Origin of the sequence: Acidaminococcus fermentans (assembly GCF_009696675.1) — a bacterium.
GTDB lineage: Bacteria > Bacillota > Negativicutes > Acidaminococcales > Acidaminococcaceae > Acidaminococcus.
In genome coordinates this window covers 57,672-138,861 of sequence record NZ_VULN01000006.1, presented here as the reverse complement: position 1 = coordinate 138,861, position 81,190 = coordinate 57,672, and the positions used below count along the sequence as shown (strand labels likewise).

Sequence of the window (81,190 nt, the reverse complement as noted above, 5' to 3'; positions counted from 1 at the left end):
TCGCCACTAAGAACATTCCGAAGAAAGTTCTCCGTTCGACTTGCATGTGTTAAGCACGCCGCCAGCGTTCGTCCTGAGCCAGGATCAAACTCTCCAAAATAGGTATTTTGAAGAGCCTCATGGCTCTTGAAAAACTAGCTTTGATTTTTTTAACCTGGTTGTCATCCAGGTGACTCGATCTCATCACTAAAAGTGACTTGACCCGCACATCTGTCAACAATATTCAGTTCTCAAAGTTCGTCTCGCTGTCTCAGCGACAGCTTCTATATAATACCAGACTTTCGTTTCTTTGTCAACAACTTTTTTCTTTCAATGTTTCAGTTGAAACATTTCGTTGTTGGAAACCCAGTCGGTTGTTGCCTTCTCAAAGAGAAAGCTTGTATATAATATCAAAAACAGAGACAGCTGTCAACAACTTTTTTATTCTGCCAGTCCATATTCATTCTGACCCGGCTGGCTTTCTGCAAAAAGCAGGTACAGGAACATGAGCAGGTTCAGGGCGGGCACCACACAAACAAACATCCAGAAGCCGGAATGGCCCCGGTCGTGGAGCCGCCGGACCGCCAGGGAAATTTGGGATACAAAAAGCCCCAGAAGTGCCAGATAGCCCAAGGGAGCCAGGAAAGGAAGGATGCCGCAGATAAGGCCGATGATCACCGCTGCCAGCAGCAGCACCAGCCACCGGCAGATATAGGTTCCCCGGCTCATCCGCCCGTTGAAGGAGAAGTACATGGGTTTCCAGGTGTTGGCATCGGGGATGTTGGCCTGGAACCGGGCGCTGAAGCTGGGGTTCCCGTTGGGACCGTACTGCTGGTACTGCTGTTGCTGGTACCCCTGCTGCCAGTTCCCCTGGCTCTGCTGCTGCCAGGTCTGTTGGCCCTGGGTTTCCCCGGCCGTCCCCTGTCCCTTCTGATCAGGAGCCGGTTCCGCCGGTACTGCCGGCTGTTCCGGCTGGGCGCCGTCCCCCCGCATGGCCTGGCTCACCGGAGTCAGCACCAGGGGGGTGCCGTCTTCCGAACAGAAATTCTGGGAATCCTCATAGATTTTATGACATTTGGGACAGGTTTTCATGATTTGCTCCTCTGCTTTTTCTGGGGATGCTTTGCATAATAGGTGGCCAGCTGGTCCCCGATATATTCTCCGTAGGTGTCGCCTTTTTTGTTCCACACATCGTTCACCGCATAGTGATCGGTCATGTTGTTCTCTTCGTCAAAGGTACACAGATACAGGGTCTTCGCCTTTTCGTTCTTTACATCATACCGAGTCTGGGACACCAGGATCTTGGTGCCGTTCACCGGCTTTTTCATGACGGTCTTTTCCCACACCTGATAGGTGTTGGGGCCTTTTTTTTCCAGGGAATCCGGATTGAACCATTTCCGGCCCAGACCAGGGAGGGTCTTAATGAACACCCAGGGTCCCCGCCACCGGGAATAATCCCATTCGTACCGGGCCCGGGTAAAGAGACTGGTCATGGGCTGGAATTCCTGCCATTCCTGGATTTTCCGGTTCCCGGCAGTCTTTCTCCCTTTGGCATCCAGCTGATAGCTGCTCAACTGCCGCCACTTTTTCCCCTTCATGTCGTATTCCCGGTGCCGGAGTTCGCCAGTCATTCCTTTGGCATCGGGCTGATCCCAGAGAACTTTCTCCCAGACCAGCAGGGAGGTGTCCTCCGGCCGTTTCAGGCTGTCCCGGTCCATAAAGATCCGGCCCTCTTCGCTGCCCCCCAGGGTCATCCAGTGGACGGCCAGGGCCGGCAGGGGAAGGACCGTCAGGAGCAGGCCCGTCACACAGGCTCCCAACCACTTTTTCATAACTGACACCTCCGGAAATTTTCTGCTTTGCCCCCCATTATAACATGAAAAAAGGGGCTGTGAAACAGCCCCTTTTTTCAATCTTCCTTATGCACCAGGACTTCCCGCACGGCCTTTTCGAACTTGGCCCTGGGCAGCAGCACATAATGGCCGCAGCCCCGGCATTTAATGCCGAAGTCCATGCCCACCCGGAGCACGTCCCATTCATAGGATCCGCAGGGATGGGCTTTTTTCATCCGGACAATGTCCCCCACTTTGTAATCCGTGTCAGTTTTCATGGGCATCATCTACTTTCAGGGTGGAAATGTCGGTGATCACGAACCCGGCATCCCGGATGGTCTGGATGATGTCCATGGCGTTTGTCAGATCAGCCCGTACGGTAATGGCAGCCCGTTTGGGTCCGATCTTCCGGGTCAGGACGGAAATGATGTTTACGCCCCGTTTCTTGAAGATGTCTGCCAGCTCGGCCAGCACCCCTACCCGGTCCTGGGTATCCACAGTGATCTTGGTGGACGTCTTGGCATAGCCCAACAGGTCCACAAAGGCCTTGAACACATCCGTATCGGAAATGATCCCCACCACTTTGTTGGCGGTATCCACCACCGGCAGGGCTCCGATTTTGAATTTGTACATGAGATAGGCGGCGGTTTCCACCCCGTCTTCCGCCTTGACGGTGATCACCGCCTTGGTCATCAGGTCCTTGGCTTTCAGTTTGCCCAGGATGTAGTTGGCTTCATACCGGTCCAGGGTACTGGCGTCGGAAGGCGTGGCCCGGGCCACATCCCCGTCGGTGACAATGCCCTTCAGGTGGCCGTCTCCGTCCACCACCGGGATCCGGCGCAGGTTGTTGTTCAGCATCAGTTCCCGAATTTCCAGCAGGGACTGTTCCCCGGTGACTACTTTTACAACTTTGGTCATCAGATCTTTCACTTGCATGGTTCTGCCTCCTTGTCAGCCGCCCAGATAGGCTTTCTGCACGGCTTCACTGGCTGCCAGTTCGGCGGCCGTCCCGGACAGGACCACCCGCCCGGTTTCCAGTACATAGGCCCGGTCTGCAATGGACAGGGCCATGTTGGCGTTCTGTTCCACCAGGAGGACCGTGGTGCCTTCACTGTTGATTTCCTTGATGATGGAGAAGATTTCCCGCACCAGAAGGGGCGCCAGCCCCATGGAAGGTTCGTCCAGGATCAGCAGCTGGGGACGGCTCATAAGAGCCCGGCCCATGGCCAGCATCTGCTGTTCCCCGCCGGACAGGGTGCCGGCGGTCTGGCTGACCCGTTCCTTCAGACGGGGGAATTTTTCAAAGACTCTCTCTTTGTCCCGGGCAATGCCGTCTTTGTCGGTCCGAAGATAGGCCCCCATGTCCAGGTTTTCCATAACCGTCATTTCCGCAAACACGTGACGGCCTTCCGGCACCTGGACCAGCCCCCGTCCCACCAGTTTGTGGGCAGGGATTCCCACGATTTCTTCCCCTTTATAGAGGATGCTGCCGGTTTTGGGTTTGATCAGTCCGGAAATGGTATGAAGGGTGGTGGATTTCCCGGCCCCGTTGGAACCGATCAGGGTGACGATTTCCCCATCCCCCACTTCCATGTTCAGATCCTTCACGGCGTGGATGGCCCCGTAGTAGACATTCAGATTTTTGATGGTGAGCATCAGGATACCTCCTCGCCCAGATAGGCCTTGATGACCCGTTTGTTGTGCTTGATTTCCTCAGGGGTGCCGTTGGCAATGCAGATGCCGTATTCCAGCACATAGATCCGCTGGCACACGTTCATGACCAGGCCCATGTCGTGTTCGATCAGGAGGATGCTCAGGTTGAATTCCTTTTTGATCCACCGGATCATTTCCATCAGTTCCTTGGTTTCCTGGGGATTCATACCCGCTGCCGGTTCGTCCAGCAGCAGCAGTTTGGGAGAGGTAGCCAGGGCCCGGGCAATTTCCAGCCGCCGCTGTTCCCCATAGGGCAGGTTCTTGGCGGTTTCGTCCCGGAGCTTTTCCAGGTGGAAGATTTTCAGCAGGGCCAGGGCCTTTTCCTCGATGGATTCCTCTTCTTTGAAATACCGGCCGAACCGGCCGATGGCTTCCACCAGACCGTACCGGACCTGGCTGTTGAAGGCGATTTTTACATTGTCCAGCACCGATAGTTCTGAGAACAGCCGGATGTTCTGGAAGGTCCGGGCGATCCCCATCTGGGTCACCTGGTAGGGTTTCTTTCCGTTGATCCGCTGACCGTTGAAGGTGATTTCCCCTTCAGAGGGTTCATACACCCCGGTGAGCATGTTGAAGGCCGTGGTTTTCCCGGCGCCGTTGGGGCCGATGAGACCGATCAGTTCTCCTTCGTCGATCTGCATGGTCAGGTTGGATACAGCCCGGAGGCCCCCAAAGATCATGGACGCGTTATTCACTTTGAGCAGTTCCGCCACGAGACCCACCTCCCAGTTTCATAGATTGGAACATTTTCAGGCTCAGTTCCTTGTTGCCGAAGATTCCCTGAGGCCGGTTCAGCATCAGGACGATCAGGACGATGGAGTAGATCACCATCCGCCATTCCGGATAATCTGCCAGGGCGGCAGAAATGGCCGTCAGCAGCACAGCCCCGGAAATGGACCCACTGATGGAGCCCAGACCTCCCAGCACCACCATAGTCAGTACGTCAAAGGAACGCATGAAGGTGAAGGATGCAGGATGGGCGATGTAGTAGTAATGGGAGAACAGGGCACCCGCGGTACCGGCAAACCCGGCGCCGATGGTGAAGGCCATCACCTTGTACTTGGTGGTGTTGATGCCCATGGTTTCCGCGGCGATCTCATTTTCCCGGATGGCCAGGCAGGCCCGGCCGTCAGCGGAATTCTTGAAGTTCTTGATGAAATAGACCACGAACACCGTGATCCAGAAGGCAATGGGGAAAGTGGTCAGCCGGGGGATCCCCATAAAGCCGGAGGCCCCGCCCACATAGTCGATGTTCAGGATGGCGATCCGGATGATTTCCCCCAGGCCCAGGGTGGCAATGGCCAGATAGTCCCCGTTGAGCCGCAGGGTGGGCATGCCGATCAGGAAGCCCAGGAAGGCGGCGGACACGGTGGCCACAATGAGAGCAATGGGGAAATCCATCCCCAGCTTCACGGTGATGATGGCGGAGGTATAGGCCCCTACCGCCATAAAGCCTGCATGGCCGATGGAGAACTGGCCGGTAAGGCCGTTGATCAGGTTCAGGCTCACAGCCATGATGATGTTGATCAGGATCAGGATCACGTTGGTTTCCCAGTAATCATCCAGGATCTCTTCGTCAAAGAGGAAGTAGAACACAACAAAGAGGATCACCATGATTCCCAGACCCAGCAGGTCCTGTTTGTGGAGGGATTGACGTAAACTCTTCATGGCATTCACCTACACTTTCTCTTTCACGTTCTTGCCCAACAGACCGGTCGGCTTGTAGAGCAGGATCAGAATCAGGATGGCAAAGGCCGCCGCATCCCGATAGGTGGAAGAAAAGAAGCCGGAGACCATGGCTTCCACCAGGCCCATGATGATGCCCCCCAGCATGGCACCGGGCAGGATCCCGATGCCGCCCACAACGGCGGCGATAAAGGCTTTGATCCCGGGCATCATGCCCATGAGGGGATCAATGGAGTTGTAGTAGATTCCCACCAGCACACCGGCAGCCGCTGCCAGAGCGGACCCCAGGGCAAAGGTGGTGGAAATCACCCGGTCGGTGTCGATGCCCATGAGCTTGGCAGCATCCGCATCATAGCTTACCGCCCGCATGGCTTTCCCGGCCTTGGTCTTGTTGACGATGTAGGTCAGGGCCAGCATCAGCAGCAGGGCGCTGACCAGGATCAGGATCTGCTGGTTGTTCACCACCACGCCCCCGATATGGTACACCGTGGGAGCGAACATCGGCGGGAAGGTCCGGGGCTGGGGAGAAACCAGCAGGATCATGCCGTTTTCCAGAAAGAAGGAAACGCCGATGGCGGTGATCAGAGCCGCAATCCGGGGCGCGTTCCGCATGGGCTTGTAGGCGATCCGTTCAATGAGGATCCCGGCCAGGGCCGCCCCGATCATGGCCACGATCAGGGCCGGAAAGAACGGCAGTCCGGCTTTGGTAATGGCCACAAAGCCGATATAGGCGCCCAGCATGTAAATATCCCCGTGGGCGAAGTTGATGAGTTTGATGATCCCGTAGATCATGGTGTAGCCCAGAGCGATCAGGGCATAGATGCTGCCCAGGGATACCCCATTGACGATCTGTTGGGCGAACTGATGGGCAAAGGATCCGGTATCCATAAGCACCCCTCCTTGTGAAAAAGTTTGGCGTCAGACCGGAGACCGATCCGACGCCGTATGGTAATGGTTTCTTACAGCGTAATCTTTTGTTTGAAGGTCTGTACGCCGTCTTTCATTTCGATGATGATCCCGCCGGAAACAGGGTTGTGATCCTGGTCCAGGGTGTATTTGCCGGTGGCAACCTGCAGATCCTTGATCTTGCTCAGGGCATCAGCAATCTTGGTGCCATCGGTGGAGCCGGCCTGTTTGATGGCTTCCGCCACAGCCAGGGTCCCATCGTAAGCATGGATGGCGAAGGTATCCGGTTCTTCGTTGAATTTGGCTTTGTAGTCCTTGATGAACTGCTGGACATGAGGATCCTTGTCCTGGGCAGAATAAGCGCTGGTGAAGTAGGTGCCGTTCAGGGCTTCTGCACCGGCGATCTGGGCCAGTTTGGGAGAATCCCAGCCGTCGCTGCCCAGGATCGGGCAGGTCAGCCCAACTTCACGGGCCTGTTTGATGATCTTGGAGACTTCTTCGTAGTACCCGGGCACATACAGAGCTTCCGGATTGGTGGCTTTCAGTTTGGTCAGTGCGGACTTGAAGTCCTGGTCCTTGGCCAGGAAGGCTTCCTTGCCTACCACCTTGCCGCCTTTTTCTTCCAGGGTCTTGCCGAACACATCCGTCAGACCTTTGGAGTAGTCACTGGAAGAATCATAGAAAATCGCAACGTTCTTCAGTTTCAGGGTATCTACGGCGAACTTGGCCATCAGTTTGCCCTGGAAGGGATCCGTGAAGCAGGCACGGAAGATGAAGGGCCGTACCTTGCCTTTTTCATCCACGGTGATCCCGGGAGCCGTGGCCACAGGAGCCATCAGAGGCACCTTGCTGTTGGTCACTACCGGCGTGGCGGCAGATACGCAGCCGCTGGTGGCCGGCCCGATGATAACCGAAACCTTATCCTTGGTGATCAGCTTGGTGGCTGCGTTCCCGGATTCGGAAGGCTCGGACTTGTTGTCCGCTTCCACCAGCTTGATTTTCTTGCCGTTGATGCCGCCTTTGGCATTGATCTGTTCCACCGCCAGCTGTACCCCTTTGTAGGTGGATTTGCCGTAGTTGGCTACGTTCCCCGTCAGTTCGAACAAAGCACCGATCTTGATTTCATTGCCATTGTCTTTCGCTGCATCTTTCTTGCCGCAGCCGGTAAACATAGACGCCACGAGAGTTGTCATCGCCAGCGCGCCGACCGCTTTTTTCCATGCTTTCATCAACAACACCTTTGCTTTCCTGGTATTTCTTGCCGGGGACCCGTATAAAATGACCGGTCGGCCTTGCAAGCTATAGTTATTATACGCACTAATTCACATTTTTGCAACATTCTTTTTTACAAAACATATTACGATTTTTAAAAATATACAGTTGTTTTATGTACATTTTTGAACTAGTTCGTTTTGGATGGATTTTTGTATTTATTTAAAGGACATTTTCTGAAAACAAAGGAAGCCGTGACAATTTGTCCCCTCAGGCACTGATTTTCTTATAGAACAGGGGCTGCCCGTCCTTCATCCGGATGATCACGCAGCTGACAATGGGATTGTGTTCCGAATCCACGGTCATCTTCCCGGTAGCCATCTGGAAATCTTTCAGACCTTCCAGGGCTTTGGCGATCTTGGTGCCGTCGGTGCTGCCTGCCTGTTTGATGGCTTCCGCCGCCACCAGGATGCAGTTATAGCCGTTGATGGCAAAGCCGTCCGGTTCTGCATTGTATTTTTTCCGATAGTCCTTGATGAACTGCTGGACATGGGGATCCGTATCCTGGGAGGAATAGAAGCTGCTGTAGTAGGTACCGTTCAAGGCATCGGCCCCGGCGATTTCCACCAGTTTGGGAGAATCCCAGCCGTCACTGCCCAGGATGGGACAGGTAATGCCCACCTCCCGGGCCTGTTTGACGATTTTGGACACTTCTTCGTAATAGGCCGGCACATACAGGGCTTCCGGATTGGCCGCCTTCAGTTTGGTCAGGGTGGCCTTGAAGTCCTGGTCCTTGGCCAGGAAGGCTTCCTGGGCCACCACTTCCCCGCCCTTGCTTTCCAGGGTCTTGGCAAACACCTCTGCCAGGCCTTTGGAATAGTCGCTGGAGGAATCGTTGTAGATGGCGATTTTCTTCAGTTTCAGTTCATCCACCGCAAAAGTGGCCAGGATTTTTCCCTGGAAGGGATCGGTAAAGCAGACCCGGAAAATATAGGGCCGGACCTTTCCCTTGTCGTCCACGGTGATCCCAGGGGCGGTGGCAGAAGGGGAAATCAGGGGCACCTTGCTGCCGCTGACCACAGGCGAAGCCGCTGCCGTGCTGCCGCTGGTGCAGGGCCCCACGATCACTGCCACCTTGTCCTTGGTGATCAGCTTGGTGGCCTGGTTCCCGGCTTCCGAAGGTTCCGATTTGTTGTCGGCGGAAACCAGTCTGATTTTTTTCCCGTTGATGCCCCCCTTGCCGTTGATTTCATCCACGGCCATCTGGGCTCCATTGAGACTGGATTTTCCATAGTTGGCCACAGCCCCGGTCAGTTCGAACAGGGCCCCGATCCGGATCTCATCACTTTTGGCACTGCCACCCTTGCCGCAGCCCATAAGGCTCACTGCCATCAGGGAAGCCAGGGTCAGTACACCAAATTTCTTCTTCCATCCCACCATGCTGCACACCTTCATTTCCCAAATATTTCCTGCAAGACCTACCATTCTGCAAGTTGAGGATATTATACGGTGTAACACGGATTGGCGCAATAAATTTATTACAATTTCTCTATTTTAATCGTTTTGTTTGTTGTTTTATATTAATTTTTATAACTTTCTTCACAGTTTTCGTTGTACTGTTCATATATATTAGAATTGTATTTTATAATTTTATTTTTACATACGAAAAAAGGCTGTTGCAGCGCAACAGCCACTCTTACGTCATTAGTCATACACCAATGGAGACCATCTGCCAAAGGCAGATGCTTCTTTATGGAAACGCAGCTAACGCTGCTAACCCACCACCAGCCTAACGGCTGGTTCCCCGCCCTTGTAAAGGGCGGATAACAAATATGCGGGCGGGCACCCTGTTACTTCCGGCCAAACCTCACTAATTCCGATTACGAAGCGGATATCAAATACGCGGGCGGGCACCCTGATACTGAAAAGCAATGGGCGTCAGCCCGAGCGTATATCCGCCCTTTACAAGGGCGGGGGTATCCATACGCAGTATGGGTGGTGGGTTAGCAGCCGCAGGCTGCGTTTCCATTCACAAAAATTTGCTTGCAAATTTTATCATCCGGCCGCTGACCGCTGACAGAAAAGGGCTCCGCCCCTTTCTCACAATTCTTTGTACTCCGCCTTCCACTGGATGGCTTCGATGGCCTTTTTGGGATCTTCCACAGGGATCCCGTTCAGCCCTTCCTTCACTGCCTGGCACACCACTTTTTCCGCCAGGATCTTGGTGAAATTCCCCATTTCCCGGACAGGAGGCAGAACGGAAGCCCCGGGCTTTTTCATGTCCACCAGATCGGTAAGGGCATGGGCCGCTGCTGCCAGCATCCCGGGAGAAACCTTCCGGGCCCGGCAGGCCGCCACAGCCAGCCCCATCCCCGGGAACACCAGGGAGTTGTTGGCCTGGCCGATTTCAAAAATGGTCCCGTGATACACCACTTTCCGGGAAGCGGTACCCGTGGCCACCAGGGCTTTTCCGTCGGTCCAGTGGAGCAGGTCGTCAGCATTGGCTTCCGCCAGGTCCGCCGGATTGCTCAAAGGGAAGATAATGGGCCGGGGAGTATGGGCGGCCATTTCCTGGACGATTTCCTTGGTAAAGGCTCCGGCGGCGGTGGAAGCTCCCACCAGGATGGTGGGATGGATGGCCTTCACCACGTCTTCCAGATTGTCCAGTTTGGCTCCTGCCGGGAATTCACTCCGTTTCCGGGCATAGGGTTTCTGCTGGGGCGTCATCCCTTCCGTATCTTCAAACAGCAGTCCCTGCTGGTCCACCAGATAGAACCGGCTCCGGGCTTCTTCCTCGCTGAGCCCCTGGAGCTTCATTTCTTCAAAGACCTGCCGGACAATGCCCATGCCGGAGGTACCGGCCCCGAAGCACAGGAAGGTCTGGTCCGTAAGCTTTTCCCCGGAGGCTTTCAGGCCCCCCAGGATGGCAGCCAGGGTCACGGCTCCGGTGCCTTCGATGTCGTCGTTGTACACCGCGTACTGGTCTTCATACCGTTCCAGGAGACGGGCGGCATTTTCCCGTCCGAAGTCCTCGAAATGGACATACAGATGAGGAAAGAGCTTTTCCGCGGTCTGGAGGAAGGCATCCACAAAGGCGTCGTACCGTTCGTCGCTGATCCGTTCGTGATGGAGTCCCAGGTACAGAGGATCATCGATCAGGGCCTGACGGTTGGTCCCGGCATCCAGCACCACCGGCAGTACCTTGGCAGGATCGATGCCGGCGGCCGCGGTGTACACCAGGATCTTCCCGGTGGAAATGCTCACTCCGTTGGTGCCCCAGTCCCCGATGCCCAGGATGCTTTCCCCGTCGGTGACCACAATCAGCTGGATTTCCCGGCCGGAAGCCCCGTTCTTCAGGGATTCCTCAATGTCGTCCATATTGTCGATGGACAGGTACACGGCGTTCTGGGGAGTGGTGAACAGTTCGCTGTACTGCTTCACACTTTCCGCCACCCCGGGAGCATAGAGCACCGGCATGAGTTTTTCCAGGTGGTGGGAGAACAGATGGAAGAACAGGGTCCGGTTCCGGCTGAACAGCTTCATCAGGTAATGGCGCTGGACCGCCTTGTTGGGCCGTTCGCAGAAGTTGTCATAGGCCTGTTTGTCCTGGAGTTCGATGGTTTCCACCTGAGGGGGCAGAATACCGATCAGGCCGTACTTTTTCCGTTCCTCCCGGGTGAAGGCCGTTCCCTTGTTCAAAAATGGATCATTCAGCAGATCATAACCGCGTTTGCTGATTGTCATGATAATTTCCTCTCTTTCCCACTGCACAGCAGCCATGGACAGGTTGTTTCCAGATTGTTTTCGTATGCCCATTGTATCCATTGAAACAGAAAAAGTACAATATTTTATTTTCTCTGACCCAAACTTCAGGTTATAATAAAATGACAGCTGACCGCTGACCGTTTTTTAACAAGGAGCCCATCATGAAACTTACTCAGATTGAATATTTCATCGCCGTCTGCGAATGCGGGAGTTTTTCCCGGGCGGCGGAAAAATGCCATATTTCACAGCCGGGAATTTCCAAGGCCATCCGGGAACTGGAGGAGGAATGCGGGGTGGCCCTGTTCCAGCGGAACCGGAACAACATCCAGATCACCCGCCGGGGCCGGATCCTCCTGGAACACGCCCGGCAGTTCCAGAACCACTACCGGAACCTGTGCCAGGTGGTCCGTACCCTGGGCACCGGAAAGGCCCTGATCCGGATCGGCATCGCCACCATGCGGGGAAACACCATCTTCCCCCAGATCCACGGGGCCTTTCTGAAATCCCACCCCCAGATCACCATCGAAACGGTGGAAGAGACCACCAAGGTGCTCTACGAACTGCTGGACCGGCAGGAAATCGACTTTGCCCTGTGCGTCACCAACCGGCTGCCGGAGGAACCCAGCCACTGTCTGCTGCTGCGGAAAAGCTATCTGAAGCTGTTCGTCCGCCAGGACCATCCCCTGGCCCAAAAAGAGGCGGTGGATCTCCTGGAGCTCCGGAATATCCCTCTGGTGCTGTTTTCCGACCATTTCGACCAGACCGCCTACATCCGCCGCATGTTTGCCCAGAGCGGGGTCCATCCCTGGATCCTCCACCAGACCACCCAGGTGTTCACCATCCTGGAATACATCCGGTCCGAAGGGGCCGCCGGATTCCTGACGGAAGAAATCGCCCAGCAGGAACCGGACCTCCATGCCCTGTCCGTCCGTCAGTTCCAGCCTGCCTTCATTACCCTGGACTGGAACAAAGACCTCCATTTCAACCCGGCCATGGAGGAATTTGTGCGGTTTGTGAAAAAGGGTCTGCCGACTGTATAAAAAACAGTCAGCAGACCCTTTTGTCAGCTGTTATTCCCAGATCGTCTTCATGATTTCTTTGTACTTCTCGTCCAGTTCCTTGCTGATCATCTGGAACAGGCCGTACATCATGTTCCCGTCCACCTGGGGTTCCCGGAAGATCACGCAGGTGTCCATGATCAGGGATTCTTCCTTGTCCAGATAGAATTTGAAAGCCTTGTAGGTGCTGTTGTACTGGTTCAGCATTTCCAGCAGGGCTTTTTTGTTGCTTTCTTTCAGGGCCTTGGGAGCCAGCAGCACCCGAATCACCCCGAAGGCGCTGTCATCCAGTACCACGATCAGCTGGAGGGGAGTCCCTTCCACGTCCAGATGGGACCGGAACACCACCGTATGGAACGGATCGTCTTTGATGGGATCCACCACAAAGGCCTTGGGATCTTTCTTTTCTACAAAACGCTTGAAGCTTTCCGCTTTCTGGTTCAGTGCTGCCATTGGTATCCTCCTTCAGCGGGAGCGGTCCCGCTTTCTTTCTTAACAGGATAAGCCATGGAGGAAATCCCGTCAAGTTTTCCACTTATCAACAGGCTTATCCACAAAAATGGTCAGGTTATCCACATTTCCTGTGGATAACTCTGTGGGTAAGTCCCAGATATAGTGCAAAAGTCCGTTCACCCCACAATATCCAGAGCCACTTATCCACTTGTGCACAGGATATCCACAGGAAAAGGGGGCTGTTGCATGAGCAACAGCCCCTCAGTCAGAAGTCCGGAGTCTGAAGTCGGAAGCCTCAGGACAGGATCCGCCTGGCTGGACGGATCCTTTTGATTATGTAAAACCAGAATCGAAATCAATCTGAGCAATCATTTCGTCCAAAGGTTCTACATATTCAAAAATTTGCATGCAAATTTAACATTCGGCTCCAGACTTCAGACTCCAGACTTGAGCCGCTACGCGGCTCTACAGCTAGGGGGGTGTTGCACGTAACGTGCAACACCCCCCTTTTTCTTACTCTTCCTCACCCACCGTATTCACTACGGCCAGTGCGGCTACTTTATCCCCTGCTTCCAGATCCATGAGCTTTACGCCCTGGGCATTCCTTCCGTAGGTGGAAATATCAGCGGCGTTCATCCGGATGATGATGCCCGCTGCGGAAATCAGCATGATTTCCTGGGATTCGTTGATGAATTTGGAGCCCACGATCAGGCCGGTCTTGTTGGTCACCTTCAGGTTGATGATCCCCTTGCCGCCCCGGGTCTGGACCCGGTATTCAGAAATGTTGGTCCGTTTCCCCTGGCCCTTGTCCGTTACCGTGAGCACTTCTCCCGTGTCGTCCACACAGCTGTCCATGGAGACCACGCTGTCGTGAGGCCGCAGGTTGATGCCCCGTACCCCGTGGCTGGTGCGGCCCATGGACCGTACGTCGTCTTCCTGGAAGTGGATGGCGTACCCGTCCCGGGTGGCCAGCAGGATGTCATTGTGGCCGCTGGTGAGCTTCACGTCGATCAGCTCTTCCCCTTCGCCCAGGTTGATGGCAATCAGGCCGCCTTTCCGGGCGGACTTGAATTCGCTGACGCTGGTCCGCTTCACAAAGCCCAGGTTGGTGGCCATGAACAGGAACTTCTTCTCGTCCTCGCTGATGCCGCTCTTTACGGCAATCACCGCATTGACCTTTTCGTTCTCTTCCAGAGGCAGCAGGTTCCGGATAAAGGTCCCCTTGGCGGTGCGGCTGGCTTCCGGGATCTCGAATCCCTTCTGCCGGTACACCCGGCCCCGGTTGGTGAAGAACAGGATGTTGTCATGGGTGCTGGCCATGAGCAGATGTTCCGAGAAGTCTCCCTTCACCTTGTTGTCTTCCTTCACAATCTTGCCGCTGCCGGCTTTGATGCCCCGGCCGCCCCGGTTCTGGTTCCGGAAGTTGGTGAGAGCCTGGCGCTTGATGTAGCTCTGGTGGCTGATGGTAATCACCACGTCTTCTTCGGCGATCAGGTCTTCGGTTTCCAGATCCCCGGTGTCCGGCACAATGGAAGTCCGGCGGGCATCCCCGAACCGTTTCTTCACATCCAGCAGGTCTTCCCGGGCAATGCCCATGATCTTGTGTTCATCGCTGAGCACGTCTTCCAGGTAGGCAATGGTGGCCATGACTTCTTTATATTCATCCTCGATCTTCTGCCGTTCCAGACCGGTGAGGCGCTGGAGACGCATATCCAGGATGGCCTGGGCCTGGCGGTCGCTGAGGCCGAATTTTTCCATCAAAGCGGCCTTGGCCACGTCCCCATTGGCGCTGGCCCGGATGGTGGCGATCACTTCGTCCAGATGGTCCAGGGCGATCTTCAAGCCCTCCAAAATGTGGGCCCGTTCTTTTGCTTTCTTCAGTTCATACCGGCATTTCCGGGTAATGACGTCCTTCTGGTGATCCAGATAGTATTCCAGAATCTGCTTCAGGTTCAGGATCCGGGGATGGCCGCTGACCAGGGCCAGCATGATGATCCCGAAGGAATCCTGGAGCTGGGTGTGCTTGTACAGCTTGTTCAGCATGATCTCCGGGACTACATCGCTGCGCAGTTCGATGACGATGCGCATGCCCTTCCGGTCCGATTCATCCCGCAGGTCGGTGATCCCTTCCAGGGTCTTGTCCTGGACCAGGTGGGCGATGTTCTCGATGAGCTTGGCCTTGTTCACCTGGTAGGGGATTTCCGTCACCACGATCCGGTTCTTGTTCTTGGGCATGGGTTCCACATGGGTCTTGGCCCGTACCTTCACAACCCCCCGGCCGGTGGTATAGGCCTGGCGGATCCCGGACAGGCCCAGGATCTTGGCCCCGGTAGGGAAGTCCGGCCCTTTGATGGCGGTCATCAGCTGGTCGATGGTGGCATCCGGATTGTCGATGAGCATCACGCAGGCATCCACCACTTCTCCCAGGTTGTGGGGCGGAATGTTGGTGGCCATGCCCACGGCGATCCCGGCGGAACCGTTGATCAGGAGAGCCGGCACCTTGGCAGGCAGCACCGTGGGTTCCTTCAGGGATTCATCGTAGTTGGGGATGAAATCCACCGTATCCTTTTCGATGTCCCGGAGCATCTCCACGGCGATCTTCCCCATCCGGACTTCCGTATACCGCATGGCGGCCGGTGGGTCCCCGTCCACGGAACCGAAGTTCCCGTGGCCGTCCACCATCAGATACCGGGTGGAGAAATCCTGGGCCAGACGCACAATGGCGTCATACACCGAGGAATCCCCGTGGGGATGGTATTTCCCCAAAACATCGCCCACGATACGGGCGCTTTTTTTATAAGCCTTGTTGGGCAGCATCCCTGCCTCGTTCATGGCATAGAGGATGCGGCGGTGGACCGGCTTCAGACCGTCCCGCACATCCGGCAGGGCCCGCTGGACGATGACGCTCATGGCGTAGTCGATGTAGCATTTCTGCATCTCATCTTCCACATAGACGGGGATTACCTTGCCGGCAGAGATGGTCTGCTTGTCATTCTGCTGATCATCCACGTTCTCACGCTTCCTTCCTGCGTCTTTTTGACGCGGTTATTTCAAGAAAAGGTCATAGACCTGCTTGCCGATCAGCAGGACGGTCATGACCAGGTACAGGGTGCGGATGTAGCCCACACCTTTTTGTATGGCAATCTTCGCTCCCAGCCGGGCGCCCAGGATCTCCACCAGCCCCATGGGCAGGGCATAGGCCAGATACACCCGGCCCAGCATCAGGAAAGCCACAAGGCCTCCCAGGTTGCTGGCCAGGTTCAGGGCCTTGGTATTCCCGGCAGCGGTTACGAAGTTATAGCCGAAATAGAGGAATCCGAAGATCAGGAACGAACCTGTCCCCGGTCCGAAAAAACCGTCGTACATGCCCAGGAACCAGGCCATGGCGGCGATGCCCAGGGCAACGGACCGGGTCATTTCGGTCATTTCATTGACCCCGTCCCAGTTTTTCCGGTAATAGGTATAGCAAGCCACTCCCACCAGGGCCAGCACCACAATGTACCGGAGCAGCTGTTCCGGCAGCAGGGAGGCAATACAGGCCCCGGCGGCACTGCCCAAAAAGGACAGGGGCATCATCTTCAGGATCTTCCGGTCCACTTTCCCGGACCGGGCAAAGGTAAAGAAACTGGTCACCGCGCCGATGGAGGAGGCCAGTTTGTTGGACCCCAGGGCAAAGGGGGTGGGGATGCCGGTGGCCATAAAGGCCGGCAGGGTGATCAGACCACCGCCGCCTACCGCCGCATCTACAAAAGAGCCGATGAAGCCGGCTGCCAAAAGGAAAATCAAATCCTGCCAGTGGAATTCCAGCATGGGGTCACTCCTTCCAAGTGAAATAGACGCCGGCGATGCCCTCCCGGCAGAAGGCATTCAAGGCCGGCTCCGTCATCTTGTTGCTGACGGCATAAGGGTTGGCCTGGGTCAGTTCCGCATTGTCCAGGGGCCAGCGGACCCCGGTAATGCTTACCCGGCAGGAGGGAGTAAGAGGCAGCAGGCTCACTGCCCGGGGCCGTTTCCTCCCGGCGGTAAACCGCAGACCCTCTCCCGGCTGCAGGTAGCACAGCATTTCCTGGTCATCGGCCAGGATGGCGCTGCCTCCCCTCCGGGCATAGGCCAGCAGGGTATACAGATTGCCGAACAGATGGTCCGCCCGGCCGCCCCAGATGCCGGTGGCCAGCACCGTCCGGTCACCGGGGATATCCTGGAGCACCAGGGACAGATCCGTATCGTCCTTGTTCACCGGGTAGGTCTTGACCCGGGCGCCCTGGCGGGCAAATGCCTCCCAGGCTCCCGGTGCCGCACTGTCCCGGTCCCCGTACAGGAACCCGGGCACCACCCCGGCCGCCCGGCAGTGGTCCGCGCCCCGGTCCGCCGCTGCCACCACAAGGCCGGCGGCAGCCTTTTGCAGCCACTGGGGATCCGGGCGCCGGCCCCCGGCCACCACCATCAGGAGCGGTCCTCCCGTCCGGCTGCACTGGAGCTTCCCCTGGGGAAGCTGGATTTCCATGGTCATGAAACGCTCCTTAGAAGTCCAGGTTGGTAACCTTGCCGGCGTTTTCCTCGATGAACTGCCGGCGGGGTTCCACCTTGTCCCCCATGAGCACGGAGAACACGGAATCCGCCGTGGCCGCATCCTCCAGCTGCACCTGGAGCACTGTCCGCTTGCTGGGATCCATGGTGGTTTCCCACAGCTGTTCCGGGTTCATTTCCCCCAGGCCTTTGTACCGCTGGACATAGGGGTTGTTCTGACGTCCCACTTCGTCCAGTTTCTTCTGGAGTTCCTCATCGCTGTAGGCATAGGTGTGCTTCTTGCCCGTGCGGATCAGGTACAGAGGAGGCTGGGCAATGAACACGTTCCCGTGGATGATGAGGGGCTTCATGTACCGGTAGAAGAAAGTGAGCAGCAGGGTCCGGATATGGGCCCCGTCCACATCCGCATCGGTCATGATGATGATTTTCCCGTACCGGGCTTTGGAAATGTCGAATTCCTCCCCGATGCCGCAGCCAAAGGCGGTGATCATGGCCCGGATTTCCTGGCTGTTGAGCATTTTGTCCAGACGGGCCTTTTCCACGTTCAGGATCTTGCCCCGGAGGGGCAGGATGGCCTGGAAGTTCCGGTCCCGGCCCTGTTTGGCGCTGCCCCCTGCGGAATCCCCTTCCACCAAGTAGATTTCCGTTTCTTCCGCGTTTTTGCTGGAACAGTCCGCCAGCTTCCCAGGCAGGCTGCTCACTTCCAAAGCCGATTTCCGGCGGGTCAGGTCCCTTGCTTTTCTGGCGGCAGACCGGGCCCGGCTGGCCATAATAGCTTTTTCCACGATTTTCTTGGCCACCGGCGCGTTTTCTTCGAAGTATTCGGTGAGGGCTTCCGTCACCATATTGTCCACAATGCCCCGGACTTCGCTGTTCCCCAGCTTGGTCTTGGTCTGGCCTTCGAACTGGGGTTCCCGGACCTTCAGGCTCATGACACAGGTGAGCCCTTCCCGGACATCGTCCCCGGACAGGTTGTCCTCGTTGTCCTTCAAGAGGCCGTTTTTCCGGGCATAGTCGTTGATGCACCGGGTCAGGGCCTGTTTCAGCCCGGCCAGATGGGTGCCCCCTTCCTCCGTGTTGATGTTGTTCACGAAGGTGTAGATGTTTTCCGTGTAGGCGTCGGTGTACTGCATGGCCACTTCCACAATGGTGTCCTGCCGTTCCCCTTCCACGTAGATGGGTTTGGCATGGAGGGGTTCCTTCCCTTTGTTGACGAATTCCACAAAGGAAATGATGCCCCCTTCGTAGTGGAACACCTCATCCTGGCCGCTCCGTTCGTCGGTGAGCTGGATCTTGACCCCTTTGTTCAGGAAAGCCAGTTCCCGGATCCGGTGCTTCAGGGTGTCATAGCTGTAGACGGTTTCCGTGAAAATGGTGTCATCCGGCCAGAAGGTGACGCTGGTGCCGGTTTCGTTTTCCGGGCATTCTCCCTTCACATACAGGGGACGGGTGGTCTTGCCTTTGGAAAATTCGATGCCGTAGATCTTCCCGTTCTTCTTGACCTCCACCACCATCTTCTTGCTCAGGGCGTTGACGCAGGAAACCCCCACGCCATGGAGCCCGCCGGAGACCTTGTAGCCGCCGTCGCCGAATTTGCCCCCGGCATGGAGGACCGTCATGACCACTTCGATGGCCGGTTTCCCCACCTTGTGCATTTCCACCGGGATCCCCCGGCCGTTGTCCGTAACAGTGATGCTGTTGTCCTGGTGGATGATCACCCGGATATGGTCACAGTAGCCTGCCAGGGCTTCGTCGATACTGTTGTCGATGACTTCGTACACCAGATGGTGAAGCCCCCGGCCGCTGATGCTGCCGATGTACATGCTGGGACGTTTCCGCACGGCTTCCAGGCCTTCCAGGACCTGGATCTGTTCCGCCCCGTAATCCCCGTGGACGGCAATCTCTTCTTCAATCGTCTGTTTCTTTTTCGCCATACAAACCTCCCGATTTTATCGCTTGCGCAGGGTCCTGCTGGAAATTCCCGACAGGATGATCTTGTCCCGGGTGACCACACAGCTGGCCGGCGGGTAGTCCTCGGTCAGGTCCACCACATTGTCCCCGCCCAGTCTGGGCTTCAGGAAAAACCGGTAGATGTTGGTCCGTTTGTTCCGGATGTCGAAGATCCCGATGATCTCGTCGCAGCGCACCACATAATTATTTCCTACGTGCAGGTACATAAGTCCGTCTCCTTCTGGCTTTTTCCAGGGTCTGCCGGATGGTTTCCTCCGAAAGGGCTTCCGGCCGGAGGCCTGTTTCCACCATGACGGCAAAAGCCTTTTCCCCGGCAGTGGCACGGGGGTCCAGAGCCCGGTTCAGGGCCCATTCCTCCAGTACTGCCTTCACGTCAGTAAATGTTATTCTATCACACTTCACCAGCTCCCGGCAATCTTCATACCGGAGCCAGGGCCGCAGATCCAGCTGTTTCCGGATTTCCCGGCGCAGTTCTTCCTGCTGTTTCCGGCGGCAGCCGGAGCAGATTTCCTCATCTCCGATAAGGGGTACTCCGCACAGAGGACATTTCCGGCTGTCGTCCCGCCGGGGCATGAAGGGTTTTGCCTCCTGTCGGGGCTGGGGTTCTTCCTCAATGACCCCGTGGTAGAACTTCAGTTCCCGGATCAACCGTTTCCGTCCCTGGAGCGCCGGCACCAGGAGCCGGTTCAGCTGATTCAGCAGTTTCCCCTGCATCATGTGGAACTGGTTGGACCACATGGGATTGTCCGTATGGACGTACAGGACTCCCTCTTCCAGCCGGTAAGGCTGGGAATGGCTGGCCCCGGTGTGGCCCAGGATCTCCGGCCAGTGGCTTTTCAGCCAGTGGAGCAGGAACTGCTGCCGGGCCCGGGGAGTCCGGAGCACTTTCAGGATGAGAAGTTCCGAATCTTTCATGGCTGTTCCTCCAGGGTTCCCTCTGCCACCCGGTAAGCCGCCACATCTCCTTCCACCGGAGCCAGATGACGGTCGTTGACGGTCAGGAAGGTCTGGACCGTTCCGTTGATGAAGCCCAGGAGCTTCTCCCGCCGGTGCTGGTCCAGTTCACTGAGCACATCGTCCAGAAGCAGCACCGGATATTCTTCCCGGACGGACCGGATGAATTCCAGTTCCGACAGTTTCAGGGCCAGCGCGGCGGTCCGCTGCTGACCCTGGGATCCGTAGGCCCGGAGAGGCCTTCCCTCATGAAAAATCTCCAGATCGTCCCGGTGGGGCCCCAGGCTGGTGTAGCCCCGGACATAGTCCAGCCGGTGGCGCAGCTGGAGCTGCTGCCGGTAAAAAGTTTCCCAGGCTGCCGGCCCGGGGTTTTCCGTAATCCCCTGCTCCCCTTCGCTGCGCTTCTGCACATAGGAAAGGGTCAGGGCACCCTGGGTGCCGGTGATCCCGTCATAAACCTGTTGGGCCGCCTGGACGATCCCCGCCAGGGCCTGGAGCCGCAGGTCCAGGATCCCCGCCGCCAGCCGGGCCAGGGCTCCATCCCACACCAGCAGCTGGGCTTCCTCCAGCTGTTCCCGGTCCCGGCACTGTTTCAGGAACCGGTTCCGCTGCTGGAGCACCCGGTTGTATTTGGTCAGAAGGTCATAGTACACCGGGCTGGTCTGGGCGATCTCCATATTCAGGAATTTCCGCCGGAGGGCAGGATCCCCTTTCACCAGCTGAAGGTCATCGGGGGTAAAGAGCACCAGGTTCACCAGGCCGTACTGTTCCCGGGGGCTTACCGGGTTCCCGTTCAGGAGATTCTCTTTTTTGGTCCGGCCCCGGACCGGATACCGTTTCACCAGCAGCCGGTTGGACCCGTACCGGTCCCGGTACTGGAGTTCTGCCGCCCATTCTTCCGCTCCGAAGCTGGGCAGCTCTTCCTCATGACGGGTCCGGAAGGAAAACCCCCGGGCGGCAGTATAGATCCCTTCCAGCAGGTTGGTTTTCCCCTGGGCGTTGTCCCCATAAAAGATGGTTATATCATGTGCAAGAGGAAGGGACACCTGGCTGTAGTTCCGGAAATGGAGCAGCCGCAGGTTTTCCAGGCGCATCAGAAGATGACCCGCACCGGGGTCAGGATGTAGGTGTAGCTTTCATCCCCTTCCGGCATGAGCCGGGCCGGAGACAGAGAGGCGTTGGTTTCCAGGCTCACCCGGTCCGTGCCGCAGTTCTTGAAAAAGTCGGTCATGTACCGGGAATTGAAAGCGATGTTCAGCGGCAGGGATTCCCCCACGGTCTGGCAGGCGATGATTTCCTTCCCCTGGCCCATGTCGCTGACGGCGGAAGACAGCACGATCCCGTCTGCATCAATGGCCAGCCGGACAATGTTGTAGTCGGACTGGGAAAACAGGGATACCCGCTGGATGGCCTTTTCCATGTCCACCCGGTTGAAAACCGTCCGGTTGCTGAAGGAAGGAGGGATAGGTCGTCTGTAATCAGGGAATTTCCCTTCGATCAGGCTTGAAATAATGGTGAGATTTCCCACCTTGGCCATGATCTGCCGTTCTTTCAGAGTCAGGGTCACCGGTTCCGGCAGTTCTCCGTTCAGATTGCTGCCGATTTCCTTCAGGAGACGGGCAGGGATCAGCAGGGAAAATTCGCTGTCATCCCCCTCCGGCAGTTCCAGATCCTTGATGGCCAGACGGTGGGTATTGGTGCCCACGGCAGTGAGCCGCTGACCGGATTTTTCCAGGTAGACCCCGGTGTACAGCGGCCGGCTGGCATCAGTGGAACAGGCGTACACCGTGGTGGAGATCAGTTTCCCCATCACTTCTTCGGAAAGCCGGAGCACCCGGTCCCCTTCAAAAGAGGGCATGGCCGGATATTCTTCCGGGTCCATCAGGGGAATGTGGTACTGGCCTCTGGCCTTGGCTGCTTTCAGGGTCATTTCTTTTTCACCGGGCAGCTGCTGAAGGGTGAGCACTTCGTCCGGATCGAAACGGGCCAGCAGATCCCCGATGGCTTTGGCGGGGATGAGAAGCTCTCCGTCCTCCTGTCCGTTCACGTCCATTTTCTTGTTCATCATGTAGGTATTGTCCATGGCAATCAACTGAAGGGTGTTTCCCTGGAGAATGGCATGGATCCCGGAAAAAATCGGTGCGTTATTGCTGGATGAAATGGCTCTTTTTACGATATTGACGCTCTGAGCCAGTTCTTTGCTTTCACATGAAAACTGCATGGCAGTACCTCCTTGTTTCTAAAACGATGAAATTATAAAAATTCGTAGTCTTCGTAGTAGGGCCTGTGGGTATGTGGAAAAGTCGCTCCAGCCCCATTCCAGGCTGTTGGAACCATTGGGATAACTCTGTGGATAACCGGTTTTCACTTATCCACATATCCACTTTTTCAGGGACTTTCCGGGTTATCCACAAAATTACCAACAAGTTATACACAAGATTATCCACAAGTTGTGGATAACTCAGGGATCATTTCTTCAGATCTTCCACCAGTTTGGCCAGCTGCCGTTCCAGATTGTCATTTTTCGCTTTGTCGTCAGCGATCTTGTCACAGGCATGGAGGACTGTGGTGTGGTCCCGGCCTCCGAAACATTCTCCGATCCGGGGCAGGGACAGGTCCGTCAGTTCCCGGGTAAGATACATGGCGATCTGCCGGGGATAGGCGATGGAGCGGGTCCGTTTCTTGGCTTTCAGGTCTTCCACCCGGATCTTGTACCGGGCGGCCACAAGTTCCTGGATGGCTTCCACGGTGATCACCTTGTCCACAGTGCTTCCCATATCCAGGTCCTTCAGGGCTTTCCGGGCCAGTTCCATGGTCACCGGCTGGTGGTTCAGGTTGGCAAAGGCGTGGACCTTGGTGTAGGCACCTTCCAGCTCACGGATGTTGGTCTTTACATTGGTGGCGATCAGCTGGATCACTTCCAGAGGGAATTCCAGATGGTCCTTTTCCGCCATGCTCCGCAAAATGGCACTGCGGGTTTCGAAATCCGGGTGGTTGATCTCGATGATCAGTCCCTGCATGAACCGGCTGGTGAGCCGCTCTTCCAGGGTGTCCAGTTCCTTGGGAGGCCGGTCGCTGGAGATGATGATCTGTTTGTCCGCCTGTTTCAGGGCTTCGAAGGTGTGGAAGAATTCTTCCTGGGTGGATTCTTTTTTCCGCAGGAACTGGATATCGTCGATGAGCAGCACGTCGATGTTCCGGTATTTGTTCCGGAAGGCTTCGTTGGTGTTGTGCTGGATGGCGCCGATCAGTTCATTGGTGAAGGTTTCACTGGAAGTGTAGAGGATCTTCATCTGGGGGAATTTCTTGTGGATATAGTTGCCGATGGCGTTCATCAGGTGGGTTTTCCCCAGGCCCGGGTCGCTGTACAGGAACAGGGGGTTGTAGCTTTTGGCCGGTGCGTTGGCCACTCCCATGGAAAAGTTGAAGGCTTCTTCATTTGATTTGCCCCGGATGAAATTGTCAAAGGTGTATTTGGGGGACAGATGGGAATCGAATTCCTGGGCCGGTTTGGCCGCTGGCTGGGGTTCCGGCTGGTAGGCTGCGGGAGCCGGGGGTTCTTCCGGCTGGGCAGGGGTGTCCGGAAACAGGTTCTGTTCCTCTTTGGGCGGTTCCACTACGTCGATCTGGATCTCCATGGGCTGGCCGCAGATCTGGGAGAGGCTTTCTTCCATCATGGGCAGGTATTTTCCCTGGAGGGTATCCTTGGTGAACTGGTTGGATACATCCAGGGACAGGGTATTGCCCTCCAGGGTCCGGGGATGTGCCGCATCCATCCAGATTTTCCAGCTCCGGCCCTCCATGCTGGCGGAGAGGGCTGCAAGCATTTCGGCCCAGACCTGGGCCAGGTTTTTCGTCGTCATATCCGATCCATCCTTTATCCTTTTAATAGAGACTTCATTATATCACGAAACAGGCCGGTCCTGTGGAAAAACCTGTGGACAATGTGGATAACTTTTTTCCCGGGCCGCCGGAAGCACGGGGCAGGGGGCCGGGTTCCGGTTATCCACAAATCCAGAGTTATACACAGGGAGTTATCCACAGATGTGGATAACTCCCTGTTGAAAAACATGGTCAGCGGTTGAACAGACGGTCCCAGAAACTCCGGTTCTTCAGCCGGGAGGCTTCTTCTTCCGCGGCTTTGGCCCGGGCTTCCGCCGCGGCGATTTTTTCGTCGGCGGCCTTCAGACTGGCGGCGGCGGTTTCCTTGGCGGCGGTAAGGGCGCCGATCTGCTGTTCCTTCAGCCGCAGCACCGCTTCCTGCTGGTCCGCTTTGGCCTGGGCGGCGTCCCGGGCCCGGGCCAGATCCTTCAGCTGGACTTCCTTCTGTTCCGACTGGGCCTTGTATTCCAGATACTGGACCTTTTCCTGGGTCAGCAGCTTGGTGGCGTTCATTTCCGCAATGAGCTTCTGCTGGACTTTCCCCAGCTGGTCCTGGACCGTATTCATCTGGATCAGCAGCACTTTGTTTTCGTGGCGGAGCTGTTCCAGTTCCTCATCCTTGTTCTGTTCATAGACAATCACGGGGTTTTCCGACCGTTTGCTGTCCAGGAACTGGACGGCTTCGTCATCCAGCATCAGGAAACGGTTCTGTTTGACCAGGTGGCCTTCCAGTTCTTCTTCATACCGTTTGATCTGTTTGCGGATGGCTTCGTAGGAAACTCCCTTTTGTTTGGCATAGTCTTTAATGGTGATCATGGCGGACATCCCTCAATATGATATAGATTTCCAGAACAGGAAGAAAACCGCCAGGGGCCCGGCGGCTTTCCAGACAACCGGCGTCCTGCAATGTTCCCACAACGTTGTATGGAAAAGGAGCCGGCCGGTTCCAAAGGTTGTATGAGTATAGTATAGCATATTCCGGCCCGTTTGTCCGGCCCCTGTGCATAACTGGAGGAAAGAAACCGGAAAAAGCCCGGCCAGCCAGGGGTCCCCGGGTTTTCCACAGGGTAAAAAGTTTTCCACCGGAAGTTATCCACAGATGTGGATAACTTTGGGGATAAGCCCATTTCATGGGGGCGGAGAGGGAGGAGGGGGTGTGGATAACTTAAGTCAGGAGTCAGGAGTCTGAAGTCGGAAGCCTCAGGACAGGATCCGTCTGGCTGGACGGATCCCTTTGATTCTGTAGAACCAGAATCAAAAGCAATCTGAGAGATCATTTCGTCCAAAGGTTCTACACATTCAAAAAATTTGCCTGCAAATTTAACCTTCGGCTCCAGACTCCCGACTCCAGACTTGAGCCGCTATGCGGCTCTACAGCTAGGAGGTGTTGCAGGTTTTGTACAACACCTCCAGTGGACATGTGGATAAATCTGGGGATAAAGTCCCGGATCCGGCATGGGCTGTGGCTCCAGGGGTTTTCCACAAGCCAGGGAGTTTTCCACTGAAAGTTATCCACAGGTGTGGATAAGTATGTGGATAATCCCTTTTTATGGGGCTTCCCGGCTGTGGAACAGGGATTTCCCCTGTGGAAAACTGCTTCCCACCGGGCAAAAAACACCCCTGTCCCTGTGCAAAGAGCAGGGACAGGGGTTACAGAGAGCTGGGATGCAATAGGGGGTGTTCCATGGAAAATGCAACATCCCAGTCCCGGGTCGCGACCCGGGACTGGGATGTGAAGTTTTCACACTCCCTTTTTCAACGCAGCCGTCAGGGCCTCGATTTCCTTGTTCAGCTCCGGATCTTTCTGCCGGTCTTTCTGGATCTTTTCGCAGGCGTGGATGATGGTGCTGTGGTCCCGGCCCCCGAAACATTCTCCGATTTTCTTCAGGGAAAGGCCGGCCATTTCCTTGGTCAGGTAAATGGCGATCATCCGGGGCACCGCCACCCGTTTGGTCCGTTTCTTTTCGATCAGTTCCGACCGGTGGAGCCGGAAATGGTCCGCCACCTGCTGCTGGATGGCGTCTACGGTAACGAACTGGGGGGTGTCCAGCAGGGCCAGTTCTTTCAGGGCCCGGCGGCACAGATCCAGGGTAATGGGTTCCCGGGTCACGGTGGAATAAGCGCAGACCCGGTTGTAGGCTCCCTCCAGTTCCCGGATATTGCTGGTGATGCTGCTGGCAATCAGCAGGATCACATCGTTGGGAAAGAGAACCTGCTCTGTATGGGCCAGGTTCTGGAGGATGGCCATCCGGGTTTCCAGATCCGGGTGCTGGATGTCGGCGGTAAGGCCGGAATTGAACCGGCTGATCATCCGTTCTTCCAGGGTGTCCAGTTCCCCGGGGGGACGGTCGCTGGAAATGATGATCTGCTTGTTGGCCTTTTCCAGGGTGTTGAAGGTGTGGAAAAACTCCTCCTGGGTGGATTCCCGGTTCCGGAGGAACTGGATGTCGTCGATGAGGAGCACGTCGATGTTCCGGTATTTTTCCCGGAAGGCTTCCAGCCGGTTGTGTTCCACGCTTTCGATCAGCTCATTGGTGAAGGTTTCACTGGAAATGTACAGCACTTTCATGTCCGGGTGGTTCTTCCGGATCTGGTTGCCGATGGCGTTCATCAGATGGGTTTTCCCCAGGCCGGAGTCGCTGAACAGGAAAAAGGGGTTGTAGGCAAAGGCCGGGTTGTTGGCCACGGCCATGGCGGCTGCCTTGGCAAACCGGTTGGAATTTCCCACCACGAAATTGTCGAAGGTGTACCGGGGAGAAAGGTTGGTGACAAAGGGCTTTTTCAGGACCGGGGGAGCCGGTCTTTTCCGGGCCGGGGGCCGGGGGGACGGATGTTCCGCTGCCGGTTCCTGCTCGGCGAACAGGTCCAGTTCCACCAGTTTTTTCTTGGCCATGACAAACCTCCTTTCTCCTGTAAGGGATATTTTTCATTATACCATATTCCCCGGCATGTGGATAAGTGCCGGGAGCAAGAGGGGGGAACCCGCAGAAAACCTGGCTCCAGGGACTTTTCCACAGGAAAGGGAGTTTTCCACAGAAAGTTATCCACAGGTGTGGACAACTTTGGGGAAAACCCCGGAAATACAGGCCGGACGGGGGATTTGTGAACGTGCGTTCTGTGGAAAAGGGATGCTGGGAAGCCGCAGCCTTGCATCTCCTTTCGCAATTTCCTATAATGGAACCAACTGCAGCGCCGGGAAACCGGCGGAAGGAGGAAACTTATGAGCAAATGCCGCATTGCCATTACGGCGGATACCTATCCTTATGCATCGGAGGTGACCAACCTGGTGGAGGCGCCTTTTGCCCCCCGGGGACTGGTGGAAGTAATCGCCCGGCTGGGGGCCATCCCGGTGGTGCTTCCAGATGTGCCCGGAGCCCGGGGGGAGGACTATGTGGACCTGTTTGACGGGCTGATCATCCCCGGAGGGCCGGATGTGGATCCCACTCTGTTCGGGGAGGAACCCAAGTGGAAGATCGGCCGGACCAACTACAAACGGGATCTGTTCGAACTGGAGCTGTTCCGGGCCTTCTACCAGGCCGGAAAACCCATTTTCGGCATCTGCCGGGGCTGCCAGCTGATCAACATCGCTCTGGGAGGGAATGTGTACCAGGATCTGCCCAGTGAGGATCCCCAGTGCACCATCCGTCATTCCCAGGGGGCACCGGGAGGGTATCCCACCCATCATGTGACTTTGGTTCCCGGCAGCAGCCTGTTTGGGTCCCTAGGAGAAAAGGCTTATGTCAACTCCCGGCATCATCAGGCCATCCACCGGGTCGCAGAGGCCCTGGAAGTCACCGCCGTGGCTCCTGACGGGGTCCAGGAAAGTGTGGAATCCCACGACCACAAGCAGGTAGTAGCCGTCCAGTGGCATCCGGAAAACATGTGGCAGGAGCATCCGGAACAGCTGAAGCTGTTCGAGGATTTCCTGGCACGGGTAAAAGAAAAGGTGTGAAGCGCTGCTTCACACCTTTTCTTGTCAGCGGTCAACGGCCGCTGACCGCTGACAGGGCTGCTGCGTACCCAGCAGCCCTGTTTATCTATCCGTACTTCTCCTTCCGTACATCACGCCCTTGTCCTTGTACATCTTCCGGTCCACCTGGGTGAGGATCTGGTCCACGTCGGGGATGGGGGTCCGGCAGGTGACGGCGCCCAGGGCCACGCTGATGCCCCGGGCTTTGTACCGGTCCTTCAGGCTGTGGATCAGCTCATCAGCCTCTGCTGGAGCGTCGATTTCCCGGATCAGGAGGAATTCATCGCCCCCCATCCGGAACACCTTTCCCAGGCCTTTCATTTCGTCCAGTACCTGGGCGGCGGAACGGATCAGCCGGTCTCCCGCTTCATGGCCCTGGGTGTCGTTGACCCGCTTCAGGCCATTGATGTCCCCGAACACAAAGACCAGATCCTGTCCACTGGGCAGGGAGGCTATGGTGTCGTGGAAGGCATACCGGTTCCCCAGGCCGGTGAGCTGGTCCGTCCGGCTGTTGGCCTGGAGGGTCCGCCGGTTGTTCCGGATCCGGAGCATAATGGCAAAGAACCGGGTCAGGGTGGCCAACAGCAGGCTGGCGGACCGGAAGGTATCCGGGGTGGGGTTCACCACTTCCGTATACCCCAGGGACCGTTCCCCCTGGGTGAGATGGCCGGACACAATGCTGCGGATCCCGGGAATCCGGAGATGGAAATCCGGTTGTTTGGCCAGCAGCTGGGGCATATCCGGGATCAAGGCCAGTTGTTCCTTGTCAAAGGAGTTGTACAACAGTTGTACGTCTTTTTTGGGTACGTGCTGGAGCTGATCCTTCATGGGTTCCAGCCCTTTCCGGACCCATTCATAGGTGGCGCTCACCGTGTCATCGGGGCCTTCCTCAAAAATGTAGAACCGTTCCGCTCCCATGTTTTCCGCCAGTTGGATGATCATTTTCTGGATCCCCAGGTCCGGATCTTCTTCCCGGAGACCGATGGCAATCGCGTCATTGGCGGCGGCTTCCCGGAAGATCAGATCGTTCCGGGCAATGTCCATATCCACATATTCCTTCAGGTTCAGGGCCATGGAGAAGTGGAGCACCCGCCCCCGCCAGGGTACCAGAGTATCCCGGACCAGAAGGTCCAGGCCGGATTTCACACTGTGATGGGTGGCGGTGTGGAACCGGTCCTGCCGGAGGATGGACAGGGGACAGTAGGCACAGGGGGCCTTCTGTCCTTCCAGCAGTTCGTAGCATTTTTTCTCTTTATACTCCCGGGGCCCGTCCACGTGGTAGGCCTTTTGGGCAGCCTGGTTCATGTAGACCATCTCATAGGTTTCCGGATCGCTGATCATCACCAGTTCGTCCATGGTGTCGAATTTTTCCCGGTCAAAGACGATCCGGTCTCCGATGAACACCGATTCCCCGTACCGCTGATCCCGGGATTCCTTCAGCCGTTCCGTGAGAAGGGCCAGCAGGTTGTCCAGGTTGTCCACTTCCGATCCCCGGGCCAGGGCATACTGGAGGTACAGGGTGCAGCTGTAGCCGTCCACTTCCGTAATGCTGTGGATGGCCTGGGTCAGCTTCTGGATCTGGCTGTCCAGCTGGTCCTTCAGGGTGGTCTTGGTAAAGCCCAGGAAGCAGCAGCTGCCGATGTGAGCCAGGGAAATGGTGGGAAGATGGAGATGCTGGAAGGTTTCCACCACTTTGATCAGCAGTTTCCGGCCCGCTTCCGGCCCGTAGGTCCGGCGGAACTGGTCGAATTCCGGGATGTCCAGCAGGAAGGCGGCATAGTCATCCTGCTGGTACCGCCAGGAATCCGCATACTGGAGGCCGGCTTCCAGCATGCCCCGGTAGCTGAGAAAGCCGGTTTCCGGATCTTTCAGATTCAGGTCCCGGATCAGTTCTGCCTGGGCGGGATAGTTCTCCAGATCGTCGAAATAGCCCAAAAGTCCCACAATCTGATTCCCTTTGTACAGAGGGAATTTGGTGGCTACAATGGGATGGGGGACGCCCCGGACAATGCAGGTCCCCAGGTGCTGGGTAATGGTCCGGCCCTGATGCACCACCTCTTCCTCATCGTTCTGAAAGGTGCCGGGCATGGGGTGCCAGCCCATTTCCTCGTCGGTTTTCCCCAGGATGTCCTTTTCTTCCAGACCGTAGAATTTCAGGAAGGAGCGGCTGGCACCCCGGAACCGGCGCTGGCTGTCCTTCCAGAAGAATTTCAGGGGGGAGGTGCGCACCGCATTCCACAGCAGGGTCTGGTAGTCGTGTTCCGTCTGGGGTATCTTTTCCAGAGGGACTCCCAGGGACATGTTGAACAGAGGCAGTTCTTTCCGGCGGGTGGTCAGATCCTTCCGTTCCCACACATTGTCCTGGACGGTCAGCAGGATGTTCCGGGTGGGATCTTTGTACAGGAACATGGCATGGAAAATCATCCACCGGTAGTTTCCGTCAGGCCGGCGGATCCGGAACTGGTCCTTGGCATCCACCCGGCCCTGTTCCCGGCCCTGGGCGTGGAGACTGTCCGGATCTGTGAACTGGAGAAATTTTTCCCGGTCGTCCGGATGGACGAATTTCTTGGCGTAGCGGGTCAGGAAGCCGGCAATGTCCGGATAAACGGCGTCACTGTTCAGGGAAGGCACGGAGCTTTGGAGCACCTGGACCTGGTCTTTCCCGATATCCAGATACATCAGGGAGTCGTACATGAGCACCAGGTTCCGGAACAGTTTGTCCAGTTTGTGGTGGAGCCGGGTGTTTTTGTCAAAGGTGATGTTCTGGATTTCCAGCCGGCCCAGACAGAACTGGGGATTGCCCATGATTTTCCGGGCCTTGATCCGGATGTACTGGCCGTTGTCCACATATACCAGGGAATGGGTGGCGGTGCTGTCCGCCACCTGGTCCAGGAACATCCGGAACTTGTCCCGGAAGGGATAGGCGGGATCCAGCAGGTTCTCATTGGCTTCTTCCAGGGAATGGGTGCCCACACTGGCCAGAACCTTCTGGTAGGCCTCGTTGATGTACAGCAGGGTGGCGTATTTCCGGGTATACCGGAACAGGCCCAGGGGGGCTTCGGACACCACGTTCATGAGACCGGCCTGTTCATAGCACTGGTTTTCCAGGCTGTTTTCCGGCTTGATGTGCATTCTCATCAGATGGGTCAGGAGCTTTTCGTAGGGCAGGGGACGGCTGTAGTAGAATCCCTGGATTTTTTCACAGCCGATCTTTTTCAGGAAGGCCAGCTGTTCTTCCGTTTCCACGCCTTCTGCCAGGGTATGGACTCCCAGGGTCTTGGCCATGAGCACGATGGAGGTGATGATTTCCTTCCCCTTGTCGTTCAGGTTCTTCAGGAAGGCCTGATCGATCTTCAGCTCATCGAAATGGTAGTTGTGGAGCACGTTCAGGGAGGAATAGGCACTGCCGAAATCGTCCAGCCAGATTTTGTAGCCGCTGTTGTGGAATTTCTGGAGGGTCTGGAAAATGTGGGAGGAATGTTGGACCAGGGCGCTTTCCGTCACTTCAATGCACAGGAAGTTCCGCTGGAGCCCGTATTTCCGTACCACTTTTTCCACCAGCTGGAAGGGGTCGGTGACCAGGAAATCCACCCGGGAGAAGTTTACGGAAATGGGGATCATGGGCTGGTGGTTCCGCCGCTGTTCCCGGAGCAGTTTGCCGGCCTGGCTCAGTACATACTGATCCAGCTGGTGGATCAGCCGGGCTTCTTCCAGGATGGGCACAAAGATCCCCGGAGAGATCATCCCCCGTTCCGGATCGATCCATCGGGCCAGGGCCTCCAGGCTGCACAGTTTGCCCGTAAGGCTCCGGATAATGGGCTGGTAGTACACCTGGATCTGGCCGGACTGGAGGGCCCGGGAGAAGTTTTCCAGCACAAAGACCCGGGTCTCCTGCTGGGCGGCCAGTTCCGGGGTATAGACAGCCCAGGACTGGATGGCGTTTTTCTTGATGGAATCGCAGGCGAATTTGGCCATGTCGAAGGCATGGCGCAGATCCGTCAGGGAAGTTTTTTCATTGGGGGGATAGATTCCTGCCTTCAGCTGGATGGTGGGGTTGCCGGTGCACTGGTCCACCTGCCGGGCGGCTTCCTGGAGTTTGTCCCGGAGCTTTTCCGCCGGAGCCAGGAGCACAAATCCGTCCCCGGTAAGCCGGGTCATCAGCTGGCCCGGGAACAGGGACTGGAGAATGCTGGCCACGGACCGGAGCAGGTTGTCCCCGGCCTGGATCCCCCAGGTGGCATTGTACAATTTGAAGTTGGTCAGGTTCAGGTATACCGGGTTGTAGGATTTCAGTCTGCCCTGGGCCTTTTTTTCCAGGGACAGGTTCAGGGCAGTCTGGTAGAAGGCACGGACCCCCATAAGCCCGGTGACCGGATCCTGTTTCCGGACCAGCACTTTCTGGGAGCTGCTCACCAGGTTCATGATCCATACGGTACCCACCTGGGGCAGGGTGCCTTTGGACAGGGTCCCTTCTATCCGCCGGAAATGGCCTTCCCGGGTCTTGATCCGGAAGGTCAGGTAAATCTGGGTCATGCCGGTTTCCTGGTGAGAGACAGCGGCGGCCTTCTGGCCCAGGGTTTCCAGGGGCTGGTAGTCTTCCGGATCCACCATGCCCTGGAAGGTGCCTCCGGTAAGGACCTGGAATTCCTCTTCAGTGGTGCAGGAATACAGGGACAGGAAGCCCGGGTTCACAAAAAGGATCTGTTCTGATCCCTGGGTGGTAAAAAGACAAATCCCGCTGGGCAGGGTATCGTAAAAACTGTGGAGTTCCTGGAATTTGCCCGGTGTATTCAAAAAAATCCCCCTCTTTGCCTGTGACAGATCCGGAAACCGCTGTGGAAGCAGTGTGTCCGGTCATATGTCCATAATCATATCCTTATATTATACTCCATCTGGAGGGTTCTGCCAGAAAAAGTTAACTGGGGATGTTAATTGCCAGCGGAAAGAAAAAAATTCTGATCACCCTTTACAAAAAAGAAAAAATTTGCTAAAATACAATCTATCTGATGCGGGCATAGTTCATTGGTAGAATGAAAGCTTCCCAAGCTTTAGAGGTGGGTTCGATTCCCATTGCCCGCTCCATATTGAAAGACGGAAGGCTGTTGCTGAGGCAACAGCTTTTTTTGTTTTCTCAGGAGCCAGGGTATGATATAATAATCTTTTACAGAAAACGAATTTGATTTGTCTGGAAGAAACGGGAGGAAGACATGGCGGAGTACAATTTACTGCAGAAAAAGATCCTGGCGGACGGCATCATCAAAAGCGGGGATGTGCTGAAGGTGGACAGTTTCCTGAACCACCAGATCGATGTGCCCTTCATCAGCAAGCTGGGAGAAGAATTCTATCAGCTGTTCAAGGACCGGCCCATCAGCAAGATCCTGACCATCGAGGCTTCCGGCATCGGCATTGCCTGCCTGACGGCAGTCCATTTCCGGGTGCCGGTGGTGTTTGCCAAGAAAAGCGCCGGCAGCAACATGGACAAAGAAGTGTACAGCACGGAAATCAGATCCTTTACCCACAACAAGGTGAACCATGTAATCGTTTCCAAGAAGTATCTCAACGCAGGAGACCATGTGCTGATCATCGATGACTTCCTGGCCAACGGCTGCGCGGTGGAAGGCCTTATCGACCTGGTCCACCAGGCCGGCGCCGAAGTGGAAGGGGTGGGCATCGCCATCGAAAAAGGTTTCCAGGGAGGCGGGGACGCCCTGCGGAAGAAAGGTTATGATGTAAAGAGCCTGGCTATCATCGAAAAGATGGATGCGGCCACCGGCACCATCGTATTCCGGTAAGGGGGCGCCATGGAAGAAGAAAAAATCCAGGAACCGGCCCAGACTGGCACTGACCCGATTTACCAGTTTGATGGAAAAATCTCCCTGAAGAAAGCGGCGCCTTTCGGACTCCAGCATGTACTGGCCATGTTCGTGGCCAACATCGCTCCCATCCTGATTGTCACCGGGGCGGTAAAGATGCCTACGGAACAGGCGGCGGCCCTGATCCAGGCGGCCATGATCATGGCCGGGGTAGGGTCCCTGTTCCAGATGTTCCCGGTGGGGCCTCTGGGCAGCCGGCTGCCCATTATCATGGGGATCAGCTTCACCTTTGTGTCCACCTTCTGCGTCATCGGAGCCAAATACGGCTATGGGGCCATCCTGGGGGCGGCTCTGGTAGGGGGCTGTCTGGAAGGGTGCCTGGGGCTCATTGCCCGGTGGTGGCGCCGGTTCATCCCTCCCATTGTGTCCGCCAGCGTGGTGACCTCCATCGGGTTCTCCCTGCTGGGGATCGGGGCCAATTCCTTCGGAGGCGGCTTCGGGAATCCCCATTTCGGGGAAGCTCCCTACATGATCGTGGGTACCGTGACCCTGGTTTCCTGTCTGCTGTTCAACATCAAGGCCAAATCCTTCTACAAGCAGCTGTCCGTGCTGTTTGGCCTGGTGGTAGGGTACATCACCGCCTTTTTCTACGGTATGGTGGATCTGTCCAAGATCAGTTCCGCCGGGCTGTTTTCCCTGCCCCAGCCTCTGCCCTATGGGCTGGAATTCCATCCGGATGCCATTTTTTCCGTATTCCTGATTTTCCTGGTGTCTGCCACGGAAACCCTGGGGGATACCTCTGCCCTGACGGTGATGGGCTTCGGCCGGAATGCCACGGATAAGGAAATCGAAGGGTCCATCGGAGTGGACGGGTTCATCAGTGCCCTGTCCTCCCTGTTCGGCTGTCTGCCTATTACGTCCTTCAGCCAGAACGTGGGGCTCATTGCCATGACCCATGTGGTGAACCGGAAGGCCGTGGCCAGCGGGGCCGCCATTATGATCCTGGCCGGACTGTTCCCGGTGCTGGGAGTGATCCTGGCTTCCCTGCCGGAAGCGGTGCTGGGAGGATGCACCCTGATGATGTTCGGGTCCATTGTGGTCAGCGGGGTCCGGATGCTGGGCAGCTGCGGCTACAGCCAGCGGAACATGATCATCGCTGCCCTGAGCCTGTCCATCGGCATCGGCTTCACCCAGAATCCCTCCATCTTTAAGATTTTCCCGGACCTGATGAAAAGCGTCTTCGCAGAAAACTGCGTGGCGGTAGTGTTCGTGGTGGCCGTAGTGCTGAATCTGATTCTGCCGGATGAGATGAAATAAGGGCTGCTGCACGCAGCGTGCAGAAGCCCGGTCGCGGCCCGCGACCAGAAGGCTCCTCACGTTAGCGTGAGGAGCCTTCTTTTTTATTCGAAACAACCGGTTGTTTAACCGGTTGTTTTCCTTTATTCGCCGCCTGGTTCAGCTTTTCCACCCATTGGGCTCCGTTGTCCCCATACTGGAGGCTCATGATCCGCTGGCCGCCGAAGTAGAGATTGCTGCCATCCTGTTCAGCAGAAGGTTGTGTATTGGGTTGTTCGTGGTAGACTTTGGCCAGGCTGCCGGCCACCAGGTAGGTCCGCTCCCGGCTGCTCATATCCCCTCCGGGCTGGACCAGCCCCAGGTCCTTTTTGTTCACCAGGATGGCTCCGGTCTTTTTGTCCACATTCACATGTTTTCCGCTGTATTCATACAGCCGCTGGGTATACTTGTCCCGGCGGGATCCGTTGTTGGGATGGTCGCTGGGCATGAAGATGGTGCCCAGGAAGGTTTCCCGGTTGTTGCCCATCTTTTCCATTACCCGCTGCCACAGGGCACTGCCGGCTCCCGGGTTGTATCCGGCTTCCGTGGCGTAGGTGAAGCCCAGCTCATCCGCTTTCTTTTCCATAGGCAGGGTCACCAGCTTGGCACTGCCCAGGTTGGCCAGCAGGTTGGTGCCCACTGCTTCCAGCATATTGCTCTGGCTGCCGGCCACGGCTGCCAGAAGGGCAATGGGGAAGGTACGCTTCACTCCGTTGGCCGGGTCGTGCTGCTCCCCGTGACCCAGTTCATGGCCCAATACAAAGGCCAGTTCGTCCTCGTTGTAGTTCAGGGTGGTGAACAGGCCCATGTTTACGGATACATTGTGGCCCAGGGTGCAGTAAGCATTGAATTTGGTGCTGTCGTTGACAAAATAATGATAGGGATTCTTTTCGATGGAAGGATCAGTCTTGGCAATGGCGGCGGACAGCCGGCCCATGACCCGGTCCAGCATGGCATTGGCTTCCGGATCCTCATTGACCCCTTCCTGCTGCTTGATCTGATTCAGGTATTCTCCCCGGCCCTTGCCGTCCAGGTAGGCCACCTGCTTGTTCAGCATGCTGTACTGGGCGGACACCAGGACGATGGAGCCGATGGCATTGCTCCAGTCAAAGGCTTCCGCTGCCGGCAGGGCGGACAGGGTCAGGGATGTGGTCAGGACCAGGCCGGACAGGGCCAGGGCCAGCTTTTTCTTCAGGTTTCGGGTGTGCAGACAGATCATGGGAATTCCCCCCTCCAAAGGTAACAGAAAATATATAAACAACCATAAAACAACCATTGTTTTATACCAAAACAACCGCATACAACCTTGAAAAATCCGGGAAACCTGTCACTTCCTCTGTCTGGATGACCTACATATGATATAATTGTTTCTATAGATTATAGAACAAGGAGAACCAGAAATCCATGAAAAAAATACTCTTTCTGACCACTGGCGGCACCATTGCCTGTACGGTAACCGATGAAGGCCTGGAACCTACCCTGAAGGGAGAGGACATCCTGAAACAGGTGCCGGAACTCCGGACCCTGGGAGAGATCACCGTCCGGGATCTGACCCTCCTGGACAGCAGCAATCTGGAACCGGCCCACTGGAGCGCCTGGGCCCGGCTGATCGGGGACAATTACAGCGATTATGACGCTTTTGTGCTCACCCACGGCACCGATACCCTGGCCTATACCTCCAGCGCCCTGTGCCGGATGCTGATCAATCTGGGGAAGCCGGTGGTGCTCACCGGGGCCCAGGTCCCCCTCAGCCTTACCAACAGCGATGCCCGGAGCAACCTGGAACTGGCTTTTTCCGTGGCGGCCAGCGGTCTGCCCGGGGTGTTCGTGGCCTTCGGGAACAAGGTGATCAAAGGGGACTGCGCCAAGAAGATCTTCACCCGGAACCCCAATGCCTTTGAAAGTGTCAATGAAGCTCCCGTACTGTATTTCGGCAAGGAGGGGGTCAAAAAGAACCTGCCCAGCCGGGAAAACGTGGGTGGCTTCCGGGTGGAAGAGAAACTGGAACCCCGGGTGATGGCGGTGACCATGACTCCCGGGCTGAAACCGGATATCATCGATTATGCGGTGGACCGGGGCTACAAGGGCCTGGTGCTGGAATGCTACGGAGCCGGCGGGGTGAATACGGACCAGCAGAACTTCCTGCCGGCCATCCGCCGGGCCATCAAAAAAGGCGTCCGGGTGGTGTGCGTCAGCCAGTGCCTTTTTGACGGGGTGGATCTGTCCCTGTATCCCATGGGGATCCTGGCGGCCCAGGCCGGAGTGGAATCCGGGGGCCCCATGACCCTGGAAGCGGCCGTGACCCGGCTTATGTGGAGCCTGGCCAACGAAACAGAAGAAGCATAAAGGAGGGAATCGTATGGCCGGAGATGCCAAAGCCCTGGTATCCCAGTTCCTGCAGGCCTGGCAGCGGGAACGGGACCATAAAATCAAGATCTGCCTCTTCGGGCAGCCGGGAGCCGGGAAAAGCTCTCTGATCAATGAACTGGCCGGCCAGCGGGTGGCCCGGGTGAGCCAGGCCACGGACACCACCCGTCAGGCCCAGATCGTGGAGTGTCCGGATGTGATCTATGTGGACCTGCCCGGCTATGACACCAGCCTGTTCCCGGAAAATGCTTATTTCAGCGCCTTCAATCCTCTCCAGTACGACCTGTTCCTGTGCGTGTTCGCCGGAAAGCTCCATGAGGCGGATGTGGAATTTTTCGGGAAGATCGCCCGGACCGGCCGGGTGTGTCTGTTTGTCCGGAACAAATGCGACGGGCTCTACGATCCTTCCTGCAGCCGGGAAGAGCTGGAGGAGAAGATCACCCGGGATGTCCACCATCTGGTGGGCCCCCGGGAACAGGTGGTATTCACCAGCTGCCGGCGGAACCGGCCGGCGGCGGAACGGGGGATCCCGGAACTGGAACGGGCCATGGGGGCGCTTTTGCCGGAAGCCCAGCGGGACCGGTTCTTCCGCCATGCCAAAGCCTATACGGAAGAAGCCCTGCTGGTGAAGCGGAAGGCGGCGGAACGGTCCCTGAAGAAATTCATAGTCCTGGCGGCGGCCAACGGCCTGAACCCGGTGATCGGCATGGACGCGGCCCTGGACAGCCAGATCCTGAAAAGCCTGTACCGGGCCATCCGGGAAGCCTTCGGGGTCAGCGAAAAGGAAGTCCAGCCGGAAGGGCCCAGTTCCCAGGTGGTGAAGAAACTGGCGGAAGGAGTCACCGGAGAACGGGTGACCAAGGGGCTGACCTGGCTCCTGCGGAAAAAGGCCTCCGGGAAAGTTGCCAAAGTGATCCCAGTGGTGGGAGGCGCGGCAGTAATGAGCTTCAACGCCGGAAGCATGTACTTTTTAGGTGAAAAATACATCGATGCCTGCTGGGAGTACGCCCTGGAACGGCTCCAGGCGGAAATCCAGATGGGGGAACCATGACAAAAGACGGAAATGCCATCAGAGAAAAACTGAAGAACCTGGATCAGGAGAATGTGACCATTGTGCTGTTCGGACAGCCAGGCTCCGGGAAGTCCAGCCTGATCAATGCCATCTGCGGCTACCAGGCAGCCCCGGTGGGGGTGGAAACGGACACCACCCGGGAGCCGTTGTTGGTGGAGCACGGGGATGCCACCTTTATCGATCTGCCGGGCTATGGAACAAAATCCTTTCCCTGGAATGAGTTCATAGAACAATTCCATCTTTTCAAGTATGATATGTTCCTGTGCGTATTCTCCGACAAGCTCCACCAGGGGGATACGGAACTGTTCCGGCAGCTGACCGCCCAGGGCAAGCCCTGTATCTTTGTCCGGAACAAGACGGACCTGATCTATGAGGAGGGGCTGAGCCTGGAGGAAAGCGAAGAGGCCATCCGCCGGGATGTGTCCGGACAGCTGGGCCGGGAAGACTTTGAACTGGTCTTTGTGTGTGCCCGGAAGGATGCCCCTTCGGGGCTGGATGAACTGAATGACGCCATCATCCGGAAAATGCCTGCGGCCCGGCGGGAGAAGTACATCCTCACTGCAGAGGCCCGGACCCGGCAGCAGCTGGATGCCAAACGGGAAGCGGCCCGGAGCTATGTGCGCCGGAGTTCCACCTACGCCGCCTACAACGGGATCAATCCCATCATCGGGGTGGATGCGGCAGTGGACCTTCTGATCCTGTACCAGATGTACGGATGCATCCGGGATGCCTTCGGGATCACTCCGGAACTGATCCACGACAGCCGAAAGGTGTCCCTCCGGGACAAGGCCATGGTCCTGGGGGGCATGAGCAAGGAAGGGATCAAGGTGATCATCAAGACCCTGGGCCGGAAATTTGCCGCCCGGAGTTTCCTGAAGGCGGTGCCGGTGGTGGGCCAGGCAGCTTCGGCTCTCCTGGGGTACCAGCTGGTGCGCCAGGCAGGGCTCACCTATATCGATGCCTGCTATGAACTGGCCCGGGAACGGCTTCTGGACGAGCTGGACGCCCGACGGGACAAGCCGGGGAAGAAGTAAAACAACCTGTGTCCGGCAATGGTTGTACAACAGTTGTTTAAGAAAAAGGGAGGTCGAAACCTATGAATCTGGAACCCTATGAAAAGGAACTGGAGAAACTGAATGCCTGTATCTGGGACTTTGCAGAACTGAAATTCCAGGAATTCCAGTCCGCCCAGGCTATGGAGGATCTGCTGGAGCGCCACGGTTTCCAGGTGACCCGGGGACTGGCCCACATGCCCACCGCCTTTGTGGCGGAATACGGCAGCGGGAAGCCGGTGATCGCCATCCTGGGAGAATATGATGCCTTGAGCGGTCTCAGCCAGGAAGACGGGATCTGGGAGGAGAAGCCCCGGGAAGGGAATCCCAACGGCCACGGCTGCGGCCACTGCCTTCTGGGCACAGCGGCAGTGGGGGCAGGCCTTCTCCTGAAGGATTACCTGGCTGCCCATCCCGGCCGGGGAACCGTACGGGTCTATGGATGCCCGGCGGAAGAAGGGGGCAGCGGCAAAACCTACCTGACCCGGGAAGGGGCTTTTGCTGACGTGGATGCAGCCCTTACCTGGCATCCCGGGACCCAGAACGAAGTGATGGTGGGATCCAACCAGGCCAACATCCAGGCGGCCTTTACCTTCCGGGGCCGGGCGGCCCATGCGGCGGCTGCTCCCCAGAACGGCCGGAGCGCCCTGGACGCGGTGGAACTTATGGATGTGGGAGTCAACTACATGCGGGAGCATATGGCGGATTATGATCGGGTCCACTATGCCATCCTGGACACCGGCGGGGTTTCACCCAACGTTGTACAACCCAAGGCGGAAGTGCTGTATCTGGTCCGCTCCCGGACCAATGAAGAGACCAAACGGCTGTATGACCGGGTGGTGAACATTGCCCGGGGGGCGGCTCTCATGACGGAAACGGAGCTGTCCGTCCGGTTGGACAAGGCAGTGTCCAACCTGGTGCCCAACCGGACCCTGGGAAAAGTGCTGCATGATGCCATGGTCCAGGTGGGCGCTCCCCTCCGTACGGAAGCGGAAAAAGCCTTCCTGAAGAAGTTCCAGGACCAGCTGGCTCCGGAACGGGTGTGGCAGGATCCCGGGATGGCGCCTTTCCCGGATCCGGAACTCCGGGAGGAACTGATCCGGAAGGACCCCACCGGAGCCTATATCCTGCCCTACCAGCCCACCAACGCGGTGGCCATGGGGTCTTCGGATACCGGGGATGTAAGTTATGTGACTCCTCTGGCCCAGTTTGCCGCCGCCTGCTTTGCCATCGGCACCAGTGCCCATTCCTGGCAGTGGGTGGCCCAGGACAAGGGCACCGTGGCCCTGAAGGGCTGCTTCTTCGCTGCCCGGGTGCTGGCGGAAGGGGCCCGGACCCTTTATGAACAGCCGGCGGTGCTGCAGGAAGCCCGGGCCGAACTGGAAAAGCGTATGGCCGGCCGCACTTACCAGTGTCCCATCCCTCCGGACGTGATGCCCAGAGGGTATGGAAAATAAGGGTGCTGCTGCAGAGACAGCAGCCCCATACACAAAGGAGGTTGATACCATGTTCCGTCCCATGCGGCGATTCAAACAGGCCCTTCCGGAAGAGGAATGCCGGAAGGTGCTGGAAGAGGAAAAACGGGGGACCCTGGCTCTGGCCGGGGATGAGGGATATCCCTATGCCCTGCCCATCAACTATTATTACCACCGGGAAACCGGCCGGATCTATTTCCACGGAGCCGGGGAAGGCCACAAGATCGATGCCATCCGGCGCTGTGACAAAGTGTCTTTCTGCGTCCACGATGCCGGAGTGAAGCTCCCGGGGGACTGGGCTTACACAGTCCGGTCGGTGATCGTGTTCGGCCGGCTCCATGTGCTGGAGGATCCGGAACGGGCCATGGCCCTTTTGCGGCAGATCGGCCTGAAATACTACCCTTCGGCGGAGGAAGTGGACCAGGTGATGGCCCGGGCGGCCAGCCGGGTGACCATGCTGGAACTGGTGCCGGAACACATTACCGGGAAACGGGTCCATGAAAAGTAAAAAAATCAGTCATTTTCTCCTCTTTTCTTTGTAAATATATTGACACCCTCCCTTTTTCCTCTTATAATGATATGAGCTGTCAAACGATTTACTTATTATAGATCTTGACGTATCTTTGGAGGCAAGGGAGGGTTAGGAACATGAAGAGAACTTTTCAACCGAATAACAATCGGAGAAAAAAGACTCATGGCTTCAGAGAAAGAATGAAGACTCTGGGTGGTAAACAAGTCTTGAAAAGAAGACGTGCAAAAGGCAGAAAGAGATTGTCTGCATAAAGATCAAGATAGGCCGCTCTTCGCGGCCTATTTTACTACAAGGCAGGTGCAGGACTTTGGAACAGAATGTTCCTCCAATGAAATATACCCAGGCCAACCGGGTCAAGTCCCACCAGCGGTTCCAGGAGGTCTATGAAAAAGGCCGTTCCTTTGCGGACCGGTACGGGGTCTTTTACGTGCTCCCTTCCGAAAACGGAGAGAACCAGCTGGGGACGGCTGTGGGCAAAAAGCTGGGACATGCTGTGCTGCGGAACCAGGTAAAGCGCCGGATGCGGGAGGTGTTCCGGAAGGAACAGGCCCGTCTGAAGGGGAAACACGCCATTGTCTGGGTTGCCCGTCATCGTCTGGCACACGCTCCCTATGAAGTTTACGAGGAAGTTTTCCGGCGGCTGGCCAGAAAGGCCGGGCTGCTGTAAAACCCCGGAGGGTCTATGAAAACAATTGCCATTGCCCTGATCCGTTTTTATCAGGTATGGATTTCTCCCTGTTTTCCGCCCCGGTGCAGGTTCGTACCCACCTGTTCCCAATATGCGCTGGAGGCAGTCCGGAAATACGGGTTCCTGAAGGGATCCTTTCTGGCTGTGAAGAGAATACTCAAATGTCATCCTTTCCACAAGGGAGGATATGATCCTGTACCGTAACGGACAGGAAGAAAAGGAGTCGAACTTTGGAAATTTTAAGCTCGTTTGTCCAACAGGTTGTGGCCCACATCTATGAACTGACCCGTCTTATCGGTGAACCCAGCTACGGCCTGGCCATCATCATCATGACCATCCTGATCAAACTGATCCTGTGGCCCCTTACCGCCAAACAGATTTCGTCCACCCGGGCCATGAGCCGGATCCAGCCCAAGATGAAGGAGCTGCAGGCCCGGTACAAAGATGACAAGGTGACCCTGAACCAGAAAATGTCCGAACTGTACAAGGCCGAAGGGGTGAACCCCCTGGCAGGCTGCCTGCCTCTCCTGATCCAGATGCCCATCATGATCGGGATTTTCTACGGCATCCGGGATTTTCAGTATGCAGGCCCCAGTTCCTTCCTGTGGATGCAGAGCATTGCGGATCCGGATCCCTATTACATCCTGCCCATCCTGTCCGCACTGACCACTTTTATCCAGTCCAAACAGACCATGCCGGCTTCTGACAATCCCCAGGGGAAGGTCATGCTGTATTTCATGCCCCTGTTCATCGGGTACATCAGCTTCAAGTTCCCGGCGGGCCTGGTGCTGTACTGGGTAGTCATGAACATTATGCAGATTGGACAGCAGTTTCTGCTGGACCGGAAGAAATAAGAAGACAAAACAGGTGCCTCGGGGCCTGTAAGGAGGCTTGAAGATGAACATGGTGGAAAAGACGGGCAAAACCGTCGAGGATGCAGTGAAGGCAGCGCTGGCCGAACTGGGCGTCAGCCGGGACCAGGCGGAGGTGGAAGTCCTGGAAGAATCCAAACCTTCCCTCCTGGGCCTGTTCGGAGGCCGGGATGCCAAAGTCCGGGTAACGGTGAAGGAAGCGGAAGCTCCGGCGGCTCCGGAACCGGCGGAAGAGGCGGCTCCGGAAGCAGCGGAAGCCCCTGTGGAGAAGACGGAAGCGGCTCCCCAGGAGGATGCCAAGGCTCCGGCGGACCGGGAAGAGGAACGGCAGGCGGCAGCAGCGGCAGCCAAGGCCTTCCTGGAAGAAATCTTCCGGGCCATGGGCATGGACCTGCTCATCGAAAAATTCATCAGCCGGAAGGATGAGGAAATCATCCTGAAGATCCACGGGGACGGCATCGGCGTGCTGATCGGCAAACACGGCCAGACCCTGGATGCCCTCCAGTACCTGACCAACCTGGCCGGGAACCGGGGACGGAAGAACTGGAACCGGATCATCCTGGATGCGGAAAACTACCGGGAACGCCGGCGGGAAACCCTGGAACGGCTGGCCCGGAACCTGGCGGACCGGGTGAAACGGACCCGGAAAAAAGCCATGCTGGAACCCATGAATCCCTACGAACGGAAGATCGTACACATGAGTCTCCAGAACGATCCGGCGGTGACCACTTACAGCGAAGGGGAAGAACCTTACCGGAAAGTGGTCATTGATTTGAAATAATGGAACTGCATGAGGGGGTGCTGCACATGAAAAGCGGATATGCAGCACCCCCGTCAATGGTCAATGGTCAGTGGCCGGATGATAAAATTTGCAGGCAAATTTTTTTGGATTGAATCAAACCTGGTCTTAAAATAGACAGTCATTGCTAGAGTAAGCACGATATGTTTTTGCATAATAAAAGAATCTGTCTGACAGGACAGATTCTTTCCTTCGGCAATTGACCATTGACAATTGACAATTGACAAGGGGTTGTTGCTCAGGCAACAACCCCTTTTTTGGAGGAAAAAAAGATGGATGATACAATCAGTGCCATTGCCACTGCCCTGGGGGTGGGCTCCATCGGGGTGATCCGGATCAGCGGGCCCCACAGCCTGGCCATTGCAGACCGGCTGTTCGACGGCCGGGAAAAGCTGGGGAAGGAAAACGCTCGGAAGTTGTTGTACGGCCATATCCGGGACGGCAAAGGCCAGGTGGTGGATGAGGTGCTGGCAGTGTACATGCCCGGCCCCCATTCCTATACCGGGGAGGATGTGTGCGAGATCCAGTGCCACGGAGGACGGGAAGCCCTCCAGGAGATCCTGTCCCTGACCTTCCAGGCAGGGGCCCGGCCGGCGGAACCGGGGGAATTCACCAAACGGGCCTTTTTGAACGGCCGTCTGGACCTGGCGGAAGCGGAAAGCGTCATGGACATCATCAACGCCCGGAGCCGGCAGGCCCTGGCGGCAGCCAACCGGGGCCATCAGGGCGGTCTGTCCCGGCAGGTGAAGGCCCTGCGGAAGAAGCTCCGGGATCTGGTGGTCCAGCTGGAAGCCTGCATCGACTATCCGGAAGACGATATTGAAGAAGTGACCTATGACCGGACTGTGTCCATCCTGGAAGAAGGAAAACAGGCGGTGGAGACCCTGGTACGCCGGGGCACTGCCGGACGGATCCTCCGGGAAGGGCTGCGGACTGCCATTGTGGGCCGGCCCAATGTGGGGAAATCCAGCCTGCTGAACAGCCTGCTCCAGGCGGACCGGGCCATTGTTTCCAACATCCCCGGCACCACCCGGGACATCATTGAAGAACAGATGACCATCGGAGGGATCCCTCTGGTGCTCACCGATACTGCCGGGCTCCGGGACACCAGCGACCTGGTGGAAAAGATCGGGGTGGAACGGTCCCGGGCGGCCCTGGAAGATGCCCAGCTGGCCCTGGTGGTGCTGGACGGCTCCCAGCCGCTGGATCCGGAGGACCGGCAGCTGCTGGACAGCCTCCGGGACCGGAAGAAACTGATCCTGGTGAACAAGGCGGACCTGCCTCTGGCCCTGGACGTGGAAGCCCTCCGGAAAGCCTGTGGGGACAGGGATGTGATCGTCCTGTCCGTGAAGGAAGGCCGGGGCCTGGACCAGGTGGAACAGTGGCTCCGGGATTTCGTGTACGGGGAAGGCTCTGACAGCGAAAGCAGCAGCATGACCCAGAACGCCCGGCAGCAGAACCTGCTGGAAAAGGCCCTCCAGAGCCTGGAGGATGCCCTGACAGGGGCCCGGCAGCACCTGCCCTATGACTGTCTTACCATCGACCTGACCCAGGCCCTCCATGACCTGGGGGAGATCACCGGGGAAGATGTGCCGGATGAAATCATCGATGAGATTTTTGCCCAGTTCTGTGTGGGCAAGTAAAAGCGGAGGAAAACAGCATGATCGTAGTGGATCATTATGATGTGGTTGTTGTGGGAGCCGGCCATGCAGGGTGCGAAGCGGCTCTGGCAGCAGCCCGGATGGGACAGAAGACCCTTCTGGCTACCCTGTCCATGGACAATATCGCCCTGATGCCCTGCAACCCTTCCGTAGGGGGACCGGCCAAGGGACACCTGGTCCGGGAAATCGACGCCCTGGGCGGGCAGATGGGCCTGGCGGCAGATGAGGCCTGCATCCAGATGCGGATGCTGAATACCGGGAAAGGGTATGCGGTCCAGGCGCTCCGGGCCCAGGCGGACAAGCCTTTGTATCACACCATCATGAAGGAAGTGGTGGAAAACCAGGACAACCTGGATGTGAAGCAGCTGATGATCGACAAGCTGCTGGTGAAGAACGGCCAGGTCCAGGGGGTGGAAGCGGAAACCGGGGAAGTGTTCGAAGCGGATGCGGTGATCCTGTGCACCGGTACCTATCTCCGGGGGAAGATCCTCTACGGGGAAGTGGCCTACATGTCCGGCCCCATCGGCCAGCGGTCCGCCATGAAGCTTACCGGGTCCCTCCAGGAAGCGGGACTCCAGCTCATGCGGTTCAAGACCGGCACCCCTGCCCGGGTGGATGCCCGGACCCTGGACTACACCAAGATGGAACCTCAGTATGGGGATGAACGGGTCCGGAACTTCTCCTTCATGAGCACCATTACCACCCGGAACCAGGTGCCCTGCTATCTGACCTACACCAATCCCCGGACCCATCAGATCATCCGGGACAACCTGGACCGGAGCTGCATGTTCAACGGCATGATCGAAGGGGTGGGGCCCCGGTACTGCCCCAGCATCGAATCCAAGATCATCCGGTTCGCCGACAAGGACCGGCACCAGCTGTTCCTGGAACCGGAAGGGCTCCGGACCAACGAAGTGTATGTCCAGGGCATGAGCTCTTCCCTGCCGGCGGAGATCCAGGTGGCCTTCATGCAGACCATCCCGGGGCTGGAACACTGCAAGATGATGCGGGCCGGCTATGCCATCGAATATGACTGCCTGGATCCTCTCCAGCTGAAAGCCAACCTGGAACACAAGGCCATCAGCGGCCTGTTCAGTGCCGGCCAGGCCAACGGCACCAGCGGGTATGAAGAAGCCGCTGCCCAGGGCCTTATGGCCGGGATCAACGCAGCCCTGAAGCTCCAGGGGAAGAAGCCCCTGATCCTGAAACGGAGCGATGCCTACATCGGGGTGCTCATCGATGACCTGGTGACCAAGGGGACCACGGAACCCTACCGGATGATGACCAGCCGGGCGGAATACCGGCTGCTCCTCCGCCAGGACAATGCAGACCTGCGGCTGACCCAGAAGGGCCGGGATGCGGGGCTGGTCACCGATGAGCGGTATGACGCCTTTACGAAGAAGCGGGACATCATTGAACGGACCCTGGCCAATCTGTCCAAGATCAACCTGGCCCCCAGCGAGGAAAACCAGGAAAAGATCACCGGCCTGGGATCCACGGCCCTCCGGAGTTCCATCAATATGCTGGATCTCCTCCGGCGGCCGGAAGTGACCTATGAAAAACTGGCGGACGCCTTCGGCCTGGAAAAACTGCCGGTGGATGCGGCGGAACAGGTGGATGTGCAGGTGAAGTACCAGGGCTATATCCGGAAACAGAAACAGGAAGTGGAACGGGCCCTGAAACTGGAAGACAAGCTGCTGCCGGAGGACCTGGACTACAGCCGGATCCAGGAACTGTCTTCGGAAGCCATGGAGAAGCTCACCAAACAGCGGCCGGTATCCATCGGCCAGGCCAGCCGGATCTCCGGGGTATCCCCGGCGGACATCAGCGTGCTGATGGTGTATCTGGAGACCCAGCGGCGGAAGGGAGAAGAAGCATGAGTTACCGGGAAACCCTGAAACAGGCGGCAGAGGCTGCCGGCTTCCCTCTTACGGAAGGACAGCTGGACCAGTTCCAGCAGTATGGGGACCTGCTGCTGGAAACCAACAAAAGCCTGAACCTGACCGCCATTACGGATCCGGAGGAAGTGGCGGTGAAGCATATGGTGGACTCCCTGCTGGTGTACAACCGGGAAGCCTTCCACAACCACACCATTGTGGACGTGGGAACAGGGGCCGGTTTTCCGGGACTGCCCCTGAAGATCTATGATCCGGGGATGCGGGTGACCCTGATCGATTCCCTCCAGAAACGGCTGAACTTCCTGGGACAGGTGGTGGAGACCCTGGGACTGGGGCAGGTCCGGCTGGTCCACGGCCGGGCGGAAGATGCCGGGAAGGATCCGGCTCTCCGGGAGAAATTCGATGTGGCGGTGGCCCGGGCGGTGGCGGCTCTGCCGGTGCTGGCGGAATACTGCCTGCCACTGGTCCGGGTAGGCGGAGTGTTCTACGCCATGAAGGGCAGCAAATACCAGGAAGAAGCGGATGCCGCCCGCCATGCAGTGGAAGTGCTGGGAGGAAAGATCCGGGAGATCCGGCCCGTCCAGCTGCCGGGGCTTACGGACAAACGGGCCATCATCACCATAGAAAAAGTCCGTTCCACACCGAAACAGTATCCCAGAAAAGCAGGGACGGCAGTAAAGAAGCCGTTGTAAGCAGCCAAAAAAAGGCAATGTTTCACGTGAAACATTGCCTTTTTTATAGTCGAGAGTCGGAAGTCTGAAGTCTGGAGCCTCAGGAAAGGATCTGCCTGGTTGGGCGGATCCTTTCGATTATATAGAACCGGACTCGAAATCGACCCGGGATATCATTTTGCCCAAAGGTTCTACACATTCAAAAATTTGCCTGCAAATTTATCCTTCGGCTCCTGACTTCAGACTCCGGACTTGAGCCGCCATGCGGCTCTACAGCTTGGGGTTGTTGCACAGAACGTGCAACAATCCCATTTGTCACACAAACGTAACTTCTTTATGATATCCTAGGGGAGATACAACCGGAAGGAGGCTCCATCATGAACAAAAAAATTGCAGCTGCGGTGCTTTCCGCCTATCTGCTGGGGGCAGGTACCGCTGCCCTGCCGGCTCAGGCCTTTGACCTGGGATCCGTGCTGAAACTGGGGGGCATCAGCTACCTGGTCAGCCGGTTCGGCGGGGAGATCAACACCTTTATCAACAAACTGACTCTCCAGAAAGGCCTGGATACCCACTATGCCACCAAAGTGGTGCCCATTCTCAGTATGGGCAGCGGAAGCTATATCGGGGCCGTCCAGGTGGTGGGCCCCAAAGCTCAAGTGGACAAGGTAAAAGCCGTAGGCCAGCTGGAAGGAAAATTCCTCAGCGTGGCCCGGGTCAAGGCCATGATTCCCATCGACGCCACCAGCATCACCAACATCAACCGGGTTGACGGAGTGGGCGTGGGAGCCATTGTGGATTTTAAGCTGTGATAAGGCTATTGCACATTTTGTGCAATAGCCTGGTCTCGGGCCCAGGGTCTCGCGTCTCGAGCCAAATGAGAAATTTGCAGGCAAATTTTTGAACGTATAAAACCTGGTCCGTTATCCATAAGATATCCGTTTCCATATCCAGAACGTTTCTGGTCTGTACTTTCAAAAGAACCTGACTGAAAGACAGGTTCTATCCAGGGCCTCGAGACTCTTGACTCGAGGCCCGAGACACTAAATTGGGCTGCTGCCCTGGCAGCAGCCCAATCCTCCAGAAAGGAATGATACCATGATCGATTCTCAAACCATCATCAACCGGTTCCTGAAATACGTTTCTTTCGATACCCAATCCAGCGAGGAAAATGACCGGGAACTGCCCAGCACTCCGGGACAGATGGTGCTGGCCAGATTCCTGGCGGAAGAACTGAAAAGCCTGGGGCTTACGGATGTGTCCCTGGATGCTCAGGGGTATGTAATGGGCACCCTGCCGGCCACGGCAGGGATCACCGGTTCCACCGTGGGATTCATCGCCCATATGGATACCAGCCCGGAAGCTTCCGGCAAGGACGTGAAACCCCTCCTGGTCCGGAATTATGATGGGAAAGACATCCTGCTGAACCGGGACAAAAAGATCCTGTTTTCCACGGAAGATTTCCCGGAGGTCAAAAAGTACCGGGGCCAGGATATCCTGTTCACCGATGGCACCACCCTTTTGGGGGCGGACGACAAAGCCGGGGTGGCGGCCATTGTGACAGCTCTGGAATATTTCCGGGACCATCCGGAAATTCCCCACGGGACTCTCCGGGTGGGCTTTACCCCTGATGAGGAAACCGGCCGGAGCTCCTCTGCCTTCGATGTGGCAAAATTCGGGGCGGACTTTGCTTATACCGTGGACGGGGGAGAACTGGGAGGCCTGGAATATGAGAACTTCAACGCGGACAATCCGGTGATCACCTTCCACGGCCGCAGCGTCCACACCGGCTCCGCCAAAGGGAAGATGAAGAATGCCCTGACCCTGGCCATGGAATGGCAGCAGGCCCTGCCTGCCGGGGAAAAGCCGGAATATACCGAAGGGTACGAAGGATTCTTCCATGTACACAAGATCACCGGGGATGTGGAGACCTGCAAAATCCACATGCTGATCCGGGACCATGACAAAAAGCATTTTGAAGAACGGAAAGCCTTCCTGGACCGTCTGGCCGCTTTCCTGAATGAAAAGTACGGGGCCGGCAGCGTGGAAGTGGAGCATCGGGACATGTACTTCAACATGGGGGAAAAGATCCGGGACGGACACATGGCCGTGGTGGAACTGGCCAAAGAGGCCATGGAAGCCGTAGGGGTCACTCCGTCGGTGGATCCCATCCGGGGCGGCACCGACGGAGCCCGGCTGTCCTGGCGGGGTCTGCCCTGCCCCAACCTGTTCACCGGAGGAGCCAACTTCCATGGTCGGTTCGAATACCTCCCCATCCCCAGCCTGGTGAAAGCCTGTGAGACGGTGGTGGAAATCGGGAAGAGAGGGTACAGGATTTGATGGTCAGCGGCCGAAAGAGGAAACCTGTGCAGCAGGTTTCCTGAAAATAAAACGCAGCTCACGCTGCTAACCCACCACCCATGCTGCGCATGGATACCCCCGCCCTTGGAAAGGGCGGATATACGCTTGGGCCTCTGGCCCTTGCTTGCGGCACAAGGGCGTAAGCCCGATGTGCCATTTATCCGCCCTTTTCAAGGGCGGGGGACCAGCCATTAGGCTGGTGGTGGGTTAGCAGCGGCAGCTGCGTTTTCATTCAGAAAAATTTGCTGGCAAATTTTTCCATTTGGCTGCTGACCGTTGACCGGGTCTGTGAAAAGAATTTTCACAGACCCGCTTTTCTATGTTACAATATCCTACAGTGTCCCAAAAAGAAACGAAAGGAGTGGACCCTATGACCCGAGTCATTGCCGTGGCCAACCAGAAGGGCGGGGTGGGGAAGACCACCACCAGCATCAGCCTGGCGGCCTGTCTGGCGGAAAGCCGGAAAAAGACCCTGCTGGTGGACCTGGATGCCCAGGGAAACGCCACCAGCGGTCTGGGTATCGATAAAAACAGCCTGGCCTGTTGCATGTACGATGTGCTGATCAACAATACGGAGCTGGACAGCATCATCCAGCCCACTGCCTGGAAGAACCTGTGGGTGGCTCCCGCCACCATGAACCTGGCAGGGGCGGAAATCGACCTGATCGAAAAGAAGAATCCCGCCAATGCCCTGAAGAAGCATCTGTCCAAAATAAAAGACAATTATGAATACGTAATCATCGACTGTCCTCCTTCCCTCAGTTTCCTGACGGTGAATGCCCTGACGGCGGCGGATGGAGTGCTGGTTCCCATCCAGTGCGAATTCTATGCTCTGGAAGGGGTGACCCAGCTGCTGGCTACGGTGGACCGGATCCGCCAGTCCACCAATCCGGACCTGGCCATTGAAGGGATCGTCATGACCATGACCGACAGCCGGACCAACCTGTCCAATGATGTGGTGGCCCAGGTGAAGGAACATTTCCCGGATCTTCTGTTCAAGACCATGATCCCCCGTTCCGTACGGCTGGGAGAGGCGCCCAGCTACGGCCAGCCCATTACGGTGTACGATCCCCACGGGAAGGCGGCAGAAGCTTACAGGAGCCTGGCAAGGGAGGTGAAGCGCCGTGGCCGGTAAGAAAGGCGGTCTGGGCATGACGGGCCTGGATAAGATGTTTGGAGGGCGCAGGACCAAGGCACCGGCTCCCAAACCGGTGGTGGAAGAAAAGAAAGCCGGGGAAACCGTAGGGGAAGTGGCCCTGAAGAATCTGAAGCCCAATCCCTACCAGCCCCGGAAGACCTTCGATCCGGACAAGCTCCGGGAACTGGAGGAAAGCATCCGGCAAAGCGGGGTGATCCAGCCTCTCATCGTCCGGAAAAAAGGCCGGCAGTATGAAATCGTGGCCGGAGAACGGCGCTGGCGGGCGGCCAAAGCCGCCGGGCTCACCAAAGTGCCGGTGGTGGTCCGGGAATACGATGACAGTGCCATGATGGAAGTGGCCCTGGTGGAAAACATGCAGCGCAGCGATCTGGATCCCATGGAAGAGGCCCGGGGCATCCAGAACCTGATGGAAAGCCTGGGGCTCACCCAGGAGGAGGCTGCGTCCAAGCTGGGGAAGAGCCGAGCTGCAGTGGCCAATGCCCTGAGGCTGCTGAAACTGCCTCCTGAGGCGGCGGAAATGGTCTCTGCAGGCAAACTTACCCCCGGCCAGGTACGGCCGCTCCTGGGACTGGATGCGCCGGAGAAAATCACGGAACTGGCCCGGAAGGCAGCAGAAGGAGGCTGGTCCGCCCGGGTGGTGGAAGAAGTGGCCAAGGCGGAACGGGAAGGGAAGCCCTGGCATCTGTATTTCCAGACGGAAGAGGACCTGATTCCTCCGGAAAAACAGAAGAAGGGCGGTAAGAAAGCTGCCGGCAGGGAAAGCCAGCCCCAGGATACGGATACCCATGCCTTCCAGGAAAAACTGATCCAGTATCTGGGCACCCGGGTGAAGATCGAACCGTTCAAAAAGGACAGAGGAGGACGGATCCTCATCGAATACTACGGGCCGGAAGATCTGGAACGGCTCTATGATCTGCTGAAAGGGCCGGAAAAAAACGCCGGCCGGAAAAAGCCCGGCCTCTTTACCGTGTAGGAGGCGGCGATGGTCGGAATGGGTACGGTTGTGAATGTGGCCGCCATTGCAGGAGGCAGTCTGCTCGGCCTTCTGGTGGGCCGGGGAATCAAGGAAAAATACCAGGAAACCGTGATCTACGGACTGGCTTTGTGTGTCATTGTCCTGGGGATCCAGATGGCTCTCCAGGGGCAGCACATCCTGCTGACCATCATCAGTCTGGTGGTGGGCTCCATCCTGGGAGAAGCCCTGGGTATTGAGGAAAAACTGGAACAGGTGGGAACCCTCCTGGCTGAAAAATTCCAAAAATCCCGGAAGAAGGGGGATGCCGGGACGGACGCCTTTGTGGAAGGGTTCCTGAACGCCAGTCTGCTGTACTGTGTAGGGGCCATGGCCATTGTGGGGTCCATCCAGGACGGGCTTTCCGGGGATCCCACCACCCTTTACACCAAGGCGCTGATCGACGGTCTCAGCGGCATTATCTATGCTTCCAATTTTGGGGTCGGTGTCCTGTTCTCGGCTCTGTCCGTTGGGGTTTATCAGGGAATCCTAACCGCTTTGGCAGGATTCCTGGGGCCCTGGATGAGCCAGCTTGTGGTCCAGGAAGTTGCCGCCTGCGGCGGACTGATGATCCTGGGGATCGGCATCAACATGACTAAACTGTTGAAGATCCGGGTGGGAAACATGCTGCCGGGGCTGTTGGTGGCGGGCGTGGCTGCCGGAATTTTTTTCTAAAAACCCTTGCATTATTTGGACAAGTAGCGTATAATACAATTTATCGGGATTATAGCTCAGTTGGTTAGAGCGCATCGCTCACATCGATGAGGTCTACGGTTCGAATCCGCATAATCCCACCAATTGAAAATGAAAAGAAGCTGTTGCTCCGGCAACAGCTTCTTTTTTGTGTGTGCGAAAAGAAAAAAGAGGAAAAGGGCGGTGGGTTGGCAGCCGCGGGTTTCCTCCTTCAGCTGTTGACCATTGACTGCTGATCGGAGGCTGCTGCCTCTGCAGCCGCCTCCTCCCCTTTTTCCTGTAAACTCCTGCACTTTTTTTATGCACTTTCCCCGTTAAGGCTGTTTTTCCCATTCCAAAACCGTTCTTCCTCTTGTTCCACGGGCCTTTCGGTGTTACACTCCTTCTGGAAACACAGTTTTTTACTCTATCGGAAATGAGGTCTTGCCATGTACACTTCTCACCTGAAACATTCCCTGGCTGCCGGGGCGGCTGTACTGGTCCTGGGCACTGCCGGCCTGGGGGCTGCCGCTCCTGCTGACGAAGGATCCGTCCAGATCCCCAACCCCATTGTCAGTTATGGAACCTATGGATCCGCCGCCCGTGTCCTGGGATTTTGCCCTCTGACTCTCAGCCGGGATTCCGGCTATGCCCTGGAGGGGATTTCCGTGATCGGCGGCCGGGCTTCGGACCTTGCCTTCGTTCGGATGGGACAGCCGGACAGCAGGGTGAGAATCCGTACTGCATTAAAAAAAGATAATAAAAACAATAATCTCAGCAGAATTTACGGTACTGAATGGAAGAAGCAACGCGTAAATGAGACGGAAGTGGAACTGGCCCAGATCAGTCCCCAATCCTACGCCGCAACTTGGGAAACCGGGAACTATGTATTCGCCGTCCTGGGTGAAGGGATGGAACCAGCCGCTTTCCGGACCCTTCTCACCAACAGCCTGGTGGAAGACACAGAGCATTATTTCGCATCCATCCAAAAGAATCCGGAAAAAAGCGGGAAGAAAACAGTTTACAGTACTTTATAAGAAAGAGGGTGCTGCACGTTGCGTGCAGCACCCCTTAGCGGTAGAGCCCCTTAACCCATACCGTCCGGTCAAACTGGGGCAGCCACTGATGGGTTTTGTGGCTGTAGGTGCGGATCAGGATCTTTTCCGGGTACAGGTACAGGGAATTGGTCCATACCTGTTTTCCGTCCCAGGTGGGGTTGTACACATCCAGGATGGCTGTACCGGCAATCTGGTTCACCGGATTGGAAAAACTGGGATTTTTGGGAGAAGTATGGGTATGGCCGGAAACCCACAGGAGGATCTGGGGATTGGCCCGGAGCAGTTTGCCTATGGCTTTGGCCGGCTGGACATAATTCCGGGGTTTGTCCAGTTTGCTGCCGGGGACCATGGTTCCGGTGACAGGGGCATGACAGAAGATCAGGGTGGGTTCCTGCCGGTGGTCTTTCAGTTCCTTTTTCAGCCAGTCCAGCTGTTCTTTGGACAGTTCCACTGCATATTTGCTTTCCAGGGTATCCGGGGACAGGAACAGCAGGAAGTAGGATCCCAGTTTCCGGGAATGATACAGGGGACCAAAGTCCTTTTCATACTGTTGCATATGGAGGCCCCGTTCGTAGGAATCTGCCGGAACCAGTTTTCCGGTGCTGGACAGATCCCGGTGGTAGATGATTTCGTGGTTTCCGGCCAGGAATTCCTTGGGCTTTTTCAGATGGTCCGTCAGCTTCCGGGCCAGTTTGTAATCTGCCGGGCTGCCGGTTTTCTGGACCATATCCCCGGTAAAGACGCACAGGTCCACATCCTGCCAGCGGTTGATGTCCCGGACCGCCTGTTCCTTGTTGTGGATCTTCCGGGTCCGGACGTCCGGCTTTTGGGATTTGCTCCCATAATGGATGTCACTGAGGATCACCACCCACTGGTACCGGCGGGCCTCCGCGGTGGGGGCCAGGACCTCCATGGGCAGCAGACAGGCCAGGACCGTCAGCAAGGCGGTCATCGAAAGCCAAAATTTTTTATACATGGGGAACACTCCTTTCAGATAGGACCCATTATAGCAGTTTTCCAGGATGCTGCAGAGCAGCACAGGCGTGACGTGAAATCGTTTGCAGGAGAAAAACGGAAAAAGATAAAAAATGGAAAAAAGCCGAAGGAGCGCATCAATACTAGAATAGTCCTGAAAATTGCAATGCAAAAAATTGCGGAACTGTCAGAAAATATTGACGGGGAACCGGGAAACATGATATAAAATAGCCAAGGTTGATGCAAACGATTGCAGAGACAAGCAAAAAATATAAGATCATTTTCAGGAGGTTTTCACCATGGCAAAAGTAAAGAACTTCAAGACCATTTTCCCGGCGGTATCCGTTCCTCTGAACGCTGATTATTCCATCAACGAACCGGAATTCAGAGCGTACCTGCGCTGGATCAAATCCTTCTACAACAAAGGCATCGAAGGCCTGGTCTGCAACGGCCATACCGGCGAAGTCACCGGCCTGACCCGGGAAGAACGGAAACGGGTTACGGAAATCTGTGCGGAAGAATGCGGGGATGTGATGACCATCATCTCCGGGGTCAACTGTGAAAATACCGAAGGCGCCATCGAAATGGCCAAAGATGCCAAAGACGCCGGGGCTGACGGGATCCTGCTGATGCCTCCTCATATGTGGCTGCGTTTCGGGATGAACCCCAAAGCTCCCTTCCAGTTCGTGAAAGACGTGGCTGACGGTGCCGACATCGACATTATCATCCATCTGTATCCGGCCACCAGCAAAGCCTTCTATCCGGTGGAAACCCTGATCAAGATGGTCAAGGAAATCCCCCATGTAAAGGCCATCAAGATGGGCACCCGTGTCACCGCCATCTACGAACATGATGTCCGTGAACTGCGGAAAGCCTGCCCGGATGTATCTCTGATCACCTGCCATGACGAAACCCTGTGCGTATCCTGGTTCCCTGGCATGGACGGCGCTCTCATCGGGTTTGCCGGCTGCGTGCCTGAACTGATCACTGCAGCCTGGAGCGTCTTCAAGGATCCGGCCAACCACACCCTGAAGGAAGCCCAGGATGCTTCCAACAACATCTACCCCATCAGCCAGGCCATTTATGGCGGCGGCCAGCCTTCCGGTGAAGCCCATGCCCGCCTGAAGGAAGCTCTGGTACAGCGGGGCGTATTCACCAGCGGCCTCATGCGGAAACCGGTGCTGCCTCTGGACCAGGAAGAAAAAGACTGGGTGGCAGAAGGTCTGAAAAAGAGCGGCCTGCCTAAAGTGGATATGAAACCGTTTGAAAAATAAACAAACCCATCCTCCTAAAACAGGCGAAAACAATCCCTTTTAACGGATTGATTCAATCCACCCTTCTTACCTTCTATAAAGGAAACTGCAAAGCGGCTGCTCATCCAATGACGGGCAGCCGCTTTATTATCAGCAAAGGAATACACAATGGAAACAACAATCAATAAACAACTTGGCTTCGACCCGGCGACAGTCAAACGGCTGACTGCCCTGGAAATCCTCAAACGGATCGGCCCCGGGATCATCCTGGCCGGGGTGGTGGTGGGGCCGGGAGCCATTACCACCGCAGCCATGCTGGGTTCCAGCTATGGGTACAGGATGCTGTGGCTGTTCATTCCCATTTTCATCATGAGCATTACCTTTATGCTTACCTGTTACAGGCTGGCCATGCTTACCGGGATGCCTCTGCTCCACGGCATCCGGCATTATTATGGCAAAGGAGCAGCGGCCTTTGTAGGCATCTGCCTGTTCTTTTCCTGCCTGTTTTTCACTTTTGGGAACATTTCCGGCAGTGGGGCAGGGATGAATCTGCTGTTTGGGGTGGACTGGAAGGTAGGGGCGCTGATTATGCTGGCACTATTGCTGGGGCTGTATTTTTCCAAGGACACCTATTCCAAAATCGAAAAAGGGGTGATGGTCTGTATCCTGGGCATGATCGTGGCGTTTTATGCCACGCTGTACGCTTCCGGGGGACCGGATCCCCAGGGCTTTTTCCAGGGAATCATCCACTGGGGATTTCCGGAAGGGAGTGTCCTAAGCTCTCTGGCCTTTCTCAGCACCCATGCGTCCATTACCGCCGGGATTTATGGAACGTATCTGGGGGCAGAGAAAAAATGGAAGAAGCAGGATCTGTTCAATGGGACCATGCTGTCCGATGCCTGCGCCCATGTCCTGACGGTCATCCTGATTTCCGGGGCCATTGTGACCGTGGGAGCCATTGTGCTCCACCCCAGGGGCCTTCAGATCAGCAGTCCGGTACAGATGGCCGGGATGCTGGAACCGGTCCTGGGAAGCAAAGCCCGCTATGTGATGGGGGCAGCGCTGCTGGGATCTGCGTTTTCCGCTCTTATGGGGAACACTCAGCGGGGAGTGGTGCTGCTGAACGCCGGAATGGACTGGGAAGTGAGCCTGGAAAGCAAACGGGTCCGGTGGAGCTGCGTGGCCTGCCTGCTGCTGGGGGTGGCTGTGTGTTTTGCCTACAGTGGGTCTCCCACCCAGCTGATTTTCCTGGCCAACCTGGCCACCAGTATCGGAACGCCTACAGCCGGTCTGTTCGTTACGTTGATGATCTGGCGGAAAGACGTCCAAGCCGGCCTGAAGCCGCCCCGGCTGCTCCAGATTGCCATGACTGTATGCTATCTGTTCACCACGGCCTTGACAGTATACAGCTTCGGTTCAAAATTTATGTAAAAAAGGGAGCTGTGAAAAAATGATTTCTCATTTTTTCACAGTTCCCTTGGTCCGCCCGCATCCAGTGACCAGTGACAAGAGGCTAGTGACAGGGGTGTTGCACACAATGTGCAACACCTTTTTTCATCCAACCTTTGTCCTACAATGGTTGCACAACAGTTGTATCAGGTGCTTTCCCGTTCGATCAGCACCGAATCATAGACCACATGCTGGATGGCCACGGCACTCCGATCTTTGGCTTCGATCTGTTCCAGCACCAGCTGGGCGGCTTTCCGGCCGATTTCCCGGGCGGGCATTTCCAGAGTGGTCATGGTGGTTTCCAGCATACTGCCGATTTCGTGACCGGTCAGGCTGATGATCCGCACATTTCTGGGGACCTTTTTCCCTGCTTCCTTCAGGGCCCGCATGGCTCCGATCCCTTGGGCATCCATGGCCGCCAGGATGGCGTCCAGTTCCGGATGCTCCTGGAGCATCTGCCGGGTGGCCTGGTAGCCATATTCCAGGGAATTGGTGAAACCTTTGGCTTCGGAGGTGATCTCTTTCAATCCCAATTCCTCCAGGGCCTCCTTATAGCCCTGATACCGGAATTTATAGGGAGACAGTTTCAAAGAACCGGTTATGAGACCGGGATGGCGGCTGCCTTTGGCATACAGGTACTTTACCGCTTCGTAGCCGCATTTTACATAGTCCACGGTAACACTGGACAAGGTATCGTCCTGGATCCGGATCACCTGGGTCACCGGGATCCCGGAGGCCTGGATGTCCCGGACCAGTTTTTTATTCTTGCCGGTGCCTGCCAGCAGGATCCCGTCCACCAGGCCGTTCCGCAGCCGGCTGAGGCCGTCTTTTTCCATCTGAGGGTCATCTTCCGTGCTGCACAGCAGTGTGGCGTATCCCTGGTCACGGGCCGCCTCCTCGATGGCCTGGGCCACGGTGGAGAACACTGTCAAGTGGAGCCGGGGAACCACCACTCCGATGGTGTGGCGTTTGCCCTGGCGCAGACCTTTGGCCAGCAGGTTGGGCCGGTAGCTGAGCTTTTCCACGGCGGCCATGATCCGGGCTTTGGTTTCCGCGTGGACACAGGGATTGTTATTCAGGGCCCGGGAGACCGTGCTTACGTCCACACAGGCCAGCCTGGCCACGTCTTTCAGGGTTGGCATGGGTTTCCCTCCTTTCCGGACGGACCTTTTCGGACTGCGTCTGGATTTTTTTCTATTTCCGCTGATTTCTGAAAACGTTTGCAGATAAGAAATACATATCATACCTGGTGAAAAAAGTCAATAAAAAGCTGAAAAAGCCCGTGAATACTGATTATATAGTGCTGCTCACCCTGCAAGAAATTGCAGAAGTATCAGAAAACATTGACGGAAACAGGAGGAAAATGCTATAAAATAACCAGAAATAATGCAAACGATTGCAAGCAGCTGCCCCAAACAATCCCAAATTACCCGCTGCTGTCGGCCGGGAACCGGCAGCAGCGGACATGGACAAGGAGAAGGTATTATGTACATTGAACATTTGGGCTTTGACCCGGAGACGGTTCCCAAATTGACTTTTCTGCAGATGCTGAAGCGGATCGGTCCCGGCATCGTGCTGACCGGGGTGGTCATAGGCCCGGGAGCCATTACCACCGCCTCCATGCTGGGGGCCAACTATGGCTATGACATGCTGTGGCTGTTCATCCCCATTTTCATCATGGGCATCACCTTCATGCTGACCTGCTACCGGATCACCATGCTCACCGGACTGCCCATCATCCACGCCATCCGGCATTTTTACGGGAAAGCCGCAGCCGCTTTTGTAGGCTGCTGTCTGTTCCTGGCCTGCCTGTTTTTCACTTTTGGGAACATTTCCGGCAGCGGCGCCGGCATGAACCTGCTTTTCGGCATCGACTGGAAGATCGGGTCCCTGATCATGATCGCCATCCTGCTGGCCATGTATTTTGCCAAGAATACCTATTCCAAAGTGGAAAAGGGGATCCTGGTATGCATCCTGGCCATGATCGCCGCCTTCTACGCCACCCTGTATGTATCCGGGGGACCGGAATGGGGCGGCTTTTTCCGGGGTGTTACCCACTGGGGCTTCCCCAACGGCAGCATCCGCCACTCCCTGGCGTTTATCAGCACCCATGCGGCCATTACCGCCGGGGTCTACGGCACCTACCTGGGAGCGGAAAAGAAATGGAACAAAAAGGACATGTTCAACGGCACTATGCTGGCGGACGCCATTGCCCATGTGGTGACGGTGATCCTGATTTCCGGGGCTGTGGTGCTGGTAGGGGCCATCGTCCTCCATCCTCAGGGACTGCGGATCAAATCCCCTGTCCAGCTGGCGGATATGCTCCGGCCCTTCCTGGGCAGCTATGCCAACCTGGTCATGGGACTGGCTCTGTTGGGAGCCGCTTTCTCCAGCCTGCTGGGGAATACCCAGCGGGGCGTGGTGCTGCTGAACGCAGGGCTGGACAAGGATGTGAGCCTGGAAAGCAGACTGGTCCGGTGGAGCTGTACCGCCTGCATCGTGTTCGGGACGGTGATCTGCTTCCTGTACAACGGGTCTCCCACCCAGCTGATCTTCATTGCCAACCTGGCCACGGCCATCGGTACCCCCACCGCCGGGTTCTTCGTTACCCGGATGATCTGGCGGAAAGACGTGAACGAAGGGCTGAAACCGCCCCGGCTCCTCCAGATTTCCATGACCATCTGCTACCTGTTCGCCCTGGGCATGACCATCTACGCACTGGTGGCGAAGTTGTAAAGAGGTGGGGTGAAAATCACCCCACACCCCCCGTTTTTGTTGCCAACTTCCTTTTCATCCGGTAATATAATATAGAAAACAACTGGGAAAAGGAGCGATCGTATGGGAAAATACAACTTTGACCGGATCATCGACCGGAAGGGCACCAGCTGCCTGAAATATGATTTTGGGATGAAACGGAAGGGGCGGACGGATCTTTTGCCCATGTGGGTGGCAGATATGGATTTCGCCCTGCCGGAAGAGATCCTGGAAGACTTCCACAAACGGATCGACCACGGGATCTTCGGTTACACGGATCCGGACGCCGAATATTTCACCGCCCTGGACCGGTGGTTCTCCCTTCACCACGGATACCACATCCAGCCGGAATGGGTGACCCTGGGCTGCGGAGTGGTCTTTGGCCTGGCCACCGGGGTCAAGGCCTTTACCGAACCGGGGGATGCCGTGCTGATCCAGCAGCCGGTGTACTACCCCTTCCGGGAAGTGATTGAAGACAATGGACGGAAATTCATCAACAGTCAGCTCCATTACGAAAACGGAAAATATACCATTGACTTCGCTGATTTCGAGCAGAAAATCCTAGAGAACCAGGTAAAGGTATTCCTGCTGTGCAGTCCCCACAACCCGGCAGGACGGGTGTGGACCAAAGAAGAACTGACCCGGCTGGGAGATATCTGCCTGAAGCACGGGGTGATCATCCTGGACGACGAGATCCACTGCGACTTTGTCTATGCGCCCCACCATTTCACCAGCTTCCTGGCCCTGGATGAAAAGTACAGAGACAATCTGGTTGTTTTCAACTCCCCCAGCAAAACCTTCAATGTGGCGGGACTCCAGCCCGGGAACATCATCATCCCCAATAAAGAACTCCGCCGGAGATACCGGAAGGCCAACGCCGCCGCCGGCTACAGCCAGGGCAGCATCATGGGCCAGGTGGCAGTGAAGAGCTGCTATACCAAAGGGGATGCATGGGTGAAGGAACTGGTGGAATACATTGCCGGGAACATTGCCTGGGTACGGGATTTTGTGAAGGAAAATCTTCCCAAAGCCACCTTTGTGGAACCGGAAGGCACCTATCTGGTGTGGATCGACTTTTCCGGCTACGGGCTCTCCGATGAGGAACTGGAGCACCTGGTGGTGGATGAAGCCAAACTGTGGCTGGATTCCGGGAAGATCTTCGGACCGGCTACCTCCCAGTTCGAACGGTTCAACATGGCTTGTCCCCGTGCCACCGTGGAAAAGGCCTTCCACCAGCTGAAAGACGCACTGGAGGAAAAGGGGCTTTAAAAAAGAAAATTCTCTGTCTTGTAAAATAATATACTCTAAAGTATTATACTCTAGAGTATATTATTTTTTTATAAACAGGATAAAAAACAGGGCAGAAAGGAGGAAGAAAACCTATTATGAACATGACAAAACTCACTCTGGCTCCCCAGCAGAAACAGCAGCTGAACCTGTATCTGGTCCAGCAGATGAAGCTGCTCCAGCTGGGAGCTCTGGAAATGGAACAGTACATCCAGGAGGCGGTGGAAGCCAATCCTCTGCTGGACTTTCCCGGGGAAGGGACGGCTCCGGACTGGCGGGAGACGGCGGGAGAACAGAGGCGGGACCGGACCGTCCGGGACCGGGAGGATGATTCCCTGCCGGACCCGGTAGCCAATGCAGGCCGGCAGGAAAAGACTCTCCAGCAGGTGGTGGAGGAACAGGTGGGGTGTCTGCGGCTTTCCGGAGCAGAACGGCACCTGGCCTTTTACATAGCCGGGACTCTGGACAGCCGGGGCTGGTGGACGGAAAGCGTCCCGGATACTGCCCGGGCCTTCGGGGTCACGGAAGAAAAGGTCCGGAAGGTGCTGGGGCTGATCCAGCAGCTGGAACCGGCTGGGGTGGGAGCCCGGGATCTGTCCCAGTGTCTGCTGCTCCAGCTGGAAAACCAGGGGAAAGAGGCGGACCTGGCCCGGAAAATCGTCCGGGAAGGACTGGATCTCCTGGGGCAGAACCAGATCCCGGCTCTGGCCCGGAAATTCCGTTGCACCCAGGAAGAAGTCCTCAAAGCCCGGGAACGGATCCGGGCTCTGGATCCCAAGCCCGGCAGCCGGTATGCTGCCAGTGGACCGGTGGTCTATCAGCGGGAAGACGTATGGGTGGAAGATACGGGAAAAGAGCTTCAGGTGACAGTCCATGATCCCTGGGGCCGGAAATTCATCCTGAACCAGGCGTACATGGACTGGGGCCGGAACCAGGGAACCCAGGTGAAATCCTATTTGAAGGAACAGCTGATAAAAGCCCGGCAGCTTCAGCAGCTGCTGAAGGAACGGCATCAGACCCTGCTCCTGGTGTTCCAGGCTCTGGTGACTCACCAGGAAGCCTTTTTCCGGCTGGGTCCCGGCCACCGGAAGCCTTTGAAGCTGGCGGATCTGGCGGAAGATACAGGACTGTCCCTGTCCACGGTGAGCCGGGCCCTCCAGCACAAGATCCTGGGGTGCCGGTGGGGCAGCTTCACCGCCGGCAGTTTCCTCCAGGGTCAGGCGGCCTCCCGGGAAGAGGGCCAGGTGACGGAAGAGAAGCTCCAGCAGCTGATCCGGGAACTGATCAACGGAGAAGACAAGCACCACCCCCTCAGCGACCAGGCTCTCTGCAGGGCCCTGGAACGACAGGGCATCCAGGTGGCCCGCCGGACTGTGAACAAATACCGGATAAAGATGGGAATCGGGGATAAAAGTGCCAGAAGGGAGTGGTGAGTGGCAGGGGCTGCTGTATGGGCAGCAGTCTTCCTTAAATTATCTCAAATTCCGTAAAATTATTTACAATTTACCCCTGAACAAAACATCTAAATGTGAACTGAATGTGAAGTACTATACATGAACAATACATGAGTTATAATAAAGACAGTTCGGAAATAGCCGAACAAAAAAGGAGGGGTTCTTATGGGAATGAATGGTAAAATGGAAACGATGGCTCGCACGGAAGCCGGCAGCGTAGAAGAGAAGATCCTGGAACTGTTCGCTCCCAGCCTGTCCGGAAGCGATGTCCCCAGCCTGAAAGACTGGGATCCCATGGGGTATTTCGATTTCGAGTAAACGGAACCGGTCCCTGGCATGATGGCAAGAAAGTAGGAGGGATGGATCATGGGAATGACAGCGAAAAGCGGTTACGAAATGACGAAAAAAGTGGAAGGGTTGCTGGATATCCTGACATTGGGTGTCCTGGCCACCAGTAAAGCGAAATCCAAAGTCACCGGGTATGAAGTAGAAATACCGGGGATGGTAAGACGGGAATTTCGGGTATAAAAAATAAGGTGTGCTGCAGAAAAAACTGCAGCACACCTTATTTTTTATACCGGCCATTGACAATTGACCATTGACCGCTGACAAAAAAAGGGGCCTGCGCCCCTTTTTTTATTTCGTCGCCTTATCCGCTGCCGCTTTCACCAGGGCCTGGAAAAATTTCAGGGACACTTTGGTGTCGCAGTAGTCTTTGGCGTCTTTTTTGTTGATCAGCACCTGTTTCAGGTCGTTTTCCGGATGGAACTGGAGAGCCACCGTAAAGGTGTTCTTGGGATATTCCACCCCTTCGATGATGGAAATGCCATTGTAGGTAGTTTCTGCCGTCTGGACCAGATCCGTTCCGGTGATGCTGCCGATAGCCTGATGGTGCCAGGAAGAAACGTTCTTCAGTTCGTCAGCTCCCACGATTTCCCGGAGATGGGAATGGGCCGGCAGGATGTGCACATCATGACGGGCATAATCCCGGTTGGGGGTTCCCGGAGGCATCCGGTGGAAGTCGTCATGATAGGTCTTCCCCTGTTCCTTGTAGTAATCCGTCAGATCCTGGATCATTTTGGCTCCGGAGACAACCCCCAGCATCTGTTCGCTGCGGCATACATCCAAAGTAGGGATGTTGTTGGCCAGGCAGTAGGCCTGGAGGGTATAGTCGGAAATATCCCGGGTGGCGTTGATCCCTTCCCCGTGGTTCTTTTCCTTTTCCGCATCTTTGTACAGGGACGGGCTGATGTCCTCTCCGCCGGTACCGAAGACCCCGTCCACACCCTGCATCACCGTGGCGATGTTGGTTTTGGCAAAGTCTTTGGCTTTGATCTTGTTGGCGTATTTCTGCTTCAGCATGCCGGATTTTTCCAGGGCAGATTTGTCCACGGCACCGTCGCTGTCATATTTCACATCCGTGCTTTTGATCTGGCCCAGTTCCACCGGAACCCCGCCGGCCAGTTCGATGATCTTTTTGAAGGCCGCATAATCCTGTTTGTTGCTCTTCCAGGAAATCCCGATCACCGGTTTCCCTCCCACCATGGCATGGACATCATAGGCCATCCCCAGGGAGAAACTCAGGGATAGGGCAGTTACCGCAAGGACTTTTTCCAGTTTCTTCAGCTTCATGGACATGCACTTCCTTTTTTAGAATGGTTCCGGATTCATAATGAACAGAACAAGGTCAGTGTAGCTGATTATTCACAAAAAGTCAAAAAATATGTGAATGGTTCGTAAAGAAATGTTAAACTTGTTAGGAATGATACAGGAAAATAAGTATAAGCGTCTGCTTATACTGAACTATTTTTATAAGTAAAGATGTGCAGTTCGGAAATTAAAGCTGCTGCAGGGCTGCTGTCCCCCTTGCATTCCTTTCCTCTACCCGGTACAATACGGTCAAAAGAGACAAAAAGGAGCGAGACACCATGATCCTGTTTTATGGAAGTGAAATCTGTATCGACTGCCGGAATACCCTGGCCATCCTGAAGGCCCGGAATCTGGAGGACAAGTTCCGGTTCATCGACATGACGGCGAATACTGACAATATGAAAGACTTCCTTACCCTCCGGGACCGGGAAGCTGCCTTTGCCCCGGCCCGGGAAGGGGCAAACGGCCGTTCCTTCATTGGCATCCCCGCCTTTGTAAACGAAGAGGAAAAAGTCACCCTGGACCTGGACCAGGCCCTGGCCTGGCTGGGCCAGCCGGCGGTGAAGGAAGCGGAGATTGTGGAGAGGTAAGCCGGATAAAAATCCTGCTGGCAGGCTGAAAAGGAATTATCGTTGACTTGAAGGAGGTTGTATCATGCTGACTCTTGAATCCATCTTTCAGGCACAGAACCGGCTCCGGCCCTATGTGCTGCACACGCCGCTGCTCCGTCTTCCGTCTCTGGATGCTCTGTTGGGCTGTCAGGTCTATGTGAAGGCAGAATGCATGCAGCTGACCCATTCTTTCAAGATCCGGGGGGCTCTGAACCGGATCCTGCAGCTGACTCCGGAAGAACGGGCAAAAGGTGTGGTCACGGCTTCCAGCGGCAATCATGGCAGGGGCGTGGCCTATGGGGCAAAAATGCTGGGAATCCAGGCTACGGTGGTCATCCCGGAACATGCGCCGGCCATCAAGATCCAGGCCGTCCGTGACCTGGGGGCCAATGTGATCCTGTGTGAAAAGTCCCAGCGTTTTGCCATTGCGGAAAGGATGCGGGACGAACAGGGACTTTGCTATGTGCCACCGTTCAATGATTATGATGTCATGGCCGGTCAAGGGACCATTGCACTGGAAATCTTCGAAGATCTGCCGGATCCGGATGGAGTGGTTGTTCCTCTGGGCGGGGGCGGTCTTACCAGCGGGATTGCCACGGCTGTCAAAGGCATCCGTCCGGAAACCCGGGTCGTTGCCTGCGAACCGGACCGGATCCCCCGTTTCACCGTAAGCCTGAAAGAAGGGCGGCCCATAGAAGTTCCTCAGGCGGATACCATTGCCGACGGAGTGGCTACCCTGTGCCCGGGAGACAAAACCTTCCCCCTTGTCCGGGATAAAGTGGACCAGGTCATCGACGTGCCGGAAGATGCTCTGCTCCCAGCCATGAAGCTGCTCCTTACAGAAGGCAAGGTCCTGGCCGAACCCTCCTCCACCATTGGTCTGGCGGCCATCCAGAGCGGGAAACTGGCCTTCAAACCGGAAGACAAAGTGGTGTTTATCCTTTCCGGAGGAAATGTGGATTTTTCCCTGGTACAGGGATTGTAAATTCGATGCTGTTGGAAATCAATTTTTGCAAATTGATCTTGAAATGGAAAAAAACGGAGGCAGATGGGGAACAGCTGGTTTCCTTTGGCAACAGCACTGAACTGGTGATAAGGACGGTCCCAAAGTCCGCCCTGTGAGGGGCGTAAGCAGGCGCCCGACGCTTCAGCGGCGTTGGCGGTCGCTTATGCCGTAGCTGGGGACCGTGCGGAGCACGGTGGTGGGGGCATCGGCGATAGCCGATATTTTGCAGGACCGGCCGAAAACAAGGGCGTGTCCGGCAGAAGTAGAAATATGATGACCGCAGTATCCATTGCTGTCTCTCAGGTAGATAGTTCCGATACCACCGTCAAGGTATTCGGTCCTTTCAGGACCTCATGCCCCCACCACCGGGCAAGCCCGGTCCCCCGCCCCTGCAGGGCGGACTTGGCCTCCGGCCTTGCTGGTACTTTGTACGGGTATACATCGATTCTCCGGGAGCCGGGAGGGAATCCGTTGAAGTCCGTCCCCTGAAAGGGGCGGGGGACCATTGCGCTTGTGCAATGGTGGTGGGGTTCTCCTATTCGTCACATCCGTCGCGGGAGACACAGCCCTGCGGGCGGCATCGCAATGGGCCATCCAACTGCGCCGACATCTCTCTGCACTCTTCACTTTCGGACATGAATGAATAACTATACTGTGATGAAGGCTTTACCGAGAACTTGTTGACACATACCTGCAGCCCCCTTTTCCCTTGACAGAATCCCTGCCAGTTCGATAGACTATAAAAAATACCATTTTAAAGGAAACGAGGTTTTTCCTATGTCCATTCACGAATTGGAAGAAGCCAACCGGTGTCTCCAGTGCAAAAAGCCCCGGTGCCGGGAAGGCTGTCCCATCCATACCAATATTCCGGAAATGATCCGGCTGTTCAAGGAAAACGACCTGATGACGGCCGCCCAGATGCTGTTTGACAACAACCCTCTTTCCGTAGTCTGCAGCCTGGTGTGCAACCATGCGGCCCAGTGCGAAGGTCACTGCATCCGGGGCATCAAGGGAGCTCCTGTGCACATTTCCGCCATTGAAAACTACATCTCCGATTCCTGCTTCGACCGGCTGAAGATCGACCAGGCTCCCTCCAACGGGAAAAAAGTGGCCATTATCGGCGCCGGCCCTGCCGGGATCACCATTGCCATCATCCTGGCCAAACGGGGCTACCAGATCACCGTTTTCGATTCCCGGGACAAGATCGGAGGCATCATGCGGTACGGGATCCCGGAATTCCGGCTGCCCCGGTACATCCTGGACCGGTTCGAAGACCGGATGAAGAAAATGGGCATCAAGTTCCGGTTCAACTTCACCATCGGAGGCAACATCACCCTGAAGGACCTGTTCGCCGACGGGTACAAATCCGTGTTCATCGGCACCGGTGCCTGGCGGCCCAAACGGATGCTGATCCCCGGGGAAACCTTCGGGAACGTCCACTATGCCATCAGCTACCTGAACAACCCGGATGCAGTGGATCTGGGCCAGAGCGTGGCCATTTTCGGGTCCGGGAACTCCGCCATGGACGTGGCCCGTACCGCCGTCCGTCACGGCTGCAAAAGCGTCACCGTCTATGTGCGCCGGGACCATGTGTCCGCCTCCCAGGATGAATATGAATATTCCCTGCTGGACGGAGTGAAGTACGAATTCAACAAAACCGCCGTGGCCATCAAGGACGAAGGCCCCATGGTGGCGGATACCAAAGTGGAAGACGGCCATGTGATCGTGCTGGAAGACACCGCCCGTCTGGTGCCGGTGGACAGCGTGGTGATCGCCGTATCCCAGGTGCCCAAGCGCCGGCTGGTGGAACACAACGAAGGCCTGGAGCTCAACGACCGGGGGAACCTGAAGACCAGCGAAGACGGGGAAACCACCCTGCCCGGGGTCTTTGCCTCCGGGGATGTGGTCACCGGAGCCAAGACCGTGGTCCATGCGGTGGAGTATTCCAAGAAGATCGCCGACGAAATGGATCTTTACATGAAAAATTTGGATAAAAAGGGTTGACAAAATCCGCTGCTTCACGCTATAATGATTAAGCTGTAACGCAATGATTCACTAGCTCAGTTGGTAGAGCACCTGACTTTTAATCAGGGTGTCCCGGGTTCGAGTCCCGGGTGGATCACCATTTGAAAGCCAAAGGCCTGTCCCGTTGGGACAGGTCTTTTTTTGTGTGCGGCGGGCGGACCGGGCGGCACAGCTGCGCCGGTCCAGGGTAAAATGTGGCCAGAGCCGCCTGCAGCTTGCCGGCCTGTTTAAGCGTGTACGCCGGATCCGTAGGGGCGGCAGGCCCGGCCGCCCGCAGGCACTACGGACTTTTTCTGCATGGAACCAAGCCGTAAGACACAAAAACGCCATAAATAAATTTGATAAAACTGTGAATTTGAACATATAAAAATCAATTATTATGAACAAATAATGTCTTTATGCAATCTATTGTATACAATGGATTGAACTATTTCATGTTGAATCCGAGAAAACTGTATGTTATACTGAATCCATAGAATTCACGGAAATATGAAAATAAACAATAATTTCATCAAATATAAATTCTGCTGATAGCGGATTGCCTTTTTATGATTTACCCCCTTTTCTTTCTGAATTCAGCCCTTCACAGGGTTTGAAGAGCCTTTATTCCATCAATCTAAGGAGGGATTATTGTGAAAAAGTGGTTTGCAGTATTGATGGCAGGGATGCTGGCCGTAACAGCCGCAGGCTGCGGCGGCTCCGGGGACAAGAAATCTGCTGACGGAAAACTGGACCGGAGCAAACAGTTCATCACCGTGCTCACCGGTCCTACCAGCGGTATCTATTTCCCCATCGGAGGCGCTTTCTCCAAAGTCGTCGGGGAAATGGGCTACAAGACTTCTGCTACGGCTACCGGGGCTACGGTGGAAAACATCAACGGGATCCTTACCGGCAAGGGTGAAATGGCCATTGCCATGTCCGACTCGGTAATCCAGTGCCAGGACGCTTTCGGGGCCTTTGAAGGCAAGAAAAAGGAGCCGGACCTGCGGGTAATGATGGGTCTGTGGCCCAACGTGGTCCAGATCGTTACTACGGAAGATTCCGGCATCAAGACCTTCCAGGACATCAAAGGCAAGAGAGTGGGGGTCGGGGCTCCCAACTCCGGGGTGGAACTGAATGCCCGGATGATCTTTGAAGCCAATGGCATGAGCTACAAGGATGCCAAGGTGGACTACCTGTCTTACGGGGAAGCCATCGACCAGATCAAGAACGGCCAGTGCGACGTGGCCTTCGTGACTTCCGGCCTGGGGAACGCCACCATCAAGGAACTGGGCACCATGAAGAAGATCCGGTTCATTCCCATCGACGGGGAAGCCATCAAGAACCTGACCGCCAAGTATCCTTTCTACATGCCCTTCAAGATTCCCAAGGAATCCTATGACACGGACGCGGATACGCCTACCGCTGCCGTTATGAACGTGATGCTGGTGGACAAGAAGCTGCCTGATGATGTGGTGTATGACCTGCTTACCGGGATCTATTCCCAGAAGGGGCTGGAAACCATCGGAGCTTCCCATGCTACGGCCAAACGGGAAATCACCCTGGATACCGGTCTGAGAGGCATCAAAGGGACCTCTCTGAAGCTGCATCCCGGGGCGGAAAAATTCTGGAAAGAAAAAGGGAAGCTCTAAGGCTGTCCCGTGAAGGGTAAAACAAGGATCCTGGCCTGTCTGGCCCTGCCCTTTGCCATCGGACTGCTGTTCTGGTGGCACTGGGCCGGCCGGACAGTCCTGCGGATCAGGGATTATCAGACAGGGAAAATTTATGTGGAATATCCCGCCGGGCCGGGGGACAGGCTGTTTTTCGGATGGATCCATTCTCTGGAGCACATCCACTGGCATGAATATTTCCATGTGGCGCCGGACAACACCCTGGTGCTGGATACCATTTCCTTCCCGGCTTTCGGGGCGGGGATTCCGGAAAACAGGGGGAAGAAGACCTGGATCGATGAAAAAGGGAACATTTACATGGACCAGATCGACCAGGTGTTTCCCCGGATCGACTGGCTGAACTCCCATTACGCCACCCGGGAGATCCGGATCAACGACCAGCTGCTCACCAGCGGCCGGCTGTTGCCGGAACATACCCGGCTGACCCTGATCATAGAGAAAAGGGGGTATTTTGATGGACGACTTGAAGAAACGCTCTGCAGCTCCGGGCTCCGACGCTTTCTCCCAGGCTCCCGTCAATAAGGACGGGATCATCACCGGGGAAATGACGGAAGAAATGGCAGCCAAGACCAATGCCATCATTGAAAAGGTGGACAAGGAAAGCGCCACCCGGAAATTCACCGGCAAAATCAAAAGTTTCTTTTACATTTTTGCCATCCTGGTTTCTCTCTACCATCTGTATACGGCTATTTTCGGACCTCCGGTGACACTGGTCCACCGGTCTCTCCATGTGGCCATGATGTGTTCCATGTGCTTTTTGATGTATCCCATGAGGAAAAAATCCAGCCGGACTACCCCCAGCTGGTTCGACTGGTTCCTGGCGGCCATTTCCTTCGTGATTCCCTTCTACATCTGGCATGATTACCTGGGTGTGGTGGAACGGGCCGGACGGGCCAGCGATATGGATATGGTCATGGCTACCCTGCTGGTGGTGCTGGTGCTGGAAGCCACCCGGCGCTGCAGCGGCAAAGCCCTGCCCATCCTGAGCATCTGCTTCATCCTTTACGGGATGTATGGCCGGGAGTTTCCCGGGATGTTCATGCACCGGGGCTACGACTGGCTCAGTCTGTCCAACCATTTCTTCGCCAATACGGAAGGGATCTACGGCACTTCCGTCAACGTATCTTCCAGCTATATTTTCCTGTTTATATTGTTTGGCTGCGTCATGACCAAATCCGGCATGGGAAAGTTCTTCAATGACATTTCCCTGTCCATTGCCGGTCACACCAAAGGCGGTCCCGCCAAGGTGTCCGTGGTGGCAGCCGGGCTCCTGGGCTCCATCAACGGCTCTGCGGTGGCCAATGTGGTGACCACCGGGTCCTTTACCATTCCTTTGATGAAGAAGACCGGTTATTCGGCGGAATTTGCCGGCGCGGTGTCGGCGGCAGCTTCCGTAGGAGGCCAGCTGCTTCCGCCCATTATGGGGGCGGCAGCCTTCATCATGGCGGAAATCTTGGGGGTCAAGTATTCGGAAATCATCGTCTGGGCGGCCATTCCGGCGCTTCTGTACTACATGGGGATCCTGATCCAGGTCCAGCTCCGGGCGTCTAAAGACGGACTGGTGGGGGTACCCAAAGAACAGCTGCCCCGTACCCGGGATGTGCTGAAGGCCCAGGGCCATCTGATCATCCCCATTGTGTTCCTGCTGTACATGCTGTTCATGTCCGGTTCCACGGTGGTTTATGCGGCGGTGCTCACCATCGGGGTGACCATCCTGGTGGCCGCTTTGAAAAAAGCCACCCGGATGAAACCCAAAGCCATTGTGGATGCCCTGGCGGAAGGAGCCAAGCAGACGGTCAGTGTGGCCATTGCCTGTGCCTGCGTGGGCATTGTGGTGGGGGTTTCCTCCAAAACCGGGTTCGGGCTCACCATGGCCAACACCATCATCAGTCTGGGGAATACCAGCATCATGTTCACCCTGGTGTTCACCATGATCACCTGCATGATCCTGGGGATGGGACTGCCTTCCATTCCTTCCTACATCATCACTTCCTCCATTGCGGCGCCGGCCCTGTTCAAATTGGGCATCCCCAATGCGGCGGCCCATATGTTCAGCTTCTACTTTGCCATGTTCGCCAACCTGACGCCTCCTGTGGCCCTGGCGGCCTTTGCCGCGGCAGGGGTGTCCGGCGGGGATCCCATGAAGACCGGCTGGACCTCGGTGAAGCTGGCAGTGGCCGGGTTCATCATTCCCTATATTTTCGTCTTGTCGCCTCAGCTGATGCTGATCAATACAACCTTAGGGGAAGGGTTGTTTACGGCGGCAACGGCGGCGCTGGGGGTGTTCCTCCTGGCGGTGGCCTGCGAAGGATATGTGTACGCACCGGTGAATGTGGTCATGCGGTTGGTGTCCCTGGTCGGGGCCCTGCTGCTGATGATCCCGGGAATCCAGACCGATATTATCGGAGCCGTGATCCTCATCGGCGTGATTTTCTTCCAGAAAAAGAAAGCGGCTTCTTTGCAGGCGGCATAAAGAATGGCCTCCACCGGCCGTTGACTTCTGATCGATGATAGAGGGGACTGTTGCATGCGCAACAGCCCCTCTTCTTCATTTGACAAACCTCCAGGGCTATGGAATAATGCAGATATCATAGGAAAAGCGAGGGGATATCATGGCGAAAAAAGAGGAATGGCGTCTGGAACGGGATTCTATGGGTGAAATCAAAGTCCCGGCGGACAAATACTGGGGTGCCCAGTCGGAACGGAGCTTTGAAAACTTCAAGATCGGTACGGAAAAAATGCCCCTGGAAGTGATCCGGGCCTTTGCCTATCTGAAGAAAAGCGCGGCCCAGGCCAATGGGGCTCTGGACAAACTGGACAAGAAACGCTGCCAGACCATCGGGAAGGTCTGCGATGAGATCCTCAAGGGCAAACTGGACGAAAACTTCCCGCTGGCGGTATGGCAGACCGGCAGCGGCACCCAGAGCAACATGAACGTCAACGAAGTGATCGCCCACCGGGGCAATGAACTGGCCGGGGAAGCCCTGCTCCATCCCAACGACCATGTGAACATGTCCCAGAGCTCCAACGACACCTTCCCCACCGCCATGCACATTGCTGCCGTCTGGGAACTGGAAAAACACCTGCTGCCGGCCCTGGATGAGCTGGTGGCTGCTTTCAAAAAGCTGGAAAAAGAAAACAAAGGCATTGTGACCACCGGCCGGACCCATCTCCAGGATGCAGTGCCTGTGTCTTTCTCCCAAGAAATCTCCGGCTGGCGGACCATGCTGGAACGGAACCGGCAGGAAATCAAAGCCGCGGAAAAAGGGCTGCTGGAACTGGCCCTGGGGGGCACGGCCGTAGGTACCGGCCTCAATGCCCCCAAAGGCTTTGACAAAAAGGTGGCGGGCTTCATTGCCAAGAACACCGGGTTCCCCTTTGTGACAGCCCCCAACAAATTCCATGCTCTCACCAGCCTGGATGATATGGTCTTTGCCCATGGGGCCCTGAAGGCCCTGGCCGCCAACCTGATGAAAATGGCCAACGATGTGCGCTGGCTGGCTTCCGGCCCCCGGGACGGACTGGGAGAGATCACCATCCCCGCCAACGAACCGGGTTCTTCCATTATGCCCGGGAAGGTGAACCCCACCCAGTGTGAAGCGGTGACCATGGTGGCGGTGCAGGTGATGGGCAACGATGCGGCCATCGGCTTTGCCGCTTCCCAGGGGAACTTCCAGCTGAACGTGTTCCTGCCGGTGACCATCTACAACTTCCTTCAGTCCGTACGGCTCCTGGGAGATGTAATGGAATCCTTCCGGAAGAACTGTGTGGTGGGCATTAAGGCCAACAAGGAAAAAATGGCCCACAACCTGCACAATTCCCTGATGCTGGTAACGGCCCTGAGCCCCTATATCGGCTACGACAAATGTGCCCAGGTGGCCAAACTGGCCTTCAAGGACGACATTTCCCTAAAAGAAGCCGTCCTGAAGCTGGGCTTCATGGAAGAAAAAGAATTCGACAAAGTGTTCCATCCGGAGAAGATGGTATAAAAAAGGAGCTGTTGCACATGCAACAGCTCCTTTTTTTTTATTCCCCCAACATCTCCAGAATCTTCGCTCCGGCGGTGCAGGCGGGGCAGAAGCAGTACTTGCCTCCTTCTGCCTTTACTTTCTGGCCCTGGGCCAGCAGCTGGGCAGCGGTTTCGGCTCCGAAGGCCTTTTTGGCCTCGTCAGAAGCGAAGAAGGGCAGCACCTGGTCAATGGTGTTTACATCTTCCTTCAGGGCAGCCCGGAGCAGGGCCGTCAGGTTGGCCTGGGCGGCGGTGCCCTCAGCGGCCAGCCATTGTTCCGCCAGATCTTTCAGACCGCTGTACACGCTGGGGGCTGCGGCCAGATTCTTTACTTCAGCAACCAGTTCTTCATGATTTGCCATGGGAATCATCCTTCCTGTAATAAGATTAATTACATCATACCCTCTTTTCTCCAAAACTGCAAGCGTCTCTTTTCCATCGATATTGTGATAAAAATGAAAAGTTCGTGAAATATACACTTGTAAAAAAGAAGGCTTTGGGAACACAAGGCGTTTTCCGGGACGGGAGAAAGTTTCCTCTGGTATAGTGAAGACGTGGAAAACTACCACAGATCCTGGAACGAAGAGAAGCGCAGGATTGCCGGCACCTGTAGAGGAAACAAGGCCACTCGCACAGAACCCGGGAAGCAGGCGAACCCCTTCCGGACAGGAAATTACCAGAAGGAGGATTTTTATCATGAAAAAAAACTTAGTGTGTGCTCTGGCTATGGCTATGGGCATCAGCGCCACGGCATTTGCCGCCAACCCGTTCTCTGATCTGCCTGCAGGCCACTGGGCTTATGGAGCTGTAGCAAAACTGGCTGCTGCCGGTGTGGTGGACGGATATCCTGATGGCACCTTCAAAGGTGACAAAACCATGACCCGGTATGAAATGGCACAGATTGTAGCCAAAGCTCTGGCCAAAGGAGCCATCGGTGCCGATGACAAGCTGGTCAGCGAATTCGCTGATGAACTGGACAACCTGGGTGTCCGGGTGGCCAAACTGGAAAAGAACGCCGACAATGTGAAGATCACCGGGAACGTCCGGCTGAGCTATGATCACAGCTCCGGCGGTGCCGTAAACAAATGGCAGGCTGCCAAAGCCGGCCGTGACAACGACGACGCCCGGCTCCGTACCCGTCTGTTCCTCACCGGCGAAGTCAACGACAACTGGCATTACGTATCCATGCTGGAAAACAACCAGCACTTCATCGGCCAGAACGAATCCGGTGACGATGACACGGAATTCCAGAGAGCTTACCTGACCGGGAACATCGGGGTGGTAAACCTGACCGGCGGCCGGTTCCAGGACTTCATCGCTGACGGGAACATCTACGATAGCCGTGTGGATGCCATCAAAGCCGATGTGAAGATTGGCCAGGCCTACATCACCGGGGTCTGGGGCAAAATGGCCAACAAGAGCGAATACAGCTGGAGCGATTCCAACAACGATTCCGTGGCCGACAAATACTGGAGGGCGGAAGTAGGCGGCCGTTGGGGCAACCTGAACATGGCAGCCAACTACGTCCGGGCAGACGATGTAACCGCCATGGGCATGGGCAAAGATGATGACTCCATCTGGACGGTCGGTGCCGACTACACCGCAGGCAAGTTCAACTTCGGGGCCATGTACCTGAACGGGGACAATGATCACCTGGATGACATGGGTAAAGATGACGACGGGGTCGTTGCCTGGCTGCAATACGGCGGCGCCACCGCTTCCAAACCCGGCAGCTGGGGCCTGTTCACCAAATACTATGATCAGGCGGCCACCACTACCATTGCTCATACCATGAACGGCCGGTATGATGTGTTCCCGGAAGAAGGGTTCAAGGGCTGGCACTTCGGCGGCAACGTAACCTTGGCCAAGAACATGGTGGCCCAGGTGGAATACTTCGACCTGAAAGGCAAGGACAGCGACGAACATGCACGGACCCTGTGGTCTCAGATGGTCGTAACCTTCTAATCAGCAACCAACACGAGAGGACTGCATACTGGCGGCAGTCCTCTTGTTTTTTTAGCCGGAAGGGATTTGGTATAATGGAAACAGAAGCTGCGGCAAAGGAGGATGTTCTGATGGGAAGACGGAAAAAGGAAGAAAAACTGCTGGAAGAAAAGGATGAGGCCCTGCACCGGAAGATCCGCCACCGGGCCAAGGAGATGTTCCTGGAACTGGGATATGTGCGGACCACCCTGCCCAAACTGGCGGAATCCCTGGGGATTCCCCAGCGGCAGATCAGTCTCTGGTACCGGACCAAGGAAGAACTGTTGGATGACCTGGCTGCCCAGCTGATGGAACGGACCCGGGATTATATCTGCCACACCTTCCTGCCAGATGAGGCTTTCCCCGAATCCTGGACCCGGGAGGAAATGGCCCTGTACCGGTATGTGATGCTGCTGGGGATGGAAATGGAGGTACTGGACACCAACACCATGCTGTGGAGTTTCTGGAAGACTGCCTACTGTATCCCCCATCTGCTCGAACGAGTGGTGGCCCGCCATTACCGGTATGTGACCAGACTGTTTTCCGTCCGGATGTCCAGTCAGTTCAGCTACGAAAAGATGCTGCTGGTGTGTTCCGGACTGGGAGGCTATGTGATGGCCCACGGGTTCCGGAAGCCCTACCACTGGGACCGGATCCGCCGGACCTTCCTGACCCATTCCCTACGGATCTTCGGGATTTCTTCCGGGACCATCCAGAAAATGCTGGACCGGCTGGAGGAGCAGCGGCCCCTGCTGGAGGAAATCAGCGGGAAAATCCTGGGGAGCTTATAGGCATTCCGGCGGAAATCTTTTATAATAGGGAGAAGAAATACGGATGCCCGAGGGCCCTTTCCGGAAAAAGGGCCGGGCCGTGAAAGGAACGGATGGATATGAAACTTTTCCCAAAACTGACTTCTGCTGTGCTGGCCGGCCTGCTGGCCGCCGGCTTCTCCCTGCCGGTGCTGGCGGCCAACCGGAACTTCAGTGATGACATGAAATTCCAGGAACCGGCGAAAATCACCCAGGACCAGGGGGCTGCTTCCATAGAGCGGAAGCTGGATCACAAAAAGACCATTTATTACACTCACCCGGACTTCTACCATATGCATTCCAAAGGGTCCCTGGTGCTGCTGCCGGCTTTCAAGACCATCCAGCAGTCCAGTGAATGGTCCTGCGGACCGGCGGCAGCCCTGATGGTGCTCCGGTGGTATGACCGGCAGAAGGACTGGACGGAACAGAAGCTGGCGGATCTGCGCCATCCCCTGAAGGACGTGAATGTCCCTGGCTTCCCGGACGGATATCCGGGCACCACCCTGGAACAGATGAAGGACATGTTCCAGAAGGTGGGAGGGTTCGACTTGGTGACCACGGAAGACTATGCAAAGGCCGGGAAGACCTTCGGACCGGAAGACATCAAGGCCACCCTGAAGGCCGGAAAGCCTATCCTGGCAGGATGGATCGACTGGGGCGGCCACTGGCAGGTAATCATCGGCTATGATGACATGGGCACCGCCGACACCCAGGACGATGTGCTGATCGTGGCGGATCCCTACGACACCACGGACCATAACCAGGACGGCTACGGCATCTACCCGGCCGCCCGGTTCTTCTCCACCTTCGACATGTACGGCCAGTTCCCGGAAAAAGAGGGAGGGAACCACAATCTGTTCCTGATCGCCTCTCCGGCCCGGGTGAAGCTGTGATTTTTTAGAGGGGGTGTCGCACGTTCCGTGCAACACCCCCTTAGCTGTAGAGCCGCATAGCGGCTCAAGTCTGAAGTCTGAAGTCTGGAGCCGAAGGTTAAATTTGCAGGCAAATTTTTGAATATGTAGAACCTTTGGACGAAATGCCATCTCAGATTGATTGCGATTCTGGTTCTACAGAATCAAAAGGATCCGTCCAGCCAGACGGATCCTGTCCCGAGGCTTCCGACTTCAGACTCCCGACTTCCGACTAAGGGACTGTTGCCCATGCAACAGCCCCATTCCTCTCCTCTAAAAAGTCAAAAAAACTTTGACTTTTTAGCACTCAACGCTTGACAGTGCTAACAACCTGTGCTATTATAATACCAGAACGAAGGAAAGACCACAGAGAAGGGTTCCCAAGAGAACCTGGAACGTAGGACGGGCCCCTGAGGGGCCGCAGGAATCCAGCCTTTCGGTAGTTCCAAAAGCTGACCTTCAAGGCCAAGATTGAATGGAGGAATGGCTTATGTTACTGCCTAGCGTTTTCAATGACAATGTGTTCGATGATCTCATGAATGACTTTGATGATGTGTTTACGGCCAGAAATCCTCTGTACGGGAAACACTCCAGAAATATGATGAAGACCGATGTGCGGGATGTGGGCGACCACTATGAACTGGACATTGACCTGCCGGGGTTCAAGAAGGATGAAATCCATGCACAGCTGGAAAACGGATATCTGACCATCAGTGCCAGCAAGGGTGTGGACAAGGATGAAAAAGACAAGAAAGGCCAGTATATCCGCCGTGAACGGACCTTTGGCCAGTGCGCCCGGAGCTTCTATGTAGGCGAAGGGGTCACCGAGGCTGATGTGAAGGCCAAGTACGAAAACGGTATCCTGGAACTGAGCATCCCCAAAAAGGAACCCCAGAAGGTGGACAACAAGAAATATATCGCCATCGAAGGATAACGAGGGCGGGAGACTCCGTGGAAAGTCGGAGCTCCATAGAGAAAAAGGACTGCTGCTTGAGCGGCAGTCCTTTTTTTGTGCAACAAATGTATGACTGTATAGTCGGAAACAGACTGTTTAGTCATGGCTCAAGTGCAGGAAGTTACAGGATTTTCGAGGGATACTTGTGGCAGAAAAATGAAAACAATGAATTTTTTCGCTATTGATTGATGAAGTTTTTGCCCCGTGATACACTAAAATCATACCGCAAAATATTGCAGGAAGAATGGAGTCACAGGATTTATGGGCAGAAATCGAAAACAACCGTTGGCAGACGTTACTCCACAGGACCTGACCGGCCGGGAACGGGTCCTGAAAAGTGCAGCCAGACTGCTGCTGGATGTAGGCTACCAGCGGATGACTCTCAGCCGGATCAGTGAGGAATCTGGAGTGGGAGGGCTGGAGATCCGCCGCTGGTACAAAACCAAGGACGAAATCCTGGCGGCTCTTTCGGAGCAGCTGAAACGGCTGATCCTGACCCAGGCCCTGGAGATTTTCGGGGTGCCGGAGAAAAGATCGAACTACTCCTGGTGGAACTGGAAACCCAAAAAGAGAAAATGCTGGAAATCGGGCAGCAGCTGTTTGAAGAGCTGTGAGACCGTTGAAGGGGTTGTTGCTTAGGCAACAGCCCCTTTTTCCTTGACATCCTCCCCCAGTCCCCATAAACTATATTCTATACTGTATTGTAGCAAAGGAGCATCGCAGCATGGAAAAACCGATTCCGGAACTGATTACGGTGGAAGCAGCCCGTGATACCCATCGCTGGGTGGCCATGACGGCCCTGCTGCTGGCCATTGGGGTCATCCTCCATACCATCAGCCCCAACGTGGGCGGGGTCACCCCCAACTGGACCATCGCCATGTATTCCATTACCATCTGTCTGACGAAGCCAGGGCCCACCCGGGCTTTGGGCATCGGCTTTGTGGCCGGGCTCACCCTGATCCCTTCGTCCAAATCCGCCTTCCCGCTGGGGAACATTGCCAGTGAACTGTGCGGGGCCCTTACCGCCTGTATCCTGGTGAAGGCCTTCGCCCTGGCCCACCTGGAACAGCTGAAGGTGAAGCCTTTTATTGTAGGGTTCCTGGCCACTTCCGTCAGCGGCAGTGTGTTCACCTACATCTTGAAACTGGTGCTGGGGCTGCCCCTTGCCGTGTGGACTCATGCCATGCTGCCGGTGGTGCTCACCGTAGGGGTCCTGAACGGTGTGGTCACCCAGGTGCTCTACGGCCCGGTACGGAAGATTTTCTTTGCTACGGAGGGGAAACACCATGTGTGAAACAGCCATCCGGATTTCTGATTTTTATTTTGCCTATCTGAACAGTGACCTGGTGCTGAAAGACATCAACCTGGACATCCAGAAAGGCAGCTTCACCGCCATTGCCGGGCCCAGCGGCGCCGGCAAGACCACCCTGTGCAAGGCCATGACCGGCATCGTCCCCCATTATTACGGGGGCCGGTACCACGGCAGGGTGGAAGTGCTGGGAGAAGACCTGAAGGGCCGGAAGATCTCCGAAATCGCCATGCGGGTGGGGATCATGATGGACGACTACGAAAGCCAGATGGTGTCCCTGACTGCCGGGGAAGAAATCGCCTTCGGCCTGCTGAACCACGGGTTCTCCCCGGAAGAGGTGGATGCCCGGGTGAGCCAGGCCCTGGAGGATGTAGGGCTTCCCGGCCGGGAAAACTACCAGCTGGACGAACTGTCCGGAGGCCAGCGGCAGCGGCTGCTCCTGGCATCCGTGCTGGCCTGCCGTCCGGAAGTGCTGATCCTGGATGAACCGGTGTCCGCCCTGGATCCTGACGGGGCCCGGTCCCTGTATGCCCTGCTGTACAAGATTTACCGGCAGCATCAGATGACCGTAGTGGTGGTGGAACATGACCTGAACTACCTGCTGCCCTATATGACGGACCTGGTGCTCATCAGCCAGGGAGAGGCCCGGGTCCAGGGACCCTTTGCCGAAGCCGCCCG

At 56.3% G+C, this 81,190-nt stretch carries 73 protein-coding genes, 3 tRNA genes and 1 rRNA gene (1 of these 77 running past the window's edge); 47 read left to right on the top strand and 30 right to left on the bottom strand.

Annotated features, from left to right (window positions below):
• From FX155_RS05660 to maeA, 12 genes are all read right to left on the bottom strand, one after another.
• Positions 1-100, bottom strand: a 16S ribosomal RNA gene (locus FX155_RS05660); the annotation flags it as partial.
• Positions 101-420: 320 nt separating this feature from the next.
• Positions 421-1,071 carry a DUF805 domain-containing protein gene (locus FX155_RS05655; RefSeq protein ID WP_022486836.1) on the bottom strand — a complete coding sequence of 217 codons (651 nt, stop codon included), beginning with the start codon at positions 1,069-1,071 and terminating at the stop codon, positions 421-423.
• Positions 1,068-1,811, bottom strand: coding sequence for a hypothetical protein (locus FX155_RS05650; protein ID WP_022486835.1), 744 nt, complete (start codon positions 1,809-1,811; stop codon positions 1,068-1,070). The genes FX155_RS05655 and FX155_RS05650 overlap by 4 nt, the downstream gene beginning before the upstream one ends.
• Before the next feature lie 77 nt (positions 1,812-1,888).
• Positions 1,889-2,089, bottom strand: a complete 201-nt coding sequence (locus FX155_RS05645) for a DUF951 domain-containing protein (RefSeq protein WP_022486834.1) — start codon at positions 2,087-2,089, stop codon at positions 1,889-1,891.
• Positions 2,079-2,747, bottom strand: coding sequence for a CBS and ACT domain-containing protein (locus tag FX155_RS05640; RefSeq protein WP_154488005.1), 669 nt, complete (start codon positions 2,745-2,747; stop codon positions 2,079-2,081). The genes FX155_RS05645 and FX155_RS05640 overlap by 11 nt, the downstream gene beginning before the upstream one ends.
• Positions 2,748-2,762: 15 nt before the next feature.
• A complete protein-coding gene (locus tag FX155_RS05635) occupies positions 2,763-3,467 on the bottom strand; it encodes an ABC transporter ATP-binding protein (protein WP_022486832.1) in 705 nt (234 codons plus the stop codon).
• The gene (locus tag FX155_RS05630; RefSeq protein WP_022486831.1) at positions 3,467-4,237 is read right to left on the bottom strand and encodes an ABC transporter ATP-binding protein; all 771 of its coding nucleotides are present in this window, start codon (positions 4,235-4,237) and stop codon (positions 3,467-3,469) included. The genes FX155_RS05635 and FX155_RS05630 overlap by 1 nt, the downstream gene beginning before the upstream one ends.
• Positions 4,212-5,192, bottom strand: coding sequence for a branched-chain amino acid ABC transporter permease (locus FX155_RS05625; RefSeq protein ID WP_022486830.1), 981 nt, complete (start codon positions 5,190-5,192; stop codon positions 4,212-4,214). Before FX155_RS05625 ends, FX155_RS05630 begins: the two co-directional genes overlap by 26 nt.
• Before the next feature lie 9 nt (positions 5,193-5,201).
• Positions 5,202-6,098 (bottom strand): branched-chain amino acid ABC transporter permease, encoded by an 897-nt coding sequence (locus FX155_RS05620; RefSeq protein WP_022486829.1) that lies wholly within the window; start codon positions 6,096-6,098, stop codon positions 5,202-5,204.
• Between the two features lie 71 nt (positions 6,099-6,169).
• Entirely contained in the window at positions 6,170-7,345 is a 1,176-nt protein-coding gene (locus tag FX155_RS05615; RefSeq protein ID WP_022486828.1) for an ABC transporter substrate-binding protein, read from the bottom strand.
• A 253-nt stretch (positions 7,346-7,598) separates the two neighbouring features.
• Positions 7,599-8,783 (bottom strand): ABC transporter substrate-binding protein, encoded by a 1,185-nt coding sequence (locus FX155_RS05610; RefSeq protein WP_229778447.1) that lies wholly within the window; start codon positions 8,781-8,783, stop codon positions 7,599-7,601.
• Positions 8,784-9,428: 645 nt separating this feature from the next.
• A complete protein-coding gene (gene maeA, locus FX155_RS05605) occupies positions 9,429-11,072 on the bottom strand; it encodes an NAD-dependent malic enzyme (protein ID WP_154488003.1) in 1,644 nt (547 codons plus the stop codon).
• Positions 11,073-11,254: 182 nt separating this feature from the next.
• On the opposite strand from maeA, the gene FX155_RS05600 reads away from it, so the two are divergent.
• Complete coding sequence (locus tag FX155_RS05600) at positions 11,255-12,133, top strand: LysR family transcriptional regulator (RefSeq protein WP_022486826.1); 879 nt, start codon at positions 11,255-11,257, stop codon at positions 12,131-12,133.
• A gap of 30 nt (positions 12,134-12,163) precedes the next feature.
• Here FX155_RS05600 and FX155_RS05595 read toward each other — a convergent pair whose 3' ends face one another.
• The 12 genes from FX155_RS05595 to dnaA (FX155_RS05540) form a co-directional block, all read right to left on the bottom strand.
• Positions 12,164-12,604, bottom strand: coding sequence for a YbjN domain-containing protein (locus FX155_RS05595; RefSeq protein WP_022486825.1), 441 nt, complete (start codon positions 12,602-12,604; stop codon positions 12,164-12,166).
• 513 nt (positions 12,605-13,117) lie between these two features.
• The gene (gene gyrA / locus FX155_RS05590) at positions 13,118-15,613 is read right to left on the bottom strand and encodes a DNA gyrase subunit A (RefSeq protein WP_308664236.1); all 2,496 of its coding nucleotides are present in this window, start codon (positions 15,611-15,613) and stop codon (positions 13,118-13,120) included.
• Between the two features lie 36 nt (positions 15,614-15,649).
• Positions 15,650-16,414, bottom strand: a complete 765-nt coding sequence (locus tag FX155_RS05585; protein ID WP_022488059.1) for a sulfite exporter TauE/SafE family protein — start codon at positions 16,412-16,414, stop codon at positions 15,650-15,652.
• Positions 16,415-16,418: 4 nt separating this feature from the next.
• The gene (locus FX155_RS05580; protein WP_229778446.1) at positions 16,419-17,114 is read right to left on the bottom strand and encodes a thiamine diphosphokinase; all 696 of its coding nucleotides are present in this window, start codon (positions 17,112-17,114) and stop codon (positions 16,419-16,421) included.
• 10 nt (positions 17,115-17,124) lie between these two features.
• Positions 17,125-19,065: a DNA topoisomerase (ATP-hydrolyzing) subunit B gene (gene gyrB / locus FX155_RS05575; protein ID WP_154488002.1), complete on the bottom strand. Its 1,941-nt coding sequence runs from the start codon at positions 19,063-19,065 to the stop codon at positions 17,125-17,127.
• 15 nt (positions 19,066-19,080) lie between these two features.
• Entirely contained in the window at positions 19,081-19,308 is a 228-nt protein-coding gene (remB, locus tag FX155_RS05570; RefSeq protein WP_022488056.1) for an extracellular matrix regulator RemB, read from the bottom strand.
• Positions 19,286-20,017: a DUF721 domain-containing protein gene (locus tag FX155_RS05565; RefSeq protein WP_022488055.1), complete on the bottom strand. Its 732-nt coding sequence runs from the start codon at positions 20,015-20,017 to the stop codon at positions 19,286-19,288. The genes remB and FX155_RS05565 overlap by 23 nt, the downstream gene beginning before the upstream one ends.
• Positions 20,014-21,150 (bottom strand): DNA replication/repair protein RecF, encoded by a 1,137-nt coding sequence (gene recF, locus FX155_RS05560; protein ID WP_154488001.1) that lies wholly within the window; start codon positions 21,148-21,150, stop codon positions 20,014-20,016. The genes FX155_RS05565 and recF overlap by 4 nt, the downstream gene beginning before the upstream one ends.
• Positions 21,150-22,277: a DNA polymerase III subunit beta gene (gene dnaN / locus FX155_RS05555; RefSeq protein ID WP_154488000.1), complete on the bottom strand. Its 1,128-nt coding sequence runs from the start codon at positions 22,275-22,277 to the stop codon at positions 21,150-21,152. Before dnaN ends, recF begins: the two co-directional genes overlap by 1 nt.
• Positions 22,278-22,524: 247 nt before the next feature.
• A complete protein-coding gene (gene dnaA, locus FX155_RS05550; RefSeq protein WP_154487999.1) occupies positions 22,525-23,919 on the bottom strand; it encodes a chromosomal replication initiator protein DnaA in 1,395 nt (464 codons plus the stop codon).
• A 211-nt stretch (positions 23,920-24,130) separates the two neighbouring features.
• Positions 24,131-24,754: a hypothetical protein gene (locus tag FX155_RS05545; protein WP_022488051.1), complete on the bottom strand. Its 624-nt coding sequence runs from the start codon at positions 24,752-24,754 to the stop codon at positions 24,131-24,133.
• A gap of 925 nt (positions 24,755-25,679) precedes the next feature.
• Positions 25,680-26,831, bottom strand: a complete 1,152-nt coding sequence (dnaA, locus tag FX155_RS05540) for a chromosomal replication initiator protein DnaA (protein ID WP_154487998.1) — start codon at positions 26,829-26,831, stop codon at positions 25,680-25,682.
• A gap of 327 nt (positions 26,832-27,158) precedes the next feature.
• On the opposite strand from dnaA (FX155_RS05540), the gene FX155_RS05535 reads away from it, so the two are divergent.
• The gene (locus FX155_RS05535; RefSeq protein ID WP_154487997.1) at positions 27,159-27,890 is read left to right on the top strand and encodes a gamma-glutamyl-gamma-aminobutyrate hydrolase family protein; all 732 of its coding nucleotides are present in this window, start codon (positions 27,159-27,161) and stop codon (positions 27,888-27,890) included.
• Positions 27,891-27,971: 81 nt separating this feature from the next.
• Here FX155_RS05535 and FX155_RS05530 read toward each other — a convergent pair whose 3' ends face one another.
• Positions 27,972-32,702 carry an EAL domain-containing protein gene (locus tag FX155_RS05530; RefSeq protein WP_154487996.1) on the bottom strand — a complete coding sequence of 1,577 codons (4,731 nt, stop codon included), beginning with the start codon at positions 32,700-32,702 and terminating at the stop codon, positions 27,972-27,974.
• Positions 32,703-32,916: 214 nt separating this feature from the next.
• Here FX155_RS05530 and FX155_RS05525 point away from each other — a divergent pair.
• The 3 genes from FX155_RS05525 (at position 32,917) to FX155_RS05515 (ending at position 35,038) form a co-directional block, all read left to right on the top strand.
• Positions 32,917-32,990 (top strand) — tRNA-Gly (locus FX155_RS05525).
• Positions 32,991-33,115: 125 nt separating this feature from the next.
• Positions 33,116-33,700, top strand: a complete 585-nt coding sequence (locus tag FX155_RS05520) for a xanthine phosphoribosyltransferase (RefSeq protein ID WP_022488046.1) — start codon at positions 33,116-33,118, stop codon at positions 33,698-33,700.
• A 9-nt stretch (positions 33,701-33,709) separates the two neighbouring features.
• The gene (locus FX155_RS05515; RefSeq protein ID WP_154487995.1) at positions 33,710-35,038 is read left to right on the top strand and encodes a uracil-xanthine permease family protein; all 1,329 of its coding nucleotides are present in this window, start codon (positions 33,710-33,712) and stop codon (positions 35,036-35,038) included.
• Positions 35,039-35,099: 61 nt separating this feature from the next.
• On the opposite strand, the gene FX155_RS05510 is transcribed toward FX155_RS05515, so the two are convergent.
• Positions 35,100-36,275: a M48 family metallopeptidase gene (locus tag FX155_RS05510; RefSeq protein ID WP_195839615.1), complete on the bottom strand. Its 1,176-nt coding sequence runs from the start codon at positions 36,273-36,275 to the stop codon at positions 35,100-35,102.
• A gap of 185 nt (positions 36,276-36,460) precedes the next feature.
• Between FX155_RS05510 and FX155_RS05505 the strand changes: the two genes are divergently transcribed.
• From FX155_RS05505 to FX155_RS05410, 20 genes are all read left to right on the top strand, one after another.
• On the top strand, positions 36,461-37,402 hold the full coding sequence (locus FX155_RS05505) for an asparaginase (RefSeq protein WP_022488043.1): 942 nt from the start codon (positions 36,461-36,463) through the stop codon (positions 37,400-37,402).
• 13 nt (positions 37,403-37,415) lie between these two features.
• Positions 37,416-38,474 carry a GTPase gene (locus FX155_RS05500; RefSeq protein ID WP_022488042.1) on the top strand — a complete coding sequence of 353 codons (1,059 nt, stop codon included), beginning with the start codon at positions 37,416-37,418 and terminating at the stop codon, positions 38,472-38,474.
• Positions 38,471-39,529: a GTPase gene (locus FX155_RS05495; RefSeq protein WP_154487993.1), complete on the top strand. Its 1,059-nt coding sequence runs from the start codon at positions 38,471-38,473 to the stop codon at positions 39,527-39,529. Before FX155_RS05500 ends, FX155_RS05495 begins: the two co-directional genes overlap by 4 nt.
• A gap of 62 nt (positions 39,530-39,591) precedes the next feature.
• Positions 39,592-41,004, top strand: a complete 1,413-nt coding sequence (locus tag FX155_RS05490; protein ID WP_022488040.1) for an amidohydrolase — start codon at positions 39,592-39,594, stop codon at positions 41,002-41,004.
• 49 nt (positions 41,005-41,053) lie between these two features.
• Entirely contained in the window at positions 41,054-41,530 is a 477-nt protein-coding gene (locus tag FX155_RS05485; protein WP_154487992.1) for a pyridoxamine 5'-phosphate oxidase family protein, read from the top strand.
• Positions 41,531-41,670: 140 nt separating this feature from the next.
• On the top strand, positions 41,671-41,805 hold the full coding sequence (rpmH, locus tag FX155_RS05480; protein WP_075579283.1) for a 50S ribosomal protein L34: 135 nt from the start codon (positions 41,671-41,673) through the stop codon (positions 41,803-41,805).
• A 77-nt stretch (positions 41,806-41,882) separates the two neighbouring features.
• Positions 41,883-42,221, top strand: coding sequence for a ribonuclease P protein component (gene rnpA, locus FX155_RS05475; protein ID WP_022488038.1), 339 nt, complete (start codon positions 41,883-41,885; stop codon positions 42,219-42,221).
• A 15-nt stretch (positions 42,222-42,236) separates the two neighbouring features.
• Positions 42,237-42,446, top strand: coding sequence for a membrane protein insertion efficiency factor YidD (gene yidD, locus FX155_RS05470; protein WP_022488037.1), 210 nt, complete (start codon positions 42,237-42,239; stop codon positions 42,444-42,446).
• Positions 42,447-42,472: 26 nt separating this feature from the next.
• The gene (locus FX155_RS05465; RefSeq protein WP_022488036.1) at positions 42,473-43,096 is read left to right on the top strand and encodes a YidC/Oxa1 family membrane protein insertase; all 624 of its coding nucleotides are present in this window, start codon (positions 42,473-42,475) and stop codon (positions 43,094-43,096) included.
• A 43-nt stretch (positions 43,097-43,139) separates the two neighbouring features.
• Positions 43,140-43,895, top strand: a complete 756-nt coding sequence (gene jag, locus FX155_RS05460; RefSeq protein WP_022488035.1) for an RNA-binding cell elongation regulator Jag/EloR — start codon at positions 43,140-43,142, stop codon at positions 43,893-43,895.
• A 290-nt stretch (positions 43,896-44,185) separates the two neighbouring features.
• The gene (mnmE, locus tag FX155_RS05455; protein WP_022488034.1) at positions 44,186-45,556 is read left to right on the top strand and encodes a tRNA uridine-5-carboxymethylaminomethyl(34) synthesis GTPase MnmE; all 1,371 of its coding nucleotides are present in this window, start codon (positions 44,186-44,188) and stop codon (positions 45,554-45,556) included.
• A 17-nt stretch (positions 45,557-45,573) separates the two neighbouring features.
• Positions 45,574-47,454: a tRNA uridine-5-carboxymethylaminomethyl(34) synthesis enzyme MnmG gene (gene mnmG, locus FX155_RS05450; RefSeq protein ID WP_022488033.1), complete on the top strand. Its 1,881-nt coding sequence runs from the start codon at positions 45,574-45,576 to the stop codon at positions 47,452-47,454.
• The gene (gene rsmG / locus FX155_RS05445) at positions 47,451-48,164 is read left to right on the top strand and encodes a 16S rRNA (guanine(527)-N(7))-methyltransferase RsmG (RefSeq protein ID WP_022488032.1); all 714 of its coding nucleotides are present in this window, start codon (positions 47,451-47,453) and stop codon (positions 48,162-48,164) included. The genes mnmG and rsmG overlap by 4 nt, the downstream gene beginning before the upstream one ends.
• 356 nt (positions 48,165-48,520) lie before the next feature.
• Positions 48,521-48,952 carry a hypothetical protein gene (locus FX155_RS05440; protein WP_022488031.1) on the top strand — a complete coding sequence of 144 codons (432 nt, stop codon included), beginning with the start codon at positions 48,521-48,523 and terminating at the stop codon, positions 48,950-48,952.
• A 286-nt stretch (positions 48,953-49,238) separates the two neighbouring features.
• Positions 49,239-50,480, top strand: coding sequence for a peptidase T (gene pepT / locus FX155_RS05435; protein ID WP_154487991.1), 1,242 nt, complete (start codon positions 49,239-49,241; stop codon positions 50,478-50,480).
• Between the two features lie 391 nt (positions 50,481-50,871).
• Positions 50,872-51,636, top strand: coding sequence for a ParA family protein (locus FX155_RS05430; RefSeq protein ID WP_022488029.1), 765 nt, complete (start codon positions 50,872-50,874; stop codon positions 51,634-51,636).
• Positions 51,626-52,633, top strand: coding sequence for a ParB/RepB/Spo0J family partition protein (locus FX155_RS05425; RefSeq protein WP_022488028.1), 1,008 nt, complete (start codon positions 51,626-51,628; stop codon positions 52,631-52,633). Before FX155_RS05430 ends, FX155_RS05425 begins: the two co-directional genes overlap by 11 nt.
• A gap of 9 nt (positions 52,634-52,642) precedes the next feature.
• The gene (locus FX155_RS05420; protein WP_022488027.1) at positions 52,643-53,347 is read left to right on the top strand and encodes a DUF554 domain-containing protein; all 705 of its coding nucleotides are present in this window, start codon (positions 52,643-52,645) and stop codon (positions 53,345-53,347) included.
• A 45-nt stretch (positions 53,348-53,392) separates the two neighbouring features.
• Positions 53,393-53,469 (top strand) — tRNA-Val (locus FX155_RS05415).
• 324 nt (positions 53,470-53,793) lie between these two features.
• A complete protein-coding gene (locus FX155_RS05410; RefSeq protein WP_154487990.1) occupies positions 53,794-54,381 on the top strand; it encodes a hypothetical protein in 588 nt (195 codons plus the stop codon).
• A gap of 34 nt (positions 54,382-54,415) precedes the next feature.
• Here the strand turns inward: FX155_RS05410 and FX155_RS05405 are convergent, their stop codons facing one another.
• Positions 54,416-55,378 carry a metallophosphoesterase family protein gene (locus FX155_RS05405; protein ID WP_022488025.1) on the bottom strand — a complete coding sequence of 321 codons (963 nt, stop codon included), beginning with the start codon at positions 55,376-55,378 and terminating at the stop codon, positions 54,416-54,418.
• Between the two features lie 298 nt (positions 55,379-55,676).
• Here FX155_RS05405 and FX155_RS05400 point away from each other — a divergent pair, with 298 nt between their 5' ends.
• A complete protein-coding gene (locus FX155_RS05400) occupies positions 55,677-56,651 on the top strand; it encodes a dihydrodipicolinate synthase family protein (protein ID WP_022488024.1) in 975 nt (324 codons plus the stop codon).
• Positions 56,652-56,798: 147 nt separating this feature from the next.
• Positions 56,799-58,061, top strand: a complete 1,263-nt coding sequence (locus FX155_RS05395) for an Nramp family divalent metal transporter (RefSeq protein WP_022488023.1) — start codon at positions 56,799-56,801, stop codon at positions 58,059-58,061.
• A gap of 164 nt (positions 58,062-58,225) precedes the next feature.
• Here the strand turns inward: FX155_RS05395 and FX155_RS05390 are convergent, their stop codons facing one another.
• Complete coding sequence (locus tag FX155_RS05390; protein WP_022488022.1) at positions 58,226-59,221, bottom strand: LacI family DNA-binding transcriptional regulator; 996 nt, start codon at positions 59,219-59,221, stop codon at positions 58,226-58,228.
• A 343-nt stretch (positions 59,222-59,564) separates the two neighbouring features.
• On the opposite strand from FX155_RS05390, the gene FX155_RS05385 reads away from it, so the two are divergent.
• The 5 genes from FX155_RS05385 (at position 59,565) to FX155_RS05365 (ending at position 64,102) form a co-directional block, all read left to right on the top strand.
• A complete protein-coding gene (locus FX155_RS05385) occupies positions 59,565-60,815 on the top strand; it encodes an Nramp family divalent metal transporter (RefSeq protein ID WP_022488021.1) in 1,251 nt (416 codons plus the stop codon).
• Between the two features lie 102 nt (positions 60,816-60,917).
• Positions 60,918-62,102, top strand: coding sequence for a MalY/PatB family protein (locus FX155_RS05380; protein WP_022488020.1), 1,185 nt, complete (start codon positions 60,918-60,920; stop codon positions 62,100-62,102).
• Between the two features lie 116 nt (positions 62,103-62,218).
• Positions 62,219-63,553 (top strand): RNA polymerase factor sigma-54, encoded by a 1,335-nt coding sequence (gene rpoN, locus FX155_RS05375; protein WP_022488019.1) that lies wholly within the window; start codon positions 62,219-62,221, stop codon positions 63,551-63,553.
• Between the two features lie 186 nt (positions 63,554-63,739).
• The gene (locus FX155_RS05370; protein WP_022488018.1) at positions 63,740-63,892 is read left to right on the top strand and encodes a hypothetical protein; all 153 of its coding nucleotides are present in this window, start codon (positions 63,740-63,742) and stop codon (positions 63,890-63,892) included.
• 48 nt (positions 63,893-63,940) lie between these two features.
• Positions 63,941-64,102 carry a hypothetical protein gene (locus FX155_RS05365; protein WP_022488017.1) on the top strand — a complete coding sequence of 54 codons (162 nt, stop codon included), beginning with the start codon at positions 63,941-63,943 and terminating at the stop codon, positions 64,100-64,102.
• Between the two features lie 108 nt (positions 64,103-64,210).
• Here FX155_RS05365 and FX155_RS05360 read toward each other — a convergent pair whose 3' ends face one another.
• On the bottom strand, positions 64,211-65,206 hold the full coding sequence (locus FX155_RS05360; RefSeq protein WP_229778445.1) for a gamma-glutamyl-gamma-aminobutyrate hydrolase family protein: 996 nt from the start codon (positions 65,204-65,206) through the stop codon (positions 64,211-64,213).
• Between the two features lie 296 nt (positions 65,207-65,502).
• Here FX155_RS05360 and FX155_RS05355 point away from each other — a divergent pair, with 296 nt between their 5' ends.
• The 8 genes from FX155_RS05355 (at position 65,503) to fumC (ending at position 74,525) form a co-directional block, all read left to right on the top strand.
• Positions 65,503-65,814: a hypothetical protein gene (locus tag FX155_RS05355; protein ID WP_154487989.1), complete on the top strand. Its 312-nt coding sequence runs from the start codon at positions 65,503-65,505 to the stop codon at positions 65,812-65,814.
• A gap of 64 nt (positions 65,815-65,878) precedes the next feature.
• On the top strand, positions 65,879-66,820 hold the full coding sequence (locus FX155_RS05350) for a threonine ammonia-lyase (RefSeq protein WP_022486604.1): 942 nt from the start codon (positions 65,879-65,881) through the stop codon (positions 66,818-66,820).
• Positions 66,821-67,618: 798 nt separating this feature from the next.
• Positions 67,619-68,845: an NAD(P)-dependent oxidoreductase gene (locus FX155_RS05345; RefSeq protein ID WP_022487534.1), complete on the top strand. Its 1,227-nt coding sequence runs from the start codon at positions 67,619-67,621 to the stop codon at positions 68,843-68,845.
• 45 nt (positions 68,846-68,890) lie between these two features.
• Positions 68,891-68,966: transfer RNA gene (locus FX155_RS05340), tRNA-Lys, on the top strand.
• A 532-nt stretch (positions 68,967-69,498) separates the two neighbouring features.
• Positions 69,499-70,497: a TAXI family TRAP transporter solute-binding subunit gene (locus tag FX155_RS05335; protein ID WP_022487535.1), complete on the top strand. Its 999-nt coding sequence runs from the start codon at positions 69,499-69,501 to the stop codon at positions 70,495-70,497.
• A gap of 9 nt (positions 70,498-70,506) precedes the next feature.
• The gene (locus FX155_RS05330) at positions 70,507-71,058 is read left to right on the top strand and encodes a DUF1850 domain-containing protein (protein WP_279128299.1); all 552 of its coding nucleotides are present in this window, start codon (positions 70,507-70,509) and stop codon (positions 71,056-71,058) included.
• Positions 71,059-71,080: 22 nt separating this feature from the next.
• Positions 71,081-73,009: a TRAP transporter permease gene (locus FX155_RS05325; protein ID WP_154488010.1), complete on the top strand. Its 1,929-nt coding sequence runs from the start codon at positions 71,081-71,083 to the stop codon at positions 73,007-73,009.
• A 139-nt stretch (positions 73,010-73,148) separates the two neighbouring features.
• A complete protein-coding gene (fumC, locus tag FX155_RS05320) occupies positions 73,149-74,525 on the top strand; it encodes a class II fumarate hydratase (RefSeq protein ID WP_154487988.1) in 1,377 nt (458 codons plus the stop codon).
• Between the two features lie 37 nt (positions 74,526-74,562).
• Here fumC and FX155_RS05315 read toward each other — a convergent pair whose 3' ends face one another.
• Positions 74,563-74,907 carry a hypothetical protein gene (locus FX155_RS05315; RefSeq protein WP_022487539.1) on the bottom strand — a complete coding sequence of 115 codons (345 nt, stop codon included), beginning with the start codon at positions 74,905-74,907 and terminating at the stop codon, positions 74,563-74,565.
• A 334-nt stretch (positions 74,908-75,241) separates the two neighbouring features.
• Between FX155_RS05315 and FX155_RS05310 the strand changes: the two genes are divergently transcribed.
• From FX155_RS05310 to FX155_RS05280, 7 genes are all read left to right on the top strand, one after another.
• Entirely contained in the window at positions 75,242-76,510 is a 1,269-nt protein-coding gene (locus tag FX155_RS05310; protein ID WP_022487540.1) for an S-layer homology domain-containing protein, read from the top strand.
• Between the two features lie 110 nt (positions 76,511-76,620).
• Positions 76,621-77,319, top strand: coding sequence for a TetR/AcrR family transcriptional regulator (locus FX155_RS05305; protein WP_022487541.1), 699 nt, complete (start codon positions 76,621-76,623; stop codon positions 77,317-77,319).
• A 98-nt stretch (positions 77,320-77,417) separates the two neighbouring features.
• Positions 77,418-78,230, top strand: coding sequence for a C39 family peptidase (locus FX155_RS05300; protein ID WP_022487542.1), 813 nt, complete (start codon positions 77,418-77,420; stop codon positions 78,228-78,230).
• 508 nt (positions 78,231-78,738) lie between these two features.
• Complete coding sequence (locus tag FX155_RS05295) at positions 78,739-79,182, top strand: Hsp20/alpha crystallin family protein (protein WP_022487543.1); 444 nt, start codon at positions 78,739-78,741, stop codon at positions 79,180-79,182.
• Positions 79,183-79,464: 282 nt separating this feature from the next.
• Positions 79,465-79,842 carry a TetR/AcrR family transcriptional regulator gene (locus FX155_RS05290; RefSeq protein WP_022487544.1) on the top strand — a complete coding sequence of 126 codons (378 nt, stop codon included), beginning with the start codon at positions 79,465-79,467 and terminating at the stop codon, positions 79,840-79,842.
• Positions 79,843-79,927: 85 nt separating this feature from the next.
• A complete protein-coding gene (locus FX155_RS05285) occupies positions 79,928-80,497 on the top strand; it encodes a tryptophan transporter (protein WP_022487545.1) in 570 nt (189 codons plus the stop codon).
• On the top strand, positions 80,490-81,190 hold the 5' portion of the coding sequence (locus FX155_RS05280) for an energy-coupling factor ABC transporter ATP-binding protein (protein ID WP_022487546.1). The gene runs 163 nt beyond the window's last position; the window shows 701 of its 864 coding nt (coding positions 1-701); its start codon is at positions 80,490-80,492; its stop codon lies off the right edge, out of view. The genes FX155_RS05285 and FX155_RS05280 overlap by 8 nt, the downstream gene beginning before the upstream one ends.

Bases quoted from the DNA above. Each gene is read 5' to 3' on its own strand.
- remB (WP_022488056.1), bottom strand. From the start codon at position 19,308: ATGTACCTGCACGTAGGAAATAATTATGTGGTGCGCTGCGACGAGATC.
- FX155_RS05420 (WP_022488027.1), top strand. From the start codon at position 52,643: ATGGTCGGAATGGGTACGGTTGTGAATGTGGCCGCCATTGCAGGAGGC.
- FX155_RS05650 (WP_022486835.1), bottom strand. From the start codon at position 1,811: ATGAAAAAGTGGTTGGGAGCCTGTGTGACGGGCCTGCTCCTGACGGTC.
- FX155_RS05345 (WP_022487534.1), top strand. From the start codon at position 67,619: ATGTCCATTCACGAATTGGAAGAAGCCAACCGGTGTCTCCAGTGCAAA.
- FX155_RS05360 (WP_229778445.1), bottom strand. From the start codon at position 65,206: ATGAAGCTGAAGAAACTGGAAAAAGTCCTTGCGGTAACTGCCCTATCC.
- FX155_RS05370 (WP_022488018.1), top strand. From the start codon at position 63,740: ATGGGAATGAATGGTAAAATGGAAACGATGGCTCGCACGGAAGCCGGC.
- FX155_RS05315 (WP_022487539.1), bottom strand. From the start codon at position 74,907: ATGGCAAATCATGAAGAACTGGTTGCTGAAGTAAAGAATCTGGCCGCA.
- FX155_RS05305 (WP_022487541.1), top strand. From the start codon at position 76,621: ATGGGAAGACGGAAAAAGGAAGAAAAACTGCTGGAAGAAAAGGATGAG.
- maeA (WP_154488003.1), bottom strand. From the start codon at position 11,072: ATGACAATCAGCAAACGCGGTTATGATCTGCTGAATGATCCATTTTTG.
- FX155_RS05600 (WP_022486826.1), top strand. From the start codon at position 11,255: ATGAAACTTACTCAGATTGAATATTTCATCGCCGTCTGCGAATGCGGG.
- FX155_RS05440 (WP_022488031.1), top strand. From the start codon at position 48,521: ATGAACAAAAAAATTGCAGCTGCGGTGCTTTCCGCCTATCTGCTGGGG.
- FX155_RS05615 (WP_022486828.1), bottom strand. From the start codon at position 7,345: ATGAAAGCATGGAAAAAAGCGGTCGGCGCGCTGGCGATGACAACTCTC.
- FX155_RS05490 (WP_022488040.1), top strand. From the start codon at position 39,592: ATGAATCTGGAACCCTATGAAAAGGAACTGGAGAAACTGAATGCCTGT.
- FX155_RS05520 (WP_022488046.1), top strand. From the start codon at position 33,116: ATGGCGGAGTACAATTTACTGCAGAAAAAGATCCTGGCGGACGGCATC.
- FX155_RS05585 (WP_022488059.1), bottom strand. From the start codon at position 16,414: ATGCTGGAATTCCACTGGCAGGATTTGATTTTCCTTTTGGCAGCCGGC.
- mnmG (WP_022488033.1), top strand. From the start codon at position 45,574: ATGATCGTAGTGGATCATTATGATGTGGTTGTTGTGGGAGCCGGCCAT.
- rpmH (WP_075579283.1), top strand. From the start codon at position 41,671: ATGAAGAGAACTTTTCAACCGAATAACAATCGGAGAAAAAAGACTCAT.
- FX155_RS05495 (WP_154487993.1), top strand. From the start codon at position 38,471: ATGACAAAAGACGGAAATGCCATCAGAGAAAAACTGAAGAACCTGGAT.
- FX155_RS05535 (WP_154487997.1), top strand. From the start codon at position 27,159: ATGAGCAAATGCCGCATTGCCATTACGGCGGATACCTATCCTTATGCA.
- FX155_RS05620 (WP_022486829.1), bottom strand. From the start codon at position 6,098: ATGGATACCGGATCCTTTGCCCATCAGTTCGCCCAACAGATCGTCAAT.
- FX155_RS05565 (WP_022488055.1), bottom strand. From the start codon at position 20,017: ATGAAAGATTCGGAACTTCTCATCCTGAAAGTGCTCCGGACTCCCCGG.
- FX155_RS05325 (WP_154488010.1), top strand. From the start codon at position 71,081: ATGACGGAAGAAATGGCAGCCAAGACCAATGCCATCATTGAAAAGGTG.
- FX155_RS05290 (WP_022487544.1), top strand. From the start codon at position 79,465: ATGGGCAGAAATCGAAAACAACCGTTGGCAGACGTTACTCCACAGGAC.
- FX155_RS05625 (WP_022486830.1), bottom strand. From the start codon at position 5,192: ATGAAGAGTTTACGTCAATCCCTCCACAAACAGGACCTGCTGGGTCTG.
- FX155_RS05295 (WP_022487543.1), top strand. From the start codon at position 78,739: ATGTTACTGCCTAGCGTTTTCAATGACAATGTGTTCGATGATCTCATG.
- dnaA (WP_154487998.1), bottom strand. From the start codon at position 26,831: ATGGCCAAGAAAAAACTGGTGGAACTGGACCTGTTCGCCGAGCAGGAA.
- FX155_RS05515 (WP_154487995.1), top strand. From the start codon at position 33,710: ATGGAAGAAGAAAAAATCCAGGAACCGGCCCAGACTGGCACTGACCCG.
- FX155_RS05285 (WP_022487545.1), top strand. From the start codon at position 79,928: ATGGAAAAACCGATTCCGGAACTGATTACGGTGGAAGCAGCCCGTGAT.
- mnmE (WP_022488034.1), top strand. From the start codon at position 44,186: ATGGATGATACAATCAGTGCCATTGCCACTGCCCTGGGGGTGGGCTCC.
- FX155_RS05640 (WP_154488005.1), bottom strand. From the start codon at position 2,747: ATGCAAGTGAAAGATCTGATGACCAAAGTTGTAAAAGTAGTCACCGGG.
- FX155_RS05595 (WP_022486825.1), bottom strand. From the start codon at position 12,604: ATGGCAGCACTGAACCAGAAAGCGGAAAGCTTCAAGCGTTTTGTAGAA.
- recF (WP_154488001.1), bottom strand. From the start codon at position 21,150: ATGCGCCTGGAAAACCTGCGGCTGCTCCATTTCCGGAACTACAGCCAG.
- FX155_RS05310 (WP_022487540.1), top strand. From the start codon at position 75,242: ATGAAAAAAAACTTAGTGTGTGCTCTGGCTATGGCTATGGGCATCAGC.
- gyrB (WP_154488002.1), bottom strand. From the start codon at position 19,065: ATGGCGAAAAAGAAACAGACGATTGAAGAAGAGATTGCCGTCCACGGG.
- FX155_RS05380 (WP_022488020.1), top strand. From the start codon at position 60,918: ATGGGAAAATACAACTTTGACCGGATCATCGACCGGAAGGGCACCAGC.
- dnaA (WP_154487999.1), bottom strand. From the start codon at position 23,919: ATGACGACGAAAAACCTGGCCCAGGTCTGGGCCGAAATGCTTGCAGCC.
- rpoN (WP_022488019.1), top strand. From the start codon at position 62,219: ATGAACATGACAAAACTCACTCTGGCTCCCCAGCAGAAACAGCAGCTG.
- FX155_RS05580 (WP_229778446.1), bottom strand. From the start codon at position 17,114: ATGACCATGGAAATCCAGCTTCCCCAGGGGAAGCTCCAGTGCAGCCGG.
- FX155_RS05545 (WP_022488051.1), bottom strand. From the start codon at position 24,754: ATGATCACCATTAAAGACTATGCCAAACAAAAGGGAGTTTCCTACGAA.
- FX155_RS05395 (WP_022488023.1), top strand. From the start codon at position 56,799: ATGGAAACAACAATCAATAAACAACTTGGCTTCGACCCGGCGACAGTC.
- rsmG (WP_022488032.1), top strand. From the start codon at position 47,451: ATGAGTTACCGGGAAACCCTGAAACAGGCGGCAGAGGCTGCCGGCTTC.
- FX155_RS05645 (WP_022486834.1), bottom strand. From the start codon at position 2,089: ATGAAAACTGACACGGATTACAAAGTGGGGGACATTGTCCGGATGAAA.
- FX155_RS05300 (WP_022487542.1), top strand. From the start codon at position 77,418: ATGAAACTTTTCCCAAAACTGACTTCTGCTGTGCTGGCCGGCCTGCTG.
- FX155_RS05655 (WP_022486836.1), bottom strand. From the start codon at position 1,071: ATGAAAACCTGTCCCAAATGTCATAAAATCTATGAGGATTCCCAGAAT.
- FX155_RS05500 (WP_022488042.1), top strand. From the start codon at position 37,416: ATGGCCGGAGATGCCAAAGCCCTGGTATCCCAGTTCCTGCAGGCCTGG.
- FX155_RS05385 (WP_022488021.1), top strand. From the start codon at position 59,565: ATGTACATTGAACATTTGGGCTTTGACCCGGAGACGGTTCCCAAATTG.
- FX155_RS05365 (WP_022488017.1), top strand. From the start codon at position 63,941: ATGGGAATGACAGCGAAAAGCGGTTACGAAATGACGAAAAAAGTGGAA.
- dnaN (WP_154488000.1), bottom strand. From the start codon at position 22,277: ATGCAGTTTTCATGTGAAAGCAAAGAACTGGCTCAGAGCGTCAATATC.
- FX155_RS05350 (WP_022486604.1), top strand. From the start codon at position 65,879: ATGCTGACTCTTGAATCCATCTTTCAGGCACAGAACCGGCTCCGGCCC.
- FX155_RS05355 (WP_154487989.1), top strand. From the start codon at position 65,503: ATGATCCTGTTTTATGGAAGTGAAATCTGTATCGACTGCCGGAATACC.
- rnpA (WP_022488038.1), top strand. From the start codon at position 41,883: ATGAAATATACCCAGGCCAACCGGGTCAAGTCCCACCAGCGGTTCCAG.
- yidD (WP_022488037.1), top strand. From the start codon at position 42,237: ATGAAAACAATTGCCATTGCCCTGATCCGTTTTTATCAGGTATGGATT.
- pepT (WP_154487991.1), top strand. From the start codon at position 49,239: ATGATCGATTCTCAAACCATCATCAACCGGTTCCTGAAATACGTTTCT.
- FX155_RS05400 (WP_022488024.1), top strand. From the start codon at position 55,677: ATGGCAAAAGTAAAGAACTTCAAGACCATTTTCCCGGCGGTATCCGTT.
- fumC (WP_154487988.1), top strand. From the start codon at position 73,149: ATGGCGAAAAAAGAGGAATGGCGTCTGGAACGGGATTCTATGGGTGAA.
- FX155_RS05635 (WP_022486832.1), bottom strand. From the start codon at position 3,467: ATGCTCACCATCAAAAATCTGAATGTCTACTACGGGGCCATCCACGCC.
- FX155_RS05610 (WP_229778447.1), bottom strand. From the start codon at position 8,783: ATGAAGGTGTGCAGCATGGTGGGATGGAAGAAGAAATTTGGTGTACTG.
- FX155_RS05430 (WP_022488029.1), top strand. From the start codon at position 50,872: ATGACCCGAGTCATTGCCGTGGCCAACCAGAAGGGCGGGGTGGGGAAG.
- FX155_RS05410 (WP_154487990.1), top strand. From the start codon at position 53,794: ATGTACACTTCTCACCTGAAACATTCCCTGGCTGCCGGGGCGGCTGTA.
- FX155_RS05510 (WP_195839615.1), bottom strand. From the start codon at position 36,275: ATGATCTGTCTGCACACCCGAAACCTGAAGAAAAAGCTGGCCCTGGCC.
- jag (WP_022488035.1), top strand. From the start codon at position 43,140: ATGAACATGGTGGAAAAGACGGGCAAAACCGTCGAGGATGCAGTGAAG.
- FX155_RS05485 (WP_154487992.1), top strand. From the start codon at position 41,054: ATGTTCCGTCCCATGCGGCGATTCAAACAGGCCCTTCCGGAAGAGGAA.
- FX155_RS05390 (WP_022488022.1), bottom strand. From the start codon at position 59,221: ATGCCAACCCTGAAAGACGTGGCCAGGCTGGCCTGTGTGGACGTAAGC.
- FX155_RS05505 (WP_022488043.1), top strand. From the start codon at position 36,461: ATGAAAAAAATACTCTTTCTGACCACTGGCGGCACCATTGCCTGTACG.
- FX155_RS05405 (WP_022488025.1), bottom strand. From the start codon at position 55,378: ATGTATAAAAAATTTTGGCTTTCGATGACCGCCTTGCTGACGGTCCTG.